We start from the raw sequence: 112,677 nt of genomic DNA on the forward strand, positions 1-112,677 counted from the left end.
TGGACGTGCTCCTGCACGCCTCGAAGAACATCTACACCGACACCGCGGACGAGAAGTTCTTCCCGCCGGAGCTTCTCCAGCGCATGGTCACGGCCGGCGACCTGGGCCGCAAGACCGGCAAGGGCTTCTACACCTACTGAGGGTGTAAGGAAGGGCCCCTTCTTAACGCCTGGTGTAGAGGAAGGGCCCCCTTTTAACGCGCCTGGTCCCGCGCGCGGGCGGGCGGGCTGTTAACAGGGGGCCCTTCCTCTACCGGAGGCGTTAAGAAGGGGCCCTTCCTTACACCTCAGCCGTCGCGCTTGGTGGTCCAGCGGAAGGTGGTCAGGCAGAGCACCAGGCCGATCACGCACCAGAGGACGAGAACAAGGGCGACCCGGTCCAGCTCGAAGGACCCGCCGGGCTCCCGGGCGCCGAAGGACTCCGGCAGGAACACCGACCGCAGCCCCTGACACATCCACTTGAGCGGGAACAGCGCCGCGACCTGCTGCATCCAGCTCGGCAGTTGGGTGAAGACGAAGAACACCCCGGAGATGAACTGGAGGACCAGGGCGACCGGGGTGACCACGGCCGAGCCACTGCGGGCGGTCCGGGCCAGTGACGAGATGGCGATGCCGCACAGGGTGCACGCGGTGACGCCGAGCACCGACACCCAGCCGAACGTCAGCCACTTCGCCGCCGTGGCGGGCAGGTCCAGGTCGAACAGTGCGACCGACACGGCCAGCAGCAGCGCGGTCTCCGCGATGCCGATCACCACCACCATGATCACTTTGCCGGCGAACCAGACCCACTTCGGCATCGGCGTGCCCCGGTAGCGCTTGAGCACCCCCCGGTCCCGCTCGATCGGGATCCAGATGCCCAGGTTCTGGAAACTCACCGTCATCAGACCGGTCGCGATCATGCCGGTGATGAAGTACTGCGTGTAGCTGACCCCCGGCGCGATCTCGTCGCTGAAGATCGCCGCGAAGATCAGGATCATGATGATCGGGAAGCCCATCGTGAAGACGACGGACTCCCGGCTGCGCAGGAACTGGGTGATCTCCAGGCGGCCCTGTCGCAGGGCGAGACCGCCCGGCCCGATCCGCCGGGCCGGCGCGGCGGCGACCGGCGTCGCCGGCTTGGTCGTGGTGGTCATCAGTGTCCGATCATCCGCAGGTAGATGTCCTCCAGGGTCGGCCGGGTCACCGTCAGACCCGGGACCTCGCCGCCGAAGCGCGCGGCCAGGTCGGCCACCAGCGCCGTCGGCGTCGCACTCTGCGCCGTTTCGACGGACCCCTCCGGCGTACGCCAGGAGACCGTCGCCAGGGCGTCCTGCCGGTTGCCGAGCCGGTTCGGCGGCGCGACCTCGACCAGCCGGCCGCCGGCGATGACGCCGACCCGGTCTGCCAGCGACTCGGCCTCGTCCAGGTAGTGCGTGGTCAGCACGATGGTGGTGCCGGCGGCCGCCAGGTCCCGGATCAGCTCCCAGAACTCCCGGCGTGCCTCCGGGTCGAAACCGGTGGTGGGCTCGTCGAGGAAGAGCAGCTCGGGACGGCCGATGATGCCCAGCGCGACGTCCAGCCGGCGCTTCTGGCCGCCGGAGAGGGTGTGCGTGCGGGCCTTCGCCTTGTCGCCCAGCCCGACCCGCTCGACCACCTTGTCCGGGTCGTCGGCGTCGGCGTAGAAGCCGGAGAAGTGCCGGACCACCTCGGCGACGGTCAGCTCGTCGAACTCCCCGGTGCCCTGGAGCACGATGCCGACCCGGGCCCGCCAGTCGGCCGTCGGCCGCTCGGGGTCGCTGCCGAGCACCGACACCTCGCCCGAGTCGCGGCGGCGGTAGCCCTCCAGGATCTCCACGGTGGTGGTCTTCCCGGCGCCGTTCGGACCGAGCAGGGCGAACACCTCGCCCCGGTGGACGTCCAGGTCCACGCCGGCCACCGCGACGTTGTCGCCGTACGCCTTGCGCAGCCCCCGGACGGAGATCGCCAGCTCGTCAGCCATGCCGTCAAGTGTGCGGCCTGGCGGTGACCGCGCGACGTCCGGGGTGTGGCGGTCCGGGCCAGCTCGCGCACTCTGCACCCGGATGTGCGCCACATGGACCTGTGTGGTTTTCCACAGCCCAGGTGACTGAACGGTAACTTAGACTCCGGCCATGGACGAGAAGGCTCTCCCGGGACGGCTGCCGGAACGCGACCGCCCGTGGGTGATGCGCACGTACGCCGGGCACAGCTCGGCCGCCGCGACGAACGCGCTCTTCCGCCGCAACCTGGCGAAGGGGCAGACCGGCCTGTCGGTCGCCTTCGATCTCCCCACCCAGACCGGATACGACCCGGACCACGAGCTGGCCGCCGGCGAGGTCGGTCGGGTCGGCGTGCCGGTGGCGCACCTCGGCGACGTGCGGGCCCTCTTCGACGGCATCCCGCTGGCCGACATGAACACCTCGATGACGATCAACGCGCCGGCCATGTGGCTGCTCGGCCTGTACGGCACCGTCGCCGCCGAGCAGGGCGCCGACCTGGTCCGCTGCGCCGGCACGACGCAGAACGACATCATCAAGGAGTACCTGTCCCGGGGCACCTACATCTTCCCGCCGGCCGCGTCGCTGCGGCTGACCGCCGACGTCATCGCGTACACCCTGCGCGAGATGCCGAAGTGGAACCCGGTCAACATCTGCTCGTACCACCTTCAGGAGGCCGGCGCGACGCCGGTGCAGGAGGTCGGGTTCGCCCTCGCCACAGCGGTCGCGGTGCTCGACGCGGTCCGCGACTCCGGTCAGGTGCCGGCCGAGCGGATGGGCGACGTCGTCCAGCGGATCTCGTTCTTCGTCAACGCCGGCGTGCGGTTCGTCGAGGAGATCGCCAAGATGCGGGCCTTCGGCGCGCTCTGGGACGAGATCACCCGCGAACGGTACGGCGTCGAGAACCGGAAGCAGCGCCGCTTCCGCTACGGCGTGCAGGTCAACTCCCTCGGCCTCACCGAGGCGCAACCGGAGAACAACATCCAGCGCATCGTGCTGGAGATGCTCGGCGTCACCTTCTCCCGCGACGCCCGGGCCCGCGCCGTGCAACTGCCCGCCTGGAACGAGGCGTTGGGCCTGCCCCGCCCCTGGGACCAGCAGTGGTCGCTGCGCATGCAGCAGGTCCTCGCGTACGAGTCGGACCTGCTGGAGTACCCGGACCTGTTCGAGGGCTCGCACGTGATGACCGCGTTGGTCGACGGCATCGTCACCGGTGCCCGCGTCGAGCTGGACAAGGTGCTGGAGATGGGCGGCGTGGTCACCGCCGTGGAGACCGGCTACCTCAAGAGCGCCCTGGTCGCCTCGCTCGCCGAGCGACGCCGGCGGATGGAGAACGGGACCGACGTGGTGGTCGGCGTCAACCGGTACACCGAGACCGAGCCGTCGCCGCTGACCGCGGCCGGTGCCGAGGCCGTCGAACAGGTCGACCCCGCCGTCGAGGCCGCCGCCACCGCCTCCGTACGCCAGTGGCGTGCCGGTCGGGACGCGGCGGCGGTGGACGCGGCACTGACCCGGCTCCGCGCGGACGCCGCGACCACGACGAACCTGATGGACGCGACGCTCGCGTGCGTGCGGGCCGGGGTGACCACCGGCGAGTGGGCCGGCGCGCTGCGCCAGGTCTTCGGCGAGTACCGGGCACCGACCGGCCTCGCGGGCGCGGCCGGGGCCGGCGGGGACGCGACCCTCGCCGGGGTCCGGGAACGGGTCGCCGGCACGGCCCGCGAACTGGGCAGCGGCCGGCTGCGGCTGCTGGTCGGCAAGCCGGGCCTGGACGGGCACTCCAACGGCGCCGAGCAGATCGCGGTACGCGCCCGCGACGCCGGCTTCGAGGTCGTATACCAGGGCATCCGGCTGACCGCCGGGCAGATCGTCGCCGCCGCCGTCGAGGAGGACGTCGACCTGGTGGGCCTCTCGGTGCTCTCCGGTTCGCACCTGGCCGCCGTACCGGCGGTGCTCGACGGGCTGCGCGCCGCGGGACGAGGGGACCTGCCGGTGGTGGTCGGCGGCATCATTCCCGCCGGGGACGCCGAGGCGCTGCGCGCCGCCGGAGTGGCCCGGGTGTTCACGCCGAAGGACTTCGCGCTCACCGGCATCATCGACGAACTCGTGACCGTCGTCCGCGAGTCCAACGGCCTCGGGGTGTAAGGAAGGGGCCCCTGTTAACGCCTGGTGTTGTACAGGGGCCCCTTCCTAACAACGGTGCCGTTCGGCGACGCGTTTCCGAGTCAGCGGCCGGCGTAGGTCAGCGGCCGGTGTAGGTCATGCAGTCGGCCAGGTCGTTGTCCGGGCCGACCTTGATCGCCGACGCGTGGCACTCCAGCTGCTCGTTGTGCCGGCAGTCCGCGCGCTGGCAGGCGCCGACCTGCGCGATCTGGCCGTCCACCCCGGCCCGCATCGATGGCATCTCGATGAAGGTATGGCAGTGGGCGTGGTCCATGCTGCCGATCGTGATGGCGAAGGCGTGGCAGTCGCCTGTGTGGTTGTACGCGCAGGCCGCGACCACGCATTCCTGGACGCGGGGCATCTCCATCGCTGCGGTCATGCCAACCTCCTCTAGGGTCTTGCCCCGATTTTAGGCTTTTGGGTGGCTTCGGGGGTCGGACTTCGACCCGCCCACCCGATCAGGCTCCGTCCTCCGGCAGAGCGCTCCGTGTGTTCGACTAGGTTCGCGAACCGCTCTGATTGTCTGTCTTGTGGTATTAGCATGACTAATGTCCAATATTGCGCGGATCTTTGTGGGGAGACGCGCCAAGACCGGCCCGCTTGGGGTGGTTGTCGGGTTCGGGGGTGTGGTCGGGGGCACCCCGGTGGCGGAATGCCGACCGGGCCGGGGTCGTTACACCATGCGGACGATCGAGTAGCACCCCCGACCTGCGGTTCTCCGCAGGGATCCGAGGGGGTCCGGGCCCCTCCGGGAATGGGGGTGGCCGGCCGGTCGTTGGATCCCCCCGACGCCACGCACCGGGCATCCCCCTGCTCGTGACACGCGTGTGCCGAATCTTCTTCCGAACGCCCACGCCCTTTCCCCCTGTGGTGTGGGTTGTCGACCCCCGAATGGAGCTTCTGTGATGAACACGATCATGCGTAAGAGCGTTCTGGGTATCGCTGGTCTGGCCTTCGCCGGTGGCATGTTCGCCGGCCCCGCCACGGCGCACGCCGCGACTCCGGTCGACGCCGCCCCGGTCGCGGTGGCGGTGCAGGCCGACAAGCCCGACACGAACAAGCTGATCCCGCACGGTGTGCAGGGCGCGCAGTCGCGGATCGACCTGTCCGACGAGCAGACCGCCAACGTCAAGGCGATCATCGCCGCGACGAAGAAGGCCGGCATGGACGAGCGCGCCGCGGTCGTGTCGATCGCCACCGCGTTGCAGGAGTCGAAGCTGGAGAACCTGGGTCACCTGGGTGACCGCAACGACCACGACTCGCAGGGCCTGTTCCAGCAGCGCCCCACCTCCGGCTGGGGCACCGTGGAGCAGATCACCGACCCCGAGTACTCCACCCTGGCGTTCCTCAAGGGCCTCAAGCAGGTCGACGGCTGGCAGGACATGCCGCTGACCGAGGCCGCGCAGACCGTGCAGGTGTCGGCCTACCCCGACCACTACGCCCAGTGGGAGCAGCAGGCCGCCGACCTCGTCGCCGAGCACTGGAACACCTGACAGCTTTCCTCCAAGGGGGAACAAGGCCGCTGGCCGGCACCCGAAGATCCGGGTGCCGGCCAGCGGCATCTGTGCGTGCAGATCTTGGACAGTTACCGTCCCGCCGGAACAGAAACTGTCCAAGATTCACATTGACGCCCACCCCGGGGGCGGCGATCGTGCGGTTTCGGTCGCTGCGGAAGGCGCACAAGAGGGCAGGACGACGACACCAAGTGCAAGATCGCGGGACGGCGGGGGCGGGACCGGTTCCGGTGTCAGACGGGGTAGCCGGCTGTGCGGGCGGCGTCGCGTTGTCGGCGTCGCGCGGAGCGGCGCCGCAGGAACCAGACGAGGAAGAACACCAGGCCGACGAGGAACACCAGGACCAGCACCGGCAGCAGGATCGCCACGATGGACATGATGACGCTGGTGGCATCCTCGGCGGTGCTCGCCACCGGCGCGCCGACTCCGGCGGTGGCGGCGTTGACCACCGGCCGGCTGGCGGACTTGAGCAGGTGTACGCCGAAGGCGATGACCACTCCGGTGGCCACCGGTACCCACTGGTGTGAGGAGAAGAAGCTGCCCGGGTCGCTCACGGTGACCGTCTCCGAGGACGAGCCGGCGCCGAACGCCAAGCCGCCGGCGGTCGGCCGGACCACCGTCTGCACCACGTCGTTGACGTGGTCGACCACCGGGACCTTGTCGGCCACCACCTCGATGGCGAGCAGCGCCGCGAGGATGGCCATGACCCAGCCGTTACCGAGCCACTGCCAGCCGGCGGGCAGGTCGATCACGCTGGTGTAGCGGGCCAGTACGCCCATGGTGAGCAGGGGTATGTAGGCGTTCAGCCCCGCCGAGGCGGCGAGGCCGGTACCGGTGAGCACTTCAAGCACCGCTTCAGCATCGCACCGGCGCGCCAGTGCCGCTCGGTGGCGTTCGGCCGGGCCTCCGCTACCCTCGTCGGGTGCGGTTGGTCATTGCGAAGTGCTCGGTGGACTACGTCGGACGGCTCTCGGCCCACCTGCCGCCGGCCACCCGGTTGCTCATGGTGAAGGCGGACGGGTCGGTGTCGATCCACGCCGACGACCGGGCGTACAAGCCGTTGAACTGGATGAGCCCGCCGTGCCGGCTGGAGGAGGCCCCGGGCGTCTGGCGTGTGGTCAACAAGGCCGGCGAGGAACTCCGGATCACCCTGGAGGAGATCTTCCAGGACACCTCGTACGAGTTGGGCGTCGACCCGGGCCTGCGTAAGGACGGTGTCGAGGCGCACCTCCAGGAGCTGCTGGCCGCCAACCCGGAGGCGTTGGGCACCGGGTTCACGCTGGTCCGCCGCGAGTACATGACGGCGATCGGCCCGGTGGACCTGCTCTGCCGGGACGCCAACGCCGGCGCGGTGGCGGTCGAGGTGAAGCGGCGGGGTGAGATCGACGGCGTGGAGCAACTCACCCGGTACCTGGAGTTGATGAACCGCGACCCGCTGCTGGCCCCGGTGAGTGGCGTGTTCGTCGCCCAGGAGATCAAGCCGCAGGCGCGGGTGCTCGCCACCGACCGGGGCATCCGTTGCGTGGTCGTCGACTACGACAAGCTGCGTGGCATCGAGCGCGACGAACTCACCCTGTTCTGACCGCCGGCCCAACCGCCGGCCCAACCGCCGGACGGTGCCGAGCCCGGGTGCCGCGCGCCGGACGCCAGCGTCGCGCGCCGGACGCCAGCGTCGCGCGCCGGACGGCGGGTGCCAGCGCCGAGCACCGGCGTCGGACGCCAGCAACAAGCGGCGTGCGTCAGCGCTGCGCTCCGGGCGTCGAGCGCCGGGCAGGGCGTCGAGCGCCGGGGTCGGGTACCGGGCGCCGGGCGTCGGGGCGCCCGGAGGTAAGGCGGCCGGTCAGCGTCCGTACATCATCTTGATGGCCTTGACCAGGCGGTCGACGTCGGCCGGCGTGCGGTCGAAGGTCATCGCCGGCAGCAGCGAGCGGGCCCGCCGCCGGGTGATGGCCTTGGGCCGGGCGAACTCCCGCAGCCCGTCCTCGCCGTGGATGCGGCCGAAGCCGGAGTCACCGACACCGCCGAACGGCAGCGTGGACATCCCGGCGAAGGTCAGGGCGGAGTTCACCGAGGCCATCCCGGAGCGCAGGCGCCGCGCGACGGCCACCGCCCGCCGGCGGCCGAAGACCGAACCCCCCAGCCCGTACGGGACGGCGTTGGCGCGGTCGACCGCCTCGTCGGCGTCGCGTACCCGGTTGATGGTCACCGTGGGCCCGAAGGTCTCCTCGCGGACGGCGCTGGCGTCCTCGGGAACGTCCACCAGGACGGTGGGTCGCACGTACGGGGGCTGCACCGCGTCGGCTCCACCGAGCACCGCCCGCCCGCCCCGCGCCAGGGCGTCGTCGATGTGCCGGCGGATCACGTCGAGCTGGCTGGGCATGGTGATCGGCCCGATGTCGGCGCCGTCCGCGCCGACGGTGAGGCGGCCGGCCCGCTCGACCACCTTGCCCACGAAGGCGTCGAAGACCGGCTCGACGGCGTAGACGCGTTCGATGCCGATGCAGGTCTGGCCGGCGTTGGTGAGCGCACCCCACACGCACGCGTCGGCGGCGGCGTCGAGATCGGCGTCCGAGTCGACGATCATCGCGTCCTTGCCGCCGGCCTCCAGCAGCACCGGGGTCAGCGACTCGGCGCAGGCGGCCATCACCTTCTTCGCGGTGGCGGTCGAACCGGTGAAGGCGATCTTGTTCACCCCGGAGTGGCACAGGGCGGCACCGACATCACCGAGCCCGTGCACGGCGGTGAAGACCGGCTGCTCTCCGACCACCTCGGCGAACGTGTCGACCAGCCACTGACCGACGGCCGGCGTGTATTCGCTCGGCTTCAGCACGACGGTGTTGCCGGCGGCCAGTGCGTAGGCCACGGAGCCGATCGGCGTGAAGACCGGATAGTTCCACGGGCCGATCACGCCGACCACCCCGAAGGGCTGGTATTCCAGGTGTGCGGAGAACTCGGCGAGCACCAGCCGGGAGCGGACCCGGCGCGGCCCCAGCACCCGACGGGCGTTGCGGGCGGCCCAGTCCACGTGCTCGACGGCCGTGGCCACCTCGACGATCGCGTCGGCCACCGGCTTGCCGCCCTCAAGGTGCACCAGCTCGGCCAGTTCCTCGATGCGGCGGGCCAGCAGGCGGCGCCAGCGCAGCAGCCGCTCGCGGCGGCCGTCGAAACCGAGCCCGGCCCACCAGCCGGCGGCGTCGCGGGCGCGGGCGACCGCCCGCTCGACGTCGGCCGGGCTCGCGGCGGGGAATCGCCCTGCCTCCGCACCGGTCGCCGGGCTGGTCGAGACGAGTCGACCGTCCTCGATGGTCGGGGTACCGGGGACACGCACAGCCGTCATGGCGGAAGTCTAGACCCGAGAGCTACTCGTCGGTAGGGGCCTGACGAAGCGGACGCACACCACCAAAAACCATCGATGTGCGACCTTCACTCGACCGGAAGCTGGCCGGCCGGAGACGCGGAGATGACCACTCGGTGGTGCAGCCGACTACCGTCAGGTGGCAGGCTGACGCACGGGGTGACCGTGAGGGGTGAGGGGGCGGACTGTCCATGAGGGAACATCAGGAGCTGTTGCCGTTGCTGACGGTGGCCGGCGGGCCGATGCGCGGGCTGAGCTTCCGGCTGGGGCCGGCGCGGCTGGTGATCGGGCGGAGCTCGTCGGTGGACGTGGTCGTGCACGACCCGCACCTGAGCCGGCGACACGCCGAGGTGTGGCTCGACCCGGAGGGTGCGACGCTGCTCGATCTCGGATCGACGAACGGGACCTGGCTCAACGACCGGCGGATCACCGGGGTGGAGCGGCTGGTCGACGGTGACGTGATCCGGCTCGGCCGCACCGATCTGCGGTTCTTCGATCCGGGTCTGGCGCGTACCGATCCGGTGGGTCTGAGTTTCGGCGCGCTGCGCCGGGACCACCGGCCGACGCTGCCGCTGCCGATCGCGCCGGACCGGGCCGGTGCGGCGGACGCGCTGCCGGCGGGCGCCGCCCGGACCTGACCACCGGCGCGCGTCCGACGGGTGGCGCGGTCGGGGGGCCCGCCACAGCCGCCGAGGTCCGATCGTGGCGGGCGGGCCCATGGACGGCCGGCCGCTCGGGTGGCAGCATGCCGCGGATGGACACCGAGCAGCGGAGCGTGTCGGCCAACGGGATCAGCCAGGCGGTACGGGTCGCCGGGCCGCCGGACGGCACGCCGATCCTGCTGGTGCACGGCAACGCGTCGTCGTCGGCCTTCTGGGAGCCGCTGATCCGGCGGCTGCCGGGCACGCTGCGGGTGGTCGCGCCCGACCTGCGGGGCTACGGGGACACCGAGGCCGCGCCGGTGGACGCCACGCGTGGTCTGGCCGACTTCGCCGACGACGTCGCGGCCCTGCTCGACGAGGTGTCCCTCTTCCCGGCCGGGGCCCGGCCCGTCGTGGTGGGGCACTCCCTGGGCGGGGGCGTGGCGATGCGGCTGCTGGTCGACCACCCCGAGCGGGTGGCCGGGCTGCTGCTCGCCGCGCCGGTGTCGCCGTACGGCTTCGGCGCCACCCGGGACCTGGTCGGCACGCCGACCACCACCGACTTCGCCGGCACCGGCGCCGGCACCGCGAGCACCGACTTCGTCCGGCGGCTGGCCGCCGGTGACCGGAGCACGGACGCGCCGACCAGCCCGCGCAGTGTGCTGCGGACCGCGTACGTGGCCGACCCGGCGTCGCTCGGCGAGGACGAGGAACTGCTGCTGGACGGTGTGCTGTCCACCCGCACCGGAGAGGACAACTACCCCGGCACCGCCGAGCCGTCGGAGAACTGGCCGGGTACCGCACCGGGACGACGCGGCGTGCTCAACGCCCTCGCGCCGACCTACTTCCGGATCGCCGACGACCTGGTCGCCGTGCCGGTCAAGCCGCCGGTCACCTGGGTACGCGGGGACGCCGACGTGATCGTCTCGGACACCTCGCTGTTCGACCTAGCGTACCTGGGGGCGCTCGGCGTGGTGCCGGGCTGGCCGGGGGCCCAGGTGTGCCCGCCGCAGCCGATGGTCGGCCAGACCCGGGCGGTACTGGACCGGTACGCGGCGGCCGGCGGCGCGTACCGGGAGGTGGCCCTGCCGGGCTGCGGGCACACCCCGCACCTGGAGCGGCCGGCCGAGTTCGTCGCCGAGCTGCTGGCGCTGGCGGAGGCACCGGCCGCCCACTGAGCCGCGCCCGCCCCCGCCCCGCGGGCGGCACCGGGAGCCGCGCGTGCACACCGGCCCCGGAGCGTGCCTCCGCGGGCACCCGACCGCGCGTCCAACGGGCCCCGGAGCGCGTCCAGGCGGGCACCCGGGCGCGGTGCGTGAAATATCCCACGGCGTCTCGACAACGCAGTGTCACGTGGCAGACTCCGGCGCATAACCTTAGCGGCCGTTCATGTCTGCGACGGCCGAGTCGACCAAGCGGAGTCAACCCAGGGGAGGCCGGTCGTGGCGCGCGAGTTCACCAGAGTGGGTGTGGTGGGTCTGGGCACCATGGGTGCCGGCATCGTCGAGGTGTTCGCCCGCAACGGCATCGACGTCGTCGCGGTGGAGATCTCCGCGGCCGCCCTGGAGCGCGGCCGGGTCACCCTGACCGGCTCCACCGACCGGGCGGTGGCCAAGGGCAAGCTCGCCGAGGACGACCGGGACGCCCTGCTCGCCCGGGTCGACTTCCAGGTGGGGCTGGACGCGCTGCACTCGGTGGACCTGGTGATCGAGGCGGTGCCCGAGCACCTGGACCTCAAGCAGCGGATCTTCGCCGAGCTGGATCGGGTCTGCAAGCCCGAGGCGATCCTCGCCACCAACACCTCGTCGCTGAGCGTCACCGAGATCTCCGTCGCCACCACCCGGCCCAACCAGGTGATCGGCATCCACTTCTTCAACCCCGCACCGGTGATGAAGCTGGTCGAAGTGGTCCGTACGGTGGTCACCTCGGCCGACGTGGTGGCCGACGTGGAGGCGCTCTGCGAGCGGCTCGGCAAGGTGGACGTCACGATCAGCGACCGGGCGGGCTTCATCGCCAACGCGCTGCTCTTCGGCTACCTGAACCACGCGGTGAGCATGTTCGAGGCGCGGTACGCGACCCGTGAGGACATCGACGCCGCGATGAAGCTCGGCTGCGGCCTGCCGATGGGCCCCCTCGCGTTGATGGACCTGATCGGCCTGGACACCGCGTACGAGATCCTGGACACCATGTACCGGCGCGGCGGCCGGGACCGCCGGCACGCCCCGGTGCCGTTGATCAAGCAGATGGTCACCGCGGGACTGCTCGGCCGGAAGTCCGGGCGGGGTTTCTACACCTACGAACGGCCCGGCTCGCCGGTGGTCGTACCGGACGACCAGACGCCGGTGGCGACGCGGTCGGCACTCGCCGACGGCGCGCGCGGGATCGCCAAGATCGGCGTGGTCGGCTCCGGGACGATGGCCACCGGGATCATCGAGGTCTTCGCCAAGGCCGGGTACGAGGTCGTCTCGGTGACCCGTGGCGCGGAGAAGTCCGCGAAGGTCTTCGAGGCGGTCAAGACCTCGCTCAACAAGGGTGTGGTGCGCGGCAAGCTGAGCGAGGCCGACCGGGACGCCGCGCTGGGCCGGATCAACTGGTCGGCCACCCTGGAGCACCTGGCCGACGTCGACCTGGTGGTCGAGGCCGTGGTCGAGGAGCTGAGCGTCAAGAAGGCGCTGTTCGCCAGCCTGGACGAGATCTGCAAGCCGGGCGTGGTGCTGGCCACCACCACCTCCTCACTGCCGGTGATCGACGTCGCGATGGCCACCCAGCGGCCGGCCGACGTGGTGGGCCTGCACTTCTTCAACCCGGCGCCGATCATGCCGCTGGTCGAGGTGGTGCAGACCATCCGCACGTCGGTGGAGACCACCGCCACCGCGAAGGCGGTCTGCGCGGCGGTCGGCAAGACCGGCGTGGTCTGCGGCGACCGGTCCGGGTTCATCGTCAACGCGCTGCTCTTCCCCTACCTGAACGACGCGGTGAAGATGCTGGAGGCCAGCTACTCCACCGCCGACGACATCGACCACGCGATGAAGCTCGGCTGCGGATACCCGATGGGCCCGTTCGAGCTGCTCGACGTCGTCGGCCTGGACGTGTCGCTGGCCATCCAGCGGGAGCTGTACCTGGAGCTGCGCGAGCCGGGCTTCGCCCCCGCGCCGCTGCTGGAGCACCTCGTCACCGCCGGCTACCTGGGCCGCAAGAGCGGCCGGGGCTTCCGGGACCACACCCGCCGCTGAGCGCACGCCCCCGCCGGCCCGCGCCGGCCGGCGGGGGCGTCCCGCTCCTGCCGCCGTACGCTGGAAACCGTGAGCCCCCGTCGCAACCGCCCCCGCCGCGAGGACACCGCCGGTCTGGACTCCGACCGGGCCCGTCAGGGGGTCGCCTCGGTCCAGCAGTGGCGCGACGGCGAGTGGCAGGTGCGCGGCATCGGTGGCGGGGCGTCCACCAAGACGTACCGCTGCCCCGGCTGTGACCAGGAGATCCGTCCCGGCGTGGCGCACCTGGTGGCGTGGCCGGCCGACGGGACGGGCGACCTGACCGACCGGCGGCACTGGCACAGCGGCTGCTGGCGTGCCCGGGACCGGCGTGGTCCGGCCGTGCAGCGCGGGCGCAGCGCCCCCCGGTACGGCTGAGCGGGTCGCCGCCCCGGCGAGCGATCTGGATCACCGTGTTTCCGCCCCGACGGGCGGGGTGCGCCGGTGCGCGGGAGACTGGACCGGTGAGCACTCCCATCCGCGCGTCCTCTGTCCTGCCCGGCCGGCGGGAGGACATCGAGCTGCACACCGCCGACGGTCTGACGCTGGTCGGTGAGCTGGCCCGCCCCGTCGACCGGGAACCGGTGGCCACCCTGGTCTGCCTGCACCCGCTGCCCACCCACGGCGGGATGATGGACAGCCACGTGTTCCGCAAGGCGGCCTGGCGGCTACCGGCCCTGGCGGACCTGGCCGTCCTCCGCTTCAACACGCGGGGCACCAGCAGCGTGCGCGGCACCAGCGGGGGCGCCTTCGACAACGCGGTGGGGGAGCGCTTCGACGTCGCCGCCGCCATCGAGTACGCCGAGTTCCACGAGCTGCCCGACATCTGGCTGCTCGGCTGGTCGTTCGGCACCGACCTGACCCTGAAGTACGGCTGCGACCCGGCGGTGACCGGGGCGATCCTGCTGTCGCCACCGCTGCGCTACTCGACGCCGGAGGACCTGGCGCACTGGGCGGAGGCCGGCAAGCCGCTGACCGCCCTGGTGCCCGAGTTCGACGACTACCTGCGCCCCGAGGAGGCCCGGGAGCGGTTCGCGGCGGTGCCGCAGGCCGAGGTGGTCGGGGTGCCCGGGGCCAAGCACCTCTGGGTCGGTGACGCGGAGACCGTGCTGGACGAGGTGGTCCGGCGGGTCAACCCGGCCACCGCGGTGCCCCTGCCGACCACCTGGGACGGCCCGATGGAGACCGGCGACGTCAGCGCGTACGCCGACCGTACCGTCGCCGCCTTCGCCGACCGCCCGGTGCCCGGCCCGGCGGCCGGCGACTGACCCCCGGTGCGCCGCCCCCGGCCGGCTCGTGGCCCGGCCGATGCCGTTCACCGGCGGTCCTGGCGGGGCAGGATCACCTCGCGCAGCACCAGCTGGACGGCGGCGACGGTCGGGATGGCGATCAGCGCGCCGACGACGCCCAGCAGCGCCACGCCCAGCAGCGCGGCGACCAGGGCGGCCACCTCGTTCACCGCGACCGACCGACGCATGATCTTGGGATAGATCAGGTAGTTCTCCACCTGCTGGTAGACGAGGAAGAACACCACGCAGGCGATGCCGACCGGTAGGTCGGTGGCGAACCCGACCAGGCTGACGATCACCGCACCGAGGGTGGCGCCGATCTGCGGGATCAGGTCGGTCACCGCGACGACCACGGCCAGCGCGAACGGGTACGGCAGGCCGGCCACCAGTGCGAACACGAAGGTGGTGGTCCCGGCCAGCACCGCGATGGCGAGCGCGCCGACGATGTAGGCGCCGACCTTGGTGAGGATCTCGTCTCCGATCAGCCGGACCCGCTCGCGCCGGGACGCGGGCACCAGCGCGTACCCCAGGTTCCGCAGCCGCTCGAAGTAGGCCAGGAAATAGATCGTGAGCACCAGGACGGTAAGCGTCCGGAAGACCGTGCCGAAGACCAGTTGCGCGCCGCCGAGCACCCCGCCCAGCGCCCGCCCGAGCGTGTCGGCGTCGGCCGCGTTCCGCGCCCGCTCCACCAGCCCGTACCGCTCGACCAGGTCGTTGACCGTCTCGTTGCGGCGCAGGGCCTCCACGTAGCCGGGCAGCTGCTCGACGAACTGCCCGGACTGGGTGACGATCGGCGGCACCAGGGCGACCAGCCCACCGCAGAGCAGCAGCAGGACGGTCAGCGTCACCAGGCTCACCGCGAGCCCGTGCGGGAGCCCCAGCATCCGCAGGCGGACCACCGCCGGGTAGAGGCCCACCGCCAGGAAGAGCGCGATCACCACCAGCACCAGGATGCCGGCGGCGTTGCGAAGACCCAGGAAGACGGCGTACGCGAGCAGCACGCCCAGCCCACCGGTGAACCCGACCAGGAAGCTGTTGCGGCGCAGCGGACGCCCCGGCAGCCCGAACCGCCCGGAGCCCTCGCCCGGCGGGTCGCCGTCGGCCCCGCTGTCCCCGGCAGGGCGGACGCCGTCCGGGTCGGCACCGCCCGACTCGGTGTCGTCGGACCGCCGGCGGGCGGATCCACGCCCGGTCACTCCTTCTCCACCACGACCTTGCTCGGCTTGGCGGTGCGCTCGTCGGTGGTCGGCTTGGCGGGACGGTTGCCGTTCTCGCCGGTGCTGGTGATCTTCGTGGCGGTGGCGTCCCGGCCACCCTCACCCGGTACCGCGGCGACGGTCTCCTCCCCGTCCACCCCCGCGCTGGCCGTGCCGCCGTCGACCGTGGTCACCGACGCCACCCTGCCGTTGGCCGGCTGCCCGTCGTCGGTCGGCTCGATGCGTCCCCGGGCCGGCTGCCCGGCGTCCGCCGGCTCGACCTTGGCCGGCCCGCTGGGACCCGACCCGTTCGTCCCGGGTGCCGTCCTGCCGCTGGCTGATCCGCTCGCGCCGCTCCCGGTCCCGCTCTTGCCGCTGGCTGATCCGCTCGCGCCGGCCCCGGTCTTGCCGTCGGCCGATCCACTCGTCCCGGTTGCGGTATCGCCCTTGCCGTCGGCCGACCCGCTCGCGCCGGTCCCGGCCAGGTCGAGGGCACCGCCGTCGGCTCCGCTCGTCCCGGCCCCGCCGTCGGTGCGGATCCCGGAGCCGACCGGCTCGGCCCCGGTGCCGCCGGTCGAGGCGGTGGCGGTGGAGACGTCGGCCGGTGTGACGGCCGCGGTGGGGCTGTTCGCGGCGACGCCGGTCGTGGTCGGGGCGGTCGTCGGCGTACCGGTGCGGACCGTCGCGCCGTCGGTGCCCCCGGCCCGGGTCGGGGCGCTCGCCAGTTCCAGTCGCAGCTCGGCCATCTGGCGCTGGAGCTCGTCGGACTCCTGGCGGGACGTCCAGGTCTCCTGGCGCAGGTCGGCGAGCTGCTGCTGGGCCTGGGCGATCTCCAGCATCACCTGGGCGAGCTGCTGCCGGCCGGAGGCCGCCTCCTGCTGCGTCGCGGCGAGGTGCTGCTGGGTGGTCGCGAGGTGCTGCTGGGTGGTGGCCGCGTACTCCTCGAACTGCCGGCGCGAGGTGGCCACGTGCTCGTCGGCCCGGCGGCGCTTGTCGGCGGCCTCCTGCTCGGCCCGGGCGAGCAGCGCGGCGGCCTCCTCCTCGGCCCGGCCGAGCTGGGCAGCGGTCTCCTCCTCGGTCTGGCGGCGGATGGCCAGCGCGTCCCGCTCCGCGGCCTGGCGGATCGCCTCGGCGCCCTGCTCGATCTCGTTCTTCCGCGCGGTGTAGTCGGACTCCAGCTCGGCGCGGCGGGTCTCGAAGTCGGACTCCAGCTCGGTGCTGCGGGTCTCGAACCCGGACTCCAGCTCCTGCTGCCGGCTCTTGTGCTGCTGCTCCAGCTCGACGGATCGGGACTTGTACTGCTTCTCCAGGTCGTCGCGGCGGGCGGTGAACTCCTGGTCGGCGGCCTTGCGGCGCTGGGCCAGATCGCGGTCGGCGGCCTCCCGCCGGCCGTTGACCTCCTTCTCCACCCCGGCCCGCCAGGCACCCAGCTCCTGCTGCGTCTGGGCGCGGGCGTGCTGGACGTACGCCTCGGTCTCGCTGCGCATCCGCTGGACGTACGCCTCGGTCTCCGCGCGGTTGCGCTTCGCGGCCTCGGTGGCCTGCGTGGTGACCAGCTCGGCTTCCTGGCGTGCCTTGTTGCGGGTGGACTTGCCGGCCTCGGTGGCGTCGTCGACGATCTGCTTCGCCTCGCGCTGCGCCTTGGCATGCGTGGCCCGGCCCGCCTCGGTCGCCTGGTCCACCAGCCGCTTGGCCTCCTGCTGGGCCTTGGCGTGCACCTCCTTGGCCGCCTCGCGGAGCTGCGTCGCCTCCTGCTGGGCCCGGTTGTGCGCCTCCTTGGCCGCCTCGCGCAGCCGGGTCGCCTCCTGCTGGGCCCGGTTGTGGATCTCCTTGGCGGTGTCCCGCAGGTGGGTGGCCTCCTGCTGGGCCTTGGCCAGCGCCTCCTGGGCGGTCCTGCGCAGCCGCTCGGACTCCTCGTTGGCCGCCCGCATCGCGGCGTCCGCCTCGGCCTTGCGGGCCGCGGTGTGCCGCTCCTCCTCGGTGCGGCGGGCGGCCAGGGCGATCTCGAAGTCCTTGAGGGCCTTGGCGGCCTGCTCCCGGGCCTCGTCGATGATGGTGTCCGCGGCGTGGCGGCGGGCCTCGATCTCCTCGTTGGCGGCGGCCAGGATCTCCTCGGCCTGCTCCTCGGCCATGGTCAGGATCTGTTCCACCCGGGGACCGAGGTGGCGGAAGGAGGCGCGGTCCACCACGCCGGCCTGCTTGCGCACCTGAGCGAGATCCCGCTGCAGCACCTCGACCTGGCCGGCCAGCTTGTGGATCTGTGTGTAGGCCTGCTCCCGTTCGGCGGCCAGGGTCGCGATCTCGTGCTCCGCACGGGCGACGTACCGGTCGACCTGTCGTTTCTCGTACCCCCGCAGAGCGGACTCGAAGCTGGGCTCCGTGGTCACGTCCCCGCCGAGAGCGAACAGTTCCTCGCCGTGCGACATGCCCCCATCCTCACACGCATCCGGGCCTCCTGGGGCGATACGGACGCCCCTGTTGGGACCTACTTCACTGCGGTGGACCCCGGGCATTCCGCGGGTTGGGAAACGGGTACGGCGCGAGGTGCCACCGGTCACCCGGTGTCACCTCGCGCCGTGGAATTCATGCCCCGGACGGGCCGCGGTCAGCCGGCGGTCTCCGCGCTCACCCGCGCGTCGGCGTCGTCCTTCTTGGCCTCCGGCTTGGCCGCCTGGGCCGGCGGGGAAGCCGGCACACCCGGCACGATGCCGGCCAGGCCGGAGAGCATCTGGCCGAGCTGGGAGGTGACGGCGTCCTTCTGGCGGGTCAGGTCCTCGACCTCGCGGCGGGCCGCCTGGGTGGTCAGCTCGGCCTCGGTACGAGCCTCGGTCAGCTGGCGCTTGGCCTCGGCCTTCGCCTCGTTGACGGTCTTCTCGGCCAGGGCCTTGGCCTTGTCCACCGTCTCGTTGGCGGTGCGCTCGGACTCGACCCGGCGGGCCTCGGCGCGCTGCTCGATCTCCTTGGCGCGCTCCTGGGCCGTCCGGGCGCGCTGCTCGGCCTCGCCGACCAGCTTCTGGGTCTGCGCGACCTGCGCGGCGTGCCGCTCGGACTCCTCGCGCTCGGCCTTCTCCCGGCGCTCGGCGAGCTGGAGTTCCAGCGCCTGCAGATCCTTGTCGCGCTTGTCCCGCGCGTCGGTGAGCAGCTTGGTGGCCTCGGCGCGCTTCTCCTCGGCCTCCCGGGCGGCCTTCGCCCGCTGCTGGGTGATCTCCCGCTCGGCGGTGGCCCGCAGCGTGGCGACCTCACGCTCGACGGTGGACTTCAGCTCGGCCACCTCGTGCGCGGTGACCGTACGCAGCTGCTTGGTCTCCCGGTCGGCGTCCGCCCGCAGGGTGTCGGCCTCCCGCCGGGCCTGGACCCGGACCTCGGCGGCCTCCCGCTCGGCGGCGGTGCGGAGGGTGCCCGCCTCCCGCTCGGCGGTGGCCTTCATGGCCGCCGCCTCGGCGCGCGCCTTGTCGGTGATCTCCCGCGCCTCCAGGCGCGCGGCGGACAGGATGCCCTCCGACTCGCGCTTGGCCTCGTTGCGGTGGTCGTTGGCCTGCTCCTCGGCGAGCCGGAGGATCTGCTCGACCCGGGTGCCGAGCCCGGACAGGGTGGGCCGGCTGTTCTCTTCGAGCTGCTTGTTCGTGTCGGCGAGCTTCTGCTCCAGCGCACTCATGCGCTGCTCGGCCTGGCGGAGCCGACGCTGGGCGTCGTTCATCCGCTGCTCGGCCTCGGCACGGGCCTGCTCGGACTGGGTCAGCGCGGCGGTCATCCGGCCGAGGAAGTCGTCGACCTGGTGGGTGTTGTATCCGCGCAGGCCAACGGTGAAATCTGGCTGCGAGTTCGCGTTATCGAAGAACGCGAGAGGGGAGGACTGCTGCTGGGGCATTGGGACATACTGGCAGACGCCCCAGGGTCCTCCGCAAGAGCGTCCCCGAGCTTTCGCGTCCTCTTTACATGGTCAACTCGGCGTCGTGGCGACGCCGGACGAATCGGCGATCTTGGCAGGTCCCGGACGCGGTCCGGGTCAGGGCCGGCCCACGGGAAAGGGTCGCGGGTTCACCCCGCGACCCTTTGTTCCGTTCCGGTCCTTATCCCTCGAATGAACGTCCGGGATCCGGAGTGGAAAGGCAATAGCCGTTCACCGCAATGGTCATCGGCGCATCAGCCGTCAGGTCAGTGACCCCGGAACCGGTTGATCGCCGTCTCGTGCCGCGCCCGCAGCTCCGCGTCGCGCACGCCGAGACCGTCGGCCGGGGCGAGGCAGCGGACGCCGACCTTGCCCTGGTGGGCGTTGCGGTGCACCTCGTACGCGGCCTGGCCGGTCTGCTCCAGCGCGTACGTCTTGGACACCGTGGGGTGGACCCGGCCGAGGGCGACCAGACGGTTGGCCTCCCACGCCTCGCGGTAGTTGGCGAAGTGGCTGCCGACGATCCGCTTGAGGTGCATCCACAGGTAACGGTTGTCGTACTGGTGCAGGAAGCCGCTGGTGGAGGCGCAGGTGACGATGGTGCCACCGCGCTTGGCCACGTAGACACTGGCGCCGAAGGTCTCCCGGCCCGGGTGCTCGAAGACGATGTCCGGGTCCTCGCCGCCGGTCAGCTCGCGGATCCGCTGGCCGAAGCGCCGCCACTCGTCCGGGTTCTGGGTCTGCTCGTCGGACCAGAACCGGAAGCCCTCGGCGGAGCGGTCGATGACCAGCTCGGCACCCATCCTGCGGCACAGCTCGGCCTTCTCCGGGGAGGACACCACGCAGACCGGGATCGCGCCGCCGTTGAGGGCCATCTGGGTGGCGTAGCCGCCGAGGCCGCCGGAGGCACCCCAGATGAGGACGACGTCGCCCTGCTTCATGTTGGCGCCGTGGTGCGAGACGAGCTGCCGGTACGCGGTGGAGTTGACCAGGCCGGGGCTCGCCGCCTCCTCCCAGCTCAGGTGCGCCGGCTTCGGCATCAGCTGGTTGGCCTTGACCACGCACAGTTCGGCGAGGCCGCCGAAGTTCGTCTCGAAGCCCCAGATCCGCTGCTGCGGGTCGAGCATCGTGTCGTCGTGCCCGGCGGCGTCCTCCAGCTCCACCGAGAGGCAGTGCGCCACCACCTGGTCGCCGGGCTTCCAGCGGCTCACTCCGGCACCGACCCGCAGCACCACGCCGGCGGCGTCCGAGCCGACCACGTGGTACGGCAGGTCGTGCCGGCTGGCCAGCTCGGAGGTGCGGCCGTAGCGCCGGAGGAAGGAGAAGGTGGACACCGGCTCGAAGATGCTGGTCCACACGGTGTTGTAGTTGATGGCGCTGGCCATCACCGCGACCAGGGCCTCGCCCGGACCCAGTTCGGGGGTCGGCACCTCCTGCACGTGCAGGGCCTTGCGCGGGTCCTTGTCCCGGGTGGCCATGCCGTCGAACATCCGCGCCTCGTCGGCCCGTACCACCACGCCGCGGTAGGACTCCGGTACCGGAATCGAGGCCAGGCCGGCCAACTCCCGCTCCGGTTGTCCGGAGCCCTCTGCCGCCATGATCGCTTCGAGGATGTCCTGCACGTCGACCTCCCGTTCGTCCGCACCCGTACGTCACCGGCACGGGTGCTGCCATCGTCGGCGCCGGTGCGGCCCGCTCACCATGTCGGCGTCCGACACATCCGGCGCCGGCCACGCTGCTGTGGGGCCGGACGTTACTGAACGGTAGCTAGGGCGGGAAGTGCTCTGTGAAAAACTGCATCGGCCGATGCGTGAAGCTGCCCGGCTCGACCGCGTACCGCGCAATGCCGTGCTCGGGTGCTCGTCGGAGCGGTTAACAAGGGCCCCCGGTACAACGCCAGGCGTTAACCGGGGGCCCTTCCTTGCACCTAGTGCCCGGGGGCGGGCTGGACCAACTCCACCAGGACGCCGCCGGCGTCCTTCGGGTGCACGAAGTTGATCCGGGAGTCGGCGGTGCCGCGCCTCGGGGTCTCGTAGAGCAGCCGCAGCCCGCGCTCCCGCAGCGCCGCGCAGGCCGCGTCGATGTCCACCACCGTGTACGCCACCTGCTGCACCCCGGGACCGTTGCGGTCGAGGAACTTCGCGATCGTGGACTCGGGCGAGAGCGGCGCCAGCAACTGCACGCAACCGCCCTCGGCGGTCGGGCCCACCGCCAGCATCGCCTCGCGTACGCCCTGCTCGGTGTTGGTCTCGGTGTGCACGCACCGCATGCCGAACGTGCGCCGGTAGAAGTCGATCGCCGCGTCCAGGTCGGCGACGGCGATACCGACATGGTCGATGCGTCGCAACCCGATGTCTGTGACGTAGTCCGCAGCGGGCTCGACGGGGGAGTTCTCAGCCATGGCGCTAGTCTGGCCGAACAATCGTTAAGGCGTACAGGTCGGTACCCCCTCGGAGGCAGGTATGGCTTCGGTGATCGTCAGCGGCGCGCGCACCCCCATGGGGCGGCTGCTGGGCAACCTCAAGGACCTCCCCGCGACCACGCTCGGCGGCGTGGCGATCAAGGCGGCGCTGGAGCGCGCCGGGGTCGCCCCCGACCAGGTGCAGTACGTGATCATGGGCCAGGTGCTCCAGGCCGGCACCGGGCAGATCCCGGCCCGGCAGGCCGCCGTGGAGGCGGGCGTACCCATGTCCGTACCGGCCCTGACCATCAACAAGGTCTGCCTCTCCGGGCTGGACGCGATCGCCCTGGCCGACCAGCTGATCCGGGCCGGCGAGTTCGACATCGTGGTCGCCGGCGGCATGGAGTCGATGACCAACGCCCCGCACCTGCTGCTGGGCCAGCGCTCCGGCTATAAGTACGGCGACGTCGTGGTCAAGGACCACATGGCGCTGGACGGTCTCTCCGACGCGTGGGACTGCTGCTCGATGGGCGAGTCGACCGAGCGGCACGGCACCGCCCGGGGCATCTCGCGGGAGGAGCAGGACGCCTTCGCCGCCGCCAGCCACCAGCGCGCCGCCGCCGCCCAGAAGAACGGGCACTTCGCCGACGAGATCGCCCCGGTGTCCATCCCGCAGCGCAAGGGTGACCCGCTGGTGATCAGCGAGGACGAGGGCATCCGGCCGGACACCACCGCCGAGTCGCTGGGCAAGCTGCGTCCGGCGTTCACCAAGGACGGCACCATCACCGCCGGCAGCTCCTCGCCGATCTCCGACGGCGCCGCCGCCGTGGTCGTGATGAGCAAGGCCAAGGCCACCGAGCTGGGGCTGACCTGGCTCGCCGAGATCGGCGCGCACGGCAACGTGGCGGGACCGGACAACTCCCTGCACTCGCAGCCGTCCAACGCCATCGCGCACGCGCTGCGCAAGGGCGGCCTGGGCGTCGACGACCTCGACCTGATCGAGATCAACGAGGCGTTCGCGCAGGTCGGCATCCAGTCCACCCGTGACCTCGGGGTCAGCCCGGACCGGGTGAACGTCAACGGCGGCGCGATCGCGCTGGGCCACCCGATCGGCATGTCCGGCGCCCGCCTGGTGCTCACCCTGGCGCTGGAGCTGAAGCGGCGTGGCGGCGGCACCGGAGCGGCCGCCCTGTGCGGCGGCGGCGGCCAGGGCGACGCGCTGATCATCCACGTGCCGGGGGACGAGAGCTGATCGTGGACGGTGCCGTCGAGAGCGCCGCGATGCCGGCCACCGCGCCCGTGCGCCGCAGCCGGGACGTACCCCTGCTGGTCGAACGGGCCCGCGCGGGCGACCCCCGCGCGGTGGCCCGGCTGATCACCCTGGTCGAGTCCGGCGACGAGACGCTGCCGCGGATCGCCGCGGCACTCGCGCCGTACGCCGGGCAGGCCCAGGTGGTCGGGCTGACCGGCTCGCCGGGCGTGGGTAAGTCGACCACCACCAACGAGCTGGTCCGGGCGCTGCGGTCACGCGGTCACCGGGTGGGTGTGCTGGCGATCGACCCGTCCAGCCCGTTCACCGGCGGCGCGATCCTCGGCGACCGGGTACGCATGCAGGACCACGCCACCGACCCGGGCGTCTACATCCGCTCGATGTCCAGCCGGGGGCACCTCGGCGGGCTGTCGGCGGCGACGCCGCAGGCGGTGCGGGTGCTGGAGGGCGCCGGCTGCGACGTGGTGCTGGTGGAGACCGTCGGGGTGGGGCAGGCCGAGGTGGAGGTGGCCTCGCTGGCCGACACCACGCTGGTGTTGCTCGCCCCCGGCATGGGTGACGCGATCCAGGCGGTCAAGGCCGGCATCCTGGAGATCGCCGACGTCTTCGTGGTCAACAAGGCGGACCGGGACGGCGCCGACGCCACGGTGCGCGACATCCAGGGCATGATCGCGCTGGGCGAGCGCGGCCCGGGGCAGTGGCGCCCGCAGGTGGTCCGGTCGGTCGCCTCCCGGGGCGAGGGCATCGACGACATCGCCGCCGCGATCGACAAGCACCGCGGCTGGCTGGTCGAGCACGGCGAACTGCGCCGCCGGCAGGAGGCGCGGGCCGCCGCCGAGATCGAGGCCATCGCGCTGGGCGTGCTACGCGCCCGGATCGGTTCACTGCGCGACGGTACGGAGTTGCCCGCGCTCGCCGCGAAGGTGGCCGAGGGGTCCCTGGATCCGTACGCGGCGGCCGACGCCCTGCTCGCCCAGATCGCCTCCTGACCCCCGCCCGGACGACTCGTCGGCCTTCCGGCTTCCACGTCGCCCGGCCGGTCGGGTTACCCGTCGGTACGAACTTCCTTAGCGATCGTTCAGGCCGGGGCTCTACACTCGGGTTGCAGTCGAGGACTCGAGGAGGAGCCCCGGGGATGGACGCCGACGATATCGCCGCCGGTCGGGCACGCTGGCAGGCCCGCTACGACGCCGCGCGCAAGCGGGACGCCGACTTCACCACGCTGTCCGGCATGCCGGTCGACCCGGTCTACGGGCCGCCGGAGGGGACCGCCTACCCGGGCTTCGAGCGGATCGGCTGGCCGGGCGAGTACCCGTACACCCGGGGTCTGCACCCGACCGGTTACCGCGGGCGGACCTGGACCATCCGGCAGTTCGCCGGCTTCGGCAACGCCAAGCAGACCAACGAGCGTTACAAGATGATCCTCGGCGCCGGTGGCGGCGGTCTCTCGGTCGCGTTCGACATGCCGACCCTGATGGGCCGCGACTCCGACGACCCGCAGGCGCTCGGCGAGGTCGGCCACTGCGGCGTGGCGATCGACACCGCCACCGACATGGAGGCGCTCTTCGACGGCATCGACCTGGCCGGCGTGACCACGTCGATGACCATCTCCGGCCCGGCGGTGCCGGTGTTCTGCATGTACCTGGTCGCCGCCGAGCGGCAGGGCGCCGACCTGTCCAAGCTGGACGGCACCCTCCAGACGGACATCTTCAAGGAGTACATCGCGCAGAAGGAGTGGCTCTTCGACCCCGAGCCGCACCTGCGCCTGATCGGCGACCTGATGGAATACTGCGCCGCCGAGATCCCGCGCTACAAGCCGCTCTCGGTCTCCGGCTACCACATCCGCGAGGCCGGTTCGACCGCCGCGCAGGAGCTGGCGTACACCCTGGCCGACGGCTTCGGTTACGTCGAACTGGGCCTCTCCCGCGGGCTGGACGTGAACGTCTTCGCCCCGGGACTGAGCTTCTTCTTCGACTCGCACCTCGACTTCTTCGAGGAGATCGCCAAGTTCCGGGCCGCCCGCCGGATCTGGGCCCGCTGGCTGCGCGACGTGTACGGCGCGACCAGCGAGAAGGCGCTCTGGCTGCGGTTCCACACGCAGACCGCCGGGGTGTCGCTGACCGCCCAGCAGCCGGTCAACAACGTGGTGCGTACGGCGGTGGAGGCGCTCGCGGCGGTGCTCGGCGGGACCAACTCGCTGCACACCAACGCGCTGGACGAGACCCTGGCGCTGCCCACCGACGAGTCCGCCGAGATCGCCCTGCGTACCCAGCAGGTGCTGATGGAGGAGACCGGGGTGGTCAACGTCGCCGACCCACTGGGCGGCTCCTGGTACGTCGAGGCGCTGACCGACAAGATCGAGGCCGAGGCGGAGGAGATCTTCGCCCGGATCCGGCAGCTCGGCGGCGAGGGCCCGCACCAGATCGGCCCGATGACCTCGGGCATCCTGCGCGGCATCGAGGACGGCTGGTTCACCGGACACATCGCCGAGTCGGCCTTCGTCTACCAGCAGGCTCTGGAGAAGGGCGACAAGAAGATCGTCGGCGTCAACTGCCACACCGGCACGGTCGCCAAGGAGTTGGAGATCCTGCGCATCTCGCACGAGGTGGAGCTGGAGCAGCGCCGGGTCCTCGCCGAGCGCAAGGCCGCCCGGGACGAGGCCGCGGTCCGGGCCGCCGTCGCGCGGATGGTCGAGGTCGGCCGCACCGACGGGAACATGATCCCGGCGATGCTGGACGCGGTCCGTGCCGAGGCCACCCTCGGCGAGATCTGCGACGCCCTCCGCGCCGAGTGGGGCGTCTACCGCGAACCCGCCCGCTTCTGACCCACCCCGACCCTCCCGCGATCTTGCACTTTGTGCCCCGACGAATGCCGCATTCGGCGCGTCCCGGCGACCGAAGGCGCACGATCGCGGGGTGCGGTCGGGGCGAGGGTCCGGGTGGGTTCGCGGGGGGTGTGAACTGCGACTGCCGGGGTCGTGGTTGATCGGAGATCCGCGCGCCGCGTGCGAGACTAGGTAACCATGAGCGACCCACGGATCACCTCGTCGATCTTCACCCGCGGCGCGGTCGACCTCAGCGCGCTGCGCACCCCCGCACCGGCCCCTGCCCGCCCCACCACCCCCGCCCAGTCCGGCCCGGACGCCGGTCTGCCCGGCCCCGCCGGGGGCGGGGTCGCCGTCATCGACGTCACCGAGGCGACCCTCCAGTCGGAGGTGCTCGAACGGTCGATGGAAAAGCCCGTCGTGATCTTCTTCGGTGCGGCGGGCTACCCGGACAGCGACCAGTTCGCGCCGTTGCTGGAGCAGCTGGCGGTCGAGGGGAACGGCGCCTGGCTCCTGGCCAGGGTCGACGCTCAGCAGCAGCCACGGATCGCGCAGATGTTCCAGATCCAGGGCGTCCCGACCGTCTACGCGGTCTTCGGCGGCCGGCCGATCGACGCCTTCTCGGGCGCGGTCCCGGAGGCCCAGCTGCGGCAGTGGATCTCCGCGGTTCTCAAGGCCGGCGGCGTGGCCGTGGCCGAGACCACCGACCCGCGCCTGGACGAGGCCGACGACGCGCTGATGAGCGGTGACCTGGACGCCGCCGAGCGGGCGTACCGGAAGATCCTCGCCGAGACGCCGGCGGACGCCGCGGCGGAGGCGGGCCTCGCCCAGGTCGGACTGGCCCGCCGCGTCGACGGCGCCGACCCGCGGACCGTGCTCACCGCCGCCGAGGCCGCGCCGGACGACGTCGCGGCGCAGCTCCTGGCCGCCGACGTCGAGGTTCTCAGCGGCTTCGCCGAGCAGGCCTACCAGCGCCTGGTCGGCCTGGTCCGCCGGACCACCGGCGAGGACCGCGAGCGGGTACGCCAACACCTGGTCGGCCTCTTCACCGTCGCCGGCCCGGACGACCCGGCGGTGGCCTCGGCCCGCCGGGCCCTGGCCAGCGCCCTGTTCTGAGCACCTGACACGCCAGCGCGGGCCGGCTCCGGCCGGCCCGCGGAGAACTTCGAGGACGGGAGCCCATGATGCGCCGGATCGCCGTCCTCGACGCGCCCAGCAACCTCGGCCTGCGCCCGCCGACGCCCACGTCGGTGCCCGGCTGCGCCAAGGCCCCCGGGGCGCTGCGCGACCACGACCTGCTCGCCCGGCTGCGGGCCCGCGACGCCGGCTGCCTGACCGCACCGAGGTACGACCCGGGCGACTGGCGGCCGGGCGACGGCGTCTGCCACGCCCGGGAGATCGCCGACTACTCGACGGCCCTGGCGGAGCGGATCGGCGGGATCATCGACCGGGGCGAGTTCCCGGTGGTGCTCGGCGGGGACTGCTCGATCCTGCTCGGCTCCGCACTGGCCATGCACCGGCTCGGTGAGGCGGTCGGGGGCCGGATCGGGCTGGTCTTCGTGGACGGGCACTCCGACTTCCGGCATCCGGGCAACGCCTCGTACGTGGGCGCCGCGGCGGGGGAGGACCTCGCCCTGGTCACCGGGCGGGGACAGGCCGACCTGGCCGCGATCGAGGGCCGCCGGCCATACTTCCGCGACATCGACGTGGTGGTGCTCGGGATCCGGGCGCAGGACGAGTACCGGCTGGACCTCCAGGCCGCCGGGATCACCACCCGGCCGGTGCCGGCGCTGCGCGCCGAGGGCGCGGCGCGGACCGCCCAGTGGGCGCACGAGCAGCTCGCCGACTGCGCCGGCTACTGGGTGCACGTGGACGTGGACGTGCTGGACCCGGCGGTGCTGCCGGCGGTGGACGCCCCGGACCCCGGTGGGATCGCCTTCGCCGAGCTGGAGATCCTGCTCGCCGGCCTGGTCGACACCCCGCACTGCCTCGGTGTCGAGCTGACCGTGTTCGACCCCGACTACGACCCGGACGGGTCGTACGCGGCCGAGATCGTCAACACCCTGGTCGCCGGGCTCCGCCCGGTGTCCGCACCGGAGGCGGTGCCGCCCCGGCTGCTGCCCGGGACGCCACCGGCCCCGCGCCGGGGTGACGTCCCGCTGGCCGCCGCCCCGACCGGGCCGGCCACGCCGGAGGGGACGGACGACGGCCTCCCGGTCGCCCTGGAGCCGGTCGGGCCACCGGCCGCGGCCGGGCCGGGGCTGCTGCGTCGGGCCCCGTCGCCCGGCCCGGAGCCGGACGGGGGCGTGCCGCCGACCGAGGACGGCCCGCACCCCGCCGCCGGAATCGCCTGAGGTCGGCCCTACACGCCCGGCTGGGACTGCACGCGTACGAGGTCGTCGCCGGCGGCGGTCCGGTAGTACAGCACCGACCGGCCCGATCGGCGTCGGCCGACCAGGCGCGCGTCCAGTAGCACCCGGAGGTGGCCACCGACCGAGCCGAGCCCGTGCCCGGTCAGCCCCACCAGCTGGGTGGTGCTCTTCGGTGTGTCCAGCGCGGTGAGGATGCCGGCGCGCACCGGTCCCAGCAGCCGCGCGAGCGACTCGGGCGCCAGGCCGGTCCGGGGCCGGGCGAGGAGCCCCGAGCACGGGTAGACGACGGCGTAGCGGCGTTGCGGCGGATCCGAGGCGACCCAGCCCCGGTGCGCCGTGGCCGGGATGAACACCAGTTCGCCGCCGGAGATGTCGTGCGGCGGGTAGTCGTAGGTGTTGATCTGCAACCGTCCGTCGCCCAGCCACCGCATCCCGGGACGCATCGCGTCCAGCGCGGTCGCCCACCCGCCGGCGCTGAGCTGCTGGGTCCGGGCCACGACGTCGGCCTCGAACGCCCGGACCCGCCAGGACCAGTCCGGCGCCACACCGTGCCGCCAGACCCACGACAGCAGGTCGGCCACCCGCGCCGCGCCGTCGGGTACCCGCAGCCCCTCGGGCACCGGGCCCTGGAGGGTGACCGCGAGATCGTCCAGGTAGGCGTCGACCGGGGTCGCCCGGACCCGGTCCAGCTCGTCGTCGACGCCGCGGTCGCCGGGTCGCGGCGGCACGGTCAGGAAGCCGGGGAGCCAGGACCGCCGGAACGCGACCCGCACGAACAGGGCCGCGAAGGGGTCGGCCGCGATGCGGTCACGGTATGCGCGGCGGTGCGTGTCCAGCCAACCGCGCTCACCCGCCGGCGTCGGCCGGCCCACCAGGATCAGCAGGCGTCCGACCGTCTCCGCCAGGGGAGACACGGTGAACCGGCTCCGCGCGAGCGTGTCGGAGCCGATCAGCCACAAGCCCATGTTTCGCCTCCACGCGAAACTCTATGGCCGCACCGGGCCGCCACCGAAACTGCCGATCATGAGCACGTACCGCGAACTGTTCCGTACCCCGGAGTTCACCCCGTTGTTCGCCGGCACCTCGGTCGCCGTGGCCGCCCGCACCCTCAGCGGTCTGGCGCTCGGCACGATGGTCTACGCGGCGACCGGATCGCCGCTGCTGGCCGCGCTGAGCATGTTCGGCCCGTCCTTCGCCCAACTGCTCGGCGTGTTCACCGTCCTGTCGGCCGCCGACCGGCTCCCACCACGAGCCGCGACGGTCGGCATCGCCTGTCTCTTCGCGGCGGGAACGGCCACCCTCGCCGTGCCGGGCCTGCCGGGCTGGGGCACGGCGCTGGTCATCCTCGGCATCGGGCTGGTCAGCTCGCTCGCCGGTGGTGTGCGGTGGGCCCTGCTCGGTGAGATCCTGTCCACCGAGCGGTATCTGCTCGGCCGGTCGGTGTTCAACATGGCGGTCGGGGTGATGCAGATCGCCGGTTTCGCGCTCGGTGGGGTGCTGGTGGCGGTGCTGACGCCCCGGCAGGCGCTGCTGGTCGCCGCCGGTCTGCACCTCGTCGCCGCCGCGGTGGCCCTGCTGGGGCTCACCACCCGCCCGCCGCGCGCCCCGGGACGGCCGTCGATCCGGCGGACGTGGCAGGTCAACGGCCGGCTGTGGGCCTCGCCGGGGCGCCGCACCACGTACCTCGCCCTGTGGGTGCCCAACGGTCTCGTGGTGGGCTGCGAGGCGCTATACGTGCCGTACGCGCCCGCCTCGGCCAGCGCGCTGTTCGTGGTGACCGCCTTCGGGATGCTCGCCGGTGACACGTTCGTCGGCCGGTTCCTGCCGCAGCGGTACCGGCACCGGCTGATCACGCCGTTGCAGGTGCTGCTGGCGGCCCCGTTCCTGCTGTTCGCACTGCCCCTGCCGCCGGGCCTGGCACTGACCGCCGCGGGGCTCGGCGCGGTCGGCTTCGGCGCCGGCCTGCTGTTGCAGGACCGCCTGCTCGCCCAGACCGACGACGAGGTCCGCGGCCAGGCGCTCGGCCTGCACTCGGCGGGCATGCTCAGCATGCACGCGGTCGGCGCGACCGTGGCCGGCGCGGTCGCGGAGTTCCTGCCGGTCGGCACCGCGATGGCCGTCATGGCGGCGGCGTCGCTGTGCGTCAGCGCCACCCTCGCCGCGGCGTTGCGCCGCCCGGTGCCGGCGCGGGTCCGCGTGGGCTGAGCCCGGCGACGCCGGTCACGGCGGGTCGGTGCGGTCAGCGGGGCAGGGCGCGCAGGAAACGCTCGGTGATCGGGACCGCGGAGGAGGTGCTCGACCCGCCCTTCTCCACGAAGACGGCGAACGCCACGTCGCCCTGCCAGCCGACGAACCAGGCGTGCGTGTTCCGCGGGTCGTCGTCGTACTCGGCGGTGCCGGTCTTGCCGTGCACCGGCCCGCCGGGCACGTCGGCCAGGGCGGTGGCCGTACCGGCGGTGACCACCTCGCGCATCATCGCGCGCAACGCGGTCAGCGACTCGGCGGCCAGCTCCGGCCCGTCGGCGGCCGGTTTCGCCGGCGCCGGGTCGAGCACCAGCCTGGGCTGCACGAACCGCCCCCGGGCGACCGCCGCGGTGGCACCGGCCATCGCCACCGGGCTGACCACGGTGGTGCCCTGCCCGATCGCGGCGGCGGCCTGCTCGGTGGCGCCGCCGTTCGCGGAGACCTTGCCGGTGAAGGCGTCCAGGCCGAGATCCCACTGGCCCTCCAGGCCCAGTGTGCGACCGGTGGCCGCGAGCCCGTCCGGGCCGAGCTGCGGTGCCAGCGCGACGAAGGCGGTGTTGCAGGACTTGGCGAAGTCGGTGCGGAACGGCACCCTGCCGAGGGCGAAGTCGTCGGAGTTCTTGAACGACCGGCCGTCCACCGGGTAGTTCTTCGGGCAGTTCACCGGGGCGTCGGCGGTCACCGCGCCCTTGTCCAGCAGGGCGAGCGCGCTGACCATCTTGAAGGTCGAGCCGGGCGGCACCTGGGCGGTGAGGGCGAGGTTCTCGCCGGCCGGGCCGGGGCCGTTGGCGGCGGCCAGCACGGCGCCGTCGCTGACGCGTACGGCGACCAGCGCGGAGCGCCGTTTCTCGCCGCCCAACGCCACGTCGGCGGCCTTCTGGGTGGCCACGTCGAGGGTGGTCCGCACCGGCTGACCCGGCTGCGGCTCACGGCGGAACAGCTCGGTGCCGGTGGCGACCAGCTTCCCGTCCTCACCGGCCCGCTCGACGATCACGGTCAGCCCCGGCGCGCCCCGCAGCCGCTCGTCGAACCGGCCCTGCAGACCGCCGTGCCCGACCAGGTCGCCGGCCACGTACCGGTCGGGGAACCTGGTCAGGTCGTCGGCCTGCGCCGGGTCGACGGTGCCGAGCGCCGCCCGCGCGAACTCCCGGGTCGGCGCCAGGTCGAGGGTGTCCCCGGGGAACTTCGTGCCGGGCAGCTCGTAGATCCGCGACTTGATCTGCCGGTAGGCGTCCTCGCGCAGCGTGACCACCTCGACCAGCTGCTCCGGATCCGCGTCGGCGACGCGCTTGGGCAGGTCGGACAGGTCGACCGGCGGCACCAGCGCCGGCCGGATCGCCTTGAAGGCGGCGTCCAGCTGGCGGGTCAACCGGGGCAGGTCCTTCACCTCGCGGGGGGCCAGGCTGACCCGGATGACCGGTCGGGGCGCGATGAGCGGCTGCCCGTCGTCGTCGAGCACGGCGGCCCGCGGCCCGGTGTCGCGCCGCAGGCCGAGGCGGTCACCGCGGGTGAGCTGCTCCTGCACGACCGCCGGCTCCCAGATCACCTGCCACGCGTCGTCGGCGGCCTGCTTGAGCCGCACCGGCCGCTCGTACGCCCACCGGGTCCCGCCCGGCAGGGTCCACTCCACCGCCACGGTGGCGGTGGCGGTGTCCCGGGTGATCTTCGGATCGCCCACCCGGCGCAGCGCCGGCGGGGTGGCCGCCAGCTCGCCGGAGAGCTCCCTGATCTCGCGGGCCACGTCCGCCGCCGGCACCTTCGCGCCGGTCGGGTCCACGAAACCGACCGCCTGGAGGTCGCCGGAGCGCCAGCCCGACAGGAACGCCTCGACGCTCTTGGCCGGCCCGTCCTCGGACGAGCAGCCGGTGAGCGCGCCGGCGACCAGCGCGGTCACGGTGAGCAACGTCAGCGCCGGGTGTGATCGACGGCGGCCACGGGGGTACGACAGGTGCATGGAGCGGTCCCTCCGGAATCAGGCTTCCTGCACGGTAGTACGCGCCGGTGGGCCGCACCGCCCCGTGTGCGCGACCACGGGGGCCACCGCAAGACGTGGACGCCGCGGGGTGATGAACAACACCAGGCGGGGTACTCCGGGACCGGCCAACCTCCTACCCGCAACGGGTGAAGGGACAGAGTCCGGATCCGGACGTCCGCACTGTGGTCCGCCGACCAAGGGGCACAACGGCAGGGCCTAGGCTGGCGGCAGAGTGACCCACAACGCGGTGGGTCGAGGGGAGTGGCACCGATGGACCGGCGTCCGGCTATCAAACCGGGACCCGACCTCCGGCAGGATGACACCGGCCGGGACGACGACAGCTTCGATTCGGCGACCGACGGGGACGGTTACGACCGTCTCGCTACGGGAGCGACCGGGATGACCGGTTCGAGTATCGACACGATCTACGATCTGGGTCTGCCCACCGAAGCGCTGACCGACGACGTGGACTCCGAACTCGACGAGCCGGTACCCAATGCCGAGCGCCTGGTGGCCCAGGCGGTCGCGCTCGCCGGAGAAGACCACGACGCGGCGACCCTGGTCGGCCGCTTCTGGCGGTTCGCGCCGGACGAGGAGCTGATCGGCTTCACCGCCGAGGAGATGCTCGACGCCGCCCGGGCGCACCGGGACCTGGCCCAGCAGCGGGTGCCGGGCGAGCTGAAGCTGCGCATCCACGAGCCCGACGCCGACCAGCACCACACGGTGATCGAGATCGTCACCGACGACATGCCGTTCCTGGTCGACTCGGTCACCGCCCTGCTCAACGCGCACCACCTGGACGTGCACCTGCTGGTGCACCCGCTGGTGGTGGTGCGCCGCGAGCCGCTGGGCCGGCTGACCGAGGTCTCCGCCGACGTGGAGCCCGACGACGCGATCGCGGGCGACCTGGTGGAGAGCTGGATGCGGGTCGAGATCGACCCGGTCCGGGACCCGGCCGAGCGGGAGAAGTTGCGCCGTGAGCTGCAACGGGTGCTCACCGACGTGCGGGAGGCCGTCGAGGACTGGCCGAAGATGCGGCAGCGCGCGCTCGCCTTCGCCGACGAGCTGGCCTCCGCCCGGACCAGTGACAACCGCCCGCCGGTGCCGGAGAAGGACATCACCGACTCGGTGGAGCTGCTGCGCTGGCTGGCCCACGACCACTTCACGTTCCTCGGCTACCGGGAGTACAAGCTGGTCGACGCGCCCGCCGAGGGCGACGCGGCCGGGGAGCCGGGCGGCAAGGCGCTGGAGGCGGTGCTCGGCACCGGCCTGGGCATCCTGCGCTCGGACTCCACCGACCCCCGCTCGCTGTCGTCGATGACGCCGGAGGCGCACGAGAAGGTCACCGAGAAGCGGCTGCTGATCATCACGAAGGCCAACTCCCGGGCTACCGTGCACCGTTCGGCCTACCTGGACTACATCGGCTTCAAGATCTTCAACGAGGCCGGCGAGGTGGTGGGTGAGCGACGCTTCCTGGGCCTGTTCTCCACCGCCGCGTACCGGACCAGCGTGCAGGAGTTGCCGGTGGTCCGGCGCAAGGTCGCCGAGGTGCTGGACCGCTCGGGTCTGAGCCTGCGCAGCCACTCCGGCAAGGACCTGTTGCAGATCCTGGAGACCTACCCGCGCGACGAGCTGTTCCAGATCAAGACCGACGACCTCTATCACGCGGTGATCGGCGTGCTCCGGATGGCCGGCCGCCGGCAGCTGCGGGTCTTCCTGCGCCGGGACGCGTACGGGCGGTTCATCTCCTGCCTGATCTACCTGCCCCGGGACCGGTTCACCACCCAGAACCGGCTGCGCATGCAGGACATCCTGCTCCGCGAGCTGAACGGCGTCGGGGTGGACTACACCACCCGGGTCACCGAGTCGATGCTCGCCCGGGTGCACTTCATCGTCCGGACCGACCCGACCCGGCCGCCGGGGGACATCGACGCCGACCTGCTCGCCGAGGAACTGGCCGACGCCACCCGGCTGTGGGACGACGACTACCGCCTGGTGCTGGAGCGCAAGCTCGGCGACGAGCAGGCCAAGCACCTGTTCAGCCGGTACGCCGACGCGTTCCCCGAGGGCTACAAGGACGGGCACACGCCGTACGAGGCGATGAAGGACCTGGCCAAGCTGGAGCTGCTGGAGGAGCCCGGCCAGCTGGAGATGCACCTGTTCCGCAAGCAGCTCGCGCCGCGCGTGAACGGCGGCGGCCGGTCCGTCGAGATCGACGAGTCGATGGACGTGCGGTTCAAGGTATACCGCTACGGCGAGCCGATGATGCTCTCCGCGGTGCTTCCGGTGCTGCACTCGCTCGGGGTGAAGGTGGTCGACGAGCACCCGTACGAGGTGGACCGGATCGACGGCCGGGTCTACCTGTACGACTTCGGGCTGCGCCTGCCCGAGGGGCACCAGGAGCTGGCCGAGGTGCGCCCGCACGTGGAGAACGCCTTCGCGGCGGCGTGGCGGGGCGAGGCCGAGGTGGACGGCTTCAACGAGCTGGTCCTGCGCGGCGGCCTCACCTGGCGGCAGGTGGTGGTGCTGCGCGCGTACGCGAAGTACCTGCGCCAGGCGGGCACGGTCTTCTCCCAGGAGTACATGGAGTCGACCTTCATCGCCTACCCGCGGATCGCGGCGCTGCTGGTGGACCTCTTCGAGGTGCGGTTCGCGCCCGGCCTGTCCGACGCCGAGCAGCGGCAGCGACGCAGCGCCGACCTGGTGACCGAGATCCGGACCGCCCTCGACGAGGTGGCCAGCCTGGACCAGGACCGGATCCTGCGGTCGTACCTGACGTTGATCCAGGCCACCCTGCGGACCAGCTTCTACCAGAAGCGCGCCGACGGGCGGCCGAAGTCCTACGTCGCGCTCAAGCTGGACCCGCAGGCCATCCCGGACCTGCCGGCGCCCCGGCCCAAGTTCGAGATCTTCGTCTACTCGCCCCGCTTCGAGGGTGTGCACCTGCGGTTCGGGCCGGTGGCCCGGGGCGGGCTGCGCTGGTCCGACCGCCGGGAGGACTTCCGCACCGAGGTCCTCGGCCTGGTCAAGGCACAGATGGTGAAGAACGCCGTGATCGTGCCGGTCGGCGCCAAGGGTGGCTTCGTGCTGAAGCAGAAGCCGGGGGACCGGGACGAGGCGGTCGTCTGCTACAAGGAGTTCATCTCCGCCCTGCTGGACGTCACGGACAACATCGCCAGCGGTGAGATCGTGCCGCCGGAGGACGTGGTCCGGCACGACGGCGACGACCCGTACATGGTGGTCGCGGCGGACAAGGGCACGGCGACGTTCTCCGACATCGCCAACGAGATCTCCACCGCGCACGACTTCTGGCTGGGCGACGCGTTCGCCTCCGGCGGTTCGGCGGGCTACGACCACAAGAAGATGGGCATCACCGCCCGGGGCGCCTGGGAGTCGGTGAAGCGGCACTTCCGGGAGCTGGGCCACGACACCCAGAGCCAGGACTTCACCGTGACCGGTGTCGGCGACATGTCCGGCGACGTGTTCGGCAACGGGATGCTCCTGTCGGAGCACATCCGGCTGGTGGCCGCCTTCGACCACCGGCACATCTTCCTCGACCCGGACCCGGACGCCGCCACCTCGTACGCGGAGCGCAAGCGGTTGTTCGACCTGCCCCGGTCGTCGTGGGAGGACTACAACACCGAGTTGATCTCGGCCGGCGGCGGGATCTACCCGCGTACCGCCAAGTCGGTGCCGATCTCGCCGCAGGTCCGCGCGTCGCTCGGCCTGGACGACGACGTCGCGCAGCTCTCGCCGCAGGAGCTGATGAAGGCGATCCTCACCGCGCCGGTCGACCTGTTCTGGAACGGCGGCATCGGTACCTACGTGAAGGCGTCCAGCCAGACCAACGCGGAGGTGGGCGACAAGTCCAACGACGCGATCCGGGTGGACGGCCGGAGCATGCGCTGCCGGGTGGTCGGCGAGGGCGGCAACCTGGGCTGGACCCAGCTCGGCCGGATCGAGTACGCGCTGACCGGCGGTCGGATCTACACCGACTTCATCGACAACGCGGCCGGGGTGGACTGCTCCGACCACGAGGTGAACATCAAGATCCTGCTGAACACGGCGGTCGCCGACGGGGAGCTGGACGTCGCCGAGCGGGACGAGCTGCTCGCCCAGATGACCGACGAGGTCGCCGAGCTGGTGCTGCGGGACAACTACGACCAGGCGCGGGCGATCAACAACGCGCAGGCGCAGGCCGCCTCGCTGCTCCCGGTGCACCGGCGCATGATCACCGATCTGGAGCGCTCCGGCGCCCTGGACCGGGCGCTGGAGGCGCTGCCGCCGGACGACGAGCTGGCGGTGCGGACCGAGTCCGGGCTGACCGCGCCGGAGTTCGCGGTGCTGCTCGCGTACGTCAAGATCGTCCTGGAGCGGGACATCCTCGCCGACGGGCTGGCCGACGAGGCGTGGACCACCGATGTCCTGGTGAACTACTTCCCGACGCCGATGCGGCAGCGGTTCGCCGACCGGATGTCCCGGCACCGCCTGCGCCGGGAGATCGTCACCACGGTGCTGGTCAACGAGGCGATCAACCGGGGTGGCATCTCGTTCGTCTTCCGGGTGGTCGAGGAGACCGCCGCCTCGCCGGCGGACGTGATCCGCGCGTTCGTGGTGGTCCGGGAGGTGTTCGGGCTGCGCGAGCTGTGGGACGCGGTGGAGGCGCTGGACAACCGGGTCGCGCCCGAGTTGCAGACCAACGTCTACCTGGACACCCGGCGGCTGGTCGACCGCGCGGTGCGGTGGCTGGTGACCAACCGCCGCTCGCCGATCGACGTCCCGGCCGAGATCCAGCGGCTGCGCGACGGGGTGGCCCGGCTCCTGCCCGGAATGGAGAACCTGTTCTACGGCGGCGAGCGGGAGGCCATCGCGGCGCACATCGAGTCGATGGCCGCCAAGGGTCTGCCCCGCGACCTGGCCGAGCGGGTGGTCCGGCTGATGTACAGCTTCGGCCTGCTCGACGTGGTGGAGACCGCCACCCGCAGCGGCCGGGACGTCGGCGAGGTGGCCTCGGTCTACTTCGTGCTGTCCGACCGGTTCCGGGTCGACTCGCTGCTGTCGAAGATCTCCCTGCTGCCCCGGGAGGACCGCTGGCAGACGCTGGCCCGGATGGCGTTGCGCTACGACCTGTACGCCGCGCTGGCCGCGCTCACCGCCGAGGTGCTCGACTCCACCCCGGAGAGCCTGCCCCCGCACGAGCGGGTGCAGCAGTGGGAACAGTCCAACGCCACCTCGATCCACCGCGCCCACCGGGCGATGGGGGAGTTCGACGAGTCGCGGGCGGACCTCGCCGCCCTGTCCGTGCTGCTGCGGCAGATCCGTACCCTGGTGCGGACCTCCGCGGCGGCCTGACAAGCGGCACCTGTTCAGGACGCGGCCCGGCCGGTCGGGACCACCGACCAGCCGGGCCGCGTCGCGTGTTCCGCCGGGCCCCCGCGCCCGGCCTCACTCCGCCAGGCCGGCGAAGACGACCACGTTGTCCGGGTAGCCGCCGGCCGCCGCGTCGAAGACCCCGCCGCAGGTGACGACCCGCAGGCCGGGCCGGTCGGCCGGACCGTAGACCAGCTCGGTGGGGAAGGCGTCCTTCGGGTACGCCCGCACCGCCTCGACGGTGAACGTCACCTGCCGTCCGTCGGCGCGGGTGACGGTGACCGGGTCACCGGGCTGCGTCGCACCGAGAGAGAAGAAGACCGCCGGACCGATCTTGGCCGAGTCGACGTGGCCGACGATCACGGCGTTGCCCACCTCGCCCGGGCTGACGCCGTTGCCGTACCAGCCGGCGAGCTGTGCCTGCTCCAGCGGCGGGACCTCCACGGTGCCGTCCGGGTTGGTGCCGAGGGACATGACCGAGGCGTCCACCCCGATGCGGGGGATGGTGATCTTCGTGGGGGCGGAACGGGGGAGCCCGGTGGCCTTCGGCCGGGGGTCGGCCGCCATGTCCGGATCGGTACCGTCGACGCCCGGCAGGTCGGCCACGGCCGGCGCGGTCACGTCGGGCCCGGCCTGGGCGAGCGGCTGCGGGGGGAGGGGAGCGGGTGCGGTCCTCAGCGAGGCGCCGACCATGCCGGCGCCCACCATCGCGAGTACGACGACGACGGCCGCGCCGGCGGCGCGCCACGGTCTCCCGTGACGGCCGCCGGCCAGTGCCGTCGTCGCCTCAGGCGAAGGACTCATCGGTCCGACGCCGGCGCATCAGCACGATGCCGCCCAGGGCGGCCGCGCCGATCAGGCTCGCGCCACCGGCGGCCAGACCGCGGTCGGTGCCGGCACCGACGCCGCCGTCACCACCGTCGACCCCGCCGTGCGGCAGGACGACCAGTTCGCCCTCGCCGCACGAGCCCTTCAGCTTGTAGTGGCCCGGCTTGGCGTCCTCGGACACCGTGGCCTCGCCGTAGTAGACGTAGTCCCGCTTGTGCTCCCAGCTGTCCTCGTCCTTGCCGGACTCCTTGCTCCAGCCGGACTCCTCGTCCGAGCCGTACTTCTCGTCCGAGCCGTACCCGTGGTCCGAGCCGTACTTGTCGTCCGAGCCGTACTTGTCGTCCGAGCCGTACTTGTCGTCCGAGTCGTACCCGTGGTCCGAGCCGTACTTGTCGTCCGAGCCGTACCCCTTGTCCGAGCCGTACTTGTCGTCCGAGCTGTACTCGTCGTGGCCCTTCCAGTCGCGGCCCTCGTCCGAGCCGTACCGGTCGTGGCCCTTGCCCTCGTACTCCTTGTGGCCCTTCTGGTCACGGCCTTCGCCGCCCTCGGCGTCCTGGCCGTGCTCGTAGCCCTTGTAGTCGGGCGACTCCTCGGCCTCGGCGGCGTCGGCGCCTCCGCCCTGGCCGGTCGCCGGCGGCTGCCCACCAGGCGGCGGCGCGGGCTGCGTGGTCGCGGTGCCGGACGGTGAGGGCTTCGGCGGCTCGGGCTTGTCCTTGCCGTCCTCGCCCTTGCCGTCCTCGCCCTTGCCGTTGTCGTGCTTGTAGTCGTCCTTGTAGTCGTCGCGGCCCTGCTGGTAGTCCTTGCCGTGGTCGCGGCCCTTGTCCCAGTGGCCGCCACGCTCCTCCCGGTCGTCGGCGGGCTTGAGCTTGACCTTGCCGGTGACCTTCGACCAGACGTACGCGTGCTCCTGCGGTTCTTCGCAGACCTCCAGGAGCTTGACCTCGTCGCCGGCCTTGACGACGTGCGGCTTGGCGTAGACCTTGCCCTCGTCCTCGTTGTGGTGGCCGTCCGCGAACGCGATCCCCGGCGTGAACACGAGCAGGGAAGCGCCACCGAGGGCAGCGCCCGCAACGACCTTCCCGAGCATCTTGTTTGCCATGACCTGCGTCACTCCATCCCTGTTGTCCTGAGCCCGGCGACAACCGAGCTAAGACCGACGTTAGACCGTTTCATGACCTATGAAGGGAAAGATTCGCGTTTTGGCGAGCATTGGTCTTACGAGGCTTAGAAGCGCTACACCCCTTTGGTGGCCTTTCTCGGCCCCTCGGTGCCCGCCCGGGCTGTTGCCGACCCCGGGTGTCCGCGCGCCCGGGTCGGGCATGATGGGGAGGACATCGAGGCATTGCCATGGAAGCGCTCCCATGTAAGAATCGGCGCAGCGGTTCGGGGAAACCCCCACCGCCCAGGGCAGGAGTTCGAGGGCACCGGTTCGCCGGACGGCCTCCCGCCGACGATCGGCCGTTACCGAGCCGGTCGGCACCACCACCACCACCGCCCGTCCGGGTCGGGCACTCGAAAGACATCCCCGTCGGCGCCGTCGGTCGTCCACACCAGGACGCCCCGCGAGCCGTTCCGCCGGGCCGTGACCCCGCGCCCGGACTCGCCCAAGGAGATCAGTGGCATGAATGTGTGGAGAAGGCTGTCCGGCCCCCGCCGGGCCCTCGCGCTAACCGGCGCAGGTGCCCTGGTCGCGGGTGGACTGGTGACCATCCCGGTCACCGCGGCACAGGCCGCGACCCAGTGCGACGTGTCGTACACGACCAGCGACTGGCAGGGCGGATTCACCGCCTCCGTCACCATCAGGAACATCGGCGACGCCCTCAACGGCTGGACGCTGGGCTTCACCTTCCCGAACTCCAGCCAGCGCGTGCAGCAGGGCTGGTCCGCCCGCTGGTCGCAGTCGGGCCAGAACGTCACCGCGCAGAACGAGTCCTACAACGGCTCGGTCAGCAGCGGTGGATCCATCAGCATCGGCTTCAACGGCGCCTGGAGCGGCAGCAACCCGAAGCCCACCTCGTTCACCATCAACGGCGTGACCTGCAACGGCGGTACCGGCCCGACCACCCCGCCGCCCTCCACGCCGCCGCCGACCACCCCGCCCCCCACCACCCCGCCGCCCACGACGCCGCCGCCGACCACGCCGCCCCCCACCACGCCGCCGCCGGCCGGCCAGAAGGTCGACAACCCGTACGTGGGCGTCCCGGGCTACGTCAACCCGGAGTGGAAGGCCAAGGCCGAGTCGGTGCCCGGCGGTAACCGGGTGTCCAACACTCCGACCGCCGTCTGGCTGGACCGGATCGCCGCCATCAACGGCACTCCGGACAGCAGCTCCAACGGCGCGTTCGGCGTCCGGGACCACCTGGACGAGGCGCTGCGCCAGGGCGCGGGGTACATCCAGTTCGTGATCTACAACCTGCCCGGCCGGGACTGCTCCGCGCTCGCCTCCAACGGTGAGCTGAAGCCGGACGAGCTGCCCCGCTACAAGGCCGAGTACATCGACCCGATCGCGGCGATCCAGGCGGACCCGAAGTACCGCAACATCCGGATCATCAACGTCATCGAGATCGACTCGCTGCCGAACCTGGTGACCAACACCTCCGGCCAGCCGGGTGGCACCGCCACCTGCGACATCGTCAAGGCCAACGGCGCGTACGTGAACGGTGTCGGCTACGCCCTGGCGAAGCTGGGCGCGATCGGCAACGTCTACAACTACATCGACGCCGGACACCACGGCTGGCTCGGTTGGGACAGCAACTTCAGCCCGAGCGCGCAGATCCTCAAGGACGCCGCGGTCGCGTCCGGCAGCACCGTGAACAACGTGCACGGCTTCATCGTCAACACCGCCAACTACTCGGCGCTGCGTGAGCCGTACTTCAAGGTCACCGACACGGTGAACGGGCAGACCGTCCGGCAGTCCAAGTGGATCGACTGGAACTTCTACGTCGACGAGCTGTCGTTCGCCCAGGCGTTCCGCAACGAGCTGGTCTCCAAGGGCTTCAACAGCGGCATCGGCATGCTGATCGACACCTCCCGCAACGGTTGGGGCGGCAGCGCCCGGCCCACCGGCCCGGGTGCCACGACCAGCGTCGACACCTACGTCAACGGTGGTCGGGTCGACCGCCGGATCCACGCCGGCAACTGGTGCAACCAGGCCGGTGCCGGTCTGGGCGAGCGCCCGAAGGCCGCGCCGGAGCCGGGCATCGACGCCTACGTCTGGGTCAAGCCCCCGGGCGAGTCGGACGGCTCCAGCACCGCCATCCCGAACAACGAGGGCAAGGGCTTCGACCGGATGTGCGACCCCACCTACACCGGTAACGCCCGTAACGGCAACAACGCCACCGGCGCCCTGCCGAACGCCCCGATCTCCGGTGCGTGGTTCCCGGCGCAGTTCGCCGAGCTGATGCAGAACGCCTACCCGGCGCTCTGAGTCAGGCACACCCACCCGCCACCGGGTAGTAGGTGAGGCGCTCCCAGTGGCAGGTTCCCCGGGCCCCCGGTCCGACCGCTCCGGCGGCCGGGCCGGGGGCCCACCTCACTGTTCCGCCCGGTCAGGGCACCGTACGCTCGATCGCCGCCTGCCCCAGCTCGGCCAGGTCCCGGCGGGCGCGCGCCAGGTTCTCCGGGGTCGGGTCCTGGCCGCGGGCCTTGACCAGGTCCTCGGCCTCCCACGGCTGCTCGGCCCCGGTCCGGATGTTGTCGCCGCCGGCCCCGGTGCCGGTGCCGGTCGCGCCGGTGCCCGCCGCGTACGGATCGCCGATGATGTCGTCGGTCGCGTCGTCCGGCCCGGCGAACGACGGATTGTCCCGGTCGGCGCCGCCCCCGGTCATCAACTGCGGGACGCCGGTGTCGTCCTCCACCGCCGCGGCCGCCTCGGGGCTCTCCTCCAGCGGTCGGTTCCGGTAACGATCCGTCATGGCGCCGCCCTCCTGTCCGCACGCGGGTTCGCTGTCCCCCTCACGTACCCCCTGCGCAGACCGCCATGCGCCGGGGTAAGGAAGGGCCCCTTATTAACGCCTGCGGTAGAGGAAGGGCCCCTTGTTAACGCCGGCGGTAGCGGGAGCGTTCGGACACGGCGGTGCCCCGGCGGCACGCACCGCCGGGGCACCGGTTCGGGTACGGCTCAGCGGCCGAGGACGCGGTCCAGGAAGTCGCGGTACTGCCGGACCGCCATCCGCAACTGCTCGGTGTCGGCGGACCCGGCGTCCTGCCAGCCGCCCAGCTTCTGCTTCTGCGCGGAAAGGGCCGAGGCGAGCGCCTGGATGGCCTCGTCGACCAGGGACTGCGCCTCGCCGGCCGCCGCCTTCGGGTCGTCCACGAAGCGGAGCTGGACGTCCCGCCACCGGTCCCGGAAGCCCTGTGCGGTCTCCGCGTCGAACAACGTGGCCGGCTCGGCCGCGACGGTGGAGCCGGCCGGCGGGGTGGTGCCCTCGGCGCCCAGCGAACCGGCGGCGGCAGCACCGGCAGCCCCGGCGGCGGCGACCCCGGCCCCGGCGTCGCGCGTTCCCGCCCCCGCGTCGGACGGTCGGGCGTCCGGGTCGACCAGGGTCGGATCGGCGCTGCCGTACCCGACCGCGCCCGCCCGGGCGGCGTCCGGGTCACCGGCCCACGTGGTCAGGTCGTCGCGCCGCTCCGGCCGCCCGTCGGTGGCGTCGGTCGGCAGCGTGCCCGCCGCGCCGGCCCGGCGGTCGTCGTCGGCCCGGTCGGCGTCGCCTCGGTCGGTGTTCCCGGCGGAATCGTCGTGCCGGTCGCGGTCGCCGTGGCCGAACTCGGCCGTGGGGTCGGCCCGCCGACCCTCCCGGGCACCGTCGACGGCGCCGTCACCGGGCCGGGCGGTCGACTCCAGGCGCGGGTCCGGCTCGTCCTCGGGGAGGGGCGAGGCCAACGCGGACGCCGCCACCGCGCCGCCGACCGTGGTGGCGCCGAAGGCGGTCGGCACCGGGCCCGGCTCGTGGAACTCGGGCCGCCCGTCGCCGTCGGAGTCGGCGCGTACGTCGTGCGGCCGGGTCCGGTCGGGGTCGGCGTCGGCGCGACCGTCACGGTCGGAGTCGGCGCGCTCGTCGGCGACCGCCGGGTCGTCGAAGGTGCCCCGGTCGTCGATCGCGTCCTCCGGGACCTCGGACCGGTCGCCCCGCCCCGACCGGTCACCCGGCGGCGGCACCGGGACCGGCGCGGAGCGTACGGCCTCGGGGTGCTCGTTGGTCACCTGCTCGTCGTGACGCATGGTTGGCTCCTTCACCGGCTCGTGACGTCGTGGGAAGTGTCCGGGTCGCGCTGCTCCGGCGTCTGGTGCCCGACCGGCTCCTCGCCGAGCAGGTCGGCGAAGAGGGCGCGGTAGTGCACGACCGCCTGGCGCAGCTCCTCGGTGCTGGCTTCGCCGCGGGAGTTGCGCAGGTGGATCTCGTGGGCGTCCCGGTAGTGGGTCAGCGTCCGGGCGTGCTCCACGGAGAGGTGGGCGATCTGGTCGGAGAAGTCACCGGTCGGGTAACCGCGTTCGGCGATGAGCCGGGTGACCAGTTCGTCCGCGTCGCCGACGGTTTCGGCGGGCGAGTCGATGAAACGGATCTGGAGTTCCTCCCAGGCCGCGGCGTACCGCGTCCGGGCCTCCGCGCTGAGCGGGGTGAGCGTGAGTTCGGCGTGCCGGCGCTCCCGGTCCCGCAGCTCCCGCTCCGCGGCGGTCCGGTCGTCCCGTTCCGCGACGACGTGGTCGTACTCCGGGCCGAACCGGGACCGCAGGGCCCGGCGGCGCGCGTACGCCCGGCCCGCCACGGCCAGCGCCGCGATCACCAGTACGACGAGAACTATGACGATTACCTGCGTGGGCGACATGGCTCCTCCTTCGCCCACCGGTATTCCCTCTGTCGACTGATCGCCAATCCCGTTCCGGCGCACTTTCCTCGCCGACGGGCGAACCGGTCCCTCGGCGAGGCATGATCGTCGATCGTTCCAGGCGGGCATCGTGACGCGACGGACGGTAGTGCAACCGACCGGTATTACGTATCCTGCCCAAGGCGTCCGCACGGTGGCGTCCGGCAACCGGCCGGGCTCCGCGGGATCGGGCGTTGCCCGGCCGGCGCCGGAGCCCCCGCAGCCACCCACCGGGCGAGGTTTGATTGAACACCCGCGACTGGCCGATCCGCTCCAAGCTGACTGCGCTGGTCGTCGTTCCGGTGACCGCGCTGCTCGCGCTGTGGATCTTCGCGACGACGCTCACCTTCGGGCCCGCGCTCGACCTCCTCGCCGCCCGGACCCTCCTGTACGACCTCGGCCGGCCGGGCGAGACCGTGGTGGCCGAGCTGCAACGGGAGCGGCGGCTGTCGGTCATCCAGCTCTCCGGCACCGGCATGCTGCCCAACCTCGCCGAGCAGCGGCAGCGCACCGACCGGGCGGTGATTGAGCTGCGCCGCCGGATCTCCGGCGACGACCTGCGCGACGCCGCCGGTGATCTCCTCGACACCCGCCTGGACCAGCTCGTCGCGGCGCTGGACGCGCTGCCCGTCGGCCGGGACTTCATCGACCGGCGACAGGTGGACCGGGCCGGCGCGGTCGGGCTCTACAGCGGGATGGTCACCAGCGCGTTCCAGGCGTTCGCCGCGATGGCCGCGCTGCCCGACGCGGAACTCAACCGGCAGGCGCTGGCGGTGACCGCGCTCGGCCGCTCCCGCGAGCTGCTCGGGCAGGTCGACGCCCTGCTGGCCGGCGCGTTCACCTCCGGCCGGTTCGCCGAGGGCGAGCACGCCCAGGTCGTCCAGGCCGTCGCCAACCACCGCTATCTCGTCGACGCGGCGGTCGCCGACCTGCCCCCGACCGAACGGGCGGCGTACCAGCGGCTGACCGAGCAGGAGGCGTTCGGACAGCTGCGCACGCTGCTGGACACCGTCGTCGCGGTGCCCGAGCGGTCCCGCCCGGCGGTCACCGCCGCCAGCTGGATCGCGAGCTACGACCAGGTCCAGCAGTCGATGCGGGCCTACGAGCTGGACCAGGCGGACGGGCTGGCCGAGCGTTCGGTACCGACGGCCGTGACGATCCTGGTCCGGCTCGCCGCCGCCGGGCTGCTGGGCCTGGCCGCCGTCGTGGTCGCGATCGTGGTGGCGCTGCGGGTCGGTCGGTCGCTGGCGGCCCGGCTCACCGCCGTACGCACGGCGGCGCTGGAGACGGCCGAACACCGGCTGCCCGACGTGGTGGCCCGACTGCGTCGCGGCGAGCAGGTCGACGTCGCCCGGGAGGCGCCCCCGCTGGAGTACGGCGCGGACGAGATCGGCCAGGTGGGCCGCGCCTTCACCCAGGTGCAGCGCACGGCCGTCCAGGCGGCGGTGGACGAGGTCGCGCTGCGCCGCGGGCTCAACGAGGTCTTCCTGAACATCGCCCGGCGCAGCCAGGGTCTGGTGCACCGGCAGCTCGCCCTGCTGGACAAGATGGAGCGGGGCACCGAAGATCCGGACGAGCTGGCCGCGTTGTTCGGCGTCGACCACCTCGCCACCCGGCTGCGGCGGCACGCCGAGGACCTGGTGATCCTGGCCGGGTCCCCGCCCGGTCGGGGCTGGCGGCAGCCGGTCGCGATGGTGGACCTGATCCGCGGCGCGATCGGCGAGGTCGAGTCGTACGACCGGGTGGACATCGCCGCGGTGACCCCGGCCGGGACGGCCGGGCGGGCGGTGGGCGACCTGATGCACCTGCTCGCCGAACTCATCGAGAACGCCACCGCCTTCTCCCCGCCGGACACCCGGGTGGTGGTGTCCGGGCAGCCCGTGGCCAACGGGTACGCGATCGAGGTGACCGACCACGGCCTCGGCATGTCGCCGGCCGCCCTGGACAACGCCAACCGGCGGTTGTCCCGGTCGCCGGAGTTCGACCCGGCCGAGACGGCCCGACTCGGCCTGTTCGTGGTGGCGCGGCTCGCCGCGCGGCACGGGGTGCGGGTGCGGCTCCGCGCGTCGGAGGAGTCCGGGCTGACCGCGGTGGTGCTCATCCCCACCGACCTGGTCACCGACGAGCCGGCGCTGCCGGTCGACCCGGCCCCGGCGGCCGCCGGCACCCGCCGCCGGACGACCGTGCCCCGGCCGCGGGCCACCCGGCCCGCGCCGCCCGTCCCGGCCGGTGCCGCGCCGGACCGGGTGGCTCTCGCCGGCCCGGCGCCGTCCGAGCTGGGCGGCGAGATCGACGGTCTGCCCCGGCGGGTACGCCGCCCCGCCCCGGGCGCCCCGACCGCCCCGGCCGTCGGCAGCCCGGCCGCGCCCCCGCCCGTCCCGGCTGACGCGGTGCCCACGGCCGGTCCCGCGACGGTGGCCGGCGCGCCTACCGGCGCGGACGGTCCGGCCGACGTAGCGGGTCGTCCGGCCGACGGTCGGCCGCCGGTCGACGGCCCGACGGTGCGGCAGCCGGCCCTCGCCAGCCCCACCCCACGCTCCCCGGACGAGGCGCGCCGCGTGATGGCGGCGTTGCAGGCCGGCACGGCGCGCGGCCGGCGGGAAGCCGTCCGTCCGCCCGGTGCCGCCGCACCCGGCACCGACCCCGAACCCCCGACCACGACTGAGAGGGACGCCTGATGCGGCATCCGACGAGGCAGAGCGCCGATCTCGACTGGTTGCTCGACGAACTGGTGGAGCGGGTACCACCGGCCCGGCAGGCGGTGGTGCTGTCCGCCGACGGGCTGCTGCTCGGCGCGTCCACCGGCCCGGACCGGTCCGACGCGGAGCACCTGTGCGCGCTGGCCTCCGGCCTGGCCAGCCTGGCGCGCGGTGCCAGCCGGCACGTGGCGGGCGGTCCGGTGCGGCAGACCGTGGTGGAGATGGAGTCGGCGTACCTCTTCGTGACGGCCGCCGGCCAGGGCACCTGCCTGGCCGTGGTGAGCGAGGCCGACGCGGACATCGGCCTGGTGGCGTACGAGATGGCGATGCTGGTGACCCGGGTGGGGGAGAATCTGACCGCGCCCGCCCGGTCGACGGCGGGAGCCGCCGATGCGGGCTGACTCACCGGGGGCGTCGCACCAGTGGCTGGACGACGACGCCGGCCCGGTGGTGCGCCCGTACACGCTCACCGGTGGCCGGGTCCGGTCCACGCACCGCTTCGACCTGGTCGCGTACGTGCTGGCCGAGCCGGACGCCGATCTGTCCGGCCACCTCGACCTCCAGCCGGAGCACCGGCGACTGGTGGCGCTGGCCACCCGGCCGGTCCCGGTGGCCGAACTGGCCTCCGACCTCGACCTCGCGGTGGGCGTGGTCCGGGTGCTCCTCGGTGACCTGCTGGGCCGTGGCCTGATCACGGTGCACCAGCCGCGTCCCGTCACGAACCTGCCCGACAACGACATCCTCAAGGCGGTGGTCGATGGACTCCGTGCGCTCTGACGGCTCCGACCGGCGGATCCCGCTCGCGCTGAAGATCCTGGTCGCCGGTGGCTTCGGCGCCGGGAAGACGACACTGGTCAGCGCGTTGAGCGAGGTCCGGCCGTTGCAGACCGAGGAGGTGTTGACCGGGGCCGGGATCGGCACCGACGACACCTCCGGGGTGGAGACGAAGTCGACCACCACGGTGGCGATGGACTTCGGCCGGATCACGATCAACGAGGATCTCCAGGTCTACCTCTTCGGTACGCCGGGTCAGGACCGCTTCTGGTTCCTCTGGGACGAGCTGGCCTTCGGGGCGCTCGGCGCGGTGGTGCTGGCGGACACCCGGCGGCTGGCCGACTGCTTCCCGTCGATCGACTACTTCGAACAGCGGGGTGTGCCGTTCGTGGTGGGCGTCAACTGCTTCGACGGCTCCCGGCGGTTCAGCCTGGAGACCGTACGCCAGGCGCTGGACCTGGACCCCGACGTGCCGCTGCTGCTCTGCGACGCCCGGGACCGGCAGTCCGGCAAGGAGGTGCTCATCGCGCTGGTGGAGCACGTGGCGCGGCAGCGGGGTGAGCCCGTCCCGGCCGCCTGAGCCCGCCCGCCGACGACTTCGCCGGCCCGGCCCGGAAATGCGCCGGATTTCCGTGTCCGGAAGCGGCGGACCGGGAACCCTCTGGTTGGATCGGGAAGAGGAATTCGGCGGAGGGCGGGTCCGGTGACGGCTCAGGATGCGATCGTCCACATCGGTGGCTACACGGCGCACAGCGGTGGTCGGGGGGCCGGCATCGTCGCCGCCCGCCGGGACCCCGGCTCCGGCGCGCTGACGCCCCTGGGCACGGTCGCGGTCACCCCGTCGCCGTCGTTCCTCGCCCGGCATCCCCGACTGCCCGTGCTGTACGCGGTCAACGAGCTGCCGGACGGGACGGTCAGCGCGTTCGGGGTGGGCGCGGACGGCGATCTCGATCCGCTCGTCGTCCGGTCCACCGGCGGGGCCGAGCCCTGCCACCTGGCGGTCACCCCGGACGGCGGGCACCTGTTCGCGGCCAACTACGGCGGTGGCAGCGTGGCCGTCTTCCCGCTGGACGAGCGGGGGGTGCCCGGTGAGCGCAGCGATCTGGTCCGGCACGAGGGGCACGGTCCGGATCCGGACCGCCAGGAGCACGCGCACACCCACATGGTGAATCCGGCGCCCGACCGGGGGCCGCTGCTCGCGGTCGATCTGGGCACCGACTCGGTCTACCGGTACGACCTGGACCCCGCCTCGGGCCGGCTGGTGCCCCGGGCGCCCCGCCTGCGGACGGCCGCCGGGACCGGTCCCCGGCACCTGGCCCGGCACCCGGACGGCCGCCGCTGCTGGCTGGTGGGGGAGCTGGACGGTGGGGTCGTCGCCTACGACCTGACCGACGACGGCGCGCTGCACCAGCGCGGTCGGGTGGAGGCGAGCGGCCGGTCCGGGCACGTGCAGCCGTCGGAGATCGCGGTCGGGCCGGACGGGCGCTTCCTCTACGTGGCGAACCGCGGAGTGGGCACGGTGGCGGTGTTCGCGCTCGACGGGGACCTGCCGAAGCTGGTGACCGAGGTGGACACCGGCGGTGAGTGGCCGCGTCACTTCGCGTTGACCGGCTCGCACCTCTATGTCGCCGACGAGCGGGCGGACATGGTGCGGGTGTTCCGGGTGGACCCGGTCGAGGGCGTGCCGACCGCCGTCGGGGAACCGGTGGCGGTGCCGAGCCCGACCTGCGTGCTGCCGTGAATCGTTTGCGCGTTTCGCCACGTCTTGCGCCCGCTTAATCACCCATAGTAACGAAACGGCGATCAACTGTTTCTCCTGCGTAACTTTCGTCCGAACGGTTGTGGCAGTACGGGCGATGGGTCCGCAAGATGGTCAGCGTGTCAGCAGGCCGCCATCGCATGCGTTCCAACATCCACGCCGCCGGAGCCGCCGCAGCGGTCGGCGTCCTCGTCGTCACCGCCGGCGGCTACTTCGGCTACCAGCAGTTGGCGCAGCAGGACTGCTCGGGGAGGATCGACCTCGCCGTCGCCGTGGCGACCGAGCTCGCCCCGGCCGTCGACGACGTCGCGACCGAGTGGGAGAAGGCGGGTGCGGCGGTCGGTGGAACCTGCATCGACGTGACCGTGTCGGCCTCCGAGCCGGTCGAAGTGGCGGCCACCGTCGCCGCCAAGCACGGCGCCACCCTCGCCGGTGTCGGGCAGGCCAGTGGCACGGCGGTCAGCCCGGACGTGTGGGTTCCCGACTCGTCCACCTGGCTGCTGCGGCTCAAGACCGGCGGCGCGACCGCGTTCGACCCGGGCAACGGGTCGTCCATCGCGCGCAGCCCGGTGGTCGTGGCGATGCCACAGCCGATCGCCACCCGGCTCGGCTGGCCGGACAAGAAGCTGAGTTGGGTGAGCCTGGTCCAGCAGGTCAACAGCAGCAAGCCGCTGAAGACCGGCATCGTCGATCCCACCCGGGACGCCGCCGGCCTCTCCGGTCTGCTCTCGCTGACCACCGCCGCGGGCAGCGCCGGTAAGGACGCGCAGAAGGACACCGTCGGGGCGCTGCGGGCGCTGGCCACCGGCCGGTCCAACCTGCGGCAGGACCTGGTGGCCAAGTTCCCCACGGCGGAGGACCCGACCACGATCGCCCGCTCCCTCGGCGCGGCGGCCCTCTCCGAAGAGGACGTGATCGCGTACAACAACAAGAAGCCGCCGGTGCCGCTGGCCGCGCTCTATCTGGAACCGGCGTCGATCCCGCTGGACTACCCGTACGCGGTGCTGCCGGGCATCGAGCCGGCGAAGGCGTCCGCGGCCCGGGTGCTGTTCGAGCTGCTCACCAAGCCGGCCTTCCGGGACCGGTTGGCAGCGCAGTCGCTGCGCGCGCCGGACGGCAACTGGGGCGACGGCTTCACCGCCCCGCCCGGCGCGCCCAGCCCGGCGGGAGGTGCGGCGAGCACTCCGGCCAACGGCGGCGGCGCCGCCGGCGACCTGGACCCGGCCGCCATCGAGCGGGCCGTCTCCAGCTGGTCCATCGCCACCCAGTCCGGCCGGATGCTCTGCATCATCGACGTCTCCGGATCGATGAAGAACAAGGTGCCCAGCGCGAACAACGCCACCCGGCAGCAGGTGACGGTGGCCGCCGCCCAGCGGGGCCTGAACCTCTTCGACGACGCGTGGCAGATCGGCCTGTGGACGTTCTCCACCAACCTCGACGGCGCCCGGGACTACCGGGAGCTGGTCGACATCGGCCCGCTGTCGACCCAGCGCGGCCGGTTGGAGCAGGCGCTGGCCGGGGTGCAGTCGTCCAGCGGTGACACCGGGCTCTACGACACGGTGCTGGCGGCGTACAAGACGGTCCAGGAGGACTGGGACCCCGGGCAGGTCAACTCGATCGTGCTGTTCACCGACGGCAAGAACGAGGACGCCAACGGCATCAGCCAGGCGAAGCTGCTGTCCGAACTCAAGCGGATCAAGGATCCGGAGCGGCCGGTGCAGGTCGTCCTCATCGGCATCGGCAGTGAGGTCAACAAGGCGGAGCTGAAGGCGATCACCGACATCACCGGTGGCGGTCCCTTCGTCACCGAGGACCCGAACAACATCGGCGCGATCTTCCTCAACGCGATCGCGCTGCGTAAGTCCTGAGTCCGGCTCCCGAGCCGGGCATCGGGCGACGGGCCCGTCGTCGCGGTGCGCACCCACCGCGACGGCGGGCCCATCGCCGGATCCGGTCGACCGACCGGATCCGGCGGCGAAGAAAAGTGACGGCAATACGTCCGAAGCAATCGGCGTGGACAGTTGTCGATGCAGGATGTGATACTGCCCCGGCACGACCGCCGCTCACCGGGCGCCGGCGGACCGGGGCGATCCGTGATCGATGTGGGGAGGTCCGGTGACGTCGGCGACGCTGTTGACCCCCACCCGGACGACGTCCGGCCCGGGGCGGTCCCCGGGCGGCCGGCTGTCCCGGGCCGACGAGCGGGCGTACGTCCGGTTGCTGGTGGTGCTGGACACCGCGGTGCTGGTGCTCGCGGTGCTCGTCGGTTACGTCACCCGCTTCGGCGACACCGACCCCGGCGGATCGAAGATCCCGTACGTCGTCTTCGCCCCCGGCCTGGTGCTGGCCTGGCTGATCTCGCTGAAGGCGTTGCGCTGCTACGACGACCAGGTGCTGGGCTACGGCGCCGACGAGTACCGGCGGGTCTACTCGGCGAGCCTGCGCCTCGCCGGCGGCATCGCGATCGCCGGCTACATCTTCGACGCCGGTGTGTCCCGGGGCTTCCTGGCCATCTCCTTCGCGGTCGGCACGGTCGGGCTTGAGCTGGTCCGGTTCGCCGCCCGCAAGCGGCTGCACCGGGCCCGTTCGCGGGGCACCGGCTGGTCACGCAAGGTGCTGGTGGTCGGCGACACGGCACACGTGCTGGAGCTGGTGCACACGCTGCGCCGGGAGCCGTACGCCGGCTACCAGGTGGTGGGGGCCTGCATCCCGGACGCCCTGCTGGCGCCGGTCCCGCAGCGGCTGGGCGACGTGCCGGTGGTCGGCTCCTTCCGGGGCATCCCGGAGGCCGCCACCGCCATCGGGGCGGACACCGTGGCGGTGACCGCGTCCGGTGAGCTGACCGCCACCCGGCTGCGTCGGCTCGGCTGGCAGTTGGAGGGCACCGGGGTGGACCTGGTGGTCGCCCCGGCGCTGACCGACGTGGCGGGCCCGCGCATCCACACCCGTCCGGTCGCCGGCCTGCCGCTGATCCACGTCGAGGCGCCGGAGTTCCGGGGTGCCCGGAAACTGGTCAAGGGCTTCGTCGACCGGGCCGCCTCGTCGTTCGCGCTGGCTCTGCTGATGCCGCTGCTGGCGGTGATCGCGCTGGCCATCAAGGTCGACAGCCGGGGGCCGGTGTTCTTCCGGCAGACCCGGGTGGGCCAGGGCGGCCGGGAGTTCGGCGTCTGGAAGTTCCGCACCATGGTGATCAACGCCGACGCGCTGCTGGCCGAGTTGTCCGTCCGCAACGAGACCGACGGCCTGATGTTCAAGATGCGCGACGATCCCCGGGTGACCCGGGTCGGCCGGCTGCTGCGCAAGTGGTCGCTGGACGAGCTTCCGCAGCTCCTCAACGTCGTGTGCGGGCAGATGAGCCTGGTCGGCCCCCGTCCGCCGCTGCCCTCCGAGGTCGCCCGGTACGACGGTGACGTGGCCCGCCGGCTGCTGGTCAAGCCGGGCATGACCGGTCTCTGGCAGGTCAGCGGCCGGTCCGACCTGAGCTGGGAGGACGGCATCCGGCTGGACCTCTACTACGTGGAGAACTGGTCGCTCGCCGCCGACCTGACCATCCTCTGGAAGACCTTCGGCGCGGTGGTCAACAGCCGCGGCGCGTACTGACCGGGCCGGGCCGGCCCGCCGCCTCCGCCGGTCAGGGCTGCGGCCCGGTCCAGTCCAGGCAGACCACGACCGCGTCGTCCACCAGGTCCCCGGACACGAAGGCGCGCAGGTCACCGATGAGCGACCGGACGGCCTCCAGCGGCTCCATCGGGCCGGTCCGGCGCAGGAACCGCTCCAGCGCCGTCTCCCCGTACCGGACCTCCTGTCCGGTGGCCTCGACGACCCCGTCGCTGACCACGAACAGCCGGTCGCCGCGGCGCAGCTCGAACCGCTGGGACCGGTAGTCGGTGGCCTCGAACATGCCCAGCGGGAACTGCGCTTCCAGCGGCAGCTCCCGGACGTCGCCGTCCCGGAGCAGCAGCAGGCGGGGCGACCCGGCGTCGACCGCGACCAGGACCCCGGTACGCAGGTCCAGCTCCAGCAGCAGCGCGGCGACGTGCCGGTCACCCCGGTGCAGGTCGTACACCGCCTGGTCGGCCAGCGCCGCCTGGTCGGCGACGTCCAGTCCGGCGCGCCGGGCGTTGCGCAGGGCGTGCGTGGCCAGCGAGGTGAGGATCGAGGCGGCCACCCCCTCACCCATTCCGTTGATCGTGGACAGCCACAGCCGGTCGCCGTCGTCGGACCAGTCGAAGCTGTCACCCCGCACCGCGTACGCCGGTTCGAGCTGGCCGGCGAGGCTGAACGAGGGGCGGATCCGACTCCGGCCGGGCAGCAGTTCCCACTGCATCTCGGCGGCCAGGGTCAGCCGGCGGGAACGTCGGGAGGACAGGTAGACGTCGGTGCCGCCGGTCACGGCGGCGATCTCGTGCGCCAGGGCGGTGGCGATCCGCGCGAGTTCCTCGACCACGGCCGCGTCGTCCGGCACCGGCCCCACCCGCAGCACCCCGCGCCGTTCGCCGCGCATCGACACCGGCAGGTACGCCTCGTCGCCGGCGAGCAGCGGTGTCTGGTGGTCGAAGCAGCGCCAGGCGGGGTGGCCCGGCCCGGTGACCGGGTCCCCTCCGCCGAGCGGCAGCAGCACCGACAGGCGGTAGTCAACCTGGAGCAGTTCCACCCGCTCGATCTGGTAGGAGGCGGCCAGGGTGGCGGCGATCCGGTCGACAAGAAGGTCGGCGGGCGCGTCGATCAGCACCTCTCGTGCCCGGTTGACCGGTTCACTCATACCTTCTCCTTGATCACAAGCCCAGAGTCCCCGGAAGGGGGAGTACGCTCGGGCGCACCATGGCCGAAGCGAACGGTCCGCCGGGACCTGAGACGAGTATGGCTGCTGAGCTGGACGCCGCGGCGGGTGCCCTCGTGGCCGTCTGGGAGGCGGCCCGCGAGAGCACGACCAGCCGTGTCTCCGGAGCGCAGCTACGGGTGATCATGGTGGTGGAGCAGTACGACGGGATCAACCTGCGCCGGCTCGCCAACCGGCTGGGCATGTTGCTCTCGTCGGCCAGTCGGCTGTGCGACCGGCTGGTGGCCGCCGGGATGCTGGAGCGGGAGCCCGGGCGCCTCGACCGTCGGGAGATCTCGCTGCACCTCACCGCCGAGGCCGGTCAGCTCCTCACCGAGTTGCGGCGGAACCGCCGGGAACAGCTCACCACGATCCTCGCCGGGATGTCGCCGGCGGGCGCTCAGGCGCTGCTCCGGGGGCTGCGCGAGTTCGACGAGGCGGCGCGTCGTCAGGACGCCTCGCTGTCGTACGTCCCGAGCTGGTCGGACGCGGACGAGACGCCGCGCCGGACCGCGTCCGGCGCGCAGTGGCGGGCGGACGAGCCACCGTCGGTCAGGACGGCCTGAGCCCCGCCCGGCCGGTGCGCGGGCCCGGGGCGGCCCGCGCCGCACGCAGGTAACGGTCGGACCGGGGGTGCTCGACCAGCATCTCGGCGCAGCAGGCGAGGATGGTGGCCAGCACGTCGCCGCGGTCGTTGCGGGACCCCGGCAGCGCCTCGCGCTGCCAGGTGGTGTGGTCGAGCAGCAGCTGCGGGTCGCCGACCCGGATCGCCGCGGCGAGTGCGTCCACCAGATGGGCCACGGCGTTCGCCAGGGCCTCGGCGTCCTCCTCGGGCGGGTCCACCGCGGCCAGGGCCGCCTGCACGATGTCGCGCCGCCGGCGTAGCACCCTCAGGTATTCGTCCGCGTCCGGCGCCGGAGACCGACCGGCGTGCGTGGCCGGCGGCAGGCTCCCGTCCAGCAGCCGGGTGGCGTCGCGGGCCGAACCGCCCCAGGCGGCAGCGCCCACCGCCGCGGCCCACCGGCCGTCCACGCCGAAGCCGGGGCCGCCCGCCACGACCGGCACGCCGGCGGCGCGGCACGCCTCGATCATCCGCCCGGCCCGGATCAGGCGGTGGGGTTGCACGCAGCTCAGCAGCACCGTGTCCGGACCGGCCTGGTGCAGGTAGGACACCAGGTGCCGGCCGGGCACGCTGGCCCCGAGGAAGGTCACCCGCCAGCCGTCCGCCCGGACCACCTCGGCGACGATCCGCGCGGCCAGCGCGTGCCACTCGCCCTCCACGCAGGCCAGCAACACGTGCCCCCGGGTCGGGGCCGGCGGGATCCGCGCGCCCACCGCGCCGACCACCTGCTCGCTGACATGGGTGGCGGCGTGTTCCTGGGCGACGCTCCACCGCCCGGCCAGCCAGCGCAGCCCGATCTCCCGCTGGGCGGCGGCCACCACGTCGACCAGGACGTCCGCGACGGTCCAGCCGCCGTCCAGCAGGCCCAGCGCGAGCCGGGTCGCCGCCGGGTGGTCGGCGGCGTCCAGACACCGCAGGTACGCCTCGACCACCGCCGTCGCGTCGGTCCGGGTTGGTGCCCGGTCCGGACCGGCCCGTTCCGGTGCCCCGGTCACGCCGTTTCCGCCGGGCGCACCGCCAGCATCGCGATGTCGTCGTGGCCCTGCCCGTCCAACCATTCGTCGACGAGTTGCAGCAACCGGTCCACCAGTGCGGCCGGCGGCAGGCCGGCGGCCGAGGCCAGCGCCCGGTGCAGTCGCCGCTCGCCGAACATCTCCACCTCGCGTGGCCCACCCCGGGCCTCGGTCACCCCGTCGGTGTACGCCAGCAGCAGTTCGCCCGGCGCGAGCCGGACCTCCGTCTCGGCGAAGCGGGCGTCGGTCAGCGCGCCGACCGGCATGCCGCCCACCTGGACCGGGACGACCGTGCCGTCCGGGCGTACGACCAGCGGCGACGGGTGCCCGCCGCCGGCGATCCGGGCCCGCACCGCGCCGTCCGGCTCGACGGTCAGGGTGCCCAGCAGGAGGGTGGTGAACTGGCTCCGGCGGACCGCGTCCGGGGTGTCGAAGAGCGCCCGGTTGAGCAACCGGATGAGCCCCAACGGCTGCTGCTCGACCAGCCGTAGCGTCTGGAGGGACTGGCGGACCCGGCCGGTGAGCACCGCCGCGCCGACCCCCTTGCCGCACACGTCGCCGAGGGCGAACATCGCGCCGCCCCCGGTGGGCAGCACGTCGTAGAAGTCGCCGCCGATGCGCAGGCTGTCCCCGGCGGCGCGGTAGCCGCCGGCGAGGCAGACCCCGGGCACGGCCGGCAGCTCCGGCGGCAGCAGGCTGTTCTGCAGGACGCGGGCGAGGTGGGCCTGCTCGCCGTACAACTCGGCGGCGCCGAGGGCGGCGCCGGCGCGGGCGGCGAACTCCCGGGCCAGCTCGATGTCGCGCCGGTCGAACCCGGGACGTCCGGCGGCACGGACCAGGATCAGGGCTCCGGCCGGGCGGCCGGCGCTCGGCATCGGGCTCACCAACACCGTGCCGGGGCACCCGAAGTCGCCCGGGAGGAGCGCGGCCAGGTCGGCGAGCTCCGCGTCCCGCCAGGGGCTGGGGTCGGTCGGGTCGCCGTCGAGCGCGTCGGCGAGTCCCGGCACCGTCCGCACCAGGGTGGCCGGGGCGACTCCGGTGGACGGCGAGGCGTCGCCGTCGGCGTACCGGACCCAGTGCGGGACGTCCTCGGCGGGCGAGGGCAGGCGGTGCACCACCACGGCAAGGTCGGCGAGGTAGGGCACACCGAGGGTGGCGACCGTACGGAGCGTCTGCTCGCGGTGCAGCGACGTGCCGAGGCGACTGCCGGCCCGGGCCAGGAACGCGGTCCGGGCACGCTCGGCGAGCAGGGAGTCGGTACGGGCCCGCTCCTCGGTGACGTCCCGGACGTACCAGGCGTGCCGGCCGCCGGCGAGGTCGCGCCGGACGCCGCGCAGTCGCCGGCCGAGGTGCGCGGTCTCGAAACTCCCGGCGCCGTCCCGGGCCGCCGTGGCGAGGGCGGGAACATTACAGCCGATCAGGGGGGTGCCCGGCACGACCTGCGGCAGCAGCGCGGCGGCCATCGCGTTGACCAGCGTCACCGTGCCGTGGCCGTCGGTCGTCACGACGGCTTCCGCGAGCCCGTCGAGCAGCTCGCGGACGAGGTGGGCGTCGGCCGGCGGCGGCGTGTCCGGCGGACGAGCGGCACCGGACCTGGTGGCCCGTCCGTCGTCGCTGACCGGCCCGGCGACACCGTCGCGGGAGGTGGTGGTCACCGCCGGTCGCCGGGCGCCTCGGCCTTTCGACCTCTGCGCATGCTGGTCGTGCACTCCTCGGTTGGTGGTCGTTGCCTTCGGGCAAGGGTACCGAGGGGTGGGCCGGACGCCTATGGAGGACGTGTCGTTCAGCGCCGGTGGGCCAGCCAGCCGGCGGGTCTCGCCAGGATCCGGCGGACCACCGAACCGGCCGCCCCGACCACCGCCGCCTCCGAGCCGAGCACGGCGGGCCGGACGGTGACCGGGGACCAGGCGGCGGTGAGCACGCGCCGGGAGACCTCGGCGAGCACCGGTGGCCGGAGCCACGGCGCCAGGGGGGCGTATCCGCCGCCGAGGACCACGGTGTCCAGGTCCAGCAGGTTCACCACGCCGGCGACGGTCACCCCGAGGGCCGTGCCGGCCTCGGCCAGGGCGTCCAGCGTGGCCCGGTCACCGGCTTCGGCCAGTTCGGTCAGCCGGGCCGCGGCGGTGTCCGCGGGGAGGTCCGCGCCGGCCAGCCCGGCGGCCAGGAGCACCGCCTCCTGGCCGGCGTACTGCTCCAGGCAGCCCCGGCCGCCGCACCGGCAGGGGCGGCCGTCGGGTTGGACCGGGATGTGACCGATCTCGCCGCTCCACCCGCGGGCGCCCCGGAACAGGGTCCCGTCGAGCATGATGCCCGCGCCGATGCCCACCTCGCCGGAGATGTGCAGGAAGCTGGCCGGCCCCGCCACACCGGCGTGCAGCTCGCCGAGCGCGGCCAGGTTGGCCTCGTTGTCGACCACCAGCGCCGGTACGCCGTCCACCCGCTCGGTCAGTGGCGGGTGCCCGGCGAGCAGGGCCGGGACGTCCACGTCGCGCCAGCCGAGGTTCGGCGCCAGCCGGACCAGGCCGGCGTCGTCCACCAGGCCGGGAACGGCGAGCGCCGCGCCGGCCAGGGTGAGGCCCTGGTCGGCGGCGTCGGCGCGGGCCGCGGCGGCCAGCCCGACCAGCCGGGCGAGCGCGTCGGCGGGGGCGAGGGGGCGCAGGTCGGCACGGAGCACCGTGTGGTGCCGGACCCGACCGGCGAGGTCCACCACGCAGGCGGCGAGATAGTCGACGTTCGCCTCCAGCCCGAGCCCGGCCGGGCCGTCGCCGGCCAGCACCAGGCCCCGGGCCGGCCGGCCGGCGCCGTTGCGTGGTGTCGGGTCCGCCTCGCTGACCAGCCGGCCGGCGATCAGGTCCTCGACGACGGCGGAGACGGTGGCCCGGGTCAGGCCGGTCCGGGCGGCCAGATCGGCGCGGGAGGGCGGACGGGCGGCGGCGGCGATCCGGTCGAGCACCAGGGCGAGGTTCAGCTCGCGCAGGCTGCCCTGCCGTACCGCACCGGCGGGGGCGACGGTTCGGCTCACCCCTTGACACTGCCACATGGCCGCCAAATAATTCAATGACTGAACAAATAGCGGACAACACCACCGGAGGTCTGCCATGGCACCCCGTCCCACCCCCGCCGACAAGTTCTCCTTCGGGCTCTGGACGGTGGGCTGGCAGGCCCGCGACCCGTTCGGCGACGCCACCCGCCCGGAGCTCGACCCGGTGGAGGCCGTGCACCGGCTCGCCGAGCTGGGCGCGTACGGCATCACCTTCCACGACGACGACCTGATCCCGTTCGGCGCCGACGCCGCCACCCGGGACCAGCACGTCGCCCGCTTCCGCAAGGCCCTCGACGAGACCGGCCTGGTGGTGCCGATGGTCACCACCGACCTCTTCAAACACCCGGTCTTCAAGGACGGTGGCTTCACCAGCAACGACCGCGACGTCCGCCGCTACGCGCTGCGCAAGGTGCTGCGCAACGTCGACCTCGCCGCCGAGCTGGGCGCCCGCACGTTCGTGATGTGGGGCGGCCGGGAGGGCAGCGAGTACGACGTGGCCAAGGACGTCCAGGCCGCCCTGGACCGTTACCGCGAGGCCGTCGACCTGCTCTGCCAGTACGTGGTGGACCGGGGCTACGACCTGCGCTTCGCCCTGGAGCCCAAGCCGAACGAGCCGCGCGGCGACATCCTGCTGCCCACCGTCGGGCACGCCCTGGCGTTCATCTCCACGCTGGCCCGCCCGGAGCTGGTCGGCCTCAACCCCGAGGTCGGCCACGAGCAGATGGCCGGGCTCAACTTCGCCCACGGCATCGCCCAGGCGCTCTGGCAGGGCAAGCTGTTCCACATCGACCTCAACGGCCAGCGTGGCGTCAAGTACGACCAGGACCTGGTCTTCGGCCACGGCGACCTGCTGAACGCGTTCGCCCTGGTCGACCTGCTGGAGCACGGCGGTCCGAACGGCGGGCCCGCCTACGACGGCCCGCGCCACTTCGACTACAAGCCCTCGCGCACCGAGGACATGACCGGCGTGTGGGCGTCGGCCGAGGCGAACATGCGCACGTACCTGCTGCTCAAGGAGCGGGCCGCGGCCTTCCGGGCGGACCCGGAGGTGGCCGAGGCGCTGGCCGCGAGCAAGGTCGCGGAGCTGGCCGCGCCGACCCTCGCCGAGGGTGAGGGTCACGCCGGGCTGCTCGCCGACGCTTCCGCGTTCGAGCGGTTCGACGTCGACGCCGCCGCGGCGAAGGGCTTCGGCTTCGTCCGGCTCAACCAGCTCGCCGTCGAGCACGTGCTCGGCGCCCGCTGAGGGGCCCGGCCGTGCCGCTCGTCGCCGGGGTCGACTCGTCGACCCAGTCCTGCAAGGTCGTCGTCCGGGACGCGGAGACCGGTGCCCTGGTCCGGGAGGGCCGGGCACCGCACCCGGACGGCACCGAGGTCGATCCCGGGGCCTGGTGGACCGCGCTGCGGGCCGCCGTGGACGCCGCGGGTGGCCTGGCCGACGTGGCCGCCGTCTCCGTCGCCGGGCAGCAGCACGGCATGGTCTGCCTGGACGACGCCGGCGCGGTGGTCCGCCCGGCGCTGCTCTGGAACGACACCCGGTCCGCCGGCGCGGCCGCCGACCTGATCGAGGAGGCCGGCGGCGGCGAGACCGGCCGGCGGTTCTGGGCCGACGCCGCGGGGTCGGTGCCGGTGGCCAGCTTCACCGCGACCAAGCTGCGCTGGCTGGCCCGGCACGAGCCGGCCAACGCCGACCGGGTGGCCGCGGTCTGCCTGCCGCACGACTGGCTCACCTGGCGGCTGGCCGGGGCACCCGGCCTGGACGCGCTGCGCACCGACCGCAGCGACGCCAGCGGCACCGGCTACTGGTCGCCGCGCACCGGCCAGTACCGGACGGACCTGCTGGAGCGCGCCTTCGGGCGGGTGGTCCGGGTCCCGACCGTGGTCGGGCCGGCCGAGCCGGCCGGTCACCTCGCGCCGGGCGTGCTGCTGCCCGGCCCCGACTCCGGCGGCGGGTCACCCGGGTACCGGAACCCCCCGGGTGACCCGTCGCCGGGCAGCCGCACCGGCCCACTGCTCGGCGCCGGGGCGGGGGACAACGCCGCCGCCGCGCTCGGCGTCGGCGCCCGGCCCGGTGACGTGGTCGTCTCGATCGGCACGTCCGGCACCGTCTTCGCGGTGGCGGGCGCTCCGGCGGCCGACCCGGCCGGCGCGGTCGCCGGGTTCGCCGACGCCACCGGCCGGTTCCTGCCGCTGGTCTGCACCCTCAACGCGGCCCGGGTGCTCGACGCGACCGCGCGGATGCTCGGTGTCGACCTGGACCGGCTCGGCGAGCTGGCCCTGGCCGCCCCACCCGGGGCCGACGGGCTGGTCATGGTGCCCTACCTGGAGGGGGAGCGGACCCCCGACCGGCCCACCGCCAGCGGTTCGGTGCACGGGCTGACCCTGCACGCGTCGACCCCGGCCCACCTGGCCCGGGCGGCGGTGGAGGGGATGCTCTGCGCGCTCGCCGACGGCCTCGACGCGCTGCTCGCCCAGGGGGCGACCGCCGAGCGGATCATCCTGGTCGGCGGCGGGGCCCGCTCGGCCGCGGTCCGCCGGATCGCCCCGCAGGTCTTCGGCCGGCCGGTGGTCGTGCCGCCGCCCGGTGAGTACGTCGCGGACGGCGCCGCCCGCCAGGCCGCCTGGCTCATCCTGGGCGGCGCGGCGCCGCCCGACTGGGCGGTCACCGGCGCCGAGGAGTACGCGGACACCCCGGTCCCCGCCATCCGCGCCCGCTACGCCGAGGCCCAGCCGCACGTTCTCGACCGCGTCGCCGCCTCGTCGTCCCCGCCCGCGTCCGTCTAGCTGAGAGCGGGGTGTTGATCTCCGCGAACGACGATTTCCCCTAGATCGACGGAGCCGGCATGCTGGGGCGGTGACGGGTCGGGCGGGACGGCGGGCGGGGCGGTGACGGGCGGGGCGGGACTGCGGGGCGGGTCGGCGCACCGGCTCTACAGCGTCGTCGTCTTCGTGCTGCTCGCCTCGCTGGACAACGTGGCGATCGGCCTGGTGCCGCCGCTGTACGGCCCGATCGCCGACGGCCTCGACGTCCCGCAACGCCTGCTGGGGCTGGTCACCGCGGTCAGCTTCCTGGTCAGCGCGGTGGCCGCCGTGCTGTGGGCGTACGTGGGGGACCGGACGAACCGCAAGCCGCTGCTGATGATCGGCACCCTGATCTGGGCGGCCGGCACCGGAGGCAGCGCGGTGGCGGCCAGCTACCCGGCGTTCCTGGCCGCCCAACTGCTCGCGGCGGTCGGGTTGGGCGCGGTCGGCTCGGTCGGCTTCTCCGTGGTGACCGACCTGATCTCGCCCCGCCGCCGGGGCCTGGTGATGAGCTTCTGGGGACTGTCCCAGGGCGTCGGCACACTGGCCGGGACGTTGATCGGCGGGCTGCTCGGCGCGGCCGACTGGCGGCGCCCGTTCTGGCTGCTGGCGGTGGTCGGCCTGGTGGCCACCGCCGCATACCTGTTCACCTTCGACATCCGGCGCGGCGCCAGCGAGCCGGAGCTGGCCGGGGCGCTGGCCGCCGGTGCCGAGTACGACTACCGGATCAGCCGCGCCGACCTGCCCCGGATCGTCGGCCGGCGGACCAACCGGTGGTTGATCCTGCAGGGCCTGACCGCGCAGGCCGCCTTCGGCTCGCTGGTGTGGCTGCCGGTCCTGTTCGCCGAGCGGGCGCGGGACCAGGGCTACTCGGCCGCCACGTCGGTGGTGGTGGGCAGCGTCTTCGCCACCCTGTTCCAGCTCGGCGGGGTCTTCTCGATCGTCGGCGGCCTGGTCGGCGACGCGGTGCAACGGCGTACGCCCTCGGGCCGGGCCCGGGTCGCGGCGGTCGGTGTCCTCGCGGCGCTGCCGTTCTACCTGGTGTTGTTCTTCGTGCCGATCCGCATCGACGTGCCCGACGGCGCCGGCACCGGCCCGGTGGTCGCGGCGGTGCTGGCCAGCGTGGTCCGCGAGCCGACGGTGGGGCTCAGCCTGCTCACCGCCGTGCTGGCGCTGGCGCTGACCTCGGCCAACTCGCCGAACTGGTTCGCGCTGATCGCCGACGTCAATCCGCCCGAGCACCGGGGCACCGTCTACAGCCTCGGCAACCTGGTGAACGGGGTCGGCCGGGCGGCCGGCAACGGCCTGGTCGGGGTGGCGTTCCACGGCCTGCGCGCGGTCTTCCCGCCGCCGCTGAACTACGCGGTCGGGCTGGCCGCCTTCCAACTCTTCTTCATCCCCACCGGGATCATGTACTGGCTGGCGTCGCGCAGCTCGCCGCGGGACATCGCGGAGGTGCACCAGGTGCTGCACGCCCGCGCCGAGAAGCTGGAGAGGTAAGGAAGGGCCCCCGGTTAACGCCTGGCGTTGTACGAGGGGCCCTTCCTAACGCGCGTGCTCAGCTGGCGCGCACCCAGACCGTCACGTCGGCCGGCACCCGGCTGTCGGCGTCCAGCGGACCACTGGTGGCCACCAGCTCACCGGCCGGCGGCGGCACCGGGGTGGGGCCGAAGTTGGTCAGCACGGTGAGGCCGGCGTTGTCGAACGCGAGCACCTCGTCGCCGGTCTCCCGCCAGCGCAGGGTGCCCCGGCCCAGCCCGTGTTCGCGGCGTAGCCGCAGGGCGGTCCGGTACAGCTCGTACGTGGAGCCGGGGGTACCACGCTGCCGGTCCAGCGCGTACTCCGCCCACATCGGCGGTTGCGGCAGCCAACTGGCGTCGGTCGGCCCGAAGCCGTACGACGGTGCGTCGGCCTCCCACGGGATCGGCACCCGGCAGCCGTCCCGGCCGCGCTGGGTCTGCCCGCTGCGCAGCCAGGTCGGGTCCTGCCGGGCCTCGTCGGGCATCGTCGTGTGCTCGGGCAGGCCCAGCTCCTCGCCCTGGAACAGGTATGCCGAGCCGGGCAGGGCGAGCATCAGCAGCGTCGCCGCCCGGGCCCGGCGCAGGCCGAGCGCGGCGTCCGGCTGCGGGTCGCCGATGCCGACCCCGTTGGGCCGCCCGGCGCTGGTGTCCAGACCCAGCCGGGAGGCGTGCCGCACCACGTCGTGGTTGGAGAGCACCCAGGTGGTAGGCGCGCCGACCGCGTCGGTGGCCTCCAGCGAGCGGGTGATGACCGCGTACTGGGCCGGCGCGGTCCAGGAGGCGAGCAGGAACTCGAAGTTGAACGCCTGGTGCATCTCGTCCGGTCGCACGTACCGGGCCAGTCGCTCGGCCGGCTCCACCCACGCCTCGGCGACCAGGACCCGCTCGCCCGGGTAGCTGTCCAGCAGCGCCCGCCACTCCCGGTAGACCTCGTGCACGCCGTCCTGGTCCCACATCGGCGGGCGCGGCTTGTCCACCGTCTGCCCGGAGAGGATCTCCTGCGGCTCCTCCCAGTCGGCCAGGTCGGCCTGCTTGATCAGGCCGTGCGCCACATCCACCCGGAAGCCGTCGACCCCGCGGTCCAGCCAGAACCGGAGCACGTCCAGGAACTCCGCCCGTACCTGCGGGTTGTCCCAGTTGAGGTCGGGTTGGCCGGTGTCGAAGAGGTGCAGGTACCACTGGCCGGGCCGCCCGTCGGCCTCGGTGATCCGGGTCCACGCCGGCCCGCCGAACACGCTCTGCCAGTCGTTGGGCGGCTGCGCCCCGTCCGGGCCCTTGCCGTCGCGGAAGACGTACCGGTCGCGTTCGGGGCTGCCCGGTGCGGCCGCCAGGGCGGCGGCGAACCACCGGTGCGCCGACGAGGTGTGGTTGGGCACCAGGTCGACGATCACCCGCAGCCCGCGGGCGCGGGACTCGGTGATCAGCTTGTCCGCGTCGGCGAGGGTACCGAAGAGCGGGTCGACGTCCCGGTAGTCGGCGACGTCGTAACCGGCGTCGGCCTGCGGCGACGGATAGAACGGCGAGAGCCAGACCGCGTCCACGCCCAGCTCGGTGAGGTGGTCGAGGCGGGCGGTGATGCCCGGCAGGTCACCGACGCCGTCGCCGTCGGAGTCGGCGAACGAGCGCGGATAGATCTGGTAGATGACGGCCTCGGTCCACCATCCGGTGGTCGGGTCGGCGGACGTGTCCTGGTGCGTGGGGTTGCTGTTCAGGGCCTTCTCCCGTGTGTCGAGCGTGCGCTGTCGAGGTGGCGTGCCCGGGGTGGGGTTCCGTTCAGTGTGCCCGGGGTGGCGCGGTCGATTCACGCACCACCAGTCGAGTGGGCAGGATCACCGGTGCTCCGGGCGGGTGGGCGGGCGGGTCCAGCCGGCGTCCGACGAGCGGGTCCAGCAGGATCCGGGCGGCCAGCAGGCCCTGCTCCGCGGCCGGCTGGGCGATCGTGCTCAGCCCGAGCACGCCGGCCAGGTCGTGGTCGTCGATGCCGATGACGCTGACGTCCTGCGGTACCCGCAGGCCGGCGTCGCGCAGGGCGGTCATCGCGCCCATCGCCATCTCGTCGCAGGCGGCGAAGATGGCGGTCGGCGGATCGCCGCGACGCAGCAGTTCCTCGGCGGCCCGGGTGCCGCCGTCGATGGTGAACCTCGACTCGACGTCCAGGCTGGGGTCCGGGGTGAGCCCGGCGGTCCGCAGGGCCGCCAGGTAGCCCCGCCGGCGGTCCAGGTGGGTGGTGAAGGCCAGCTCGTCGTCGGGGTCGCCGGAGATGTGTGCGATCCGGCGGTGGCCGAGGTCGAGCAGGTGCCGGGTGGCGGTCCGCGCGGCGGCCACGTCGTCGATGCGTACGCAGGGCCAGCCGGGCACCACGGTGCCGGAGCTGACGGTGACTCCGGGCAGGTCCAGGGCGGACAGGGCGGGCAGGTCTACCCGGCGCAGCGGGGTGGCGACCAGCATCACGCCGTCCACCCGCTTGTGCAGGTTGGCCGTGTGCAACACCCGCTGCCGGATCTGCTCCCGCCCGCCGAGGTTGTAGAGCAGCAGGTCGTATCCGCACTGGTGGAGGAACTCCTCGACCGCCTCCACCACGGTGCCGAAGAACCAGCGGGTGATCCGGGGGACCACCACGGCGATGGTGCCGGTCCGGCCGCCGGCCAGTCGGGACGCGCTCGGCGAGACCCGGTAGTCGAGCTGTTGCGCGGCGGCGAGCACCCGGCGGCGGGTGTCCGCCGATACGGTCGGCAGGCCGCGCAGCGCCCGCGAGACGGTGGCGGTGGAGACGCCGGCCAGCCGGGCGACGTCGTCGATCCTGGTCACGGTACGTACCCCCGCTCCGTGCCACCCACCGCCGCCGCCGGGAATCTCCGGCGGCGGCGGGGGAGGATCAGCCCTTGACGCTGCCGGCGAGCAGGCCGCGTACGAAGTAGCGCTGGAGGGACAGGAACACGATCAGCGGTACGACGATCGAGACGAACGCACCGGCGGTCAGCCGCTGCCACTCGTTGCCCCGGGTACCGGCCAGCTCGGCGAGCCGGACGGTGAGCGGGGCGACCTCGTCGTTGCCCCCGGCGAAGATCAGCGCGACCAGCAGGTCGTTCCAGACCCAGAGGAACTGGAAGATCCCGAATGCGGCGAGCGCCGGGGTGACCAGGGGCAGCACGATGGTGCGGAAGATCTTCGGGTGGGTGGCGCCGTCGACCCGGGCCGCCTCCATCAGATCCTTCGGCAGTTGCGAGATGAAGTTGTGCAGGAGGAAGACCGCCAGCGGGAGCGCGAAGCAGGTGTGCGCGAACCACACCTGGGCGAAGCGCTGCGAGCCGTCCAGGTCCCAGGCCGGCAGCACCGTGACGCCGCCGAGGCTGACACCGGTGGAGAAGAACCTCAGCAGCGGCACCAGGGCCATCTGCAGCGGCACGATCTGCAGGGCGAAGATGCCGATGTAGATCCAGTCCCGGCCGCGGAAGTTGATCCAGGCCAGCGCGTACGCGGCGAGCGACGCGAAGGCCAGCGGGAAGAGCACCGACGGGATGGTGATCGCCAGTGAGTTGATGAAGTAGCTGGCGAGCTGTCCGGACGAGCCACCGAACAACACGTCCTCGTAGTTCTGCAACGTGAACTGCGGGTCGCGGAAGAAGGTCCACCAGCCGGTGGACTTGATCTGGTCCTCCGGCCGGAACGACGAGATGAACAGGCCGAAGGTGGGGATGGTCCAGACGATCGCGATGACGATCGAGACGGCCGTGGCGGTCCGGGTGTTGAGGCGACGGCGGACCCGTCGGGCCGGGCCCTCCCGCTTGGTGATCTTCTGGGTGCCGGTCGGCACGGTGGGCGTAGCGGTGGTCATCTCAGCCCTCCCGCTGCTGACGCAGGTTGCGGATCTGGTAGATCACGATCGGGACGACCAGGATGAACAGGAAGACCGCGAGCGCGGAACCCCGCCCGTCCTCGCCGTACCGGAACGCCTGGTTGTACATCTCGTTCGCGATCACGCTGGTCTCGTAGTTGCCGTTGGTCGCGGTGCGCACGATGTCGAAGACCTTGAGGGTGGCGATGGTGATCGTCACCACCACGACGATCAGCGCGGGCCGGATGCTGGGCAGGGTGATCTGCCAGAACATCTGCCAGGGGCTCACCCCGTCGAGCCGGGCGGCCTCCACGATGTCCGCGGGGATCGCCTTGATCGCGGCCGAGAGGATGACCATCGCGAAGCCGGCCTGGATCCACACCATGATCACGATCAGCAGCAGGGTGTTGAGCGGTGAGTCGAGCAGCCACTGCCTCGGCTCGCCGCCGAGACCCACCACGATCTGGTTGAGCAGGCCGATCTGCTCCTGTTCGGCCCCACGGAACGCGTAGACGAACCGCCAGATGATGGCCGCTCCGACGAACGAGATGGCCATTGGCAGGAAGATCAAGGACTTGGCGAACCTCTCGAACCGGGCCCGGTCCACCATGACGGCGTAGGTCAGCCCGATCGCGGTCGCGGCCAGCGGCACCAGCAACACCCACGTCAGGGTGTTGAGCAGCACCCGGAAGATCGAGTCGTCGGCGAACATCCAGACGTAGTTGTCGAGGCCGACGAAGTTCTCGCTCCGTCGGTCCATCAGGGACAGCAGGATCGTGCGCAGCGCCGGGACGACCAGCCCGATGAGCAGCAGCAGCACCGTCGGCAGCAGGAAGAACAGGGCGAAGAGGCCCTCTCGTTGCCGGGGCCGTCGGGGTGGCGGCGCTCCGCTCGCCGAGGCGGCGACGAGTTGCGCCTCACGGCGGCGAGCGACGGCGGTCGGCACGACGTCGAGGAGCAGCAGCAGGCCGCCCACGACGAGGACGAACGCCAGCAGCCCGTACATCAGCATGAGGAGCTTCGGCTGCTCGGCAGCGAGGTCGAAGTCCACTTCACCCTCCTTCAGGGGGTCGGCTGGGCCGGTGGCCCGGCCTCGCGGACGAGGACCGGGCCACCGGTCGGGCTCACTTCGGCCAGCTACCCTCGATCTCGGAGAGCACCGAAGCGGTGTCCTTGCCGTTGATCCAGGAGATCATGCCCTTCCAGAACGTCCCGGCACCGACCGCGGCCGGCATCAGGTCCGAGCCGTCGAAGCGGAAGACGGCGCTCTTGTCCTGGAGGATCTGGACGGAGAGCTTGTCGACCGGGTTCGGCACGTTGGCGAGGTCGAGCTTGTTGTTCGCCGACACCCAGTCGCCGATCTTGGCGCGGCTGTTGGCGTACTCGCCGGAGGCGAGGTAGGTCTGCACCGCCTGGACCTCGGGGCGGTCGGCGAAGGCCGCGACGAATTCGCCGCCGCCCAGCACCGGCTTGCCCTTGGCCGGGTCGATGGCCGGGAAGTAGAAGGCGAACACGTCGCCGTCCTCGGCCACCTTGGTGCCCTCGGGCCACTGGTTGGCATAGAAGGACGCCTGCCGGTGCAACGCGCACTTGCCGGTCGTGATCGGCACGCCCGCCTCCTGGAAGGAGGTGGTGGCGATGCTCTTCACGCCGCCGAAGCCGCCGTTGACGTACTTCTCGTTCTTCAGGATGGTGCCGGCCCGGTCGAGCGCCTCGGCGACCTTCGGGTCGTTGAACGGGATGCCGTGGGTGGTCCACTGGTCGTAGACCTCGGGGGTCTGCGTCCGCAGCATCAGGTCTTCGATCCAGTCGGTGGCCGGCCAGCCGGTCGCGTCACCGGACTCGATGCCGGCACACCACGGCTTGGTGCCGCTGGCGGCGATGGTGTCGCTGAGCTTGATCAGGTCGTCCCAGGATTCCGGGACGGCCCAGCCCTTCTCCTGGAACATCTTCGGCGAGTACCAGACGAAGGACTTGACGTTCGAGCCGAGCGGGGCGCCGTAGAACGTGCCGTTCACGGTGCTGTACTTCAGCCAGTCGGCCGGGTAGTTGGCCTCGGCCATCGCCTTGGTGTCGGCGCCGGCGGCCTTCAGCTTGCCGCCGTCGGCGAAGCGCTTGAGTAGGCCGGGCTGCGGGATGAACGCGATGTCGGGAGCGTTGCCGCCGTCGACCCGGACCCCGAGCTGCGCCTCGAACTCGCCGCTGCCCTCGTGGTCGATCTCGATGCCGGTGCAGTCCTCGAACTGCTTCCAGGACTGCTCCAGCCGGTCGGCCTCGATCTCCCGGATCGACGAGTAGATGGAGACCTTCTTGCCGTCGTTGCCCTGGTACTTCTCGTACGCGGCGCACTCCGCGGAGCCCGCGTTGTCGTTGCTGTCGTCGTTGCCGCCGGTACCGCAGGCGGTGGCGCTGAGCGCCAGCCCGAGTGCGCCGGCGATCACGAAGGCCTGGCGTGGTCTGGTGAAGACCGCCATGCCGTCCTCCTTCCTAGCCGGCGCGGGTCGGGTGCTCGCTGACCTCGGCGCCGGTCCGATGGGCGTGCCCCCATGTAAGCGCTTGCATACGAGCGGGTCCACCCCCTGGGCGGACACGAGCGAGTAACAATCCCGAAACCCTCACGTTGCGTGCCGGGACCACTCCCGGGCCAGATGTCCAGCCCTTTCGGTGGTCGGCAATATCTGTCACGCTGCATGCGTAACATCGAAGGATTTCGACATCGGAGGTGCTGGATGGGTAACCGGTGGTACGGCCTGCTCGCGGCGGCCACGCTGGCGGCGGGGGTCCTGGTCCCGGCCACGCCGGCGGCGGCCGCCCCGACGTTCAAGGTGCCGTTCCCGTGCGGCCAGACCTGGTCCGGGCAGACCCGCACGAACCACAGCCCCGCGTACTCGGTCGACTTCAACCGCACCGACGACCTCGGTGACCCGGTGGTGGCGAGCGCGCCGGGCACCGTCGACCGGGTCACCGACCTCGGCGGCACCAGCTACGGCAAGTACGTCCGCATCGACCACGGCGGCGGCCACACCACCTACTACGCCCACCTCAACGGCTTCAACGTCTCCGTCGGGCAGCGGGTCGGCTACGGCAAGGTGATCGGGTGGGTGGGCAGCACCGGCGGCTCCACCGGCCCGCACCTGCACTACGAACAGCGCCTCAACGGCAACGACGTCCAGGTGCGGTTCAACGGCGCACTGGCCCTGTACTGGGGCACGAAGTCCTACAAGAGCGACAACGGGTGCTCCTCGGGCGCCGGCAACGGGACGGTGGACACCAGCGGCACCCCGCTGACCGTGCGGTCGGGGCCCGGCACCGGCTACGCGGCGGTCGGCACGGTGGCCGACGGCACCCGCGTCACCATCTCCTGCCAGACCAGCGGCACCACGGTCACCGGCACGTACGGCACCAGCTCGATCTGGGACCGGATCGGCTCCGGCCGGTACATCGCCGACGCCTACGTCTACACCGGCCACGACGGCTACATCCCGAACGTGCCCCGCTGCTGACCGTGGGAGCGCACCGGCCCCGTCGCGGTGGGCGCGGCGGGGCCGGTCGTGGTCAGCTGTTGAGCTGCCAGATGGAGAAGTTCAGCGCGGCGGCGAAGGTGACCCAGGCCCAGTACGGCAGCATCAGCAGCGCGGCCGGCCGGGATACCCGTCGGAACAGCACCACCGTCACCCCGATCGCCAACCACATCAGCACGATCTCGGCGAACGCCAGCCCGTACCGTCCGGCGCCGAAGAAGAGCGGCGTCCAGATCGCGTTGAGCACGAGCTGGGCGATCCAGGCCCACACCGCCGGCCCGAAGCCGACCCGCCGCCACACCAGCCAGCCGGCCACCGCGATCAGCGCGTAGAGCACCGTCCAGACCGGTCCGAAGAGCCACGAGGGCGGGGCCCAGGAGGGCTGTTCCAGGTTCGCGTACTCCGCCGAGGTGCCCTGCACGCCGAGCCCGCCGATCGCCGCGGCCACGAACACCGCCACGCCGAAGGCCAATAGCGCGAGCCAGGTCGCGCGATCGCTCCGTCGGATTGTCTTCATGGTCGAGATATCTCCGCCGGGGCCGACGGGCAAACCTCACCGGCCGGGCTCCGGGCAGCACGACGCCGGGGTCGTCGTGGCCGGGCGCTCCTGTCGGGAGGACAGAGCTCCGGTCGCGACGACCCCGGCGGGTCCGGTACGGCGGCCACGGGCCGCCACGTCAGTTGAAGATGCTCACACCACCCGGGCCGACCAAGAGACCGACCACGATGAGGACGACGCCCCACAGGATCTGCCGGCGGAAAAGCGCGAGAATGCCGGCGACCACCAGTACGACTGCGAGAATCCAGAGAATCAGCTCCATGTCTGCTGAATACCCGAACTCACGGTGCGGGAAACCTCTCCCTGGTCGAGATGATCTCCCAGGTGATAGATGCTGTAGGCCTGCCTGATCACCGGGTGGGCGACGTTGCGGACGCGTACGCCGCCGGGGGTGGTGCCCTTCTCGGTGCCGGCGTGGGCGTGCCCGTGCAGGGCCAGCGCGGTCGGCGCCGAGTCGATGGCCTGCCCCAGCTGGTAGGAGCCGAGGAACGGGTAGATCTCCAGCGGCTCGCCGGCGAGCGTGTCCGGCACCGGGGAGTAGTGGGTGAGTGCCACCCGTACGTCGCAGTCCAACCCGCGCAGGGCCGCGCCCAGCGCGTCCGCGCTCTCCGTCGTCGTCCGGACGAACGCCTTCATCTCCGGCTCGCCGAAGTCGCTGGCGCAGCGCCCGGCGAACCCGCCACCGAATCCCTTCACCCCGGCGACGCCGAGCCGGCCGCCGGGGCAGTCCAGCACCACGCTGTCGCCCTCCAGCACGGTGATTCCGGCATCCTGGAGCACCTTGACCACCTGGGGAACCTGGTCGCACTGGTGGTCGTGGTTGCCGAGGACGGTGACCACCGGCACGCCCAGCCCGCCGAACTCCCGCGCCACGCAGCGCGCCTCGGCCTCGGTGCCGTGCCGGGTCAGGTCACCGGCGAGCAACAGCGCGTCGGCGCAGTCGGGCAGCTCCTCCAGGGCCGGCCGGAACCGGCCGACCACGTCCTCGTCCAGATGCACGTCGCCCACGGCGGCGATGCGGATCATGTTGAACCCTCCTCAGGGCAGTTGCTCGATCTCCGTGGGCGCGGCCGTGCGGATCACGCCGATGTCGCTGGTGACCGGCACGTCCGGGAAGCGCTCGGCCACCCGGCGCAGGATCTCCTCGCGCCGGTGCGCGCTCTCCACCTCGCCCTGGAGCACGAGGCCGCTCTCCCGGCGGGCCACCGTGATCCCCTGCTCGGCCACGTCGGGGTCCTCGGTCAACAGCCGGTGGACCTCTGCCTCGACGTACTCGTCCGGCGGTCCGGTGGCGACGTCGCGGTGCTCGGTCACGGTGTCCCCTTTCCTCCCGTGGCGTCGGCGTACGACACCACGTCCAGCCGGTCCAGCAGCACCAGGAACGCCTCCGCGTACGGGGAGTGCTGCGTCTCCTTGCGTACCCGCTCCCAGTCGATCTGCTCCCGCAGCGAGCGGGCCAGTGGCAGGCCCCGCGCGAAGTCGCAGTAGTGCTGGGAGAAGCTGAGCAGCTTGTGCACCATCAGTTGGGTCGCCGAGAGCACCGGCATGTGGATCGCGTCGACCGGTCGGACCACGGTGTCGGCGAAGGTCTCCTCGGTCACCGGGGTCTCGATCGGCCGGTGGATCAGATCCACCATGCGGCCGTCGTCGAAGACCTTGACCAGCCAGTCCTCCGGCGGGCGCTCGGCGGTGAAGCCGGCCGCGACGAGGGACTCCAGGGCACGTTCCACGTCCGCCTCCCGGATCAGGAAGTCGACGTCGTGGTCACTGGAGTGGCCGCCGTGGGCGTACACCGCGAAGCTGCCGCCCAGCGCGAACGGAATCTCGTCCTGCTTGAGCACGGCGGCGACCTTCTTCAGCGTGTGGACCAGGCTCTCGTCCCCGCGCTCGGCCATGTGGATCTCCCGTCGTGGTGGTCGGGGGGATGGTGTCGAAGTCGGGTACCCGGCGAGCCCGTCACCCACACCTGGCAATGGCGCGGGTAGGTGCCAACCGGGACGCAAAGGGATGGAACGCCCGGGAGGTGAGCGCCGGTCGGATAGCCTGGGGAAGGTGTCCAGGTCACCTCGGGCGCGGCGCGGCAGGGCCCGATTGCGCGCCGTCGCCCTGATCGGCATCGACGGCTCGGGCAAGACCACCCAGGCGCACCGGCTCGCCGAGGCGCTCACCCAGGCGGGCCACCCCGCCACCTACCACCGCAACGCCGGTGGGCGACGCTGGCTCGGCCGGGTCGCGAACCGGCTCGGGCGTCCGGACGCCCAACGCCTCGTCGGCCGTCAGGGCATGCTCGCGGTGGAGTCCGTGCTGCGCTGGCTCGCCATCGCCGCGGCCCTGCTCCGCAGCCTGGCGACCGGGCGGGTGGCGGTGATGGACCGCTACTCCGCCTGCCAGTACGCCAGCATCCGCGCGCACGGCGGCCAGCGCTGGGAGCGGCTCGCCCGCCTCGGCTACCGGGTCTTCCCGCCGCCGCAGGTGACGTTCCTGCTCGCCGTCGACCCGGCCGAGGCCTACCGGCGGATCGAGCAGCGCGGCACCGACCACGAGAGCATGGCCTACCTCACCGCGGCCGACACCGCCTACCGCACCCTGCCGGAGTGCCCGAGCTTCGTGCTGGTCGACGCCGGCCGTCCCGCCGACGAGGTGGCCCGGCAGATCGAGGACCACCTGGCGGGCTGGCTCGCCGCGACGGACACGCCGAGCGGGCCGACCGTGGTGGACGTCATCCGGCGCCCGGAGGTGGACCCGGTGCCGGTCGAGGTGTCCCTCTGAAGCCCCAACCGGCCGGGTCAGGCCCGCCCGTAGACGGGGACGGTGGCGCCGCTGGTCGGCGCCGACTCGTCCGAGGCGAGGAAGCGGACCACCGGCGCGATCTCGGCCGGCCGCACCCACCGGGAGGGGTCGGCCTTCGGCTGCGCCGCGCGGTTGGCCGGTGTGTCGATGACGCTGGGGAGCACCGTGTTGCAGCGCACCCCGGCGGCCCGGTACTCCACCGCCACCGCGTTCGCGAACGCCAGCACCGCCGCCTTCGCGGTCGCGTATGCCGCGGCTCCGGCGAAGGGCGCGACGGCGGCCCGGGCGGACACGCAGACGACCGCGCCCCCGCCGGCCGCCACCAGGTGCGGCAGCGCCGCCCCGGTGACCAGCCACGTCGGGCGCAGGTTGACCGCCAGCATCCGGTCCAGTTCGTCGACCGGGGTCTCGTGCACCAGACCGCCGCTGGCGTACCCGCCGACCAGGTTCACCACCGCCCGCAGCGGGGCGGTCGGGTCGTCGGCGGCCACCGCGACCGCGCGCCGTACGTCGTCGGCGACGGTGAGGTCCGCGACCGGCCGGACGGTCCCGTCGGCCGCCGGCCGCGCGGCCCCACGATCGTCCCGCCGGGGTACGACCACCCGCCAGCCGGCCTCGACGAAGGCCGCGGTGACCGCCCCGCCCAACCCGCCGGTGCCACCGGTGACCAGCACGCTGCGATTCGTCATGGATCCACGCTAGTGCGCCGGGAGGCGGTCGGGTCGTCCGGAGTCCGCGGACATCCGTCCGGCACCTCGCACCCCGGCCACGCGGGGGAGGCGACGGCCCACGTGCGGTGGCACGCTGAGCAGGAGCGGTGGTCGCGTGCGCGGTACTTTTCCCGACACGTACCGTCATGGTTGACGCTCACGCCTCATGAAAGTAAGTTTCATCCGTGGCGAAGAGTCCGAAGATTTCTGCGAGTCACGAGTCCGGTGGACTGATCGTCCACATCAGCGGCCTGCTCCCGTCGTTGTCCCCGGCCGAACAGCGGGTCGCCCGCCTCGTCGTGGCCGACCCGGCGGACGCCGCGCGCCGGACGATCACCGACCTCGCCACCGCGGCCGAGACCTCGGAGGCCACCGTCATCCGGTTCTGCCGCTCGGTCGGCATGGACGGCTATCCCCAGCTGCGGATCCGGCTCGCCGCCGAGGCCGCCCGCCGGGTCGAGCCGCCGGACGCGCGGGTCGTCGGCGGGGACATCCCGCCGGGCGCGGACCTGGCCCAGATCATCGCCACCATCGCCTTCAACGACGCGCGGGCCGTCGAGGAGACCGCCGAGCAGCTCGACCCGGCGGTCTGCGAGCAGGTCGTCGAGGCGATCGTCGGCGCCGGCCGGATCGACGTCTACGGCGCCGGCGCCAGTGGCTTCGTCGCCTCGGACTTCCAGCAGAAGCTGCACCGGATCGGCCGCACCGCCTTCTACTTCCCCGACGTGCACACCGCGCTCACCTCGGCGGCCCTGCTCGGCCGGGGCGACGTCGCGATCGGCATCTCGCACACCGGCACCACCTCCGACGTCATCGAGGTACTGGAGCAGGCCCGCTCCCGTGGGGCCTCGACCGTCGCGCTGACCAACTTCCCCCGGTCCCCGATCACCGAGGTGGCCGACCACGTGCTGACCACGGCCGCCCGTGAGACCACCTACCGCTCGGGCGCGATGGCCAGCCGGCTCGCGCAGCTCACCGTGGTCGACTGCCTCTTCGTCGGGGTGGCGGCCCGCAACCGGGCGCGGGCCCGCAAGGCGCTCGAGGCGACCGCGGAGGCGGTCCAGTCCCATCGGGTGGGTTCCGGGCGGAGGCGGGGATGACGGCCGGCGCGGTGGAACCGCACGAGGTGGCCGGCCGGCCGGCGATCCGGGTCGGCGCCCCGACCGAGCGGCGCAACCCGCGTAGCATCGACCTGGACCTGATGACCACCCGGGACGTGCTCTCGGTGATCAACGACGCCGACCGTCGGGTCCCCGCCGCCGTCGCGGCGGTCCTCGACGAGATCGCCACCACCGTCGACCTGGCCGTGACGGCGTTGCGCGACGGCCACCGGGTGCACTATTTCGGCGCCGGCACCTCCGGCCGCCTCGGCGTGCTCGACGTGGCCGAGCTGGCGCCCACCTTCAACTCGCCGCGGAACTGGTTCTGCGCCCACCTGGCCGGTGGGCCGGACGCCATGTGGCAGGCCGTCGAGAACGCCGAGGACGACGACCGGGGCGGGGCCGCCGAAGCGGCCGACTGCGTACGCGCCGGGGACGTCGTGGTCGGTCTCGCCGCCAGCGGGCGCACGCCGTACGTCCTGGGTGCGCTCGCCGCGTCCCGGGCCAAGGGCGCCGCGACGGTGTTGCTCTGCGCGAACCCGGAGGCCGGGGCCGCGTCGTCGGTGGACGTGTTCATCGGGGTGGACACCGGCCCCGAGGTGGTGACCGGGTCGACCCGGATGAAGGCGGGCACCGCGCAGAAGCTGGTGCTCAACACGTTCTCCACGGCCGTCATGGTGCGCCTCGGGCGGGTCTACTCGAACCTCATGATCGACATGGTGGCCACCAACGCCAAGCTCCGGGGTCGGATGATCTCGATCCTGATGGAGGCCACCGGCTGCGCCGAGGAGATCTGCCACCGGGCCCTGAACGAGGCCGACGGCGACCTCAAGACCGCCCTGGTGTCCCTCGTCTCCGGTGCCGGGGTTCCGGCCGCGCGCGCCGCCCTGGCCCGCTCCGCACACCAGGTCCGCGGCGCCCTGGCCCTGCTGGCCTCCTGACCCGGCTGGCCTCCTGACCCGGCTGGCCCGGCGTTCTCCGGGCGGGCATGGAATCGGCCGACGGATTGTTCGCACAGGGGTGGGGTATTACCACGGGCGTGGATGAACCGACCGGAGCGCCGGCGCGTATCTGGCAGTGACCAGGATCGCAGCTCGGCGGTGACCCGGGTCGCTGCGTCCCCGGGCCGGGCGGTGTTGCCATGGTCGGGGGCGGACCGGGATCTGCCGATCGACCAGCCCGTACGTGGTGCCCGACGGAGCGCGGACACAAGGCCCTGACAGCAAACGTGGACCGCGTTCCCAGCAGATTATCAGGCATTCGTGACAGTTTCGACTCACGGCATGGAATCCCCGATGCGTCTCATCTGTTGTGTAGGTGTCAGCACCGTTGGGCACAGCAGAAGTTACGGCCAGGGGAGCTGACGGACGTGGGGACGGCAAGGAACCGGGTAACCGGCGCGAGCGAGGGGACCGTGAGCAACGTGGACAAGAACATCGGCATGCGGACCGACGAGGTTGCCGAGGAGCGCGACCTGGTCGGCGTCTACCTTCACGAGATCTCCCGGACGCCACTGCTGGACGCCGCCAAGGAGGTCGACCTCTCCAAGGCGATCGAGGCCGGCCTCTACGCCGAGCACCTGCTCGACTCCGAGCGCGTTCCCGACGGTGTCGACCGGGAGGACCTGGAACGGCTGGTCGTCGAGGGCGAGCGGGCCAAGGACCTGTTCATCCGGGCCAACCTGCGCCTGGTCGTGTCGATCGCCCGGCGGTACGTCCGCTCGGGCATGCCCATGCTCGACCTGATCCAGGAGGGCAACACCGGCCTGGTGCGGGCGGTCGAGAAGTTCGACTACGAGCGGGGCTACAAGTTCTCCACCTACGCCACCTGGTGGATCCGGCAGGCGATCAGCCGGGCCATCGCGCAGCAGGAGCGTACGGTGCGGCTGCCGGTGCACCTGGTCGAGGACGTCAACCGGATGCGCAACGTGGCGCGTCAGCTCACCCGTGAGCTGGGTGGCGACCCGGAGCCGGAGCAGATCGCCGCGTCGCTCGGCGTCACCGTGGAGCGGGTCAACGAGCTGGTCCGCTGGTCGCAGGACACCGTGTCGCTGGACACGCCGGTCGGCGACGACGGCGACACCAACCTCGGTGACCTGGTCGCCGACAGCGACGCCCCGTCACCCGAGGAGATCGTCCTCACCGGGCTGGAGCGGCAGCGGATCGAGGGACTGCTCAACCACCTCGACGACCGTTCGGCGGGGATCATGCGGGCCCGCTACGGCCTGGAGGACGGGCGGGAGCACTCGCTGACCGAGGTCGCCTCCCGGTTCTCGCTGTCCCGGGAGCGGATCCGCCAGCTGGAGATCCAGGCCCTCGGCCGGCTCCGCGAGCTGGCCCGCGCCGAGGGGCTGCAGGCGGCCTGAGCTGGTAGTAATGACGGAGAACGGCCGGCGTCCGATAGGGGGACGCCGGCCGTTTGCCGGATCGGGGTCCGCTCAGCGGACCCGGCCGTAGCCGTACGGGGTCATCAGGTCGACGGCCCGTTTCTCCACGTTCCGGCCGAAGGTGGGCGCGTGGATCACCTGACCGGAGCCCACGTAGATCGCCACGTGCCCGAGACTGCTGTAGAAGACCAGGTCACCGGGGCGTAGTTCACTGCGGCTGATGTGGGCCACCGCTCCCCACTGCATCCGGGTGTTGTGCGGCAGCGACCTGCCGGCCGCCCGCCAGGCGGCGGAGGTGAGGCCGGAGCAGTCGTAGCCGTCCGGCCCGTCGGCGCCCCACCGGTACGGCGTACCGAGCGCGCCGTAGGCGAACCGCACGGCGACGCCGGCCGAGCCGGCCACCGCGGGCGCGTCCCGCGCGCTGCCCGCCCGGGAGGCGGGTTGCTCGGTGGCCCGGCCGTACGCCTGGCGGCGCATCTCGTAGAGCTTGGCCAGGTCGCGCTCGATCCGCGTCTTCACGTTGGTCAGTTGCTTCGCCTGCGCGGCCTGCTGTTCCAGGGTCACGTCCAGGCGGGTCTTCTCGGCCAGCAGGCGACGCTGGTCGCCGGTGTAGGCGGCGATCCGTTCCTGCCGCTGCCGGGTCAGGTGGTCGATGGTGCTGATCCGGTCGAGCAGTGCGGTGGAGTCCTCGCTGCGCAGCAGCGCGGCGGCGGTGCTCAGGTTCCCGGTCTTGTACGCGGTCACCGCCAGCTCCCCGACGTCGGCCCGGCTCTGCTCGGCCTGCTGTTCGAGGGGGCCGATGCGGGCCTGTAATCGGGCCGCGTCCGCCGTGTTCGCCTTGATCTTCTCGCGGAGTTCGTTGTGCGCCTCGACGACCCGTTCCAACTGTGCCGAGGACTTCTCGATCCGCCGGGTCAGCTCGGCGGGTGACGGTTCGGCCCGAGCGGGCACCCCCGGTGCGAGCAGCGCGGCCGACACCGCGGCGACCGCGATGACACGCAGCGACTTTCTGAGGGACGACAAGAGCCTTCGCTCTCCTTCCCACCGGCCGCCGGAGACCGCGAGGGTCCTCGACGGCGCCGGGCCGGTGCTGTCCGGATGGACGGCGGTCGGCCGGCCGGCCCGGACACGGTAACCCGGTGTGGGAGTGACACGCAGAGAAAGCCTGGGCGAATGTTGCCGAAGTGACGGAAATTGCGGCTGAGCCGTGCGACGGTCCGTGGTGCCCCGTCCGCCGTCCCCGCCGACGGAAGTGGTGTTTGTAACGTTTCAGGGGATCGGCGGCATTCGTCGTTCCGGACGCATGCCGCCGGTTCCTCACGGTGGTTAACCGACAAGACCGACATGGATGGCTCTTTCCGGCATGGGTCGGGTGTGCCTCACCCGTCCGGCGCCCACCAACCCGCACGTCGGCTGGCGGACGGGCAACACAATGGGGCCCGGAGCCGGGAGTCCCACCGCCGCGAAAACGCCCCGGTGGGCCGCCGACCCCGCACCACAGTTGCGGGAGGAGAGCCATGACACCTCGGGGCGCCACGACACGACCGCACCGGACCCCACACGGGCCGGGCGGGACCACCGACACGCTTCTCTACGCCCGGCCGGGGATCATCGTCACGGTCGAGCGGTTCACCGTCGGCCGGAGCAGTTGGCGGGTGGCCGAGCTGACCCATCTACGGACCGGGCGGGGACCGCACGACCGGATCGCCGCCCGGGCCGTCGTCGTCACCGCCGGGATGATCGGCGGTGTCGGGCTGCTGCTCGGCTTCGCCGGTGGGCTCCACCGGCTCACCGCCGGGGCGTACCTGATCCTGGGCGCGGTGTTCCTGGTGCCGGTGCTGCTCGCGGTGGCCGGGGATCGCTGGCGACCGCCGGCGTACGAGCTGTGGGGGCGCCGCGACGGCACCGACGTGCTGCTGTTCACCAGCGACGACGAGCGACAGTTCGGCCAGGTCACCCGGGCGTTGCGCCGGGCCCGGGAGATGCACCGGTACGGCGGCTGGGAGAACCCGGACACCCCGGTCGACGTGTGGCGGCCCCGACGCTGACGCCCGCTGGTCCCGCCGTCGGGCCGGGGCGTGGATCATGATGGCCGGCGTGGGGAGGAAACATGGGGAAGCGACGGTCCGGCCGTGTTCCGCGGGGCACGGGAGTCAGCCACGACCGGCGTGTGGTCGGTCTCATGGCGGGGGCTTTCCTGCTGGTCGGGATGGGCCTGCTCGGCGGCTCGCTCGGCTACCGGTGGCACGTCGCGGCCGAGGCGGAGCGGTTGCGTGGCGAGGGGACACCGGTGACCGCCACCGTCGTCGACCGGTCCGGTGGTGGCGGCCGGGGCAGCGGGATCGACCGGATCGAGATCGTCTATGTCTACGACTCGGCGGGGTACCGCGCCTGGATTCCCTGCGCCGGTGTCACCGGATGCCGGTCCACCCCGCAGCGCGAGCTGACCATCCGGGTGGACCGGAACGACCCCGAGCGCTTCGTGGCCGAGAACGGACACACCGACGGCTCACTGTCGTTCCTGATGTCCTGGACGGTGATCCCGATGGGTGTCGTCGCGCTCGTCGGGGCCGGCGTGCTCGGGCTGGTCTTCCGGGACCGGGACGGCTGGGCCTGAGGCCGTACGCCGCCCCGGTCGACCTCAGCGCGGGGCGACCGGCTCCGGCGCCGGCTCGGGACGTACGGCGGTGACCCAGGCGCTGACCCGACGCTCGGCGTAGAAGGACACGAAGGGCACGGTGCCGGCCAGCATCACCAGGATCATCCGCTTCAGCGGCCAGCCCGCCCGGCGGGCCAGGTCGAACGCGGCCACCAGGTAGAGCATGTAGAGGAAGCCGTGCGCCTGTCCCACGGTCTCCACCAGCACCGGGTTGTCGAACCCGTACTTCAGCGGCATGCCGATCACCACGAGCAGGATCAGCGCGACGCCGACGATCCAGGCGATCACGCGGTAGCGGGTCAGGGCTGCGCCCATTGTCGTCCGTCCTTCAGCCGGGGTAGTCACCGGGCCGGGCGCCCGGATTGTCGTTGAGCCATCGCAGGTAGCGGTTGTATTCGGCGAGGTCCGGATCGTCCGGCCCGGCCGTGGCCGCCGGCACCCGGGAGGCCCGCACGGGTCGGCGTACCTCCGCCCGCGTCGCGGTGGCCGGGTCGGACGCGGCCGGCCGTGCCGGCGCGGTGGCCGGCGCGTCGTCGGCGGATGGAGCCCGCAGGGTCTGGCGCACCTCGCGCCACCAGACGAAGACCACGAAACCGGCGAAGACCGGCCATTCGATCGCGTAGCCCCAGCTGATCGCGTTACCGGCCGCCGCCCGGCTGACCTGCCACCACCCCAGCGCCAGGAAGGCCACCACCAGCACGACCATGGCCGCGTGGCGCACGATCCACCCCGGGGTCCAGAGCCGCTTCATGCCCACGAGGGTACCGGGGCGCGTCGTTGTCTCCGACACCGTGTCGTAGTACACGGGAGGGTTTGGTGCCATCCGGTGTGGGCATCCGTCTAGACGCCAGCCCAAAACAGACCAGGGGGGCGATGATGACCGGATCCCTACGGCAGGACGACTTCTCGAGCCCGGAGCAACGGGTACCCGAGTGGGGCGGCGACGAGGTGCGGGACTCCCGCGCCGGCGGTGTCGACGACGGCGGTGAGCTGCTCGGTGTCGACCCCGCCGAGCTGAGCGACGAGGACCTGATCCGCGAGGTGCACAGCCTGCACCGCACCCGCCTCGACACGCTGCGCCACGCGGCCGACTCGGCGCTCGCCAACCACCTGCGCCGCACCGCCGAGTTGGAGACCGAGTACCTGGCCCGGCACCCGGGGCGCGAGGTGGACCCGAGCCGGCTGCGGGACGCCTGATGGCGTCCGCCGAGCGGGGGATGTCGGCGCCGCCGGAGGTGGTCTTCAGTACGGCCACCGACCCGGACCGCGCGTCGGCGTGGCTGCCCGAGGCGCTGCGCGGCGACGGCACGCCGGCCGAGCACGTCAGTGCCGAGGAGCTGGAAGCGCGATGGCGCGCGCCGGAGGACTGGACGGCCGAGATCCGGGTGGACCAGGCCGACGCGGGCGGCGCCAGGGTCCGGCTCGACCTGACCGGCGGACCGGACGCCGACCGGCTCGCCGGCGAGGCACTGGACAGCCTGGCCCGTGAGGTGGCCGACAACCTCCAGGCCGGCTGAGCGCCGCCCGCCGGGTCCCACCGGCGCACACTCCCTGCCGGCCGGTGCGGCCGGCACGCACGATCTGCCGGCCGGTGCGGCCGGCTGGCACATGGACCACGAGGAGAACGGGTGACCGACGTCAAGGAGAAGGTGGCGCGCCTGCGCCGGGCGTACGCGCCGCACGAGCACCGTCCGCTCGGCGGCTACCTGGCGGCGATGGGCACCTACGCCGGGGTGACCGCCACGCTCGCCGGCCTGGTCAAGGCAACCGGGCGACCGGTGCCGGAGCGTCCCGCCGCGGCCGACGTGGTGCTGCTCTCCGTCGCCACGCACAAACTCAGCCGGTTGCTGTCCAAGGACGCGGTGACCAGCCCGCTGCGGGCACCCTTCACCCGGTACGAGAGGCCGATCGGCAGCGGCGAGGTGATGGAGGAGGTACGCGACTCCGGCAGCCCCACCCGGCACGCGATCGGCGAGCTGCTGAGCTGCCCGTTCTGCCTCGCCGTCTGGGTCGCCACCGGGCTCACCGGCGGGCTCGTGCTGGCACCCCGGCTGACCCGCCTGGTCGCCACCGCACTGACCGCCGTCGCCGCGTCGGACTTCCTCCAGATGGCGTACGCCGTCGCGCAGCAGGCCGCGGAGGGCGACGACGACAAGGACTGATCCGCAGGAAAGTGCCACTCGGGCGTACGCACGCCCGGGAGTGAGCGGAGGGGCCGGCGGTTCGCCGGCCCCTCCGTCGGGTCTGTGGTGTGCTCAGCGGTCCTCGCCGGACCAGCCGCGCGGAGACTCCTCCTCGCGCTCGTCCGAGTCGGCGCCGGTGATGATGTCCCGGTCCACCGCCGTGCGGTCGTGCTCGTTGGCGAAGTCCGGCTCGGGCAACGTGTCCGTGCCCTCGGGTGGCTGGCCGAGGGCGGGGATCTCTTCGTGGTGCTCCTGTTGCTGGGACATCTGGTCTCCTTGTCGTCGCCCCGTCAGGTGACCGACCCACCGAGCAGGTCGGCCGCCTCGTCCACCGAATACTCACCCTCGGGCAGGGCGGCGATCCGGGTGAGCATCTCGGCCGGCATCTCCGCCGCGACGGCGCGGCGGTAGATGTCTCCCTGACTGATCCGCTCCTGGCCGTGGTAGAGGTCCTCGAGCAGGTCGTCGAGGCGTCGCACGTCCGACGGGTCGGTCACGGGCGGGGCGGTCACGGGTCGCTCGGTCACGGGTGCGTCGTCGGTCACCCGCTCCAGCTACCCGCCCCCTAACCCCCCAAACCCACCCCCAACCCCCGTGCCGCCCCTGCCCCTCCGTGTTGATCATGAAGTTGTCGCCCACCGGGCCGGCTCGACGACAACTTCAAGATCAACGGGTGGGAGGAGTCAGGCGGGGGTGCGGAGGGCGGTGCGGCGGGAGCGGACGGCCTGGGCGAGGTGGTCGAGAACCTCGGCGGTGGTGTCCCAGCCGATGCAGGCGTCGGTGATGGACTGGCCGTACGTCAGCTCGCGGGTGGGGTCCAGGTCCTGCCGGCCGGGGTGCAGGAAGCTCTCCAGCATGATGCCCACGATGCCGCGCTGGCCGTCGGCGAGCTGGGCCGCCACGTCGGCCGCGACCGCGGGCTGGTTGCGGTGGTCCTTGCCGCTGTTGGCGTGGCTAGCGTCGATCACCAGCCGCTCCGGCAGCCCGGCCGCCCGCAGCAGGTCCAGCGCGCCGGCCACCGAGTCGGCGTCGTAGTTCGGGCCGTCGTTGCCGCCGCGCAGCACCAGGTGCCCGTCCGCGTTGCCCCGGGTGTGCATGATCGCGGGGGTGCCGGAGACGTCGATGCCCGGGAACACGTGCGGTACGCCGGCCGCCCGGATCGCGTCCACCGCCGTGCCGATGCTGCCGTCCGGACGGTTCTTCATGCCGATCGGCATGGACAGGCCGGAGGCGAGCTGGCGGTGCACCTGGCTCTCCACCGTGCGGGCGCCGATCGCGCCCCAGCCGACCAGATCGGCGATGTACTGCGGGGTGATCGGGTCGAGGAACTCGCAGCCCACCGGGAGTCCGAGGCGCAACACGTCGAGCAGCAGGGCCCGCGCCGTACGCAGGCCGGTGTTGACGTCGCCGGAACCGTCCAGGCCCGGGTCGTTGATCAGGCCCTTCCAGCCCACCGTGGAGCGCGGCTTCTCGAAGTAGACCCGCATCACCACCAGCAGGTCGTCGGCGTGCCGGTCGGCGGCGGAGCGCAGCAGGTGGGCGTACTCCAGGGCGGCGGCCGGGTCGTGCACCGAACACGGGCCGACCACCACCAGGAGGCGGTCGTCCGCGCGGTCCAGCACCCGGCCGACGGCGCGCCGGCCGGTCAGGACGGACGCGGCGAGCGGCGCGTCCAGAGGCAACTCGTGGTGCAGCAGGGCCGGGGTGGTCAGCGGTACGACACGGTCGATCCGCTGATCGCTGACCCGGTCGGTCTCCGGGGTCGTCACGGTGGGGCATCCTTCCGCCGACCGCGCCCGGGGCCGGTGCCCGGGTACGAGCCGGCTGCTCGTACGCAAAAGGGCAGGAACGAAAGCTCCTGCCCGGCCGGCTCGTCGTGCGGTGACGTCAGTTCATGGTGAAGTCACCGGCTGGCGAGCCGGCTGCCTAAACCACCGATACGAACGCGTCACGCCGGCCAGCGTACCCGATCCGAGGCCCAGACATCACCGGGTCGCCCGCAAAGCCTCGCCTGGAGTTCACCTCCGTCGATGCCACCGACGGTAGTTTCAGCGCCACTGAACGCTGCGTCCCCGGAGGTTCCCCAGATGGATCGTCGTACCGTCCTGCGCGCCGCCACCGTCGCCGGTGGCGCCGCCGCCTTTTCCGGCAGCCTGTGGGCGGGGGCCGCGCACGCCGCGCCCGCCCAGCCCGGCACCGGCCCGTACGGGCCGCTCCAGGCCGCCGACGGGCGGGGCATCCAGTTGCCCGCCGGTTTCACCAGCCGGATCGTCGCCCGGTCCCGGCAGGCGGTGAGCGGCACCTCCTACACCTGGCACGACGCGCCCGACGGCGGCGCGTGCTTCACCGCCGGCACCGGCTGGATCTACGTCTCGAACTCCGAGATCTCCAGCACCGGCGGTGCGTCGGCGGTGCGGTTCAACGCCGACGGGAGCATCGCCTCGGCGTACCGGATCCTGTCCAACACCAACCGCAACTGCGCCGGTGGCGCGACGCCGTGGGGGACCTGGCTCTCCGGCGAGGAGGTCAGTCGCGGGTACGTCTACGAGACGTACCCGCAGGGTGGCAAGGCCGGTGTCCGGCGGGCGGCGATGGGCCGGTTCACCCACGAGGCGGCGGCCTGCGACCCGGACCGCAAGGTGATCTACCTGACCGAGGACGAGTCGAGCGGCTGCTTCTACCGGTTCCGGCCGACCACCTGGGGCGACCTCTCCTCCGGCACCCTGGAGGTGCTGGTCGCCGGAACCGCCACCAGCGGCCCGGTCAGCTGGGCGCGGGTGCCCGACCCGGACGGGTCGCCCACCTACACCCGCAGCCAGGTCTCCGGGGCGAAGAAGTTCAACGGCGGTGAGGGCTGCTGGTACGCCGACGGCACCTGCTGGTTCACCACCAAGGGCGACAACCGGGTCTGGGCGTACGACGCGGTCAACCAGCGGATCGACCTGGCGTACGACGACTCGCTGGTGTCCGGCACGGCGCCGCTGACCGGGGTGGACAACATCACCGGCACCCGCTCCGGCGACCTGTACGTGGCCGAGGACGGTGGCAACATGGAGATCAACATGATCACGCCGAGCGGGGTGGTCACGCCTTTCCTCAGGATCACCGGGCAGTCCTCGTCGGAGATCTGCGGGCCGGCGTTCTCGCCGGACGGCACCCGGTTCTACTTCTCCTCGCAGCGGGGCACGTCCGGCTCGTCCTCCGGTGGCATCACCTACGAGGTGCGCGGTCCGTTCCGCTCCTGAACGGCGTTAGGAAGGGACCCTTGTACAACGCCAGGCGTTAAGCGGGGGCCCTTCCTTACACGCGTGGGGGTGGCGGGGGCGGGGTACAGGGGGCGGCATGGCACACGAGCAGAGCGACCAGGAACGCATCGAGTCCCGAGCGCACCTGCTGCCCGAGGAGGCGGCGGCCGGCAGCGACGACCCCGAGGCGCAGGCGGAGGCCATCCTCGCCGAGTCGGACATCCGGGAGGGCGACCGGAACGCCGCACCGGACACCGTGCTGGAGCGGCGTACCTCCGATCAGACGGTGACCCCCATCGAGCCTCCCGACTGACCCCCCGCCCCCCGGGTCCGCCGGGAGGCACGGTAGGTGTGCTCCCGCACCCAGGCCATCGGCCCTGCCGCCCGCATCCCGGGCGGCAGGTTGCCGATCGGGTCAAAGGCCAGGGTGGCGTCGGTCCGCGCGTCGAGCTGCCGGTCGATGCGGATCCGCCCGAACGGTCGCCACGGCCCGACCGCGGACGCGACCGCCAGCACCAGGCTCGGGTCGTCCGCCCGGCTCGCGGCGGTCACCTCGGCCAGGCTGCGACCCAGGTCGGGCGAATCCGGGTCGGCCAGCGCGGCCACGAACAGCCGCCGCCGGCCGGTCCGGAAGGACATGATCGAGCTGTACGTCCCGGCGAACCGCCGCCGGGGCAGCGGCAGGTGCCGCAGCACCGGCGGGGCCGCGCTCGAACTGACCAGCAGGTCGTACGGGCGTTCCGCGCCGAGGTGCAACCGGACCGCCAGCCCCAGCACGTCCGGCCAGCTGCCCGGGGTGGGCACCCCCTTGGACAGCCGGACCGTCGCCGGATAACGGCCGGGATCGTCGATCAACGCCACCCCGGTCGGGGGCCCGGAGCGGCCCCACACGACGACCTCCCCGGTGAAGGAACGGCCGGCCGGGTGCAGCAGTCGGGCCCCGCGCAGCCGGGTCAGGACGGCGGTGGCACGTTCGACGACGACGGCGGCCCGGTCGGTGGCGGTACGGGCGGGGGCGGTGCTCGGCATGCCCTCCCGGTACCCGCAGGCGATACGTCGAAGCCTGCCGGTACGAGGCCGCGACGGGGCCCCGGCCGGTGGCCCGGCGGTGCGGCGCGCGGCTCGACCGACGTGTCTCCGCTCCGCCCGCTCGATCGGATAGCGTCGTGCCATGCCCGACAGCGGTTACCCCTGGCCCATCGAGACGACCCGACTGGACAACGGCCTGCGCGTGGTGGTGAGCGAGGACCGCACCGCGCCGGCGGTCGCCGTGAACCTCTGGTACGACGTCGGCTCCCGGCACGAGCCGCAGGGCCAGACCGGGTTCGCCCACCTCTTCGAGCACCTGATGTTCGAGGGTTCGGTCAACGTGGCGAAGACCGAGCACATGAAGCTGGTGCAGGGCGCCGGTGGCTCGCTGAACGCCACCACCAACCCGGACCGCACCAACTACTTCGAGACGATGCCGGCCGAGCATCTGGAGCTGGCGCTCTGGCTGGAGGCCGACCGGATGGGCGGCCTGGTGCCGGCGCTGACCCAGGAGACGTTGGACAACCAACGTGACGTGGTGAAGAACGAGCGGCGGCAACGTTACGAGAACGTCCCGTACGGCGACGCGTGGCTGCGCCTGCTGCCGCTGCTCTACCCGCCGGGACACCCGTACCACCACGCGACGATCGGCTCGATGGAGGACCTGAACGCCGCGGACCTGGCCACCTTCCAGGCGTTCCACGCGACCTACTACGCGCCGAACAACGCCGTGCTCACCGTCGTCGGGGACGCCTCGGCCACCGAGGTCTTCGCGCTCGCCGACAAGTACTTCGGCGCGATCCCGGCCCGACCGGAGATCCCGCCGGCGCCGGACGGCTCGGTCGTTCCGGGGGGCCGCCCGGCGGTGGAGACGGTCACCGCCGACGTGCCGGCCCCACGGGTCTTCGTCGCGCACCGCACCCACCCCTTCGGCAGCGCCGGCTACCACGTGGTCACCGTGCTCGCCACGGTGCTGGGCAGCGGCCGGGGCAGCCGGCTCTACCAGCGGCTCGCCGACGGCGAACGGCTCGCGCAGCCGGACCTGGTCGGGGCGTACGGGGTGGACCTGGCGCACGCCCCGGCACCGCTGATCGTCACCGCCACGGCCCGTCCCGGGGTGAGTGCCGAGCGGCTGTCCGCCGGCCTGTCCGACGTGGTCGACGAACTGGCCACCGTGCCGGTGACCGCCGCCGAGCTGGACCGGGCCAAGGCGCTGCTCAGCACCGCGTGGTGGCGGCAACTGTCCACGGTGGACGGCCGGGCCGACCTCCTCGGGCGGTACGCCACCCAGTTCGGCGACCCGGCCCGGCTCGCCGACCAGTTGCCGGCGCTGCTCGCGGTGACCTCGGAGCAGATCGCCGAGGTGGCCGCCGAGGTGCTGACCGCCGCCGACCGGGTGACCCTGACCTACCTGCCCGAGGAGACCTCATGACGCTGATCGTCGACCGTCCCGGCCCGGGTCCCGCCCGCCCGTACCGGTTCCCGCAGGTGGTCCGCCGGACGGTGGCCGGCGGGCAGGTCGTCGCCGCGCACCTGCCGGGGCAGAACCTCGCCGTCGCCCTGCTGCTGCTCGACGCGGGCGCGGAACGCGAGCCGACCGGCAAGGAGGGGCTCGGCGCGGTGCTCGCCAAGGCACTGGAGGAGGGGACGGCGCAGCGGGACGCGACCGCGTACGCGCTGGCCATCGAGGCGCTCGGTACCGACCTGGTGATCGGGCTGGACTGGGACTCGTTCCAGGTCAGCGTCCAGGTCCCGGTGGACCGGCTGGCCGCCGCCGTGGAGCTGCTGGCCGAGGCCGTCCGGACGCCGAAGCTGGACCCGGACGACGTCCGGCGGGTCCGTGACGACGAGGCGACCGCGCTGCGGATGGACTGGGCGAACCCCGGCCCCCGGGCCGACGCGGCGCTGCGCGCCGACCTGTTCGGCGCGGACAACCGGTGGGGCCGCCCGATGTACGGCGACCCGGAGTCGGTGGCCGCCCTGGACGTCGAGGACGTCACCGTCTTCCACTCCGAGTGGTTCATCCGGCCCGGCACCCTCGTCGTCGCCGGCGACCTGGAGCGCGTCGACCTGGACGCGCTCGGCGCGGCGGCCTTCGCCGGCACCGGCGGCGGCCCGGTCGGGCGTGGCGCGCCGATCGCGGTGACGCCCCGCGACGGGCGGCGGATCATCCTGGTCGACCGGCCCGGGTCGGTGCAGTCCACGCTGCGACTGGGCCACCCGGCACCGCACCGGGCGCACCCCGACCACGTGCCGATGACGCTCGCCGGCACCGTGCTCGGCGGCGCGTTCACCTCCCGGCTGAACCACCTGATCCGGGAGGTGCGCGGCTACACGTACGGCATCCGGGGCGAGTTCGGCACGTCCCGCCGGTTCGGGCGGTTCGCGGTCAGCTCCGGCGTGCAGACCGCGGTCACCGCGCCAGCGCTGGTGGAGGCGGTCGGCGAGATCAGCCGTACCCAGGAGACCGGGGTGACCGAGGACGAGCTGGCGGTGGCCCGGTCCTGGCGGGCCGGCCAGCTCTCGGTGGAGTTGCAGAGCCCGCGGGCCATCGCCGCGGCGCTGACCACGCTCGTCGTCCACGACCTGCCGGACGACTACCACGCCCGGCTGCGGGAGTCGCTGCTCGCCGCCGACGTGGCGCAGGTGTCCGCGGCGGCGGCCGAACACCTCCACCCCGGCTCACTCACCCTCGTCGTGGAGGGCGACGCGGCGCTGATCCGCGACGAGCTGGCCGCCGCCGGGCTGGGCGAGATCGTCTGACCGACGCGGTGTGATTCCCGTCGCGGCACCGGCACGCCGACTTTGCGGTCCGGCGCGCCCGGCGGCGGGATTCTTACGCCGCGCGGCGTCCGACAGCGGTCTTTGTGTGCACCCGGGCCGCCCGGTCCGGCCGGCGCGTGCCCGGGTGCCACGGAAAGCGTTCACCGTTGTGACGCCCGGCTGGGTAGCCTCGCGGACATGAGGATCGGCATTGTGGGGGCCACCGGCCAGGTCGGTGGCGTGATGCGGCAGGTGCTGGCGGCACGCGAGTTCCCGGCGGAACAGCTTCGGTTGTTCGCCTCGGCGCGGTCGGCCGGGCGCACCCTGCCCTGGCGGGACGGCGAGGTCACCGTGGAGGACGCGGCCACCGCCGACTACTCCGGGCTGGACATCGTGCTCTTCTCCGCCGGCAAGGGCACCGCGAAGGAGCTGGCGCCCCGCGTCGCCGCCGCCGGCGCGGTGGTGATCGACAACTCCTCGGCGTTCCGGATGGACCCGGAGGTGCCGCTGGTGGTGGCCGAGGTCAACCCGCACGCCGCGCTGGCCCGGCCCCGGGGCATCATCGCCAACCCGAACTGCACCACGATGGCCGCGATGCCGGTGCTGCGCCCGCTGCACGACGAGGCGGAGCTGACCAGCCTCGTCGTCTCCACGTACCAGGCGGTCTCCGGTGCCGGCCTGGCCGGCGTGGCCGAGCTGGACGAGCAGGTCCGCAAGGTCGCCGAGGACGCCGCCGGCCTCGCCTTCGACGGCACGGCGGTGGCGTTCCCGGAGCCCCGGTCGTTCGCCCGGCCGATCGCGTTCAACGTGCTGCCGCTGGCCGGCTCGATCGTCGACGACGGCTCGGCGGAGACCGACGAGGAGCAGAAGCTCCGCAACGAGAGCCGCAAGATCCTGGAGATTCCGGGCCTGAAGGTCTCCGGCACGTGCGTCCGGGTGCCCGTCTTCACCGGTCACTCGCTCCAGATCAACGCCCGGTTCGCCCGGCCGATCACCCCGCAGCGGGCCCGTGAGCTGCTCGACGGCGCACCCGGCGTGGCGCTCAGCGACGTGCCCACCCCGCTCGAGGCGGCCGGCCAGGACCCGACGTACGTGGGACGGATCCGCGCCGACGAGACGGTGGAGCACGGCCTGGCGCTGTTCTGCTCCAACGACAACCTGCGCAAGGGCGCGGCGCTCAACGCCGTGCAGATCGCCGAGCTGGTCGCCGCCGAGCGCGCCTGATCCCGCCCCGGCCGCCGATCCGCCCGATGTCTTTCGGACCTCGGGCGGATCACGCGTCGCGCCGCCGCGCCGGCGGCACCCTGGCGTGATCGACGTCGTCGGGGTGAGATGGGGAGGCGACCCGACGACCCGACGGAGGAAACCGTGCCGGACGAGATCCCCGAGGCCCTGGCCGACCTGATCGCCGGTCGCTGGATGGGGGTGCTGGCCACCGTCAAGCGGGACGGCCGTCCGCAGCTGTCCACCGTGGTCTACTCCTTCGACCGGGAGCGGAGCCTGATCCGGGTGTCGGTCACCGACGGCCGGGCCAAGACCGCGAACCTGCGCCGCGACCCACGCGCCAGCTTCCACGTCAGCAGCGAGGACGGCTGGGCGTACGCGGTGGCGGAGGCGCGCGCCGAGCTGACCCCGGTGGCCGAACGGGCGGACGATCCGACGGTGGCGGAACTGGTCGGGCTCTACCGCGCGGTGCAGGGCGAACACCCCGACTGGGACGACTACCGGGCGGCGATGGTGGCGGAGCGACGCCTGGTGCTGCGCCTGCACGTCGAGCGGGTCTACGGCATGGCACCGCGCGGCTGATCCCGCATCCCGGTCACGTTAGCCGAGCCGTCCCCGCCGCAGGGGCCGGCGGACGGCGTTACCTGCTGCGGGGCGACGGGTAGACCGGGGTGCCGACACCGAGAGGGGAGCACCATGACAACGGTCGGAGAGTTCATGACGACCCGGTTGGTGACGATGGACGGCAACGACACGCTGACCGCCGCGGCCCAGGAGATGCGCGACAGCGCCATCGGCGACGTGGTGGTGACCGATGGCGACAGCGTGGTCGGCATCGTGACCGACCGGGACATCGCGGTCCGGGGCGTGGCGGAGAACATGGACCCGGCCACGACCGCGCTGAACCAGATCACCAGCAAGGACGTGATCACGGTCAGCCAGTACGACGACGCGGTCGCCGCCACGGACCTGATGCGCACCTACGCCGTACGGCGACTGCCGGTCGTCGACGACGGCCGTCTGGTGGGTCTGGTCTCGATGGGTGACCTGGCGGTGGAGCGCGAACCGCAGTCGGTGCTCGCCGACATCAGCGCCGACGAGCCGAACAACTGACCCGTCTGCCACGGACGCGCGCCGGCTCCCCGGTCCGGGGAGCCGGTTTCGCGTACCGGGTGGTCGTTCGCGCTGGTGGCGGGCCCTGCCTCACCCGATCCGGGCGAGGTTGACCGGCCGCCGGGCGGGGACCCCTCTCGGACGCCGGCACGCCGGGTTGCGACCGGGCGCGGCGGCGGGGACCGGACCGACGGGAGGAGAGGACCCGATGGTGGACGCGACCACGCGGTTCTTCGAGGATCTGGACCGGCGGGGCTTCGAGCCGCTGCTGGCGAAGTCCTTCGGGACGCTGCGCTTCGACCTGCACGAGGGGGCCCGGACGACGCACTGGACGATCAAGGTCGACCGGGGTCGGATCGACGTGAGCCAGGAGGACCTGGAGGCGGACACCGTGGTCGGCACGAGTCCCGACCTGTTCGAGGACATGGCCGCCGGCCGGGAGCAGGGTATCGCGGCCATCCTGCGCGGCGACATGACGGTCGCCGGCGATCCCCGGCTGCTGGTACAGGTGGAACGGCTCTTCCCCGGTCACCCGGACGCCCGGGGCCCGCGGCGGCGCTTCAGTCACGAGGAGGTCGTCTGATGGCGCAGAGCAACACGGTCCGGATCCTGGACGGCAACACGTTCGTCGTCTGCGAGGACACCGGCGACATCGAGGCGACGCCGAGCGAACCGACCGGGCTCTTCTCGATCGACACCCGGTTCCTGTCCACCTGGGTGCTGACGGTCAACGGGGAGCGCCTCAACTCGCTCTCCTACGACGACCTCCAGTACTACGAGTCGAGGTTCTTCCTGGTCCCGGGCATGGCGACGCACTACGTCGACGCCAAGCTGTCGATCATCCGGGAGCGGGCGGTGGGGGGTAGCTTCCGCGAGCAGATCACCATCCTCAACCACGACGAGAAGCCCGTCGAGCTGGAGATCAGGATGGCGGCGGCGTCGGACTTCGCGGACCTCTTCCAGGTCAAGGACGAGATCCTGAACAAGAAGGGCGAGATCTACACCGAGGTGGAGCCGGACAAGCTGCGGCTGGGCTACCGGCGGGGCAACTTCCGGCGGGAGACGATCATCTCCTGCTCCGAGGAGGCCCGCTTCGACAAGCACGGCTTCGCTTTCACCGTGCGGCTGGAGCCGAACGAGCAGTGGGACACCCAGGTCGACGTGCAGACCTTCGCGGTCGGTCCGGGCGGCCGGGACCTGCGGATGGGGCTGCGCGCGCACAGCACCGAGCGGCTCGCCCTCCAGCACGATCTGGAGGAGTGGATCGCCGCCGCACCCAAGGTCAACAGCCAACACGGCCGGGTCGCCGCGACCTACCGGCGGAGCCTGGTCGACCTGGCCGCGTTGCGGTTCTCGCCGCTGTCGCTGGGCGGCGCGACCCTGCCCGCGGCCGGCCTGCCGTGGTTCATGACGATGTTCGGCCGGGACAGCATCTTCACCTGCCTCCAGACGCTGCCGTTCACGCCCGACCTGTCGAAGACGACGCTGCGCATCCTGGCCGCCCTCCAAGGCACCCGCTTCGACGACTTCCGGGACGAGGATCCCGGCCGGATCCTGCACGAGATGCGCTACGGCGAGACGGCCGCGTTCGAGGAACAACCGCACTCGCCCTACTACGGGTCGGTGGACGCCACGCCGCTGTTCCTGGTGCTGCTCGACGAGTACGAGCGATGGAGCGGGGACGTCGCCCTGGTCAAGGAGTTGGAGCCGGAGTGTCGCCGGGCGCTGAAGTGGATCGACGACTACGCCGACCTGGTGGGCAACACCGGCTACATCTGGTACGAGCGGCGCAACACCGACACCGGCCTGGAGAACCAGTGCTGGAAGGACTCCTGGGACTCCATCTCCTACCGCGACGGCACGTTGCCTCCGTTTCCCCGGGCCACCTGCGAGGTGCAGGGGTACGCGTACGACGCGAAGACGCGCGCGGCGCGGATGGCCCGGGAGTTCTGGGGCGACCCCGGCTTCGCCGACCAGTTGGAGCGGGAGGCGGCGCAGCTCAAGGAACGGTTCAACCGGGACTGGTGGGTCGCCGACGGCGAGTACTACGCCCTCGCGCTCGACCCGGAGGGCCGGCAGTGCGACGTGCTCAGCTCCAACGTCGGTCACCTGTTGTGGAGCGGCATCGTGGACGACGAGCGGGCCGAGAAGATCGCCGAACATCTGGTGGGGGACCGGCTCTTCTCCGGCTGGGGTGTCCGGACCCTGGCCGAGGGGGAGATCCGCTACAACCCGATCGGCTACCACAACGGTGCGATCTGGCCGTTCGAGAACTCGTTCATCGCCTGGGGCCTGCGCCGGTACGGCTTCGCCGAGGAGGCGGCCATGATCGCCAACGGCATCCTGGACGCCGCCACCTACTTCGACGGGCGGCTGCCGGAGGCGTTCGGTGGGTACCAGCGGGAGCTGACCAAGTTCCCGGTGGAGTATCCGACCGCGTGCAGCCCGCAGGCCTGGTCCACCGGCGCTCCGCTGCTGCTGCTGCGGACCATGCTGGGTCTGGAGCCGCACGAGGGACACCTCGCGGTGGAACCGCGGCTGCCGATCGGGATGGGCCGCATCGAGGTGCTGGACATCCCGGGCCGGTGGGGCCGGGTCGACGCGTTCGCCCGCGGCCGACTCGACCTGCACAACCTCGCCGACTGAACCCCACCGCCCCGTCGCGAGCCGGGTCGACCCGGATCGACGCGCGACGGGTCGGGCGGGGGCGCGGGATTGACCTTGTCCTAGGCTCACCCGGCGTGTCACACCCGGCAACCCCATGATCGACATGGTGTGGGCGGGGTGGGCTCGGCCTACGGTGGCGTAACTTACCCGGGGTAAAGTTGGCGGATGCCGGAACTCGTGTATCCGCCCGTGATCGCCGCCGCCAAGACGATGTTCCGGGTCCTCGACCTGAAGATCACCGTGGAGGGGGCGCACCACGTGCCCCGCAGCGGTGGTGCGGTGATGGCGAGCAACCACGTGAGCTACCTCGACTTCATCTTCTGCGGACTGGCCGCGCAGCCGTCCAGGCGCCTGGTCCGGTTCATGGCCAAGCAGTCGGTGTTCACGCACAAGGTTTCCGGGCCGCTGATGCGCGGCATGCACCACATTCCGGTGGACCGCCGGGCCGGCGCCGGCTCGTACGCCACCGCGGTCAGCGCCCTGCGCCGGGGCGAGGTGATCGGCGTCTTCCCGGAGGCGACGATCAGCCGGTCGTTCCAGGTCAAGGAGTTGAAGAGCGGCGCGACCCGGATGGCTCGGGAGGCCGGCGTGCCGGTGCTCCCGGTGGCGCTCTGGGGCGGGCAGCGGCTGTGGACCAAGGCCCGCCCGCGCACCCTGACCCACCGGCACGTCCCGATCACCATCATCGTCGGCGAACCGATGGACCCGACGGCGTACGCGGACGCGAACGACATGACCACCGACCTCAAGGTCCGGCTGACCGCACTGGTCGAGCGGGCCCAGAAGGAGTACCCGGAGTCGCCGGCCGGCCCGGACGACGCCTGGTGGCTGCCGCGGAGCCTGGGCGGCACCGCGCCGACCCTGGAGGAGGCCGCCGAGCTGGAGGTCCGCCGCCGCGCCGCCGCCAAGGACCCCTGGGCCTGACCCCACCCCCACCCCCACCCCCACCCCCGCGATCTTGCATCTTCTGTCGCGGCGTAAAGGATGAAAGCCGCAATCAGGCGACCCAAAGTGCAAGATCGCGGGAGGGGGAGGGGTGGGGAGGGGTGGGGTGGGGAGGGGCGCGGGGGTGGCTGGATCGGTCCGGGGTGAGGCGGGATGGTGTCTGCCTCTTGGGCTACCGGCTTGCCAGGATCGAGAGCATGAGCAACGCGGCACTCGTCGTCATCGACGTCCAGGAGTCCTTCCGGCAGCGCCCGATCTGGGCGTACGCCTCGAACCCCGACATCGTCCGGCAGGTCCGACGGCTGGTCGCGAACGCGCGCGAGCGCGGTGACCTGGTCGTCTGGGTCCTGCACGCCGAACCGGGAACCGGCGATGTCTTCGACCCGGTCAACGGCCACGTCCGCCTGATCGACGGGCTCGTCCCGGTACCCGGGGAGCCGACCCTGGTGAAGACCTCGCACAACGCCTTCACCACCACCAACCTCCAGCAGCTGCTCACCCAGGCCGGGGTGGGCGCGGTGACGGTCTGCGGCATCCGTACCGAGCAGTGCGTCGAGACCACCGCCCGGATCGGCAGCGACCTCGGCTACGCGATGACGTTCGTGACCGACGCGACCGTGACCTTCCCGACCCCGCACCGGGACCTGCCGGCCTCCGCGACGCTGGCCGAGATCCTCGCCGACCCGCGCACCCTGCCGGTGGGGGAGATGATCGCCCGCACCGAGTACGCCCTCGCCGGCCGCTTCGCCACCGTCCGCACGGTCGCCGAGGTCACCGCCGCCACCGACATCGCGGAAGCCGCCGCGGAGCCCGCCGCCACCGGAACCGCGAGCGCCACCGGCGCGACGACGTACGCCGGCGTGCGAGGCTGACCGTCATGGCCCGGGTCGTCTTCCTGCTGGTGCCGCAGGTGCACCTGCTCGATCTCGCCGGCCCGGCCCAGGTCTTCTCCACGGCCGCCGACCTCGGCTACGACTACCGGTTGCACTACGTCGCCGACCGCGAGGTGGTGCCGACGGTGCAGGGTGTGCCGCTGGTGGCGGACCTCCGGTGGCCCGAGCTGACCCGGGACGACCTCGTCGTCGTACCCGGATGGCGGGTCGCCGCGCACGGCCCGGCGGGGCCGGTCGGCCCGGCGGACCTGCGGCGGCTGGCCGAGCACCACGCGGCGGGCGGGACCGTCGCCAGTGTGTGCGCCGGGGCGTACGCCCTCGGCAGCGCCGGCCTGCTGGACGGCCGGCGCTGCACCACCCACCACGAGGTGCAGGACGGGCTGGCACGCCGGCATCCGGCGGCGCTGCTGGTCCGGGACGTGCTCTACGTGGTCGACGACCGGGTGGTCACCTCCGCCGGCATCGCCAGCGGCATCGACGTGGCGCTGCACCTGGTGGCCACCCGGCACGGACCGGCGGCGGCGGCGCGGATCGCCCGCACCCTGGTGGTGTACGCGCGGCGCAACGGCCACGAGCCGCAGGCCAGCGCGTTGATGCGGCACCGGTCGCACCTGTCCGACGTGGTGCACCGGGTGCAGGACGTGATCGACGGCCGGTACGCGGAGCCGCTGCCGCTGGCCGAGCTGGCCGCCGCCGGCGGGGTGGCCGAGCGGACGCTGACCCGGCTGTTCCGGCAGACCACCGGCCTCACCCCGCTCGGCTACCAGCAGCGGCTGCGGGTGGAGCGTGCCGAACACCTGATCGGGCACGGGGCGACCGTGGAGTCGGCCGCCCGTACCGTCGGCTTCACCGATGCCCGGATGCTGCGTCGGCTGCGGGCCCGGGCCACGCCCGGTCGGGGCGGTGCGGCCGGTAGTAGTCGTCCCGGGAGTGAAACTCCACCGGTAGCGACCCGGGCAGGGTGATCCGGCCGGCCCTCGCGGGGGGCGCCGGACGGACCCGCAGTGCCAGCACGTCCCGTTCCGGCGGGGACAGGTCCACCAGGTCCGGGTGCAGGAGCCGGAACTCGGCCACCGCCCGGCGTACCCGTTCGGCCAGCTCGACGATCTCGGCGACCGGGCCGGCCAGCGCGAGCGCCGGCTGCCGGATGGTGCGCAGCGCGTCGCAGACGACGAGCAGCCGCGCGGTGCCGCCCGGGTCGGCCGGCAGCACCTCCAGCCGGGACGGCCACTGCCAGCGGATCTGGCCGCTGACCAGGCCGGGCATCCGGACCCCACGGCGGTGCCGGGCATCGCCGGCCACCCCGACCACGGACATCTGCGAGCCGGCGCCGACGTAGGCCACCCGCCGGTCGGTGACCGTCACCGCCACCGGGTCGGGCAGGCCCCAGCACCGCCACCCCTCGGTGGGATCGAGCAGGTAACCCTCGGCGTGCAGCCGGTGCCGGTGGAGCACCCGCTCACCCGGGTCGAGGGCCAGTTCGTGTCGCCGGTCGAGCACCGGCCCGACGTCGTCGTCCGGCGCGTCGAACCGGTGCGGTGCGATGAAGAAGGGGGACGCGTCATCGTGCATCGTCACGACCTCCCGGTGTGCGCGCATCTCCGGGGCCCGCCGGAAGCCACCCCCGCCGGGGCTCAGCCCCGTGCGTCCCGACCGCCCCTTACCCCGTCGAGCCTCACCCACCCGGGCCCGACTGTCATGACGCCCGTTAGGGGGTCGGCCGGTCGTACGAGGCGTGTGACCGGTAGGTGCCGATCTCCTCCGGCCGGACGAGGCCGTCCTCGATCGCGCGGGCGAGCAGCGCCGCCTTGGTCGCGGCCGGCCGCCCGGCCCGGGTGTACTTGATCCGGGCCCGGTCGACGTACTGCTTGACGGTGTGCTCGCTGATCCGCATCCGCCGGGCCACCGACGCCTTCGACATCGACTGGAACCACAGCAGCAGCGCCTCCCGCTCCTTGTCGGACAGCGCGGGCCGGTCCGGGCGGGGATCACCGACGATGGCACCGGCCAGGGCCGGCGGCACGTACGGGCGGTCGCTCGCGGCGGCCAGCACGGTCGCCACGCAGTGCTCGCGCCCCTCGTGCTTGGCGAGGAACGCGACCGCCCCGGCGTCCAGCGCGGCGAGCATCGTCGCCGGGTCGGTGTGCTCGGAGTAGACCACCACCCGTCGGCCGGTGGCGCTGAGTTCGGCCAGCTTGTCCAGCACCATCCGGCCGTGCAGGCGCAGGTCGAGCAGGACGACGTCGGCGTGCGGAGCGGACCGCAGCACCTCGTCCGGGTCGTCGCCGGTGGCCACCACGGTCAGCCGGGGCTCGACGGCGAGCCAGGCGCGCACCCCGTCGACGACCACCGGGTGGTCGTCGACGATCGCCACGCCGATCGGCCGTTCGTCGGTCACCGTCGCCACCGTGTCTGCGTCCATCGGATCTCCCCGTCCCGCTCCTGGAGGTGCTCCACCCGTGGGTCCCCGCCGTCGTCCGGCGACCCGTCGTCGGGCCCGTCGGGGTCGTCGCCGGTGTCCGGTACGACTAGGCTGACCACCACCTCGTCCGGGCCGGCCACGACGGTCAACCGGGCCCGGTCCCGGGCGTCGGCCAGGGTCGCGGTGAGCGGGTCGGCCAGCGCCCGCCGTACCGCCACCGGCAGCGGTGGGGGCGTGCCGATCGTCACCAGGTCGATCGGCACGCCCCGGCGCTCGGCGACGTCGGCGGCGGCCCGCAGCTCGTGCAGCAGCGGGTCGGGCACGTCGTCGGACTCGGCGATCAGGCGGCGCAGCCGGGCGGCGGCCAGCACGCACCGCCGGCGGACCGTGGGGTCGGCCGGATCGGCCCGCCCGTCGGCCAGCTCCGCGAGCACCTCGTCGGCGGTGTGGCTGACCCGGGCCAGCTGGGCGCGCCGCGCGTGCCGGGCCCGTTCGGCGGCGTCGCGCTCGGTGACCAGCGCGTTGGTGGCCGCCGCGGTGTCCGCCCGGCTCCGGGCCAGCGCGGCGATCGCGGCGCTGCCGGCGAAGACCGCCACCGGCAGGGACGAGGTGCCGTAGACGTACATCGTGTAGCGGGCCAGGTCGGCCGGCGTGGTCGCGCCGTGACCGAGCACCGCCAGCAGCGCGATCACCGAGTGCGCGGCGAGCAGCACCAGCAGGCCGGCGACCCGCCGCCCCCACAGCACCAGCACGAAGAACCAGCCGAGCGTGCCCCACACCCAGTTCGCCGCGGTGAAGAGCTGCCGCTCGCCGGCCGCCGCGAACACCAGCCCGTCGACCACCAGCAGCAGCACGGCCAGCGGCCAGGCGGGCAGCGGCCGGCCGCGCAGCAGCCGCACCCCGGCGGTCACCCCGGTCGCCGCCACCAGCAGCCAGCAGACCAGCACGAGCGTCGGCGCGGTCAGGTCCGGCCAGGCCGCCAGCACCGCGGGCAGGCCGATCGCCGTGTGCCAGGCCAGCGCGATGACCACCGCGACGACCCGGGCGCCCCGGTCGGAGGCGCTGGCCACGGCCGCCGCGGCGTCCGCGTCGGCCGTGCCGCCGCCGGGCGTACGCGGTGGCGGCACCCGGGTCGGGCCGGTGGGCTGCCCGGCCGGCGCGCTCGTCGTCTCAGTCGACACCGGGCCACTCCAGCCGGATCCGGGTGCCGCCGCCGGGGCGGGACGTCACGTGGGCCCGCCCGCCGACGCTCGCCATCCGGCCGCGTACCGACTCGCGCAGCCCGTACCGGTGGGCGGGGACGGCGGTCGGGTCGAAGCCGGGGCCGTCGTCGGCGACCTCGACCACGACGGTGCCGGCGACCCGGTCCAGGCGCAGCGAGGCGGTCGCGCCCGGCGCGTGCCGGGCCACGTTGGACAGCGCCGCGTGGGTGCTCTCCGCGATCGCCTCGGCCACCGGCGCCGGCACCGCGCACGACGTCAGCTCGGCGGTGACCGGCAGGTCGGGCAGCCGGACCAGGGCCGCCCGGATCCGCTCGTCCAGCGGCGTCGGCCGCTGGGGGAGGGACCGGGCCTCGGCCAGCGCGCCCAGCGTCCGCAGGTCGGCGGCGCACCGCTCGCGCAGCCCGGCCGACGGGCCGGCGACCGCGCCCAGCCCGACCATGGTCAGGGTGGCCAGGACGGTGTCGTGCAGGTCCCGGTTCTGCTGCCGTTCGACCTCGCGGGCGGTCCGCGCGGCCAGCGTCTCCCGGGCGAGTCGCTGCTGTGCCACGAACGCCCGGTCGGCCCGGCCGATCCGGCGGCGCATCACCCCGGTCATCAGCGCGGTGCAGGCGACCTGCACCAGCAGTGTCGCCGCGTGCGCGGTCGCCTCACCGGGCACCCCGGCGGTGTGCGTGCCCGCCGCGTACGCGCCGGTGACCAGCAGCCCGGCCGGCACCGACCAGCGCGCCGGAGCGGTGGCCTGCGTGTTGATCACCGTGGTGCTGGCCAGGACGGCGATCCAGCTGCCCTCGCCGGGCAACACCTCGGGCGCCACCAGCACCGGCACCGCCAGGCAGGTGGCGGTGGTCAGGACGACGTCCCCGACCACCAGCGGGCCGGAGATGCCGTGCCGGAGGGCGCGCGCCGCGTACCAGCACGCCCAGACGGTGAGCACCGCCACGGCCGGTACCAGCAGCGCGGTCGTCACCGGTGGCGTCCGCACCGACAGGGCTACCACCGCGGCGACCAGTCCACAGGAGAGCCGCAGCAGCGCGGGCAGGGTGGTGAAGATGAGGGTGAAGGCGCTGCCCGCCGGGTTGTCCAGCGCGGCGGGCAGCGGAGTGGGGGCAGGAACTGCCGGCATCGGAAAGAGACGTCCTTAGGGCGACACGACCCGATCCGGGTCCGCATGGCGGATCGACGTCGGAGAATAACACGTCCGGTACCGGAAGATCACGCACGGTGCGCACGCTGTCGCCGATCCGTCAGCCGTGGACCGGTGCGCGACGATGGGGTCATGCTGACCTCTCCGCGCGCGCTCCTGCTCGACTTCGGCGGTGTCCTCGCCGACGCCCCTACCCCCTCGGCCGCGCCGCCGCCGCTGGTGGAACACCTGTCCCGGCTGGTGGGCGACGCGGTGCCGGTGGACCGGATCGTCGGGGACCTGCCGAGGGCGCCCGCGCGTACGGCCTGTGGCGCGACGACGTCGGGCGGACCGCCGACCCGGTCGAGCTGGGTCACGCCCGGGTGTGGGCCGACTTCGTGACCGGGTCCTGGCCGCCGGCGGCGCGGGCCGCCGTCGAGCGGGAGGCGACCCCGCTGGCGTACGCGTGGACGTGGCGCCCGGAGTGGACGGTGCGGCCCGGCGTACCGGCGGCGTTGCGGGCGGCGGCCGACGCCGGCCTGCCGATGGCGGTGGCCAGCAACACGTTCTGCGGGGCCGCGCACCGCGACTTCCTCGCCGCCGCCGGCCTCGGTGAGTTGTTCGCCGCGCAGATCTACAGCGACGAGGCCGGGGTGCGCAAGCCGAACCCGGAGCTGTTGCTGCGCGCCGCGCGGTCGGTCGACGTGCCGGTCGGACAGTGCTGGTTCGTCGGGGACAGCGTGCACCGGGACGTGGCCTGCGCCCGGCGGGCCGGTGCCGGCGGGATGGTGCTGATGCGGTCGCCCCGTACCGACCGGGAACCCGCCCACCCGGAGCTGGCCCCCGACGTCGTCGTCGAGGACGGTCACGGGCTGCTCGTGCTGCTGCGTCAGGCCGGGATCTGAACCTCCGCCGCGTCGTCCATCGTGGCGATCCGCCGCACCGGGGAGGCGACCAGCCACAGCGCGGCCAGCGCCCCGCCCAGTCCGGCGACGACCAGCGTGGGCCGCAGGCCGAGGACCGTGCCGAGCGCGCCGCCGACCAGCGCGCCGACCGGGCGTACGCCGTAGTTGAGCGCGCTGTACGCCCCCGCCCGCCGCCCGCGCGCGTGGTCCGGGGTGATCCGGGCCAGGAGCGCGTTGAGGTTGACGTCCATCAGCATCACGCCGACGCCACTGAGGACCGTGACGCCGGCGAGCAGCGCGACCTTGGCCCAGGTGGGACCGGTGGCCAGCGCCGCCAGGGCGGTCGGCGCCGGGAACAGGACGGCGCCCACGATCGCGGTACGACCCAGGCCGAGCACCCGGGACACCCGGGGTGCCAGCGCCGCGCCACCCAGCGCGCCGACGGCGCCGATGCCGAGGGCCAGACCGATCGCCCCCGGTGACAGGTCCAGGTCCCGGCTGGCGTAGAGGACCAGCAGCGCGCTGGCCATCATGGTGAAGAAGTTGACGGTGCCGGTGCAGCCCAGGCAGGCGCGCAGCACCGGGTGCCGCAGCACCATCCGCAGGCCGTCGCGGACCAGGGCGAGGGTGGACGCCCGGCTCGGCGGCGGCGGTGCCTCGGTGACCCGGATCCGGCCGACGAGCAGCGCGGACACCAGGAACGACACCGCGTCGAGCAGGATCGCCACCGGTGCGGTCAGCGCCTGCACGAGGGTGCCGCCGACGGCCGGCCCGGCGACCGACGAGCCGGCCCGGCTGATGCTGAGCCGGCTGGTCGCCTCCAGGTACGCCGAGGGTGGCACGAGCGCCACGAAGAACGCCTGGTGCGCCATGCCGGCCAGCACCGCGCCGGCACCGGTGAGCAGCGCGACCAGGTAGAGCTGGGTCAGGGTGACCGCGTCCAGCAGGTACGCCACCGGAAGGCTGAGCAGCACCGCCGCCCGCGCCAGGTCGGCGACGACGAGCAGCCGGCGCTTGTGGGTACGCCGGTCCACCCACGCCCCGACCACCATGCCGAGCAGGTACGGCGTCCAGATCAGCGCGTTCAGCACGCTCATCTGACCGGGCGTCGCGGCCAGCAGGGTGACCGCGATCAGCGGCAGGGCCAGCTCGGTCACCCGGTCCCCGACCTGGGTGACCGTCTCGGCGAGCCAGAACCGCCGGAACCGCCGGTTCCCCCGCAGCCCGCCGGCCGGCGCGGTGGTGGGCTGCGCGGTCGCGGCGGTCATCGCGGGCTGCCCTCGGTGCGTCCGTCGGCGGTGCCAGCCTCGTCGTCGGCGGTGCCGGTCTCGTCGTCGGCCTCCGGCATGGAGTAGCGGAGGATCCGGACGCCACGGGCGCCGGCCGGCGCGTCGGACTCGGGTCGCCGGACGTACCGGGCGAGGACCTCCTCGATCGCGTCCTCGATCTCGTGCAGCTCCTCGGCGGTCACCCGGATCCGGGTGTTCGCCGTCCGCGCCACCCGCCGCCACCGGGTGTCCAGCCGAGGCTCCTCGTCGGTCAGCCACCGCAGCGGCAGCTCGGCGTAGCGGGCGACGATCTCCCCGCCCAACTGCCGCGCGGCGGCCTGTCCCTCGGGGTCGTCCGGCAGGTTGAAGCGAAACCCCCGGGCCGCCGCCTGCCACCAGCGCTCCCGCTTGCTGGTGGCCCCGTCCCAGTCCTTGACCAGGCCGAACGACGCCAGGTGGCGCAGGTGCCAGCTCACCACCGAGGGGGTGGCCCCGACGTGCGGCGAGAGCTGGGTCGCGGTGGCCGGTCCGTGCCGCTGGAGGTGCTCCAGGGCGGCCAGCCGGACCGGATGCGCCAGGGCGCGCAACGCCTGCGGGTCGGTGATCTCGAAGTCCCCGTACCGGTTAGTGAGAGACATGTTTCGAAAGTACCCTCTCAGATGTCGCCTGTCACCCCGGTCGCTCCGCGACGCCCGTCGAGGGTGACGGCTCAGCGGTACGGCGTCCGGCGTGTCGAGTGGCCACAGCGTCACCGATCGGGCGGGTGCGGGTTTCTCGGTTGTGCGGGTGAGCGCGTGGCGGTTGTCTGGGGGCATGTGGAATCAGCCTGGCCGGGTCGACTCCTACTTCGTGTGCGGCACACCGCGAACCGGAAGTTCGCTGCTGCTCGGACTGCTGGAGTCGACCGGGGTGGCCGGGCATCCGCAGGCGTACTTCCGCTCGCCCGACGAGTCGCTCTGGGCGGACCGCTGGCGACTGCCCCGCACCCCCGACGGCGGCTTCTCCTACGCCGACTTCGTCCGGGCGGCCCTGGCCACCGGTCGTACGCCCAACGGGGTGTTCGGCGCGAAGCTGATGTGGGGGACGCTGGACGAGCTGGTGGCGAAGCTCGCCCCGGTTTACCCGGGCCTGCGCGGCGACGACGTCGGGTTGCTGGAGCGGACGTTCGGGCACAGCCGCTTCGTCTTCCTGCGCCGGGACGACGTCCTGGCGCAGGCGGTGTCCTGGCTGCGGGCCGAGCAGACCGGCCGGTGGTTCGTCGGCGGCAACGGCGAGATCAGCGGCGACGCCGTTGGTGGGAACGAGCCCCACTTCGACCTCGACGGCATCCGCGGCTTCGTCGCGACGATCCGGGAGCACAACGCCGCCTGGGAGGCGTGGTTCGCCGCGTGCGGGATCCGCCCGCACCGGGTGCGCTACGAGGATCTGGACCGCGACATGACCCAGACCGTGCGCGACATCCTGGGCCACCTCGGACTCGACGTGCCGGCGGGCGGCGTCCCGGTCGTCGCCCGGCACCGGCGGCAGGCCGACGACCTCAACGCGCGGTGGATCGCCCGCTACCGGGCCGGCTGCGACACGTGACCGGACGCGGCGGTCATCCGGACCTCCGGCGACGCCGCACCGCCACGGCCACCGCTCCGGCGGCGACGACGGTCAGCAGCGCGCCGACCGGGATCCACCAGCGCGTCGGCGACGACACGGGAGCGGTCGCGGCGGCACCCGTGGGGTCCGCCGTCAGGGCCCGGATCCCGGCGCACAGGCCGGTCGCGCCGTCGGAGGAGTGCACCCGGTACCGGGCGCCGGTGCGGAAGGCGTACCCGCAGGTGTCCTCGTCGGGGCGCACGGCCAGCCGGAGCGTCGCCCCCGATCCGGGGTCGCCCTTCTCGACCGACTCCACCGCGAGCCGGACCGCCCGGTCCGTCACACCGGTGACCGTGCCGACGACGATGAGGTCGGCCCGCTCGTCCTCCTGAGCCGGCGTCAGGGCCACGCACGAGCAGGCCCACGCGGGCCGCGCGGGCGAGGCGAACACCACCAGGCCGAGACCCAGCGCGGCCAGGACGGCCAGGACGGCAGCGCGCAGCTTCATGCCCACATCGACGTACGCGCCGATCCCGCGGTTCCCTACCGTCATGGTGCCGACGGGGCGTGGAACCACTCCCGGGACGACGCCGGCACCAGCAACAGTCCCACGAAGACCGCCGAGACGACGAACTGGAACAGCCCCGACGCGTCGACGCCGAAGTGCGGCACGACGGCGTAGACGGCGCTGGCGGTCGCGGAGACGCTTGCCCAGAAGCGAGCCCGGCCACTGCCCCGCCACAGGCCGTAGGCCAGGCCGAGCACCAGGAGCGCCGTCATCGAGCCGATGATCCTGGACGAACCGCTCGACGCCATCGCGCTGACCAGGACCGCGACCGCCACGAGCGCAGTGGTCAGGGCGACGGCCACGATCGGCAACGGCGGACGTCGGCGGGGCTGCTCGATCATCGCCACATGGTAGGGGCCGGCGCTGCCCTTTGGGGGAGGGCGACAGTGGGGGATTGCCCTCGGGTCACCTGCCGATGCAGTAGACCCAGTAGCGCTGTCCACACTGCCTGGTGTGAACCCCGAGGTATCGGGTCGTCTGCCTGATGGTGGGCGGCCCGTCCGCTGCCCGGCTACTCCTTGCCGGCCACGTACACGCCTCGCCCCGGCTGCCCCACGACCAGGTCACGATCGTGCCCCGTCAGGGCGGCGTGGATCCCGTCGCCCTGACGGTCCACCGTGGCCTGACCGCCGGGAGCGCTCATGAACCGGATCCGCTATGACGACTACCTAATAGCCACCGCGCTGACGCTGGCCCGCCGGCACCGACCGGTCTGGAGTTGGAAGCGCTGGCGCAGGGTTTGCCGCTGCGGCGGGGAAATGCCCTGCCGAGCCCGCCACCGTATTCCGATCAACCGTGGGCACTGGCCCGGCGGTGAGTCGTGATCAAGGTCTGCCAAGCGCCGTTCCTGGTCGAGGTGGCCTGGTTCGCGATCGGTGACCACCACGTGAAACCCTGCCACCGCTGTCCCCCGGACGGCTGGTGCCCGCGCTACGCGGCAGCGCATGCCCGGCTGCTGGCTTGGCGGCTGGCCGGCGATCCCCGATGAGCACGCAGCTACCGAAGGCCGGCGACCTGGTGCACGTGACCCGCGCGGCCAGCGTGCAGTTCATCAAGCCGATCATGTGCCGAGTCATCCGGGTGCTCGACTGGGGTTACCTACGACCGGTGGTGCCGGCTCGATGTGTACCAACTGGATGCCAAGGGTGACGCGGTCACCCGCCGGTCGATCTTCGTGCAGCCGGCTGGGCTACAGATACAGCGTCCCGCGCCCACGCCCCGCAGGCCGACGCGGTCGGCTGCCATCCCGAACGTGCGTCAAGATCGCCGCCCCGCCGGGGTGCCGGCCACCCCGCAGCGCCCTGCGACGCAGGCTCGGCGTCCGGCTGACCACGGGTGAGGTGGTGGGGGAGGTGGGTCCGATGCTGGTCGAAGATCAGAGGCTAGGGGTGTTTCTCCTGCCAGATATAGGCGCGCCCGGCAGGATTCGAACCTGCGGCCTTGGGATTAGAAGTTGAATCCCGGCTGTGTTTCTCAATAATTGACAGTCCGTAGGGGTGCCTATCTATGCAGCTAGGCACCCCTACGGCGGTTAGTTAGTACGTCTCAGTGTTGACTGGTTCGCAGTCGTCCGGGCTCACGGCGGGCTCACAGTGCTGCTGGATCCGCCCTGTGGTCAGCGTCAGAAAACGTCCTGACTGACGCTGGCGTAGACGTTGACGCCGTTCACATAGACGTATCCGTAGTTGCGGTAGCGCTGGCCTGATCGCTTCGGGGTTGAAATGTTCGGGTGGCGGCCTACGTAGCAGGTCTGATTGCCGCTGTCGGCTACGAACTTGCCAGCCTTGATGTCGAGCAGCTTGTAGTTGACATAGCAACTGTTGCCGAGGCTGCCCCGACTGTTGACGTAGAGGTCCCCGAAGACGGTGACGCCGTTGTCCGAGGCGCAGACACCAACGTTCCAGCCGTTCTGCGTTGAAGTGACGCACCCTCCCCCCGCAAATACGGAGTTGTCGTCTGGTGAAGCCTGCGCCCCCGCTGGCGCGGCGGCCAGCATCACCGCTGTAGCGGTCAGCGTCGCCAGGGCTGTCGAACGAAGTCGACGGAGCTCGAACTTACCCATGAGTCCTCCCGTGGATGGGTGTCGATGCGCTACCGACCGTAGACGTGGTAGTTGCACGGCGCAACCCCCGTCCGTCGGGGCTCAGGACGGTGAGAGTAAGTGGTGCGCCTTCGGAGTCGTCACCTAAGGCACTGCGACGAGTCGTCAGCGAATCGGTTCGCGGCGCTCATTTACGTGGGTTCAGACGAGAACACCGAACGTTGAAAAGGTAACCCTCAGCCAAATAGTGAATGAGTTCCATGCGCCTGTTGCCAACGCGACTCCAACAGCAATTAGGAGCAGCCCACCAGCTTTGGATACTACCCCATTGTATTTACGGACAAGCCGGAACAGTCCGAGAAGGCGGCGGAAGAAGATAGCGAAGAGTAGGAAAGGGATGCCGATGCCCGCGCAGTATGCTGTGGCGAGCAGCGCTGCCCGTTGTTCGGTGCCATTTACGATCGCAAGCTGCATGACCGCTCCGAGCGTTGGGCCGACGCAGGGGGTCCAGGAAAGCGCGAAGACCACGCCGACAATCGGTGCTGCCCATACGCCCATAGGCGGTAGCTTGCTGATCCGCCACTCAGCCTGAAGCTGCGGAATGATTCCCATATAGACGATGCCTAGGCCCGCCACGAGCACGCCGCCGATGATCTCTATTGTTCGTTGGTGGTTGAAGAGTGTCCTGCCGATTTGGGCGCCCATGACAAGCGTCGTTACGAAGACGAGCGAAAACCCTGAAATGAAGAGGAGGGAGCCGGCGACTACACGGCCTCGGTGTTGCTGTTCCAGTTCGCGTCCGGTTAGTCCGGTGACGTAAGCCACGTAGCCGGGGACCAGGGGCAGCACGCAGGGCGAGAGGAAGCCGGCTAGCCCCGCGAGCAGTGACACGAGGATTGCGAGGGGAAATGACCCCGAAAGGGCTACGTCGCCGAATTTATCGCCCACTCTGATCCTCGCAGTCGCGTTGCTCGTGCCCGCTCGCCGGTCCGATGTCGTCCAGCATGCTAGCTCGTGTCTCGGCACACGCGGCGGCCAAAGTCACGCGGCCTACCTGGGCGGGGAGGGTGGAAAGAGAAGGCCCCTACCGAACTGAGGGCTCGGCGGGGGCCTTCGGGTGGACGTGGCTCAGCGCTGCTTCGCAAAGTTGACGAACGCTTGCCAAACGTTCGGGTTGAACTGGAGCGTGCCGCCGTCCCGGTCCTTGGTGTCGCGCACGAGCACGACGCCGGTCAGGTTGTCGGCCACCTCTACGCACGACCCGCCGTTGGTTCCGGAGCGAGTCGACTTGTGCCACCTGGCACCGGTCATGTCCATGTCTGCGCCGCTTCCTTGATCAGTTTGAGTGACTGCCTGCGCGAGAGGGCTTCACCCCTGATGGCCTCCCACACGCGCTGGAGAGTAGCAAGGTCATCGGCCAAGTTGACTACCTGTGCTCGGACCTGGTGATCGAGATGAGCGATCACTGAGCCGTCGCCCAGCGTGGCCAGGATGAAGCCTCCTTGCAAGCCAGGGTAGACCCCGGCGTCCTCCGTCACCACGAGTATCTGCGCGTGCGGCAGCTCGGCCATCTTGGCGAGATGTTCTAGCTGCTCCGGCATGACGCCGGGGTGGTCGTGGAGTGACCTTCGTAGCACCATCACGTCGAGTACGGCGACCAGCGGCACTGGTTCTTCTCGGGTGAGGATCGACTGTCGATCGAGCCGGGACGCTACGCGCTGGTCGATCTCGTCGGGCAACAGCAGACCGCCGCTGGTGAGAGTGGCGCGGGCGTACGCCTCGGTCTGAAGGATGCCCGGCACGAAGGCGGGTTCGTACCAGCGCAGCAGGGTTGCCTCGCGCTCGAACTCGATCCACTCTCGCAACCAGGCTGGCGTGTGGTCGAGCTTCGACAGCTCGCGCAGCATGCGGGCGAATCGTCCGCCGGTCTTGTACGCCTCGTCGACCGCGTTCATGTAGTCGCGCGTCGGCGGGCGTCCGCCGGTCTCCACGGAGCTGACGTGTGAGCCGGAGTAACCGATGACCCTGCCGAAGTCGTCCTGGCTGAGTTCCTGGGCCGCCCGGAACAGCCGCAGTTCTTCGCGTACGTAATCGGTGGCGGTCCCCATCGAATCCCCAATCTCTGCCCAGTTCCGTCGGCGGGTCTTTCGTGCCTGCCCGTGCCTGCCCAATTCGGCTCCTGAGCTGGCACAACAGTGGCGAGCACGTATCGAAGACCAACGTGTCCTCAGCAGACTGTCACACATCGGTGCCGCTCCTATCCAGAGAGGGACGGGGTGGTTCTTGATCGGGGCCGTTCCGTTCCCCCGTGCGGGGCGGCCCCTCGGACAAATCGAGGAGGGTGACGTGCGTCTGATGCGACGGCTGCGGAGGAAGGCCAAGGTGCCCGTGCCCCCCGTGCCTGAGCCTGTAGCGCGGCAAGGGGAGGCGCGCTGCCTTCCGTCGTGGTACTCGGAGCGCACGGAGCCGTTCTTGGTGTGGGGGCGTGCCGGCAACTTGACGCCGGGCCAGGCGTCGCGTTCATCGGTGCCGAGAGGGCCAGCGTGTACCGCTGCGGAGTTCGCGCCGGCCTCGCTCCGTTCTCGTCGTCTCGGCGGTGGTCAACGGTGACCGCTTCTCCTGTGGCTGCGTCCGTTGCCCCTGCCGGGTTCGATGTGGTGACACCGGAGGAACTCGCGGCGGCTCGTCGGGTTCTCGGGCTCAAGTTGGCCGCGACGCGCAAGGCCATGGGTGTCACTCAGGTCCGGCTCGCGGTCACGGTGCAATGGTCACGGAGCACGATCGCCAATGTAGAGACAGCGCGGCAGTCGGCTCCCCGGGAGTTCTGGATCGCGTCTGACGTCGCCCTGGGTACGGGCGGGCTGCTGGTCGCGGAGTGGACGCGTACGGAGGCACTGTCGCGTCGGCTTCGGCATCAGGCAGCGGTGGAGACGATCCGGCGACATCTGGACCAGTCGCCGCCGGTGTGCGTGTGCCTTGTCCTACAACGGCTGCTCCGTGATCCCGTCGCGTCGATGTACCTCGGTGTTCCGCCCGCTTCGCCTGTCCAAGCGAGCGGTGACGGCCATGGACGATGAGGACGCTGACCTGATCCGGCCTCGGCATCGCCCGCACCGATCGCGCCGCTTCCCCGGCGGTCGGCCGTGTGCCTGTCCGGCGTGCCGCACGAAGCGGAAGTCGGATCGCCCCTCTCCCGATCCTGCGGCGTGGCCTACCGGCGCGGCTTCGATTGTCCCCGATCTGCCGCCGGATGCGCTGCGGCCCGTGGATGGGCCGACGCAGATCGATTGGACTCGCGCGGCCGAGGTGGTGACCCGAGGCCAGCTCGGCCGCGCGCAAGGAATAGCGCGAGTGGAAGGAGTCAATTCCTGTAGCACGTCTGCTCATGGCACCAACTCGTCAGCTCTTGCACCGAAGGAGACACGGCACCATGACCGACACGATCACTGGTAACCCGACCATCGAGGCGTACTCCGGCCCGCTGGACCTGTCCCGCCCGCACTTCGTGGGCGTCGGCGGGAGCGCGATGTCCGGCCTGGCCCGGCTGCTGGCCGAGCTGGGCCACCAGGTCAGCGGCAGCGACCTGCACGACTCGGTCACCCTCGCCGGCTTGCGCACGGCCGGCGTGCGGGTGCAGGTAGGCCACGACGCGGCGCACATCGAGGGCGCGTCGTGCGTCGTCTACACCACTGTTGCGCAGAACGCGCCGGAGGTCCGCGCGGCCCGCATGGCCGGCATCCCCGTGGTGCACCGCGCGCAGGTCCTGGACAAGCTGGCCGCCGGGCGGCGGCTCGTGGCGGTGTCCGGGTCGCACGGCAAGTCCACCACGGCGGGCATGCTCGCCCACATCCTGCGCACCCTCGGGAAGGACCCGACGTACCTGATCGGGGCCGACCTGACCGGGCCGGGCTCAGGCGCCCACCTCGGCGCGTCGCGGCTGCTGGTCGCGGAGGCCGACGAGTCGGACCGCTCATTCCACTTCCTCACCCCGGCGATCGCGGTCATCACCAACGTCACCGACGACCACCCGGAGAACTTCGCCAGCCACGCCGACGTGATGCGCGCCTACGTCGGGTTCGGCGCGCGGATCGCGCCGTGCGGGTTCCTGGTCGTCAACGCCGACTGTGTGGGCGCGAGGGTGGCCGCCGACGTGATCGCGGCCGAGCGGCCCGATGTGACGGTGCTGCGCTACGGCCGGGATCGGGCGGCGGACGTGCGGCTCCTGGACATCAACCACGAGGGGTGGAGCGCGTCCGCGACGGTGCGGATGCCCAACGGCACCGAGGTCGGGCTGACCCTGCCGACCCCGGCCGCGCACCACATGGACAACGCGGCGGCGGCCGTGACGTGCGCGGTGGCCCTCGGACTCGATCCCGCCGACGTGGCCGGCGCGGCGTGCACCTTCGCCGGGGTGCGCCGCCGGTTCGAGCACA

105 protein-coding genes and 2 pseudogenes (2 of these 107 running past the window's edge) are annotated in these 112,677 nt (G+C 72.6%); 55 read left to right on the forward strand and 52 right to left on the reverse strand.

What is annotated here, in order from left to right:
• Positions 1 to 140 carry the end of a 3-hydroxyacyl-CoA dehydrogenase family protein gene (locus D7223_RS22870; protein ID WP_120730487.1) on the forward strand. The gene continues 709 nt to the left of window position 1, outside the view, so 140 of the gene's 849 nt are visible here — the last part of the coding sequence; its start codon lies off the left edge, out of view; it ends in the stop codon at positions 138 to 140.
• A 146-nt stretch (positions 141 to 286) separates the two neighbouring features.
• Here the strand turns inward: D7223_RS22870 and D7223_RS22875 are convergent, their stop codons facing one another.
• Together D7223_RS22875 and D7223_RS22880 are read right to left on the reverse strand one after the other, a co-directional pair.
• Positions 287 to 1,132 carry an ABC transporter permease gene (locus D7223_RS22875; protein WP_120730488.1) on the reverse strand — a complete coding sequence of 282 codons (846 nt, stop codon included), beginning with the start codon at positions 1,130 to 1,132 and terminating at the stop codon, positions 287 to 289.
• Positions 1,132 to 1,977 (reverse strand): ABC transporter ATP-binding protein, encoded by an 846-nt coding sequence (locus D7223_RS22880; protein ID WP_120730489.1) that lies wholly within the window; start codon positions 1,975 to 1,977, stop codon positions 1,132 to 1,134. The genes D7223_RS22875 and D7223_RS22880 overlap by 1 nt, the downstream gene beginning before the upstream one ends.
• 151 nt (positions 1,978 to 2,128) lie before the next feature.
• Here D7223_RS22880 and D7223_RS22885 point away from each other — a divergent pair, with 151 nt between their 5' ends.
• Positions 2,129 to 4,138, forward strand: coding sequence for a protein meaA (locus D7223_RS22885; protein WP_120730490.1), 2,010 nt, complete (start codon positions 2,129 to 2,131; stop codon positions 4,136 to 4,138).
• Positions 4,139 to 4,235: 97 nt separating this feature from the next.
• Here D7223_RS22885 and D7223_RS22890 read toward each other — a convergent pair whose 3' ends face one another.
• Positions 4,236 to 4,535 (reverse strand): DUF1540 domain-containing protein, encoded by a 300-nt coding sequence (locus tag D7223_RS22890; protein ID WP_120730491.1) that lies wholly within the window; start codon positions 4,533 to 4,535, stop codon positions 4,236 to 4,238.
• 526 nt (positions 4,536 to 5,061) lie between these two features.
• Here D7223_RS22890 and D7223_RS22895 point away from each other — a divergent pair.
• The gene (locus tag D7223_RS22895; RefSeq protein WP_120730492.1) at positions 5,062 to 5,649 is read left to right on the forward strand and encodes a hypothetical protein; all 588 of its coding nucleotides are present in this window, start codon (positions 5,062 to 5,064) and stop codon (positions 5,647 to 5,649) included.
• 254 nt (positions 5,650 to 5,903) lie between these two features.
• Here D7223_RS22895 and D7223_RS22900 read toward each other — a convergent pair whose 3' ends face one another.
• Positions 5,904 to 6,521 carry a DUF4126 domain-containing protein gene (locus D7223_RS22900; protein ID WP_120730493.1) on the reverse strand — a complete coding sequence of 206 codons (618 nt, stop codon included), beginning with the start codon at positions 6,519 to 6,521 and terminating at the stop codon, positions 5,904 to 5,906.
• Positions 6,522 to 6,592: 71 nt separating this feature from the next.
• On the opposite strand from D7223_RS22900, the gene nucS reads away from it, so the two are divergent.
• On the forward strand, positions 6,593 to 7,252 hold the full coding sequence (nucS, locus tag D7223_RS22905) for an endonuclease NucS (protein WP_120730494.1): 660 nt from the start codon (positions 6,593 to 6,595) through the stop codon (positions 7,250 to 7,252).
• 258 nt (positions 7,253 to 7,510) lie between these two features.
• Here the strand turns inward: nucS and D7223_RS22910 are convergent, their stop codons facing one another.
• On the reverse strand, positions 7,511 to 9,007 hold the full coding sequence (locus D7223_RS22910; protein ID WP_120730495.1) for an aldehyde dehydrogenase family protein: 1,497 nt from the start codon (positions 9,005 to 9,007) through the stop codon (positions 7,511 to 7,513).
• A gap of 209 nt (positions 9,008 to 9,216) precedes the next feature.
• Here D7223_RS22910 and D7223_RS22915 point away from each other — a divergent pair, with 209 nt between their 5' ends.
• The 5 genes from D7223_RS22915 (at position 9,217) to D7223_RS22935 (ending at position 14,185) form a co-directional block, all read left to right on the forward strand.
• Complete coding sequence (locus D7223_RS22915; protein WP_120730496.1) at positions 9,217 to 9,663, forward strand: FHA domain-containing protein; 447 nt, start codon at positions 9,217 to 9,219, stop codon at positions 9,661 to 9,663.
• 107 nt (positions 9,664 to 9,770) lie between these two features.
• Positions 9,771 to 10,844, forward strand: a complete 1,074-nt coding sequence (locus D7223_RS22920; RefSeq protein WP_420330340.1) for an alpha/beta hydrolase — start codon at positions 9,771 to 9,773, stop codon at positions 10,842 to 10,844.
• Between the two features lie 264 nt (positions 10,845 to 11,108).
• Positions 11,109 to 12,899 (forward strand): 3-hydroxyacyl-CoA dehydrogenase family protein, encoded by a 1,791-nt coding sequence (locus tag D7223_RS22925; RefSeq protein ID WP_120730498.1) that lies wholly within the window; start codon positions 11,109 to 11,111, stop codon positions 12,897 to 12,899.
• A 69-nt stretch (positions 12,900 to 12,968) separates the two neighbouring features.
• Positions 12,969 to 13,295: a hypothetical protein gene (locus tag D7223_RS22930; protein ID WP_186832352.1), complete on the forward strand. Its 327-nt coding sequence runs from the start codon at positions 12,969 to 12,971 to the stop codon at positions 13,293 to 13,295.
• 86 nt (positions 13,296 to 13,381) lie between these two features.
• Positions 13,382 to 14,185: an alpha/beta hydrolase gene (locus D7223_RS22935; RefSeq protein WP_120730500.1), complete on the forward strand. Its 804-nt coding sequence runs from the start codon at positions 13,382 to 13,384 to the stop codon at positions 14,183 to 14,185.
• 47 nt (positions 14,186 to 14,232) lie between these two features.
• Here D7223_RS22935 and D7223_RS22940 read toward each other — a convergent pair whose 3' ends face one another.
• The 5 genes from D7223_RS22940 to mce form a co-directional block, all read right to left on the reverse strand.
• Positions 14,233 to 15,402, reverse strand: coding sequence for an AI-2E family transporter (locus D7223_RS22940; RefSeq protein ID WP_120730501.1), 1,170 nt, complete (start codon positions 15,400 to 15,402; stop codon positions 14,233 to 14,235).
• Positions 15,399 to 17,828, reverse strand: a complete 2,430-nt coding sequence (locus tag D7223_RS22945; protein WP_120730502.1) for a coiled-coil domain-containing protein — start codon at positions 17,826 to 17,828, stop codon at positions 15,399 to 15,401. Before D7223_RS22945 ends, D7223_RS22940 begins: the two co-directional genes overlap by 4 nt.
• Before the next feature lie 179 nt (positions 17,829 to 18,007).
• Positions 18,008 to 19,270 carry a DivIVA domain-containing protein gene (locus D7223_RS22950; RefSeq protein WP_120730503.1) on the reverse strand — a complete coding sequence of 421 codons (1,263 nt, stop codon included), beginning with the start codon at positions 19,268 to 19,270 and terminating at the stop codon, positions 18,008 to 18,010.
• 287 nt (positions 19,271 to 19,557) lie between these two features.
• Positions 19,558 to 20,913 carry a crotonyl-CoA carboxylase/reductase gene (gene ccrA, locus D7223_RS22955; RefSeq protein ID WP_120730504.1) on the reverse strand — a complete coding sequence of 452 codons (1,356 nt, stop codon included), beginning with the start codon at positions 20,911 to 20,913 and terminating at the stop codon, positions 19,558 to 19,560.
• Positions 20,914 to 21,218: 305 nt separating this feature from the next.
• Complete coding sequence (mce, locus tag D7223_RS22960; RefSeq protein WP_120730505.1) at positions 21,219 to 21,692, reverse strand: methylmalonyl-CoA epimerase; 474 nt, start codon at positions 21,690 to 21,692, stop codon at positions 21,219 to 21,221.
• Between the two features lie 61 nt (positions 21,693 to 21,753).
• Here mce and D7223_RS22965 point away from each other — a divergent pair, with 61 nt between their 5' ends.
• From D7223_RS22965 to D7223_RS22985, 5 genes are all read left to right on the forward strand, one after another.
• A complete protein-coding gene (locus tag D7223_RS22965; protein ID WP_120730506.1) occupies positions 21,754 to 22,944 on the forward strand; it encodes an acetyl-CoA C-acetyltransferase in 1,191 nt (396 codons plus the stop codon).
• 29 nt (positions 22,945 to 22,973) lie between these two features.
• Positions 22,974 to 23,951 carry a methylmalonyl Co-A mutase-associated GTPase MeaB gene (gene meaB / locus D7223_RS22970; protein WP_120730647.1) on the forward strand — a complete coding sequence of 326 codons (978 nt, stop codon included), beginning with the start codon at positions 22,974 to 22,976 and terminating at the stop codon, positions 23,949 to 23,951.
• A 146-nt stretch (positions 23,952 to 24,097) separates the two neighbouring features.
• Positions 24,098 to 25,786, forward strand: a complete 1,689-nt coding sequence (locus tag D7223_RS22975; protein WP_120730507.1) for a coenzyme B12-dependent isobutyryl-CoA mutase large subunit — start codon at positions 24,098 to 24,100, stop codon at positions 25,784 to 25,786.
• A 198-nt stretch (positions 25,787 to 25,984) separates the two neighbouring features.
• The gene (locus D7223_RS22980) at positions 25,985 to 26,902 is read left to right on the forward strand and encodes a tetratricopeptide repeat protein (protein WP_120730508.1); all 918 of its coding nucleotides are present in this window, start codon (positions 25,985 to 25,987) and stop codon (positions 26,900 to 26,902) included.
• A gap of 65 nt (positions 26,903 to 26,967) precedes the next feature.
• Positions 26,968 to 28,140: an arginase family protein gene (locus tag D7223_RS22985; protein ID WP_120730509.1), complete on the forward strand. Its 1,173-nt coding sequence runs from the start codon at positions 26,968 to 26,970 to the stop codon at positions 28,138 to 28,140.
• A gap of 8 nt (positions 28,141 to 28,148) precedes the next feature.
• Here D7223_RS22985 and D7223_RS22990 read toward each other — a convergent pair whose 3' ends face one another.
• Positions 28,149 to 29,123 (reverse strand): ArsR/SmtB family transcription factor, encoded by a 975-nt coding sequence (locus tag D7223_RS22990; protein ID WP_120730510.1) that lies wholly within the window; start codon positions 29,121 to 29,123, stop codon positions 28,149 to 28,151.
• 58 nt (positions 29,124 to 29,181) lie between these two features.
• On the opposite strand from D7223_RS22990, the gene D7223_RS22995 reads away from it, so the two are divergent.
• Positions 29,182 to 30,363 (forward strand): MFS transporter, encoded by a 1,182-nt coding sequence (locus D7223_RS22995; RefSeq protein ID WP_120730511.1) that lies wholly within the window; start codon positions 29,182 to 29,184, stop codon positions 30,361 to 30,363.
• Positions 30,364 to 30,397: 34 nt separating this feature from the next.
• Here the strand turns inward: D7223_RS22995 and D7223_RS23000 are convergent, their stop codons facing one another.
• Positions 30,398 to 32,356, reverse strand: a complete 1,959-nt coding sequence (locus D7223_RS23000; RefSeq protein WP_120730512.1) for a penicillin-binding transpeptidase domain-containing protein — start codon at positions 32,354 to 32,356, stop codon at positions 30,398 to 30,400.
• 291 nt (positions 32,357 to 32,647) lie between these two features.
• Here D7223_RS23000 and D7223_RS23005 point away from each other — a divergent pair, with 291 nt between their 5' ends.
• Complete coding sequence (locus D7223_RS23005; RefSeq protein WP_120730513.1) at positions 32,648 to 37,729, forward strand: NAD-glutamate dehydrogenase; 5,082 nt, start codon at positions 32,648 to 32,650, stop codon at positions 37,727 to 37,729.
• Between the two features lie 93 nt (positions 37,730 to 37,822).
• Here the strand turns inward: D7223_RS23005 and D7223_RS23010 are convergent, their stop codons facing one another.
• Both D7223_RS23010 and D7223_RS33700 read right to left on the reverse strand, forming a co-directional pair.
• Entirely contained in the window at positions 37,823 to 38,551 is a 729-nt protein-coding gene (locus D7223_RS23010; RefSeq protein ID WP_120730514.1) for a class F sortase, read from the reverse strand.
• Positions 38,535 to 39,674, reverse strand: a complete 1,140-nt coding sequence (locus D7223_RS33700; protein WP_238162173.1) for a hypothetical protein — start codon at positions 39,672 to 39,674, stop codon at positions 38,535 to 38,537. Before D7223_RS33700 ends, D7223_RS23010 begins: the two co-directional genes overlap by 17 nt.
• A 522-nt stretch (positions 39,675 to 40,196) precedes the next feature.
• On the opposite strand from D7223_RS33700, the gene D7223_RS23020 reads away from it, so the two are divergent.
• Positions 40,197 to 42,002 carry a glycoside hydrolase family 6 protein gene (locus D7223_RS23020; protein WP_120730515.1) on the forward strand — a complete coding sequence of 602 codons (1,806 nt, stop codon included), beginning with the start codon at positions 40,197 to 40,199 and terminating at the stop codon, positions 42,000 to 42,002.
• Positions 42,003 to 42,123: 121 nt separating this feature from the next.
• On the opposite strand, the gene D7223_RS23025 is transcribed toward D7223_RS23020, so the two are convergent.
• The 3 genes from D7223_RS23025 to D7223_RS23035 all read right to left on the reverse strand — a co-directional run bounded on the left by D7223_RS23025 (position 42,124) and on the right by D7223_RS23035 (position 44,401).
• Positions 42,124 to 42,489, reverse strand: coding sequence for a hypothetical protein (locus D7223_RS23025; RefSeq protein ID WP_120730516.1), 366 nt, complete (start codon positions 42,487 to 42,489; stop codon positions 42,124 to 42,126).
• Positions 42,490 to 42,695: 206 nt separating this feature from the next.
• The gene (locus D7223_RS34330) at positions 42,696 to 43,796 is read right to left on the reverse strand and encodes a hypothetical protein (protein ID WP_120730517.1); all 1,101 of its coding nucleotides are present in this window, start codon (positions 43,794 to 43,796) and stop codon (positions 42,696 to 42,698) included.
• A gap of 11 nt (positions 43,797 to 43,807) precedes the next feature.
• Positions 43,808 to 44,401 (reverse strand): hypothetical protein, encoded by a 594-nt coding sequence (locus D7223_RS23035; protein ID WP_120730518.1) that lies wholly within the window; start codon positions 44,399 to 44,401, stop codon positions 43,808 to 43,810.
• Positions 44,402 to 44,685: 284 nt separating this feature from the next.
• Here D7223_RS23035 and D7223_RS23040 point away from each other — a divergent pair, with 284 nt between their 5' ends.
• The 7 genes from D7223_RS23040 (at position 44,686) to D7223_RS23070 (ending at position 53,272) form a co-directional block, all read left to right on the forward strand.
• Positions 44,686 to 47,118 (forward strand): sensor histidine kinase, encoded by a 2,433-nt coding sequence (locus D7223_RS23040; RefSeq protein ID WP_120730519.1) that lies wholly within the window; start codon positions 44,686 to 44,688, stop codon positions 47,116 to 47,118.
• A complete protein-coding gene (locus D7223_RS23045) occupies positions 47,118 to 47,540 on the forward strand; it encodes a roadblock/LC7 domain-containing protein (protein ID WP_120730520.1) in 423 nt (140 codons plus the stop codon). The genes D7223_RS23040 and D7223_RS23045 overlap by 1 nt, the downstream gene beginning before the upstream one ends.
• The gene (locus D7223_RS23050) at positions 47,530 to 47,916 is read left to right on the forward strand and encodes a DUF742 domain-containing protein (RefSeq protein ID WP_120730521.1); all 387 of its coding nucleotides are present in this window, start codon (positions 47,530 to 47,532) and stop codon (positions 47,914 to 47,916) included. Before D7223_RS23045 ends, D7223_RS23050 begins: the two co-directional genes overlap by 11 nt.
• A complete protein-coding gene (locus D7223_RS23055) occupies positions 47,897 to 48,493 on the forward strand; it encodes a GTP-binding protein (protein WP_120730522.1) in 597 nt (198 codons plus the stop codon). Before D7223_RS23050 ends, D7223_RS23055 begins: the two co-directional genes overlap by 20 nt.
• 123 nt (positions 48,494 to 48,616) lie before the next feature.
• Entirely contained in the window at positions 48,617 to 49,654 is a 1,038-nt protein-coding gene (locus D7223_RS23060; RefSeq protein ID WP_120730523.1) for a lactonase family protein, read from the forward strand.
• A gap of 137 nt (positions 49,655 to 49,791) precedes the next feature.
• On the forward strand, positions 49,792 to 51,540 hold the full coding sequence (locus D7223_RS23065) for a substrate-binding domain-containing protein (RefSeq protein ID WP_120730649.1): 1,749 nt from the start codon (positions 49,792 to 49,794) through the stop codon (positions 51,538 to 51,540).
• Positions 51,541 to 51,787: 247 nt separating this feature from the next.
• Entirely contained in the window at positions 51,788 to 53,272 is a 1,485-nt protein-coding gene (locus tag D7223_RS23070) for a sugar transferase (RefSeq protein ID WP_120730524.1), read from the forward strand.
• Between the two features lie 31 nt (positions 53,273 to 53,303).
• On the opposite strand, the gene D7223_RS23075 is transcribed toward D7223_RS23070, so the two are convergent.
• On the reverse strand, positions 53,304 to 54,434 hold the full coding sequence (locus D7223_RS23075; protein ID WP_120730525.1) for a PP2C family protein-serine/threonine phosphatase: 1,131 nt from the start codon (positions 54,432 to 54,434) through the stop codon (positions 53,304 to 53,306).
• A gap of 98 nt (positions 54,435 to 54,532) precedes the next feature.
• On the opposite strand from D7223_RS23075, the gene D7223_RS23080 reads away from it, so the two are divergent.
• Complete coding sequence (locus tag D7223_RS23080) at positions 54,533 to 55,057, forward strand: MarR family winged helix-turn-helix transcriptional regulator (RefSeq protein WP_120730526.1); 525 nt, start codon at positions 54,533 to 54,535, stop codon at positions 55,055 to 55,057.
• On the opposite strand, the gene D7223_RS23085 is transcribed toward D7223_RS23080, so the two are convergent.
• The 3 genes from D7223_RS23085 to D7223_RS23095 form a co-directional block, all read right to left on the reverse strand.
• Entirely contained in the window at positions 55,044 to 56,108 is a 1,065-nt protein-coding gene (locus D7223_RS23085; protein ID WP_238162174.1) for a cobalamin B12-binding domain-containing protein, read from the reverse strand. The genes D7223_RS23080 and D7223_RS23085 overlap by 14 nt on opposite strands.
• Complete coding sequence (locus tag D7223_RS23090) at positions 56,105 to 57,781, reverse strand: PP2C family protein-serine/threonine phosphatase (RefSeq protein WP_238162175.1); 1,677 nt, start codon at positions 57,779 to 57,781, stop codon at positions 56,105 to 56,107. The genes D7223_RS23085 and D7223_RS23090 overlap by 4 nt, the downstream gene beginning before the upstream one ends.
• 128 nt (positions 57,782 to 57,909) lie before the next feature.
• Positions 57,910 to 59,166, reverse strand: a complete 1,257-nt coding sequence (locus D7223_RS23095) for an ROK family protein (protein ID WP_186832354.1) — start codon at positions 59,164 to 59,166, stop codon at positions 57,910 to 57,912.
• A gap of 58 nt (positions 59,167 to 59,224) precedes the next feature.
• Here D7223_RS23095 and xylA point away from each other — a divergent pair, with 58 nt between their 5' ends.
• From xylA to D7223_RS23110, 3 genes are all read left to right on the forward strand, one after another.
• Complete coding sequence (gene xylA, locus D7223_RS23100) at positions 59,225 to 60,412, forward strand: xylose isomerase (protein WP_120730529.1); 1,188 nt, start codon at positions 59,225 to 59,227, stop codon at positions 60,410 to 60,412.
• An 11-nt stretch (positions 60,413 to 60,423) separates the two neighbouring features.
• A complete protein-coding gene (locus D7223_RS23105; protein ID WP_120730530.1) occupies positions 60,424 to 61,950 on the forward strand; it encodes a xylulokinase in 1,527 nt (508 codons plus the stop codon).
• 102 nt (positions 61,951 to 62,052) lie between these two features.
• Positions 62,053 to 63,468, forward strand: a complete 1,416-nt coding sequence (locus tag D7223_RS23110) for an MFS transporter (RefSeq protein WP_120730531.1) — start codon at positions 62,053 to 62,055, stop codon at positions 63,466 to 63,468.
• Between the two features lie 58 nt (positions 63,469 to 63,526).
• Here the strand turns inward: D7223_RS23110 and D7223_RS23115 are convergent, their stop codons facing one another.
• From D7223_RS23115 to D7223_RS23135, 5 genes are all read right to left on the reverse strand, one after another.
• Positions 63,527 to 65,200, reverse strand: coding sequence for a glycoside hydrolase family 13 protein (locus D7223_RS23115; RefSeq protein WP_120730651.1), 1,674 nt, complete (start codon positions 65,198 to 65,200; stop codon positions 63,527 to 63,529).
• Between the two features lie 61 nt (positions 65,201 to 65,261).
• The gene (locus D7223_RS23120) at positions 65,262 to 66,296 is read right to left on the reverse strand and encodes a LacI family DNA-binding transcriptional regulator (protein WP_120730532.1); all 1,035 of its coding nucleotides are present in this window, start codon (positions 66,294 to 66,296) and stop codon (positions 65,262 to 65,264) included.
• 67 nt (positions 66,297 to 66,363) lie between these two features.
• Complete coding sequence (locus D7223_RS23125) at positions 66,364 to 67,323, reverse strand: carbohydrate ABC transporter permease (RefSeq protein WP_120730533.1); 960 nt, start codon at positions 67,321 to 67,323, stop codon at positions 66,364 to 66,366.
• 1 nt (position 67,324) lies between these two features.
• A complete protein-coding gene (locus D7223_RS23130) occupies positions 67,325 to 68,374 on the reverse strand; it encodes a carbohydrate ABC transporter permease (protein WP_120730534.1) in 1,050 nt (349 codons plus the stop codon).
• A 73-nt stretch (positions 68,375 to 68,447) separates the two neighbouring features.
• Positions 68,448 to 69,797: an ABC transporter substrate-binding protein gene (locus D7223_RS23135; RefSeq protein WP_120730535.1), complete on the reverse strand. Its 1,350-nt coding sequence runs from the start codon at positions 69,795 to 69,797 to the stop codon at positions 68,448 to 68,450.
• 255 nt (positions 69,798 to 70,052) lie between these two features.
• On the opposite strand from D7223_RS23135, the gene D7223_RS23140 reads away from it, so the two are divergent.
• The gene (locus tag D7223_RS23140; RefSeq protein WP_120730536.1) at positions 70,053 to 70,826 is read left to right on the forward strand and encodes a M23 family metallopeptidase; all 774 of its coding nucleotides are present in this window, start codon (positions 70,053 to 70,055) and stop codon (positions 70,824 to 70,826) included.
• A 52-nt stretch (positions 70,827 to 70,878) separates the two neighbouring features.
• Here the strand turns inward: D7223_RS23140 and D7223_RS23145 are convergent, their stop codons facing one another.
• From D7223_RS23145 to D7223_RS23160, 5 genes are all read right to left on the reverse strand, one after another.
• On the reverse strand, positions 70,879 to 71,361 hold the full coding sequence (locus D7223_RS23145) for a TspO/MBR family protein (RefSeq protein WP_120730537.1): 483 nt from the start codon (positions 71,359 to 71,361) through the stop codon (positions 70,879 to 70,881).
• 160 nt (positions 71,362 to 71,521) lie between these two features.
• Entirely contained in the window at positions 71,522 to 71,665 is a 144-nt protein-coding gene (locus D7223_RS33085) for a GPGG-motif small membrane protein (RefSeq protein ID WP_165947907.1), read from the reverse strand.
• Positions 71,656 to 72,429, reverse strand: a complete 774-nt coding sequence (locus D7223_RS23150; protein ID WP_120730538.1) for a metallophosphoesterase family protein — start codon at positions 72,427 to 72,429, stop codon at positions 71,656 to 71,658. Before D7223_RS23150 ends, D7223_RS33085 begins: the two co-directional genes overlap by 10 nt.
• Before the next feature lie 12 nt (positions 72,430 to 72,441).
• The gene (locus tag D7223_RS23155; RefSeq protein WP_120730539.1) at positions 72,442 to 72,717 is read right to left on the reverse strand and encodes a hypothetical protein; all 276 of its coding nucleotides are present in this window, start codon (positions 72,715 to 72,717) and stop codon (positions 72,442 to 72,444) included.
• Positions 72,714 to 73,298, reverse strand: coding sequence for a nucleotidyltransferase (locus D7223_RS23160; RefSeq protein WP_120730540.1), 585 nt, complete (start codon positions 73,296 to 73,298; stop codon positions 72,714 to 72,716). Before D7223_RS23160 ends, D7223_RS23155 begins: the two co-directional genes overlap by 4 nt.
• A 112-nt stretch (positions 73,299 to 73,410) precedes the next feature.
• Here D7223_RS23160 and D7223_RS23165 point away from each other — a divergent pair, with 112 nt between their 5' ends.
• Complete coding sequence (locus D7223_RS23165) at positions 73,411 to 74,172, forward strand: dTMP kinase (RefSeq protein ID WP_420330341.1); 762 nt, start codon at positions 73,411 to 73,413, stop codon at positions 74,170 to 74,172.
• A gap of 17 nt (positions 74,173 to 74,189) precedes the next feature.
• Here D7223_RS23165 and D7223_RS23170 read toward each other — a convergent pair whose 3' ends face one another.
• Complete coding sequence (locus D7223_RS23170) at positions 74,190 to 74,882, reverse strand: SDR family NAD(P)-dependent oxidoreductase (RefSeq protein WP_120730542.1); 693 nt, start codon at positions 74,880 to 74,882, stop codon at positions 74,190 to 74,192.
• 206 nt (positions 74,883 to 75,088) lie between these two features.
• Here D7223_RS23170 and D7223_RS23175 point away from each other — a divergent pair, with 206 nt between their 5' ends.
• From D7223_RS23175 to D7223_RS23185, 3 genes are all read left to right on the forward strand, one after another.
• Positions 75,089 to 76,003, forward strand: a complete 915-nt coding sequence (locus tag D7223_RS23175) for a MurR/RpiR family transcriptional regulator (RefSeq protein WP_120730543.1) — start codon at positions 75,089 to 75,091, stop codon at positions 76,001 to 76,003.
• Positions 76,000 to 76,944: an N-acetylmuramic acid 6-phosphate etherase gene (locus D7223_RS23180; RefSeq protein WP_120730544.1), complete on the forward strand. Its 945-nt coding sequence runs from the start codon at positions 76,000 to 76,002 to the stop codon at positions 76,942 to 76,944. Before D7223_RS23175 ends, D7223_RS23180 begins: the two co-directional genes overlap by 4 nt.
• Before the next feature lie 473 nt (positions 76,945 to 77,417).
• Positions 77,418 to 78,368, forward strand: a complete 951-nt coding sequence (locus tag D7223_RS23185; protein WP_120730545.1) for a sigma-70 family RNA polymerase sigma factor — start codon at positions 77,418 to 77,420, stop codon at positions 78,366 to 78,368.
• Positions 78,369 to 78,440: 72 nt separating this feature from the next.
• On the opposite strand, the gene D7223_RS23190 is transcribed toward D7223_RS23185, so the two are convergent.
• Positions 78,441 to 79,412 (reverse strand): C40 family peptidase, encoded by a 972-nt coding sequence (locus tag D7223_RS23190; RefSeq protein WP_120730546.1) that lies wholly within the window; start codon positions 79,410 to 79,412, stop codon positions 78,441 to 78,443.
• A gap of 494 nt (positions 79,413 to 79,906) precedes the next feature.
• Between D7223_RS23190 and D7223_RS23195 the strand changes: the two genes are divergently transcribed.
• Positions 79,907 to 80,437, forward strand: a complete 531-nt coding sequence (locus D7223_RS23195; protein WP_120730547.1) for a DUF6232 family protein — start codon at positions 79,907 to 79,909, stop codon at positions 80,435 to 80,437.
• A gap of 134 nt (positions 80,438 to 80,571) precedes the next feature.
• The gene (locus D7223_RS23200) at positions 80,572 to 81,006 is read left to right on the forward strand and encodes a DUF3592 domain-containing protein (RefSeq protein WP_147252693.1); all 435 of its coding nucleotides are present in this window, start codon (positions 80,572 to 80,574) and stop codon (positions 81,004 to 81,006) included.
• Positions 81,007 to 81,030: 24 nt separating this feature from the next.
• Here D7223_RS23200 and D7223_RS23205 read toward each other — a convergent pair whose 3' ends face one another.
• Positions 81,031 to 81,363 carry a DUF3817 domain-containing protein gene (locus D7223_RS23205; protein WP_120730549.1) on the reverse strand — a complete coding sequence of 111 codons (333 nt, stop codon included), beginning with the start codon at positions 81,361 to 81,363 and terminating at the stop codon, positions 81,031 to 81,033.
• A 13-nt stretch (positions 81,364 to 81,376) separates the two neighbouring features.
• Complete coding sequence (locus D7223_RS23210) at positions 81,377 to 81,799, reverse strand: hypothetical protein (protein ID WP_120730652.1); 423 nt, start codon at positions 81,797 to 81,799, stop codon at positions 81,377 to 81,379.
• A 122-nt stretch (positions 81,800 to 81,921) separates the two neighbouring features.
• Here D7223_RS23210 and D7223_RS23215 point away from each other — a divergent pair, with 122 nt between their 5' ends.
• From D7223_RS23215 to D7223_RS23225, 3 genes are all read left to right on the forward strand, one after another.
• Positions 81,922 to 82,245 (forward strand): DUF6158 family protein, encoded by a 324-nt coding sequence (locus tag D7223_RS23215; RefSeq protein WP_120730550.1) that lies wholly within the window; start codon positions 81,922 to 81,924, stop codon positions 82,243 to 82,245.
• Positions 82,245 to 82,565 carry a hypothetical protein gene (locus D7223_RS23220; RefSeq protein WP_120730551.1) on the forward strand — a complete coding sequence of 107 codons (321 nt, stop codon included), beginning with the start codon at positions 82,245 to 82,247 and terminating at the stop codon, positions 82,563 to 82,565. The genes D7223_RS23215 and D7223_RS23220 overlap by 1 nt, the downstream gene beginning before the upstream one ends.
• A 111-nt stretch (positions 82,566 to 82,676) precedes the next feature.
• Complete coding sequence (locus D7223_RS23225; RefSeq protein ID WP_120730552.1) at positions 82,677 to 83,210, forward strand: DUF1360 domain-containing protein; 534 nt, start codon at positions 82,677 to 82,679, stop codon at positions 83,208 to 83,210.
• Positions 83,211 to 83,303: 93 nt separating this feature from the next.
• Here the strand turns inward: D7223_RS23225 and D7223_RS23230 are convergent, their stop codons facing one another.
• From D7223_RS23230 to D7223_RS23240, 3 genes are all read right to left on the reverse strand, one after another.
• Positions 83,304 to 83,498 carry a hypothetical protein gene (locus D7223_RS23230; RefSeq protein ID WP_120730553.1) on the reverse strand — a complete coding sequence of 65 codons (195 nt, stop codon included), beginning with the start codon at positions 83,496 to 83,498 and terminating at the stop codon, positions 83,304 to 83,306.
• A 23-nt stretch (positions 83,499 to 83,521) separates the two neighbouring features.
• A complete protein-coding gene (locus D7223_RS23235; protein ID WP_238162176.1) occupies positions 83,522 to 83,758 on the reverse strand; it encodes a hypothetical protein in 237 nt (78 codons plus the stop codon).
• Positions 83,759 to 83,914: 156 nt separating this feature from the next.
• Entirely contained in the window at positions 83,915 to 85,000 is a 1,086-nt protein-coding gene (locus D7223_RS23240) for a 3-deoxy-7-phosphoheptulonate synthase (RefSeq protein WP_120730555.1), read from the reverse strand.
• Between the two features lie 318 nt (positions 85,001 to 85,318).
• Here D7223_RS23240 and D7223_RS23245 point away from each other — a divergent pair, with 318 nt between their 5' ends.
• Positions 85,319 to 86,476, forward strand: coding sequence for an alkaline phosphatase PhoX (locus D7223_RS23245; protein WP_120730556.1), 1,158 nt, complete (start codon positions 85,319 to 85,321; stop codon positions 86,474 to 86,476).
• 97 nt (positions 86,477 to 86,573) lie between these two features.
• Positions 86,574 to 86,789: a hypothetical protein gene (locus D7223_RS23250; RefSeq protein WP_120730557.1), complete on the forward strand. Its 216-nt coding sequence runs from the start codon at positions 86,574 to 86,576 to the stop codon at positions 86,787 to 86,789.
• Here D7223_RS23250 and D7223_RS23255 read toward each other — a convergent pair.
• Positions 86,756 to 87,505 carry a phosphodiesterase gene (locus D7223_RS23255; RefSeq protein WP_120730558.1) on the reverse strand — a complete coding sequence of 250 codons (750 nt, stop codon included), beginning with the start codon at positions 87,503 to 87,505 and terminating at the stop codon, positions 86,756 to 86,758. The two genes, D7223_RS23250 and D7223_RS23255, sit on opposite strands and share 34 nt — an antisense overlap.
• 142 nt (positions 87,506 to 87,647) lie before the next feature.
• On the opposite strand from D7223_RS23255, the gene D7223_RS23260 reads away from it, so the two are divergent.
• The 10 genes from D7223_RS23260 (at position 87,648) to D7223_RS23305 (ending at position 98,075) form a co-directional block, all read left to right on the forward strand.
• Complete coding sequence (locus D7223_RS23260) at positions 87,648 to 88,937, forward strand: M16 family metallopeptidase (protein WP_120730559.1); 1,290 nt, start codon at positions 87,648 to 87,650, stop codon at positions 88,935 to 88,937.
• The gene (locus tag D7223_RS23265; RefSeq protein WP_120730560.1) at positions 88,934 to 90,268 is read left to right on the forward strand and encodes a M16 family metallopeptidase; all 1,335 of its coding nucleotides are present in this window, start codon (positions 88,934 to 88,936) and stop codon (positions 90,266 to 90,268) included. The genes D7223_RS23260 and D7223_RS23265 overlap by 4 nt, the downstream gene beginning before the upstream one ends.
• Positions 90,269 to 90,466: 198 nt before the next feature.
• The gene (locus tag D7223_RS23270) at positions 90,467 to 91,492 is read left to right on the forward strand and encodes an aspartate-semialdehyde dehydrogenase (RefSeq protein WP_120730561.1); all 1,026 of its coding nucleotides are present in this window, start codon (positions 90,467 to 90,469) and stop codon (positions 91,490 to 91,492) included.
• Positions 91,493 to 91,600: 108 nt separating this feature from the next.
• Complete coding sequence (locus tag D7223_RS23275; protein WP_120730562.1) at positions 91,601 to 92,074, forward strand: PPOX class F420-dependent oxidoreductase; 474 nt, start codon at positions 91,601 to 91,603, stop codon at positions 92,072 to 92,074.
• 114 nt (positions 92,075 to 92,188) lie between these two features.
• Complete coding sequence (locus D7223_RS23280) at positions 92,189 to 92,605, forward strand: CBS domain-containing protein (protein ID WP_120730563.1); 417 nt, start codon at positions 92,189 to 92,191, stop codon at positions 92,603 to 92,605.
• Between the two features lie 208 nt (positions 92,606 to 92,813).
• Positions 92,814 to 93,188 (forward strand): SCP2 sterol-binding domain-containing protein, encoded by a 375-nt coding sequence (locus tag D7223_RS23285; RefSeq protein WP_120730564.1) that lies wholly within the window; start codon positions 92,814 to 92,816, stop codon positions 93,186 to 93,188.
• Positions 93,188 to 95,251 carry an amylo-alpha-1,6-glucosidase gene (locus tag D7223_RS23290; protein WP_120730565.1) on the forward strand — a complete coding sequence of 688 codons (2,064 nt, stop codon included), beginning with the start codon at positions 93,188 to 93,190 and terminating at the stop codon, positions 95,249 to 95,251. Before D7223_RS23285 ends, D7223_RS23290 begins: the two co-directional genes overlap by 1 nt.
• Before the next feature lie 186 nt (positions 95,252 to 95,437).
• Positions 95,438 to 96,196 (forward strand): lysophospholipid acyltransferase family protein, encoded by a 759-nt coding sequence (locus tag D7223_RS23295; RefSeq protein ID WP_120730566.1) that lies wholly within the window; start codon positions 95,438 to 95,440, stop codon positions 96,194 to 96,196.
• Positions 96,197 to 96,414: 218 nt separating this feature from the next.
• Positions 96,415 to 97,089 (forward strand): cysteine hydrolase family protein, encoded by a 675-nt coding sequence (locus D7223_RS23300; protein ID WP_120730567.1) that lies wholly within the window; start codon positions 96,415 to 96,417, stop codon positions 97,087 to 97,089.
• A gap of 5 nt (positions 97,090 to 97,094) precedes the next feature.
• On the forward strand, positions 97,095 to 98,075 hold the full coding sequence (locus tag D7223_RS23305; RefSeq protein WP_120730568.1) for a GlxA family transcriptional regulator: 981 nt from the start codon (positions 97,095 to 97,097) through the stop codon (positions 98,073 to 98,075).
• Here the strand turns inward: D7223_RS23305 and D7223_RS23310 are convergent.
• The 4 genes from D7223_RS23310 to D7223_RS23325 form a co-directional block, all read right to left on the reverse strand.
• The gene (locus D7223_RS23310) at positions 97,957 to 98,682 is read right to left on the reverse strand and encodes a hypothetical protein (protein ID WP_120730653.1); all 726 of its coding nucleotides are present in this window, start codon (positions 98,680 to 98,682) and stop codon (positions 97,957 to 97,959) included. The genes D7223_RS23305 and D7223_RS23310 overlap by 119 nt on opposite strands.
• Positions 98,683 to 98,818: 136 nt before the next feature.
• Positions 98,819 to 99,532, reverse strand: coding sequence for a response regulator transcription factor (locus tag D7223_RS23315; protein ID WP_120730569.1), 714 nt, complete (start codon positions 99,530 to 99,532; stop codon positions 98,819 to 98,821).
• Positions 99,505 to 100,659 carry a hypothetical protein gene (locus D7223_RS23320; protein WP_120730654.1) on the reverse strand — a complete coding sequence of 385 codons (1,155 nt, stop codon included), beginning with the start codon at positions 100,657 to 100,659 and terminating at the stop codon, positions 99,505 to 99,507. Before D7223_RS23320 ends, D7223_RS23315 begins: the two co-directional genes overlap by 28 nt.
• A 43-nt stretch (positions 100,660 to 100,702) precedes the next feature.
• On the reverse strand, positions 100,703 to 101,878 hold the full coding sequence (locus D7223_RS23325) for a sensor histidine kinase (RefSeq protein ID WP_120730570.1): 1,176 nt from the start codon (positions 101,876 to 101,878) through the stop codon (positions 100,703 to 100,705).
• Positions 101,879 to 102,031: 153 nt separating this feature from the next.
• On the opposite strand from D7223_RS23325, the pseudogene D7223_RS23330 reads away from it, so the two are divergent.
• A pseudogene (locus D7223_RS23330) lies at positions 102,032 to 102,783 on the forward strand (HAD family hydrolase).
• Here the strand turns inward: D7223_RS23330 and D7223_RS23335 are convergent.
• Both D7223_RS23335 and D7223_RS23340 read right to left on the reverse strand, forming a co-directional pair.
• A complete protein-coding gene (locus D7223_RS23335) occupies positions 102,768 to 104,051 on the reverse strand; it encodes an MFS transporter (protein ID WP_120730571.1) in 1,284 nt (427 codons plus the stop codon). The pseudogene D7223_RS23330 and the gene D7223_RS23335 sit on opposite strands and share 16 nt — an antisense overlap.
• On the reverse strand, positions 104,048 to 104,689 hold the full coding sequence (locus tag D7223_RS23340; RefSeq protein ID WP_120730572.1) for an ArsR/SmtB family transcription factor: 642 nt from the start codon (positions 104,687 to 104,689) through the stop codon (positions 104,048 to 104,050). Before D7223_RS23340 ends, D7223_RS23335 begins: the two co-directional genes overlap by 4 nt.
• 175 nt (positions 104,690 to 104,864) lie before the next feature.
• Here D7223_RS23340 and D7223_RS23345 point away from each other — a divergent pair, with 175 nt between their 5' ends.
• Complete coding sequence (locus D7223_RS23345; protein ID WP_120730573.1) at positions 104,865 to 105,635, forward strand: Stf0 family sulfotransferase; 771 nt, start codon at positions 104,865 to 104,867, stop codon at positions 105,633 to 105,635.
• A 13-nt stretch (positions 105,636 to 105,648) separates the two neighbouring features.
• Here the strand turns inward: D7223_RS23345 and D7223_RS23350 are convergent, their stop codons facing one another.
• From D7223_RS23350 to D7223_RS34015, 3 genes are all read right to left on the reverse strand, one after another.
• Positions 105,649 to 106,143: a hypothetical protein gene (locus D7223_RS23350; protein WP_120730574.1), complete on the reverse strand. Its 495-nt coding sequence runs from the start codon at positions 106,141 to 106,143 to the stop codon at positions 105,649 to 105,651.
• Between the two features lie 41 nt (positions 106,144 to 106,184).
• Complete coding sequence (locus D7223_RS23355; protein WP_120730575.1) at positions 106,185 to 106,544, reverse strand: hypothetical protein; 360 nt, start codon at positions 106,542 to 106,544, stop codon at positions 106,185 to 106,187.
• Between the two features lie 170 nt (positions 106,545 to 106,714).
• Positions 106,715 to 106,846, reverse strand: coding sequence for a hypothetical protein (locus D7223_RS34015; protein ID WP_272948750.1), 132 nt, complete (start codon positions 106,844 to 106,846; stop codon positions 106,715 to 106,717).
• 341 nt (positions 106,847 to 107,187) lie between these two features.
• On the opposite strand from D7223_RS34015, the pseudogene D7223_RS23365 reads away from it, so the two are divergent.
• Positions 107,188 to 107,542, forward strand: a pseudogene (locus D7223_RS23365) (hypothetical protein).
• A gap of 282 nt (positions 107,543 to 107,824) precedes the next feature.
• Here D7223_RS23365 and D7223_RS32565 read toward each other — a convergent pair.
• From D7223_RS32565 to D7223_RS23380, 4 genes are all read right to left on the reverse strand, one after another.
• Complete coding sequence (locus tag D7223_RS32565; RefSeq protein ID WP_147252694.1) at positions 107,825 to 108,265, reverse strand: hypothetical protein; 441 nt, start codon at positions 108,263 to 108,265, stop codon at positions 107,825 to 107,827.
• Between the two features lie 180 nt (positions 108,266 to 108,445).
• Entirely contained in the window at positions 108,446 to 109,192 is a 747-nt protein-coding gene (locus D7223_RS23370; protein ID WP_120730577.1) for a cytochrome c biogenesis CcdA family protein, read from the reverse strand.
• A gap of 180 nt (positions 109,193 to 109,372) precedes the next feature.
• Entirely contained in the window at positions 109,373 to 109,555 is a 183-nt protein-coding gene (locus tag D7223_RS23375) for a DUF397 domain-containing protein (protein WP_120730655.1), read from the reverse strand.
• Complete coding sequence (locus D7223_RS23380) at positions 109,552 to 110,352, reverse strand: helix-turn-helix domain-containing protein (RefSeq protein ID WP_120730578.1); 801 nt, start codon at positions 110,350 to 110,352, stop codon at positions 109,552 to 109,554. Before D7223_RS23380 ends, D7223_RS23375 begins: the two co-directional genes overlap by 4 nt.
• A 549-nt stretch (positions 110,353 to 110,901) precedes the next feature.
• Here D7223_RS23380 and D7223_RS34335 point away from each other — a divergent pair.
• Together D7223_RS34335 and murC are read left to right on the forward strand one after the other, a co-directional pair.
• On the forward strand, positions 110,902 to 111,321 hold the full coding sequence (locus D7223_RS34335) for a helix-turn-helix domain-containing protein (protein ID WP_420330342.1): 420 nt from the start codon (positions 110,902 to 110,904) through the stop codon (positions 111,319 to 111,321).
• 353 nt (positions 111,322 to 111,674) lie between these two features.
• On the forward strand, positions 111,675 to 112,677 hold the 5' portion of the coding sequence (gene murC / locus D7223_RS23390) for a UDP-N-acetylmuramate--L-alanine ligase (protein WP_120730580.1). Its footprint extends 443 nt past the window's final position; 1,003 of the gene's 1,446 nt are visible here — the first part of the coding sequence; its start codon is at positions 111,675 to 111,677; the stop codon falls past the right edge of the window.

The organism is Micromonospora endolithica, from assembly GCF_003626595.1.
Taxonomy (GTDB): Bacteria; Actinomycetota; Actinomycetes; order Mycobacteriales; family Micromonosporaceae; genus Micromonospora; species Micromonospora endolithica.

Excerpts from the sequence above, each read along its gene's own strand:
- D7223_RS23290 (WP_120730565.1), top strand. The coding sequence starts at position 93,188 with ATGGCGCAGAGCAACACGGTCCGGATCCTGGACGGCAACACGTTCGTC.
- D7223_RS23275 (WP_120730562.1), top strand. The coding sequence starts at position 91,601 with ATGGGGAGGCGACCCGACGACCCGACGGAGGAAACCGTGCCGGACGAG.
- D7223_RS23180 (WP_120730544.1), top strand. The coding sequence starts at position 76,000 with ATGACGGCCGGCGCGGTGGAACCGCACGAGGTGGCCGGCCGGCCGGCG.
- D7223_RS22950 (WP_120730503.1), bottom strand. The coding sequence starts at position 19,270 with ATGCCCCAGCAGCAGTCCTCCCCTCTCGCGTTCTTCGATAACGCGAAC.
- D7223_RS23210 (WP_120730652.1), bottom strand. The coding sequence starts at position 81,799 with ATGAAGCGGCTCTGGACCCCGGGGTGGATCGTGCGCCACGCGGCCATG.
- D7223_RS23220 (WP_120730551.1), top strand. The coding sequence starts at position 82,245 with ATGGCGTCCGCCGAGCGGGGGATGTCGGCGCCGCCGGAGGTGGTCTTC.
- D7223_RS22990 (WP_120730510.1), bottom strand. The coding sequence starts at position 29,123 with ATGGGCTTGTGGCTGATCGGCTCCGACACGCTCGCGCGGAGCCGGTTC.
- D7223_RS23095 (WP_186832354.1), bottom strand. The coding sequence starts at position 59,166 with ATGTGGCAGTGTCAAGGGGTGAGCCGAACCGTCGCCCCCGCCGGTGCG.
- D7223_RS22975 (WP_120730507.1), top strand. The coding sequence starts at position 24,098 with ATGGACGCCGACGATATCGCCGCCGGTCGGGCACGCTGGCAGGCCCGC.
- D7223_RS23005 (WP_120730513.1), top strand. The coding sequence starts at position 32,648 with ATGGACCGGCGTCCGGCTATCAAACCGGGACCCGACCTCCGGCAGGAT.
- D7223_RS23000 (WP_120730512.1), bottom strand. The coding sequence starts at position 32,356 with ATGCACCTGTCGTACCCCCGTGGCCGCCGTCGATCACACCCGGCGCTG.
- D7223_RS23020 (WP_120730515.1), top strand. The coding sequence starts at position 40,197 with ATGAATGTGTGGAGAAGGCTGTCCGGCCCCCGCCGGGCCCTCGCGCTA.
- D7223_RS23295 (WP_120730566.1), top strand. The coding sequence starts at position 95,438 with ATGCCGGAACTCGTGTATCCGCCCGTGATCGCCGCCGCCAAGACGATG.
- D7223_RS23310 (WP_120730653.1), bottom strand. The coding sequence starts at position 98,682 with ATGCACGATGACGCGTCCCCCTTCTTCATCGCACCGCACCGGTTCGAC.
- D7223_RS23050 (WP_120730521.1), top strand. The coding sequence starts at position 47,530 with ATGCGGGCTGACTCACCGGGGGCGTCGCACCAGTGGCTGGACGACGAC.
- D7223_RS23055 (WP_120730522.1), top strand. The coding sequence starts at position 47,897 with ATGGACTCCGTGCGCTCTGACGGCTCCGACCGGCGGATCCCGCTCGCG.
- D7223_RS23200 (WP_147252693.1), top strand. The coding sequence starts at position 80,572 with ATGGCGGGGGCTTTCCTGCTGGTCGGGATGGGCCTGCTCGGCGGCTCG.
- D7223_RS23325 (WP_120730570.1), bottom strand. The coding sequence starts at position 101,878 with ATGCCGGCAGTTCCTGCCCCCACTCCGCTGCCCGCCGCGCTGGACAAC.
- D7223_RS23315 (WP_120730569.1), bottom strand. The coding sequence starts at position 99,532 with ATGGACGCAGACACGGTGGCGACGGTGACCGACGAACGGCCGATCGGC.
- D7223_RS23045 (WP_120730520.1), top strand. The coding sequence starts at position 47,118 with ATGCGGCATCCGACGAGGCAGAGCGCCGATCTCGACTGGTTGCTCGAC.
- D7223_RS23170 (WP_120730542.1), bottom strand. The coding sequence starts at position 74,882 with ATGACGAATCGCAGCGTGCTGGTCACCGGTGGCACCGGCGGGTTGGGC.
- meaB (WP_120730647.1), top strand. The coding sequence starts at position 22,974 with ATGCCGGCCACCGCGCCCGTGCGCCGCAGCCGGGACGTACCCCTGCTG.
- D7223_RS23300 (WP_120730567.1), top strand. The coding sequence starts at position 96,415 with ATGAGCAACGCGGCACTCGTCGTCATCGACGTCCAGGAGTCCTTCCGG.
- D7223_RS23140 (WP_120730536.1), top strand. The coding sequence starts at position 70,053 with ATGGGTAACCGGTGGTACGGCCTGCTCGCGGCGGCCACGCTGGCGGCG.
- D7223_RS23335 (WP_120730571.1), bottom strand. The coding sequence starts at position 104,051 with ATGACCGCCGCGACCGCGCAGCCCACCACCGCGCCGGCCGGCGGGCTG.
- D7223_RS22890 (WP_120730491.1), bottom strand. The coding sequence starts at position 4,535 with ATGACCGCAGCGATGGAGATGCCCCGCGTCCAGGAATGCGTGGTCGCG.
- D7223_RS22895 (WP_120730492.1), top strand. The coding sequence starts at position 5,062 with ATGAACACGATCATGCGTAAGAGCGTTCTGGGTATCGCTGGTCTGGCC.
- D7223_RS22915 (WP_120730496.1), top strand. The coding sequence starts at position 9,217 with ATGAGGGAACATCAGGAGCTGTTGCCGTTGCTGACGGTGGCCGGCGGG.
- D7223_RS32565 (WP_147252694.1), bottom strand. The coding sequence starts at position 108,265 with ATGGGTAAGTTCGAGCTCCGTCGACTTCGTTCGACAGCCCTGGCGACG.
- D7223_RS22965 (WP_120730506.1), top strand. The coding sequence starts at position 21,754 with ATGGCTTCGGTGATCGTCAGCGGCGCGCGCACCCCCATGGGGCGGCTG.
- D7223_RS23255 (WP_120730558.1), bottom strand. The coding sequence starts at position 87,505 with ATGCCGAGCACCGCCCCCGCCCGTACCGCCACCGACCGGGCCGCCGTC.
- D7223_RS23025 (WP_120730516.1), bottom strand. The coding sequence starts at position 42,489 with ATGACGGATCGTTACCGGAACCGACCGCTGGAGGAGAGCCCCGAGGCG.
- D7223_RS22985 (WP_120730509.1), top strand. The coding sequence starts at position 26,968 with ATGATGCGCCGGATCGCCGTCCTCGACGCGCCCAGCAACCTCGGCCTG.
- D7223_RS23160 (WP_120730540.1), bottom strand. The coding sequence starts at position 73,298 with ATGGCCGAGCGCGGGGACGAGAGCCTGGTCCACACGCTGAAGAAGGTC.
- mce (WP_120730505.1), bottom strand. The coding sequence starts at position 21,692 with ATGGCTGAGAACTCCCCCGTCGAGCCCGCTGCGGACTACGTCACAGAC.
- D7223_RS22920 (WP_420330340.1), top strand. The coding sequence starts at position 9,771 with ATGCCGCGGATGGACACCGAGCAGCGGAGCGTGTCGGCCAACGGGATC.
- D7223_RS33700 (WP_238162173.1), bottom strand. The coding sequence starts at position 39,674 with ATGGCAAACAAGATGCTCGGGAAGGTCGTTGCGGGCGCTGCCCTCGGT.
- D7223_RS23135 (WP_120730535.1), bottom strand. The coding sequence starts at position 69,797 with ATGGCGGTCTTCACCAGACCACGCCAGGCCTTCGTGATCGCCGGCGCA.
- D7223_RS23280 (WP_120730563.1), top strand. The coding sequence starts at position 92,189 with ATGACAACGGTCGGAGAGTTCATGACGACCCGGTTGGTGACGATGGAC.
- D7223_RS23205 (WP_120730549.1), bottom strand. The coding sequence starts at position 81,363 with ATGGGCGCAGCCCTGACCCGCTACCGCGTGATCGCCTGGATCGTCGGC.
- D7223_RS23035 (WP_120730518.1), bottom strand. The coding sequence starts at position 44,401 with ATGTCGCCCACGCAGGTAATCGTCATAGTTCTCGTCGTACTGGTGATC.
- D7223_RS23380 (WP_120730578.1), bottom strand. The coding sequence starts at position 110,352 with ATGGGGACCGCCACCGATTACGTACGCGAAGAACTGCGGCTGTTCCGG.
- D7223_RS23355 (WP_120730575.1), bottom strand. The coding sequence starts at position 106,544 with ATGATCGAGCAGCCCCGCCGACGTCCGCCGTTGCCGATCGTGGCCGTC.
- D7223_RS34330 (WP_120730517.1), bottom strand. The coding sequence starts at position 43,796 with ATGCGTCACGACGAGCAGGTGACCAACGAGCACCCCGAGGCCGTACGC.
- D7223_RS22875 (WP_120730488.1), bottom strand. The coding sequence starts at position 1,132 with ATGACCACCACGACCAAGCCGGCGACGCCGGTCGCCGCCGCGCCGGCC.
- D7223_RS23285 (WP_120730564.1), top strand. The coding sequence starts at position 92,814 with ATGGTGGACGCGACCACGCGGTTCTTCGAGGATCTGGACCGGCGGGGC.
- D7223_RS23340 (WP_120730572.1), bottom strand. The coding sequence starts at position 104,689 with ATGTCTCTCACTAACCGGTACGGGGACTTCGAGATCACCGACCCGCAG.
- D7223_RS22885 (WP_120730490.1), top strand. The coding sequence starts at position 2,129 with ATGGACGAGAAGGCTCTCCCGGGACGGCTGCCGGAACGCGACCGCCCG.
- D7223_RS33085 (WP_165947907.1), bottom strand. The coding sequence starts at position 71,665 with ATGGAGCTGATTCTCTGGATTCTCGCAGTCGTACTGGTGGTCGCCGGC.
- D7223_RS22945 (WP_120730502.1), bottom strand. The coding sequence starts at position 17,828 with ATGTCGCACGGCGAGGAACTGTTCGCTCTCGGCGGGGACGTGACCACG.
- D7223_RS23215 (WP_120730550.1), top strand. The coding sequence starts at position 81,922 with ATGATGACCGGATCCCTACGGCAGGACGACTTCTCGAGCCCGGAGCAA.
- D7223_RS23165 (WP_420330341.1), top strand. The coding sequence starts at position 73,411 with ATGGAACGCCCGGGAGGTGAGCGCCGGTCGGATAGCCTGGGGAAGGTG.
- xylA (WP_120730529.1), top strand. The coding sequence starts at position 59,225 with ATGGCACCCCGTCCCACCCCCGCCGACAAGTTCTCCTTCGGGCTCTGG.
- D7223_RS23350 (WP_120730574.1), bottom strand. The coding sequence starts at position 106,143 with ATGAAGCTGCGCGCTGCCGTCCTGGCCGTCCTGGCCGCGCTGGGTCTC.
- D7223_RS22910 (WP_120730495.1), bottom strand. The coding sequence starts at position 9,007 with ATGACGGCTGTGCGTGTCCCCGGTACCCCGACCATCGAGGACGGTCGA.
- D7223_RS23250 (WP_120730557.1), top strand. The coding sequence starts at position 86,574 with ATGGCACACGAGCAGAGCGACCAGGAACGCATCGAGTCCCGAGCGCAC.
- D7223_RS23245 (WP_120730556.1), top strand. The coding sequence starts at position 85,319 with ATGGATCGTCGTACCGTCCTGCGCGCCGCCACCGTCGCCGGTGGCGCC.
- D7223_RS23195 (WP_120730547.1), top strand. The coding sequence starts at position 79,907 with ATGACACCTCGGGGCGCCACGACACGACCGCACCGGACCCCACACGGG.
- D7223_RS23375 (WP_120730655.1), bottom strand. The coding sequence starts at position 109,555 with ATGACCGGTGCCAGGTGGCACAAGTCGACTCGCTCCGGAACCAACGGC.
- D7223_RS23265 (WP_120730560.1), top strand. The coding sequence starts at position 88,934 with ATGACGCTGATCGTCGACCGTCCCGGCCCGGGTCCCGCCCGCCCGTAC.
- D7223_RS23145 (WP_120730537.1), bottom strand. The coding sequence starts at position 71,361 with ATGAAGACAATCCGACGGAGCGATCGCGCGACCTGGCTCGCGCTATTG.
- D7223_RS23125 (WP_120730533.1), bottom strand. The coding sequence starts at position 67,323 with ATGACCACCGCTACGCCCACCGTGCCGACCGGCACCCAGAAGATCACC.
- D7223_RS23270 (WP_120730561.1), top strand. The coding sequence starts at position 90,467 with ATGAGGATCGGCATTGTGGGGGCCACCGGCCAGGTCGGTGGCGTGATG.
- D7223_RS34015 (WP_272948750.1), bottom strand. The coding sequence starts at position 106,846 with ATGAGCGCTCCCGGCGGTCAGGCCACGGTGGACCGTCAGGGCGACGGG.
- D7223_RS23260 (WP_120730559.1), top strand. The coding sequence starts at position 87,648 with ATGCCCGACAGCGGTTACCCCTGGCCCATCGAGACGACCCGACTGGAC.
- D7223_RS23230 (WP_120730553.1), bottom strand. The coding sequence starts at position 83,498 with ATGTCCCAGCAACAGGAGCACCACGAAGAGATCCCCGCCCTCGGCCAG.
- D7223_RS22880 (WP_120730489.1), bottom strand. The coding sequence starts at position 1,977 with ATGGCTGACGAGCTGGCGATCTCCGTCCGGGGGCTGCGCAAGGCGTAC.
- D7223_RS23080 (WP_120730526.1), top strand. The coding sequence starts at position 54,533 with ATGGCTGCTGAGCTGGACGCCGCGGCGGGTGCCCTCGTGGCCGTCTGG.
- D7223_RS22995 (WP_120730511.1), top strand. The coding sequence starts at position 29,182 with ATGAGCACGTACCGCGAACTGTTCCGTACCCCGGAGTTCACCCCGTTG.
- D7223_RS23345 (WP_120730573.1), top strand. The coding sequence starts at position 104,865 with ATGTGGAATCAGCCTGGCCGGGTCGACTCCTACTTCGTGTGCGGCACA.
- D7223_RS22980 (WP_120730508.1), top strand. The coding sequence starts at position 25,985 with ATGAGCGACCCACGGATCACCTCGTCGATCTTCACCCGCGGCGCGGTC.
- D7223_RS23010 (WP_120730514.1), bottom strand. The coding sequence starts at position 38,551 with ATGAGTCCTTCGCCTGAGGCGACGACGGCACTGGCCGGCGGCCGTCAC.
- D7223_RS23305 (WP_120730568.1), top strand. The coding sequence starts at position 97,095 with ATGGCCCGGGTCGTCTTCCTGCTGGTGCCGCAGGTGCACCTGCTCGAT.
- D7223_RS23075 (WP_120730525.1), bottom strand. The coding sequence starts at position 54,434 with ATGAGTGAACCGGTCAACCGGGCACGAGAGGTGCTGATCGACGCGCCC.
- D7223_RS23150 (WP_120730538.1), bottom strand. The coding sequence starts at position 72,429 with ATGATCCGCATCGCCGCCGTGGGCGACGTGCATCTGGACGAGGACGTG.